The 103,034-nt window shown below is 41.7% G+C and carries 83 protein-coding genes (1 of these 83 cut by a window edge); 59 read left to right on the top strand and 24 right to left on the bottom strand.

Annotated features, from left to right (window positions below; translation table 11 throughout):
• Positions 1-513 precede the first annotated feature (513 nt).
• Positions 514-1,326 carry an MATE family efflux transporter gene (locus L3V42_RS04540; protein WP_238471434.1) on the top strand — a complete coding sequence of 271 codons (813 nt, stop codon included), beginning with the start codon at positions 514-516 and terminating at the stop codon, positions 1,324-1,326.
• Between the two features lie 182 nt (positions 1,327-1,508).
• On the opposite strand, the gene L3V42_RS04535 is transcribed toward L3V42_RS04540, so the two are convergent.
• Entirely contained in the window at positions 1,509-4,595 is a 3,087-nt protein-coding gene (locus L3V42_RS04535; protein ID WP_238471433.1) for an efflux RND transporter permease subunit, read from the bottom strand.
• 98 nt (positions 4,596-4,693) lie between these two features.
• Here L3V42_RS04535 and L3V42_RS04530 point away from each other — a divergent pair, with 98 nt between their 5' ends.
• A complete protein-coding gene (locus tag L3V42_RS04530; RefSeq protein WP_235762725.1) occupies positions 4,694-5,554 on the top strand; it encodes a TetR/AcrR family transcriptional regulator in 861 nt (286 codons plus the stop codon).
• Positions 5,555-5,573: 19 nt separating this feature from the next.
• Here L3V42_RS04530 and L3V42_RS04525 read toward each other — a convergent pair whose 3' ends face one another.
• On the bottom strand, positions 5,574-6,992 hold the full coding sequence (locus L3V42_RS04525; RefSeq protein WP_235762724.1) for an aspartate ammonia-lyase: 1,419 nt from the start codon (positions 6,990-6,992) through the stop codon (positions 5,574-5,576).
• Positions 6,962-7,126, bottom strand: a complete 165-nt coding sequence (locus L3V42_RS04520) for a hypothetical protein (protein ID WP_238471432.1) — start codon at positions 7,124-7,126, stop codon at positions 6,962-6,964. Before L3V42_RS04520 ends, L3V42_RS04525 begins: the two co-directional genes overlap by 31 nt.
• Positions 7,127-7,316: 190 nt before the next feature.
• On the opposite strand from L3V42_RS04520, the gene mqo reads away from it, so the two are divergent.
• The 5 genes from mqo (at position 7,317) to hprK (ending at position 12,160) form a co-directional block, all read left to right on the top strand.
• On the top strand, positions 7,317-8,825 hold the full coding sequence (gene mqo, locus L3V42_RS04515) for a malate dehydrogenase (quinone) (protein ID WP_235762722.1): 1,509 nt from the start codon (positions 7,317-7,319) through the stop codon (positions 8,823-8,825).
• A 267-nt stretch (positions 8,826-9,092) separates the two neighbouring features.
• On the top strand, positions 9,093-9,314 hold the full coding sequence (locus L3V42_RS04510; protein ID WP_235762721.1) for a DUF2829 domain-containing protein: 222 nt from the start codon (positions 9,093-9,095) through the stop codon (positions 9,312-9,314).
• Positions 9,315-9,645: 331 nt separating this feature from the next.
• On the top strand, positions 9,646-10,401 hold the full coding sequence (locus L3V42_RS04505; protein ID WP_235762720.1) for a 3-oxoacyl-ACP reductase: 756 nt from the start codon (positions 9,646-9,648) through the stop codon (positions 10,399-10,401).
• A gap of 176 nt (positions 10,402-10,577) precedes the next feature.
• The gene (locus L3V42_RS04500; protein WP_238471431.1) at positions 10,578-11,087 is read left to right on the top strand and encodes a QueT transporter family protein; all 510 of its coding nucleotides are present in this window, start codon (positions 10,578-10,580) and stop codon (positions 11,085-11,087) included.
• Positions 11,088-11,239: 152 nt separating this feature from the next.
• Positions 11,240-12,160: an HPr(Ser) kinase/phosphatase gene (hprK, locus tag L3V42_RS04495; protein WP_235762718.1), complete on the top strand. Its 921-nt coding sequence runs from the start codon at positions 11,240-11,242 to the stop codon at positions 12,158-12,160.
• Positions 12,161-12,530: 370 nt separating this feature from the next.
• Here hprK and L3V42_RS04490 read toward each other — a convergent pair whose 3' ends face one another.
• Entirely contained in the window at positions 12,531-13,943 is a 1,413-nt protein-coding gene (locus tag L3V42_RS04490; protein WP_238471430.1) for a LysM peptidoglycan-binding domain-containing protein, read from the bottom strand.
• Positions 13,944-14,132: 189 nt separating this feature from the next.
• On the opposite strand from L3V42_RS04490, the gene L3V42_RS04485 reads away from it, so the two are divergent.
• The gene (locus L3V42_RS04485) at positions 14,133-14,741 is read left to right on the top strand and encodes a YpjP family protein (RefSeq protein ID WP_238471429.1); all 609 of its coding nucleotides are present in this window, start codon (positions 14,133-14,135) and stop codon (positions 14,739-14,741) included.
• A gap of 496 nt (positions 14,742-15,237) precedes the next feature.
• Positions 15,238-17,841, top strand: coding sequence for a bifunctional acetaldehyde-CoA/alcohol dehydrogenase (gene adhE / locus L3V42_RS04480; protein WP_238471428.1), 2,604 nt, complete (start codon positions 15,238-15,240; stop codon positions 17,839-17,841).
• A 96-nt stretch (positions 17,842-17,937) separates the two neighbouring features.
• Here the strand turns inward: adhE and L3V42_RS04475 are convergent, their stop codons facing one another.
• The gene (locus L3V42_RS04475) at positions 17,938-18,651 is read right to left on the bottom strand and encodes an NAD-dependent protein deacylase (RefSeq protein ID WP_235762714.1); all 714 of its coding nucleotides are present in this window, start codon (positions 18,649-18,651) and stop codon (positions 17,938-17,940) included.
• 155 nt (positions 18,652-18,806) lie between these two features.
• On the opposite strand from L3V42_RS04475, the gene htpG reads away from it, so the two are divergent.
• The 4 genes from htpG to L3V42_RS04455 all read left to right on the top strand — a co-directional run bounded on the left by htpG (position 18,807) and on the right by L3V42_RS04455 (position 24,038).
• Positions 18,807-20,690, top strand: coding sequence for a molecular chaperone HtpG (gene htpG / locus L3V42_RS04470; protein ID WP_238471427.1), 1,884 nt, complete (start codon positions 18,807-18,809; stop codon positions 20,688-20,690).
• A gap of 1,993 nt (positions 20,691-22,683) precedes the next feature.
• Positions 22,684-23,295 (top strand): TetR/AcrR family transcriptional regulator, encoded by a 612-nt coding sequence (locus tag L3V42_RS04465; protein ID WP_235762712.1) that lies wholly within the window; start codon positions 22,684-22,686, stop codon positions 23,293-23,295.
• Between the two features lie 41 nt (positions 23,296-23,336).
• Positions 23,337-23,747 carry a Spx/MgsR family RNA polymerase-binding regulatory protein gene (locus L3V42_RS04460; RefSeq protein WP_235762711.1) on the top strand — a complete coding sequence of 137 codons (411 nt, stop codon included), beginning with the start codon at positions 23,337-23,339 and terminating at the stop codon, positions 23,745-23,747.
• A gap of 3 nt (positions 23,748-23,750) precedes the next feature.
• Positions 23,751-24,038 (top strand): hypothetical protein, encoded by a 288-nt coding sequence (locus L3V42_RS04455; RefSeq protein WP_235762710.1) that lies wholly within the window; start codon positions 23,751-23,753, stop codon positions 24,036-24,038.
• Positions 24,039-24,172: 134 nt separating this feature from the next.
• On the opposite strand, the gene L3V42_RS04450 is transcribed toward L3V42_RS04455, so the two are convergent.
• Positions 24,173-24,556 carry a hypothetical protein gene (locus L3V42_RS04450; protein WP_238471426.1) on the bottom strand — a complete coding sequence of 128 codons (384 nt, stop codon included), beginning with the start codon at positions 24,554-24,556 and terminating at the stop codon, positions 24,173-24,175.
• 260 nt (positions 24,557-24,816) lie between these two features.
• On the opposite strand from L3V42_RS04450, the gene alr reads away from it, so the two are divergent.
• Entirely contained in the window at positions 24,817-25,944 is a 1,128-nt protein-coding gene (gene alr / locus L3V42_RS04445) for an alanine racemase (RefSeq protein WP_235762708.1), read from the top strand.
• 177 nt (positions 25,945-26,121) lie between these two features.
• Positions 26,122-26,706 (top strand): NADPH-dependent FMN reductase, encoded by a 585-nt coding sequence (locus tag L3V42_RS04440; RefSeq protein WP_235762707.1) that lies wholly within the window; start codon positions 26,122-26,124, stop codon positions 26,704-26,706.
• A 30-nt stretch (positions 26,707-26,736) separates the two neighbouring features.
• Here the strand turns inward: L3V42_RS04440 and L3V42_RS04435 are convergent, their stop codons facing one another.
• The 4 genes from L3V42_RS04435 to L3V42_RS04420 form a co-directional block, all read right to left on the bottom strand.
• Complete coding sequence (locus tag L3V42_RS04435; protein WP_235762706.1) at positions 26,737-27,309, bottom strand: CDP-alcohol phosphatidyltransferase family protein; 573 nt, start codon at positions 27,307-27,309, stop codon at positions 26,737-26,739.
• A 118-nt stretch (positions 27,310-27,427) separates the two neighbouring features.
• Positions 27,428-28,081, bottom strand: a complete 654-nt coding sequence (locus L3V42_RS04430) for a lysoplasmalogenase (protein ID WP_238471425.1) — start codon at positions 28,079-28,081, stop codon at positions 27,428-27,430.
• Between the two features lie 32 nt (positions 28,082-28,113).
• Complete coding sequence (locus L3V42_RS04425; protein WP_238471424.1) at positions 28,114-29,097, bottom strand: sensor histidine kinase; 984 nt, start codon at positions 29,095-29,097, stop codon at positions 28,114-28,116.
• Positions 29,098-29,169: 72 nt separating this feature from the next.
• Positions 29,170-29,871 (bottom strand): LytR/AlgR family response regulator transcription factor, encoded by a 702-nt coding sequence (locus L3V42_RS04420; RefSeq protein WP_238471423.1) that lies wholly within the window; start codon positions 29,869-29,871, stop codon positions 29,170-29,172.
• A 181-nt stretch (positions 29,872-30,052) separates the two neighbouring features.
• Here L3V42_RS04420 and L3V42_RS04415 point away from each other — a divergent pair, with 181 nt between their 5' ends.
• Both L3V42_RS04415 and L3V42_RS04410 read left to right on the top strand, forming a co-directional pair.
• On the top strand, positions 30,053-30,805 hold the full coding sequence (locus tag L3V42_RS04415) for an ABC transporter ATP-binding protein (protein ID WP_238471422.1): 753 nt from the start codon (positions 30,053-30,055) through the stop codon (positions 30,803-30,805).
• The gene (locus L3V42_RS04410; RefSeq protein WP_238471421.1) at positions 30,795-31,952 is read left to right on the top strand and encodes an ABC transporter permease; all 1,158 of its coding nucleotides are present in this window, start codon (positions 30,795-30,797) and stop codon (positions 31,950-31,952) included. Before L3V42_RS04415 ends, L3V42_RS04410 begins: the two co-directional genes overlap by 11 nt.
• A 355-nt stretch (positions 31,953-32,307) precedes the next feature.
• On the opposite strand, the gene L3V42_RS04405 is transcribed toward L3V42_RS04410, so the two are convergent.
• On the bottom strand, positions 32,308-33,099 hold the full coding sequence (locus tag L3V42_RS04405; protein ID WP_238471420.1) for an N-acetylmuramoyl-L-alanine amidase: 792 nt from the start codon (positions 33,097-33,099) through the stop codon (positions 32,308-32,310).
• Positions 33,100-33,330: 231 nt separating this feature from the next.
• Here L3V42_RS04405 and L3V42_RS04400 point away from each other — a divergent pair, with 231 nt between their 5' ends.
• The 9 genes from L3V42_RS04400 to L3V42_RS04360 all read left to right on the top strand — a co-directional run bounded on the left by L3V42_RS04400 (position 33,331) and on the right by L3V42_RS04360 (position 43,093).
• The gene (locus L3V42_RS04400) at positions 33,331-34,347 is read left to right on the top strand and encodes a PstS family phosphate ABC transporter substrate-binding protein (RefSeq protein WP_238471419.1); all 1,017 of its coding nucleotides are present in this window, start codon (positions 33,331-33,333) and stop codon (positions 34,345-34,347) included.
• A 93-nt stretch (positions 34,348-34,440) separates the two neighbouring features.
• A complete protein-coding gene (gene pstC / locus L3V42_RS04395; RefSeq protein WP_235762698.1) occupies positions 34,441-35,394 on the top strand; it encodes a phosphate ABC transporter permease subunit PstC in 954 nt (317 codons plus the stop codon).
• 2 nt (positions 35,395-35,396) lie between these two features.
• Entirely contained in the window at positions 35,397-36,281 is an 885-nt protein-coding gene (pstA, locus tag L3V42_RS04390) for a phosphate ABC transporter permease PstA (RefSeq protein WP_238471418.1), read from the top strand.
• Between the two features lie 84 nt (positions 36,282-36,365).
• The gene (pstB, locus tag L3V42_RS04385; protein ID WP_255770992.1) at positions 36,366-37,187 is read left to right on the top strand and encodes a phosphate ABC transporter ATP-binding protein PstB; all 822 of its coding nucleotides are present in this window, start codon (positions 36,366-36,368) and stop codon (positions 37,185-37,187) included.
• Between the two features lie 269 nt (positions 37,188-37,456).
• Positions 37,457-37,828, top strand: a complete 372-nt coding sequence (locus tag L3V42_RS04380; protein WP_238471417.1) for a CidA/LrgA family protein — start codon at positions 37,457-37,459, stop codon at positions 37,826-37,828.
• On the top strand, positions 37,821-38,510 hold the full coding sequence (locus L3V42_RS04375) for an LrgB family protein (RefSeq protein ID WP_235762695.1): 690 nt from the start codon (positions 37,821-37,823) through the stop codon (positions 38,508-38,510). Before L3V42_RS04380 ends, L3V42_RS04375 begins: the two co-directional genes overlap by 8 nt.
• A 415-nt stretch (positions 38,511-38,925) precedes the next feature.
• Positions 38,926-41,553: a cation-translocating P-type ATPase gene (locus tag L3V42_RS04370; protein ID WP_238471416.1), complete on the top strand. Its 2,628-nt coding sequence runs from the start codon at positions 38,926-38,928 to the stop codon at positions 41,551-41,553.
• Between the two features lie 96 nt (positions 41,554-41,649).
• On the top strand, positions 41,650-41,979 hold the full coding sequence (locus L3V42_RS04365; protein ID WP_235762693.1) for a DUF378 domain-containing protein: 330 nt from the start codon (positions 41,650-41,652) through the stop codon (positions 41,977-41,979).
• 133 nt (positions 41,980-42,112) lie between these two features.
• Complete coding sequence (locus L3V42_RS04360) at positions 42,113-43,093, top strand: ring-cleaving dioxygenase (protein ID WP_238471415.1); 981 nt, start codon at positions 42,113-42,115, stop codon at positions 43,091-43,093.
• A 152-nt stretch (positions 43,094-43,245) separates the two neighbouring features.
• On the opposite strand, the gene L3V42_RS04355 is transcribed toward L3V42_RS04360, so the two are convergent.
• Both L3V42_RS04355 and L3V42_RS04350 read right to left on the bottom strand, forming a co-directional pair.
• Positions 43,246-43,893: an SDR family oxidoreductase gene (locus L3V42_RS04355; RefSeq protein ID WP_235762691.1), complete on the bottom strand. Its 648-nt coding sequence runs from the start codon at positions 43,891-43,893 to the stop codon at positions 43,246-43,248.
• Positions 43,894-44,249: 356 nt separating this feature from the next.
• Positions 44,250-45,311 carry an NAD(P)/FAD-dependent oxidoreductase gene (locus L3V42_RS04350; RefSeq protein WP_238471414.1) on the bottom strand — a complete coding sequence of 354 codons (1,062 nt, stop codon included), beginning with the start codon at positions 45,309-45,311 and terminating at the stop codon, positions 44,250-44,252.
• Positions 45,312-45,652: 341 nt separating this feature from the next.
• Between L3V42_RS04350 and L3V42_RS04345 the strand changes: the two genes are divergently transcribed.
• From L3V42_RS04345 to scpC, 3 genes are all read left to right on the top strand, one after another.
• Complete coding sequence (locus tag L3V42_RS04345) at positions 45,653-46,132, top strand: PaaI family thioesterase (protein ID WP_238471413.1); 480 nt, start codon at positions 45,653-45,655, stop codon at positions 46,130-46,132.
• 37 nt (positions 46,133-46,169) lie between these two features.
• Positions 46,170-46,814, top strand: a complete 645-nt coding sequence (locus L3V42_RS04340; RefSeq protein ID WP_235762688.1) for a LytTR family DNA-binding domain-containing protein — start codon at positions 46,170-46,172, stop codon at positions 46,812-46,814.
• Between the two features lie 137 nt (positions 46,815-46,951).
• Positions 46,952-48,472: a succinyl-CoA:acetate CoA-transferase ScpC gene (gene scpC / locus L3V42_RS04335; RefSeq protein ID WP_238471412.1), complete on the top strand. Its 1,521-nt coding sequence runs from the start codon at positions 46,952-46,954 to the stop codon at positions 48,470-48,472.
• A 400-nt stretch (positions 48,473-48,872) separates the two neighbouring features.
• Here the strand turns inward: scpC and L3V42_RS04330 are convergent, their stop codons facing one another.
• On the bottom strand, positions 48,873-49,490 hold the full coding sequence (locus tag L3V42_RS04330) for an NUDIX hydrolase (RefSeq protein WP_235762686.1): 618 nt from the start codon (positions 49,488-49,490) through the stop codon (positions 48,873-48,875).
• 452 nt (positions 49,491-49,942) lie between these two features.
• On the opposite strand from L3V42_RS04330, the gene L3V42_RS04325 reads away from it, so the two are divergent.
• The gene (locus tag L3V42_RS04325; RefSeq protein ID WP_235762685.1) at positions 49,943-50,626 is read left to right on the top strand and encodes a phosphoribosylaminoimidazolesuccinocarboxamide synthase; all 684 of its coding nucleotides are present in this window, start codon (positions 49,943-49,945) and stop codon (positions 50,624-50,626) included.
• A gap of 265 nt (positions 50,627-50,891) precedes the next feature.
• Here L3V42_RS04325 and L3V42_RS04320 read toward each other — a convergent pair whose 3' ends face one another.
• The gene (locus tag L3V42_RS04320) at positions 50,892-51,578 is read right to left on the bottom strand and encodes a universal stress protein (RefSeq protein WP_235762684.1); all 687 of its coding nucleotides are present in this window, start codon (positions 51,576-51,578) and stop codon (positions 50,892-50,894) included.
• Positions 51,579-52,185: 607 nt separating this feature from the next.
• Between L3V42_RS04320 and L3V42_RS04315 the strand changes: the two genes are divergently transcribed.
• The 7 genes from L3V42_RS04315 to L3V42_RS04285 are packed head-to-tail and all read left to right on the top strand — an operon-like array spanning position 52,186 to position 58,007.
• A complete protein-coding gene (locus L3V42_RS04315) occupies positions 52,186-54,597 on the top strand; it encodes a Na+/H+ antiporter subunit A (RefSeq protein ID WP_238471411.1) in 2,412 nt (803 codons plus the stop codon).
• Positions 54,584-55,006: a Na(+)/H(+) antiporter subunit B gene (locus tag L3V42_RS04310; RefSeq protein ID WP_235762682.1), complete on the top strand. Its 423-nt coding sequence runs from the start codon at positions 54,584-54,586 to the stop codon at positions 55,004-55,006. The genes L3V42_RS04315 and L3V42_RS04310 overlap by 14 nt, the downstream gene beginning before the upstream one ends.
• Before the next feature lie 3 nt (positions 55,007-55,009).
• Positions 55,010-55,351: a Na(+)/H(+) antiporter subunit C gene (locus L3V42_RS04305; protein WP_235762681.1), complete on the top strand. Its 342-nt coding sequence runs from the start codon at positions 55,010-55,012 to the stop codon at positions 55,349-55,351.
• Positions 55,344-56,819, top strand: coding sequence for a Na+/H+ antiporter subunit D (locus L3V42_RS04300; RefSeq protein WP_235762680.1), 1,476 nt, complete (start codon positions 55,344-55,346; stop codon positions 56,817-56,819). Before L3V42_RS04305 ends, L3V42_RS04300 begins: the two co-directional genes overlap by 8 nt.
• Positions 56,820-56,879: 60 nt before the next feature.
• On the top strand, positions 56,880-57,362 hold the full coding sequence (locus L3V42_RS04295) for a Na+/H+ antiporter subunit E (RefSeq protein ID WP_235762679.1): 483 nt from the start codon (positions 56,880-56,882) through the stop codon (positions 57,360-57,362).
• On the top strand, positions 57,362-57,646 hold the full coding sequence (locus L3V42_RS04290) for a Na(+)/H(+) antiporter subunit F1 (protein ID WP_235762678.1): 285 nt from the start codon (positions 57,362-57,364) through the stop codon (positions 57,644-57,646). The genes L3V42_RS04295 and L3V42_RS04290 overlap by 1 nt, the downstream gene beginning before the upstream one ends.
• Positions 57,624-58,007: a Na+/H+ antiporter subunit G gene (locus tag L3V42_RS04285; protein WP_238471410.1), complete on the top strand. Its 384-nt coding sequence runs from the start codon at positions 57,624-57,626 to the stop codon at positions 58,005-58,007. Before L3V42_RS04290 ends, L3V42_RS04285 begins: the two co-directional genes overlap by 23 nt.
• A 267-nt stretch (positions 58,008-58,274) precedes the next feature.
• Here the strand turns inward: L3V42_RS04285 and L3V42_RS04280 are convergent, their stop codons facing one another.
• The gene (locus L3V42_RS04280) at positions 58,275-59,291 is read right to left on the bottom strand and encodes an LLM class flavin-dependent oxidoreductase (RefSeq protein ID WP_238471409.1); all 1,017 of its coding nucleotides are present in this window, start codon (positions 59,289-59,291) and stop codon (positions 58,275-58,277) included.
• A 555-nt stretch (positions 59,292-59,846) separates the two neighbouring features.
• Here L3V42_RS04280 and rlmN point away from each other — a divergent pair.
• The 7 genes from rlmN to L3V42_RS04245 all read left to right on the top strand — a co-directional run bounded on the left by rlmN (position 59,847) and on the right by L3V42_RS04245 (position 66,731).
• The gene (gene rlmN / locus L3V42_RS04275; protein WP_235762675.1) at positions 59,847-60,923 is read left to right on the top strand and encodes a dual-specificity RNA methyltransferase RlmN; all 1,077 of its coding nucleotides are present in this window, start codon (positions 59,847-59,849) and stop codon (positions 60,921-60,923) included.
• Between the two features lie 35 nt (positions 60,924-60,958).
• Entirely contained in the window at positions 60,959-62,260 is a 1,302-nt protein-coding gene (locus L3V42_RS04270; RefSeq protein WP_238471408.1) for an acetyl-CoA hydrolase/transferase family protein, read from the top strand.
• A gap of 186 nt (positions 62,261-62,446) precedes the next feature.
• A complete protein-coding gene (locus L3V42_RS04265; RefSeq protein WP_238471407.1) occupies positions 62,447-63,079 on the top strand; it encodes an RNA polymerase sigma factor in 633 nt (210 codons plus the stop codon).
• Positions 63,080-63,255: 176 nt separating this feature from the next.
• Positions 63,256-64,251 carry an ABC transporter substrate-binding protein gene (locus L3V42_RS04260; RefSeq protein WP_235762672.1) on the top strand — a complete coding sequence of 332 codons (996 nt, stop codon included), beginning with the start codon at positions 63,256-63,258 and terminating at the stop codon, positions 64,249-64,251.
• 72 nt (positions 64,252-64,323) lie between these two features.
• Entirely contained in the window at positions 64,324-65,307 is a 984-nt protein-coding gene (locus L3V42_RS04255) for an ABC transporter permease (RefSeq protein ID WP_238471406.1), read from the top strand.
• A complete protein-coding gene (locus tag L3V42_RS04250; RefSeq protein WP_235762670.1) occupies positions 65,308-66,102 on the top strand; it encodes an ABC transporter ATP-binding protein in 795 nt (264 codons plus the stop codon).
• 104 nt (positions 66,103-66,206) lie between these two features.
• The gene (locus L3V42_RS04245) at positions 66,207-66,731 is read left to right on the top strand and encodes a CueP family metal-binding protein (RefSeq protein ID WP_238471452.1); all 525 of its coding nucleotides are present in this window, start codon (positions 66,207-66,209) and stop codon (positions 66,729-66,731) included.
• Positions 66,732-66,782: 51 nt separating this feature from the next.
• Here the strand turns inward: L3V42_RS04245 and gdhA are convergent, their stop codons facing one another.
• The gene (gene gdhA / locus L3V42_RS04240) at positions 66,783-68,165 is read right to left on the bottom strand and encodes an NADP-specific glutamate dehydrogenase (RefSeq protein ID WP_235762668.1); all 1,383 of its coding nucleotides are present in this window, start codon (positions 68,163-68,165) and stop codon (positions 66,783-66,785) included.
• A 131-nt stretch (positions 68,166-68,296) separates the two neighbouring features.
• Between gdhA and gltC the strand changes: the two genes are divergently transcribed.
• The gene (gltC, locus tag L3V42_RS04235; RefSeq protein WP_238471405.1) at positions 68,297-69,202 is read left to right on the top strand and encodes a glutamate biosynthesis transcriptional regulator GltC; all 906 of its coding nucleotides are present in this window, start codon (positions 68,297-68,299) and stop codon (positions 69,200-69,202) included.
• A gap of 104 nt (positions 69,203-69,306) precedes the next feature.
• Here gltC and L3V42_RS04230 read toward each other — a convergent pair whose 3' ends face one another.
• The 3 genes from L3V42_RS04230 to L3V42_RS04220 all read right to left on the bottom strand — a co-directional run bounded on the left by L3V42_RS04230 (position 69,307) and on the right by L3V42_RS04220 (position 73,254).
• Positions 69,307-70,464, bottom strand: a complete 1,158-nt coding sequence (locus L3V42_RS04230) for an N-acetylmuramoyl-L-alanine amidase family protein (RefSeq protein ID WP_238471404.1) — start codon at positions 70,462-70,464, stop codon at positions 69,307-69,309.
• Positions 70,465-71,084: 620 nt separating this feature from the next.
• Positions 71,085-72,329, bottom strand: a complete 1,245-nt coding sequence (locus tag L3V42_RS04225) for an ABC transporter permease (protein WP_238471403.1) — start codon at positions 72,327-72,329, stop codon at positions 71,085-71,087.
• Positions 72,322-73,254, bottom strand: a complete 933-nt coding sequence (locus L3V42_RS04220) for an ABC transporter ATP-binding protein (RefSeq protein ID WP_235762664.1) — start codon at positions 73,252-73,254, stop codon at positions 72,322-72,324. The genes L3V42_RS04225 and L3V42_RS04220 overlap by 8 nt, the downstream gene beginning before the upstream one ends.
• A gap of 540 nt (positions 73,255-73,794) precedes the next feature.
• Between L3V42_RS04220 and L3V42_RS04215 the strand changes: the two genes are divergently transcribed.
• Positions 73,795-74,988, top strand: a complete 1,194-nt coding sequence (locus L3V42_RS04215; RefSeq protein WP_238471402.1) for an MFS transporter — start codon at positions 73,795-73,797, stop codon at positions 74,986-74,988.
• A 76-nt stretch (positions 74,989-75,064) separates the two neighbouring features.
• Positions 75,065-78,232, top strand: coding sequence for a DEAD/DEAH box helicase (locus L3V42_RS04210; RefSeq protein ID WP_238471401.1), 3,168 nt, complete (start codon positions 75,065-75,067; stop codon positions 78,230-78,232).
• 100 nt (positions 78,233-78,332) lie between these two features.
• Here L3V42_RS04210 and L3V42_RS04205 read toward each other — a convergent pair whose 3' ends face one another.
• Positions 78,333-79,613, bottom strand: a complete 1,281-nt coding sequence (locus L3V42_RS04205; RefSeq protein WP_238471400.1) for a hypothetical protein — start codon at positions 79,611-79,613, stop codon at positions 78,333-78,335.
• A 290-nt stretch (positions 79,614-79,903) separates the two neighbouring features.
• Here L3V42_RS04205 and L3V42_RS04200 point away from each other — a divergent pair, with 290 nt between their 5' ends.
• From L3V42_RS04200 to L3V42_RS04175, 6 genes are all read left to right on the top strand, one after another.
• Complete coding sequence (locus L3V42_RS04200) at positions 79,904-80,944, top strand: TAXI family TRAP transporter solute-binding subunit (protein ID WP_238471399.1); 1,041 nt, start codon at positions 79,904-79,906, stop codon at positions 80,942-80,944.
• 93 nt (positions 80,945-81,037) lie between these two features.
• Positions 81,038-81,565: a DUF1850 domain-containing protein gene (locus L3V42_RS04195; RefSeq protein WP_235762659.1), complete on the top strand. Its 528-nt coding sequence runs from the start codon at positions 81,038-81,040 to the stop codon at positions 81,563-81,565.
• Positions 81,558-83,594, top strand: a complete 2,037-nt coding sequence (locus L3V42_RS04190) for a TRAP transporter permease (RefSeq protein WP_238471398.1) — start codon at positions 81,558-81,560, stop codon at positions 83,592-83,594. Before L3V42_RS04195 ends, L3V42_RS04190 begins: the two co-directional genes overlap by 8 nt.
• Before the next feature lie 121 nt (positions 83,595-83,715).
• On the top strand, positions 83,716-85,062 hold the full coding sequence (locus tag L3V42_RS04185) for an MATE family efflux transporter (RefSeq protein WP_238471397.1): 1,347 nt from the start codon (positions 83,716-83,718) through the stop codon (positions 85,060-85,062).
• A gap of 45 nt (positions 85,063-85,107) precedes the next feature.
• On the top strand, positions 85,108-85,485 hold the full coding sequence (locus tag L3V42_RS04180; protein WP_235762656.1) for a RidA family protein: 378 nt from the start codon (positions 85,108-85,110) through the stop codon (positions 85,483-85,485).
• A 16-nt stretch (positions 85,486-85,501) separates the two neighbouring features.
• Entirely contained in the window at positions 85,502-86,671 is a 1,170-nt protein-coding gene (locus tag L3V42_RS04175; RefSeq protein ID WP_238471396.1) for an iron-containing alcohol dehydrogenase, read from the top strand.
• A 96-nt stretch (positions 86,672-86,767) separates the two neighbouring features.
• Here the strand turns inward: L3V42_RS04175 and L3V42_RS04170 are convergent, their stop codons facing one another.
• Both L3V42_RS04170 and L3V42_RS04165 read right to left on the bottom strand, forming a co-directional pair.
• Positions 86,768-87,013 (bottom strand): YuzB family protein, encoded by a 246-nt coding sequence (locus L3V42_RS04170; RefSeq protein ID WP_188855923.1) that lies wholly within the window; start codon positions 87,011-87,013, stop codon positions 86,768-86,770.
• Between the two features lie 151 nt (positions 87,014-87,164).
• The gene (locus tag L3V42_RS04165; RefSeq protein WP_235762734.1) at positions 87,165-88,367 is read right to left on the bottom strand and encodes an MFS transporter; all 1,203 of its coding nucleotides are present in this window, start codon (positions 88,365-88,367) and stop codon (positions 87,165-87,167) included.
• A gap of 271 nt (positions 88,368-88,638) precedes the next feature.
• Between L3V42_RS04165 and L3V42_RS04160 the strand changes: the two genes are divergently transcribed.
• From L3V42_RS04160 to L3V42_RS04145, 4 genes are all read left to right on the top strand, one after another.
• Positions 88,639-89,526, top strand: coding sequence for a DUF1002 domain-containing protein (locus L3V42_RS04160; protein WP_238471395.1), 888 nt, complete (start codon positions 88,639-88,641; stop codon positions 89,524-89,526).
• Positions 89,527-89,952: 426 nt separating this feature from the next.
• A complete protein-coding gene (locus L3V42_RS04155; RefSeq protein ID WP_235762653.1) occupies positions 89,953-90,747 on the top strand; it encodes a 3D domain-containing protein in 795 nt (264 codons plus the stop codon).
• A 498-nt stretch (positions 90,748-91,245) separates the two neighbouring features.
• Positions 91,246-92,436 (top strand): glycine C-acetyltransferase, encoded by a 1,191-nt coding sequence (locus L3V42_RS04150; RefSeq protein ID WP_238471394.1) that lies wholly within the window; start codon positions 91,246-91,248, stop codon positions 92,434-92,436.
• Between the two features lie 101 nt (positions 92,437-92,537).
• Positions 92,538-93,497 carry an L-threonine 3-dehydrogenase gene (locus tag L3V42_RS04145; protein ID WP_235762651.1) on the top strand — a complete coding sequence of 320 codons (960 nt, stop codon included), beginning with the start codon at positions 92,538-92,540 and terminating at the stop codon, positions 93,495-93,497.
• A gap of 216 nt (positions 93,498-93,713) precedes the next feature.
• On the opposite strand, the gene L3V42_RS04140 is transcribed toward L3V42_RS04145, so the two are convergent.
• A complete protein-coding gene (locus L3V42_RS04140; RefSeq protein WP_235762650.1) occupies positions 93,714-95,333 on the bottom strand; it encodes an ABC-F family ATP-binding cassette domain-containing protein in 1,620 nt (539 codons plus the stop codon).
• Positions 95,334-95,601: 268 nt separating this feature from the next.
• Here L3V42_RS04140 and L3V42_RS04135 point away from each other — a divergent pair, with 268 nt between their 5' ends.
• Positions 95,602-96,234 carry a hypothetical protein gene (locus L3V42_RS04135; protein WP_238471393.1) on the top strand — a complete coding sequence of 211 codons (633 nt, stop codon included), beginning with the start codon at positions 95,602-95,604 and terminating at the stop codon, positions 96,232-96,234.
• Between the two features lie 289 nt (positions 96,235-96,523).
• Positions 96,524-103,034 carry the 5' portion of a Cna B-type domain-containing protein gene (locus tag L3V42_RS04130; RefSeq protein ID WP_238471392.1) on the top strand. The gene runs 3,929 nt beyond the window's last position, so 6,511 of the gene's 10,440 nt are visible here — the first part of the coding sequence; it begins with the start codon at positions 96,524-96,526; the stop codon falls past the right edge of the window.

The following is a 103,034-nucleotide window of genomic DNA, read 5'->3' as shown; positions in this document are numbered from 1 at the left end:
AAAAAATCGACACGGGTACAATAAAGCCACTGACTCGGGTCTATTCGGCATGGAGATACAAGGAGCAACCACGATATTTGCGACAAATATAAAAAGAATCATGAAGCTAATAGACCAAAAATAGGGAAGATATTAGGTAAATAAGAGAGCTTTTTATGAAAAAACACATAAAAAGCTCTCTTATTTTAGTTTGACTTACCTCCCATTAAAAAACAGGAGTTTTTCAGTGGCCTCGCTCTGACCCCATGTCCCAAAAAAGAAAACAACTTGCAAGCAGCGCGGAATGTTGATATATCAGCATTCCGCGCTGTTTCAATCGATATGCCTATGCCATAAGTCCATTGTGATTCGTATAGAGTTATGTTTGGATGGAAAGAGAATGGAAAATGGTGGTACTTTTCCATCTGCCCGCGGATGTGGGAAAATCCTATTTCTGCAACTTTTGCATGTTTAATAGGGTGATACATAGGATATAGAATAAAGAATATACTGAAAAGGGAGGAATACAGCAGAATGGACAAAAATAATGACCAACAATTAGAAGGGGATTATGAGGGAGAGATAGAAGAGAAATCTACGGCTACTCCGCAACAAGAAACCATTCATCAGCATGCTTCAACTTACCAAGAAGGGATCCAACCCACACATCAAGAGAACGTCCAACAGTCATCTGATGCAAATGAAAATCAGCAAAAAGAAACAAATTCCAAAGATAACAAAATTAAATTCGACTTTGACAAGAGCCTGAATGAATCGAAAGGGATATTAAAAGACGCAATCATCAAACCGAATTCCGTCATTAACTCCAACCGTTCAATCAGTTTAGAAACAAGTGTCATCATATTCGTTCTTTTATCCATTATCCTAGGAATTTTCGCATACTTTTCTGTGAAAAACCTTATGGACAATATGTTTGGCGGGCTAGGAGGATTTTTGGGCAGTTCGGTAGGAATTGAGTTTCTATTCCAAACGATGCTTGGATGGCTCATCACGTTTGCGCTTGGCTATTTTTCTTTATATTACATGCTTTCCTTTTTTGGAAACCGCAAAATGGAACATAAAATACTGCTGACGAAATACGTTACCGTCAATATTCCGTTTGTATTCGTATTTTGTATCATATTCGTGCTCTTTGGCTTGCTTGCTATTGAATACTTTATGATTATGTATGTGTTCGGGCTGATGCTTTTTGGTATGATTCATATTTATCTTTTCTTAGCTAATGTGAACAAACCAAAATTTGATTTGTTTTGGTTAAGTGCGGGCTATCTGTTTGTTTTACTCGTCGCAACGTATCTCCTAACAGGGATTGATTTTGGGATTTAATTTTAAAAAACATAATGAAATCGGAAAATGGGTCAATCAGGGTTTATGCCTGTTTGACCCATTTTATCTTGACATGGAGTGAACTCTATTCTTTATACCGAAACTGGGACAGTTGCTCTGACCCCAGTGTCCCGCTGTACAAATAAAAGGACGGCCAGAATTAATCTGGTCGTCCTTTTCGATTAGTCTTCTCTAATGTTTTTCCGGTCTTTCTTAAAGAGTTTACTTAAAAACTCATAGACAAGCGGTACGATAATGAGTGTGAGTAAAGTGGAACTTGCAAGGCCACCGATAACGGTGATACCTAAGTCTCTTGATACAAGTCCGCCGCCACCTGTAACAGCAAGTGGGATAAGTGCCCCGATTGTTGCGATAGCTGTCATCAGAATGGGACGGAGACGTGTGCCTCCACCTTCGATAATTGCTTCACGAAGCGACATACCGCTGCGCTCCATGCGGATGATCCGGTCGACAAGCACAATCGCGTTCGTGACAATGATACCAATCAGCATCAGGAGTCCCATCATTACCGTTACGGAAATCGTTTCTCCAGTCAAGTATAGACCAACGAAAGATCCAATAACTGCAAATGGAAGGGAGAACAGAACTGCGAATGGAGCAATTCCTTCACTAAAGGTAACAACTAGGATGAAGTAAACAATCGCAATGGCAGCAAGCATCGCAACGCCAAGCTGTTCAAATGTTTCTTCCATGTCAGCTGCAACCCCAGCAATGTCTACTTCCACACCTCTAGGTAACTCAAGATCTTCAATTGCTTCATCAACCTCTGAAGTAGCGTGTGAAATATCCTGGTCTAAAATCGTTCCAGTAACGGTCGCATAATACTGGTTATTACTTCTGGATAATGTAGCAACCGTTGAATCTTCTTCCACGGAAACTAATTCAGATAACGGAAGTACAGTTCCTGGCTGAGCAGGTACAGGTACTTCTAATTCAAGCAATTCATCAATTGAAGTTGCATCTGTTTCTGCTTCTTGCTGAACAATCACATCAAGTGTGTCGCCATCTTTTTCTACCGTTGTCAGCACATCTTCTGTCGAGGAAGTGCTTAGCATACCGACGATTTGTCCTGTTGTTAAACCATATTGCAGGAGATCTGCTTGATCAACTTGCAAGACATGTTCGACATATGCTCCTTCTGCTGTAGAAGATACATCTTCCAAGCGCTCATTCTCAGTCATGACGTCTTCAACCATCTCAACGGCTTCATTTAGATCATTGAGGTCTTCACTGTAGAATGTATAGCTCAACTCATTCGAACTCATGTCCATCGAAGCAAAGTCCTGGCTGATCCATTCTCCGGAGTGGCCGATTTCCGTGATGTAATGTTTAATTTCATCCCGTACGTCAGGGAAGTTTTCCATATCATCATCGAATGTAACGAAGATTAGCGCTCCGCCACCACCGCCACCCATCATCGCCGCTTCAGGGGAGGTGGAATCATTGATGGAAAGCTGGACAATTTCTGTATCATCCCGAGCAATCAACTTATCTTCTACTTCTGCAACATTTTGTAGCGTATCATCCATTAACTCACCTGGTTCGGGTGAATAGGTGATATACATTACTTTTTCCTCATCGCTGCCTAGGAAACTGAAGCCGATCAGCGGCGTTAAGAATAAGCTTCCAACGAGCAGGGCAATCGCAATAACGGATGTAATGATTTTATGATTTAACGTCCAGTTCAGGAATCTCTTATATCCTTGTGTGATTTTACCTTGCTCTTTATGTTTCACTTCTGTCCGGTCACCATATAATTTCTTCTTGAACAATGTATGGGATAACGCAGGCACGATTGTAATTGCTACAACTAAGGAAGCGAGCAATGCAAGTGACATCGTTAAAGCAAACGGCATGAATAGTTCGCCGACCATACCGCCAATAAAGACCATGGGGGCAAATACTGCAATCGTCACTAATGTGGACGAAAGAATTGGTTTAAACATCTCAATGGTTGCTTCACGGATTAATGCCCGTCCTCTAAGTGGTTCATCTTTCAAGTGAAGTCGTCTATAAATATTTTCGACTACGACAATCGAGTCATCGATAACTCGTCCGATGGCAACTGTTACCGCTCCAAGGGTCATAATATTCATTGTAATATCCAGCCAGTTCAAAATCAAGAAAGCCGTGAAAATGGAAACTGGAATGGAGATGATGGAAATAATCGTGGATTTAATATCCCGTAAGAAAAGCAAGATGATCATAACAGCGATCAGTCCGCCGAATAGCGCTTTTTCCACCATTGTGCTAACGGAGTCTTCAATAGGTTCTCCTTGGTCAAGTGAGATATCTACGACAAGTCCGTCCAATCGATCCTGTTCTTTTTTCATTAAATCTTTGACCGCATTAACGACATCAACTGTGTTCGCTTGCTGACCCTTAACAATTTGAATCCCAATCGCATCTTCACCGTTCGTACGGGAGACCGATTCAACTTTACCGACTGTTTCAATTTCTGCAATGTCAGCAAGTTCGACAAATGGGACAGGGTTTTCTTCTGTTGGAGTAACTGGAATAACCATCTCTTCCAATTCTTCCGCCGTCATGAATTTCCCGTCAACGGCAACAGCTTCTTCTCCCTCTGTAAACTCATACAGACCGAGGGAAACAGCCATATCACTCGCTTGGATCATATCTCGTACGGTCTCTTCGTCGAGCTCGAGTTCTTCCATGTAGGCTTCATCGAATGTAAGCTGTACTTCTTCGACGTGATGACCAGCCATTGTAGCAGAGGCTACTCCGTCAAGCTTTTCAATTTTTGGCAGAATGACTTCATCTACGGTCGATGTAAGATCGATAATATCCTCTTCTGTACTACTGATACTTAGTGCAACAATCGGCATCATATCAAGACTGATTGCTGTAATGGTCGGTTCCCCGGCATCTTCTGGCAGATTAACGCCTTCAATTGCGTCCTGCAATTCGCGGCGCTTCTCCGCCATATCGACTCCATATTCATATTCAATTTGAATACTGGATAGGCTGGAAGACGAGTCAGAGTAAATATTTTTAACATCTTCTAGATCTTCTACAGTTCGTTCAAGCGGAATGGATATATCCTCCATCACCTGTTCCGCAGTTGCCCCCGGGTAAACATCCATCACCATTAAATAAGGAATGGATATATCTGGAATGGACTCTGTTTTCATTTGAGTCCCGGCATAAATACCACTGGCAGTTACGATAATGGTGAGTAACCAAACCGCAAGCTTATTTTTCATAACGAAATTAGCTATACTTTTCATTTGCACCGTCCCTTTGTTGACATTATAAACTCATTTTCCTATAATAAATGACCAGTGGGTCAGAAGTCAATAGAAATAGCAGAAAGCAGGACGATAAAATGGAAAAAAGAAAGCTAATTATGGAAAAGGCACTGGAACTTTTTGCTGAACAAGGATTCCGTGAAACATCTGTCCAGGAAATCACTGAGCGTTCTGGTATATCAAAAGGTGCTTTTTATCTTTCATTTAAATCGAAGGATGAACTGATTATGGCCTTAATCCACAAATTTCTACAAGAGTTCATGATAAATATTGACCAATTAGTCAGTGAAGGTGCTTCCGACCAATTACTCTATAATTTTTACGAATATCACTTTGACCGATTTTTGAAGCAATCCGGTTTCGCAAAAGTCTTTATGAAAGAGCAAGTCCACTTTTTAGATGAGGAATTTATCACACAAATCAGTGGCTATAATGAACGGATGCGAGAATCGATTTTAACGATGCTTGAAAAAGTATATGGGGATAAAGTGCTGGAAAACAAATATGATCTCGTTTATACGATTCTTGGCCTCATGAAAAGTTATATGGAAATATTGCTACTCACAGACCTGCCATTTGAGGCAAAACAGCTTGCCGCATCCCTTGTGGAAAAGACGGATATTTTAGCGAAACATATGAGCCAACCTGCTATTACAGAAGATGTTTACATCATGCTAAAAGGACCGCAGGAAACGATACTTACAATGGAACGGGTCTACGCGATTCTTGATGAGACGATTGCTTCACTGGAAGAATCTGTGGAAAAGGAATCTATTGTTATGCTGAAAAATGAGCTGATGAACCCTTCATTGAATCAAGCGGTGATTAAAGGTTTACTTAAAAATATTGAAGCCAATCCCCAGTGCAAGCGGGCTGCTTATGTATTCCACCATTACTTTGAACAGCAAAATAAATGGTCGGTCAGGGATGAATCCTGAACCGACCATTTCCAATTAATTACTTTCTGGCATGTACTTTATCTTTCCCAGCAATTCCTGGGGAAGTTAAGTTGTTTAAGTCGAGAATCATATCGACTTCTTTTTCTGAAAGAATTCCGTTATCAATACAGATTTCCCGGATTGGACGGTTCGTTTCAACTGCAATTCGAGCGACTTCGGTTGCTTTTTCATAACCGACATATGGATTAATCGCAGTGACGAGAGAAATACTGCGCTCGACCATATTTCGGCAATGCTCGATATTCGCTGTCATACCTTCAATGGCATATTCTTTAAAGATGTGAATACCGTTTTCTAAAATTGAAATGGATTCAAGCAGATTGAAGACAAGGACTGGCTTCATGACGTTCAATTCCAATTGTCCATTTTCCGCTGCCATCCCAATAGTCGTGTCATTCCCAGCAACCTGATAAGCAATTTGGCTAATCACCTCGCAAATAACTGGGTTTACTTTGCCTGGCATGATGGAAGAGCCGCTCTGCCGCGCTGGAAGATTGATTTCTCCAAGTCCTGCGGTTGGTCCCGAACTCATCAGGCGTAAGTCATTTGCGATTTTCGATATATTTAACGCATGGATTTTCAACATACCAGATACTTCGGTATAGACATCCGTATTTTGAGTAGCATCGATCAAGCTTTCACTGCTTTTCAGTGCGAAGCCAGTAAGCTCTGCTAAGTATTCGACAGCTTTCTCCGTATATTCCGGCAGGGCATTTAGTCCGGTTCCGACAGATGTTCCGCCAAGGTTAATAGAGCGCAAGCCTTTGATTGACCTGCTGATTCGCTCTAAGTCACGGTCAATTACGGAATAATAGCCGGTGAATTCTTGTCCGAGGCGAATCGGAACAGCATCCTGCAGGTGGGTTCTGCCCATTTTAATAACGTTGTCGAACGCTTCAGATTTCGATTTCAATGCATCCACAAGCTTGGCAATTTTATCAACGAGGTGATGAAGTCGTTCAATCAGTGCAATATTCACTGCCGTTGGGAATACATCGTTTGTTGATTGTGCCATATTGACATGCGAGTTCGGGCTGATGATACTGTAGTTGCCTTTCTTTTCGCCTAATAATTCGAGTGCCCGGTTCGCGATAATTTCATTTGCATTCATATTAAAGGAAGTTCCTGCTCCACCCTGAATCGGGTCGACGATAAATTGGTCATCAAACTTCCCGTTAATTATTTCCTCGGAAGCTGTTACAATTGCTTCAGCGATCCGCTTATCCAATTGGCCAAGCTCGGCATTCGTCATCGCGGCAGCTTTTTTAACAAATCCAATTGCTCGGATAAGTGTTACGTCCGTTTTATAACCTGTAATCGGGAAATTATCCCTCGCTCTCACGCTTTGCACGCCATAATAGACGTCGTCCGGTATTTCTACTTCTCCTAAAAAGTCTTTCTCCACGCGTACTTCCATTCCTGCATCCCTTTCCACCCTATATTTAACTTACCGTTATTTTTAAACAATTCATCTTCCATTGTACAATTTTTCTTACGATTTGTCAGTAGCTTGACGAACTCTTCAGACGAATAAAGAAAGGATTCATCCATTATTGTTCCTCATTTAATCAAAAAATACTGATTTTACCGGAAAAGCTGGAGCAGATTTGGGGAATATGATAAAATAATAGTGTTACAACTATATAGATTTGTGGGCAGAATTCATCGGGGTTTATTAATGAATTGAATTTGTGGAAGCACTTTCATTTTTTGAAAATATACAGATAAGGAAGAGGATAGTATGAATAAAAGGGAGAACGCAGATGTTATTTTAATCGGTGCTGGGATTATGAGTGCAACGCTTGGTACGTTATTGCATGAATTGGTGCCAGATTGGAACATTACAGTGTTGGAGAAGCTAGGTAAGGCTGGGGAGGAAAGTTCACATGAATTAAATAATGCTGGTACAGGGCATGCTGCATTATGTGAATTAAACTACACGACGGAAAAACCGGACGGCACAATTGATGGAACGAAAGCGAATAACGTGAATGAACAGTTCCAAGTTTCCTTACAGTTCTGGTCCTATCTTGTAAAGAAAGGCTTATTACAGGAGCCGAAGAAATTTATTAGATCCTTGCCGCATATTAGCTTGGTCCAAGGTGAAAAGAACGTTGAATTTTTAAAGAAGCGTTATGAATTAATGAAAGAAAATCCATTGTTTGAAGATATTGAATACACGGAAGACCCTGCAACACTAGCGGAATGGCTACCACTTGTTATGAACGACAGAGTTCTTGAGGACGGCATTGCTGCAACGAAGATTGATAGTGGAACGGATGTGAACTTTGGCGCATTAACACGGAAGTTATTTGAACATCTTGACGAGACAGGTGCAGATATTCAGTACAACCGTGAAGTTGAAGATCTTAAACAAAAACCGGCGGGCTGGGAAGTGAAAGTGAAAAATCATGAAACCGGCAAGACGGAAAGCCATTTTGCGAAATTCGTTTTCATTGGCGGCGGTGGCGGTAGCTTACATCTTTTACAAAAAACAGGTATTCCGGAGAGCAGACATATCGGCGGGTTCCCTGTAAGCGGAATCTTTATGGTATGTAATAATCCGGAAATTGTCGAGCAGCATAACGCTAAAGTATACGGAAAAGCAAAAGTAGGAGCTCCGCCAATGTCTGTTCCGCATTTAGATACACGCTATATCAATAACAAAAGGCAATTATTATTCGGCCCGTATGCTGGATTCTCGCCGAAGTTCTTGAAGACAGGTTCCAATATGGACTTAATCACTTCGGTTAAACCGAGTAACGTGTTCACGATGCTAGCTGCAGGTGCAAAAGAATTGCCGCTTACGAAGTACTTGGTGACACAAGTACTGCAATCCAAAGAACAGCGCATGAAAGAACTTCGTGAATTTATCCCGGATGCAAAGAGCGAGGACTGGGATTTGATCGTCGCCGGGCAGCGTGTACAGGTCATTAAAGACACAGATTACGGCGGAAAAGGGACACTGCAGTTCGGTACAGAAGTGATTACAGGAGCGGACGGATCAGTCGCCGCATTACTCGGTGCATCACCAGGTGCATCAACTGCTGTTCAGGTTATGCTGGATATTTTGAACCGCTGTTTCCCGGATCGCATAGAAGAGTGGGAGCCGAAGATTACAGAAATGGTCCCGTCTCATGGTATGCGCCTACGCGAAAATCCGGAATTGCTGCGTGAAATTAAAGCATCAACATCTGAAGTTCTGGAATTAAACAAAGTCGACGAATCAGATTTATTAGCAACTGTATAATAAGCATATAAAACATCTGCGCACTGCCGCGGGTGTTTTTAAATTTATAAGCATGAATGAATTTCATCATTACCAAAGTCGGCTTTTCCATCACCATATGTAGTTGGGAACGAACCAACTCAACTACATATGGTGATGGTGAAGCATTAAATACGTATTATGAAATTCATTAGCATAGATAAAGATTAACAAGACATATATCCGCCATATTTGAAAACAATCCAGGTATCCTCTATACTTTTATGTATGAAGAAAGGATGAGCTCGTATGAAATTTGAAGAGGCATTGCCACGTCTTCGGGCGGGTGAAAAAATAATCCGTTCCGGTTGGCCGGGCGCTGAACTTTACGTCAAGCTTGTTGGTGAAAGTGCAATCGATGGTGAAAAATTGAATCCATATTTATTAATAAATGTCGAGGGGGAAGGGTATACAATGTTTACCCCGACTGTTTGTGATTTACTTGCAGAAGATTGGGAAATAGTCAAGTAAAGGGGGAGCCTATTTTTAGCATGGGCTCTTTTTTAATAGTAACTATAAAATAAAAGTGCTATGGATAACTTAGGTATTCAGGGCTGGCCACGTCCGGCTCAAGCGCCCAGCAACTATCAAACTTCACACTCCTCCAATCGGTAAAGAAGACTTAGCCGTTTGGTCTTTGTGAGGCTTAGTCGCACTTATACCCTTGCGGTGAAAGTCAACATCAACTCTCTACCGTCGCCTGAGTTTCCTTTATCTCCCCCTCGGAGTGCTCCAGTTTGTACGTTGCTAAACGGGCGCTTGCGCCTTTGTTCTATAAAAAACTTTAAAAGGATGATGATGCTTGAATTTTTCAGAGTACGATGGGAAAACGGTTTTTATTACAGGTGCAGCTTCGGGGATTGGCTATGCGCAGGCAGAAGCCTTCTTGAAGCAAGGTGCTTCCGTATTTGCGGTGGATCAGAATGAAATGGGTTTACAGCTGTTAAAACAAGCGTACCCGGAGAAATTTGCTTTTTGGTGTGCGAATGTAGCGGAGAAGCAAGAAGTTGCGGAAGCGGTCCATCAAGCATTAAGAGAGTATGTCCGGATTGATATTCTCGTGAATACAGCAGGCATCCTCGATGATTATAAAACAACCCTCGATACGACGGAAGAATTATGGGATAACGTATTTGATACAAACGTGAAAGGAATTTATCATGTTACGAATAATATCCTGCCTCATATGTTGAAATGGGAGCAAGGTGTTATTGTGAATACCGCATCGATTGCCGGGCTTGTCGCAGGTGGCGGGGGAGCGGCATACACGGCTTCCAAGCATGCGATTGTCGGCTATACGAAACAGCTCGCTTATGATTACAGCAGGAAAGGGATCCGGGTAAACGCGATAGCACCTGGAGCAATCCGGACCCCAATGAACGCAGAAGACTTCGCGGGTGGAGGCGAGATGGCGAACTGGGTGGCAGAAGAGACACCGGCCGGGCGCTGGGCTGAACCAGAAGAAGTTGCAAGCCTTACCTTATATCTTGCAAGCAGTGCGGCAGATTATATTCATGGAGCTGTTATCCCGGTTGACGGCGGCTGGACTGTTAAATAGCGTATCCTAACTCTTTTCAGGCAAAAATCCTTCTATGCAACAGAAGGGTTTTTTGTTATACTCATCTGGCAAACTTTTTTGCTTGTATTATGGCACTTTGCAGGGCGCTTGTCCGATCCTTTGGCCATAATTATTACTAAAATAGCAATCTGCTATTTTACAAAGGAGTCTATCAAATGAATAGTTCTATTGCACACGAAGAGTCACTGACTTCCATAAGAAGTATAGTGAAAATTTCATTAGTTTCCGCATTATATATGGCGGTCACCCTCATTTTATCTGTCATTAGCTTTGGACCAATCCAGCTCCGTCTATCTGAAATGTTCAATTACCTGGCACTATTTCACAAACGATATATTGTCGCGGTTTTCTTGGGTGTTGTGATTGCGAACTTCATGTCACCGATGTGGTTTATCGATGTGCCAATCGGCGGACTTGCGACCCTTGCAGTACTGCTCGCGGCCCGGGCTCTGACAAAAAATATAAAAAATGTAAAAGCTAAATTTGTTGTTACAGCTATTATTTTTACGTTATCGATGTTTACCGTCGCTGTGCAGCTTTATATCCTATTCAATCTTCCATTTTGGATGACTTATCTCACGGTTGCCCTAGGGGAACTGCTATCTATGACAATCGGTGGGTTCATCATGTACATGGTAAGTAAGAGAGTGGATCTGACAAAATAAGACGAAAGCCAGGTTTTCAAAGTGTTGACCTGGTTTTTAGTATTTGTATTAAATTACCGAGCCCCCTTACTATACGCCGCAATATATTGTATAATAGATCCAACTATCATTGAAACGGAAACATATTAGAAAAAGAGAAATTAGGTGTAAAAGTGAAAACAATTAGTGTAGAACGAATTTCCAAAGAATTATCCTTGGAAATTCTTGCAGGGGCAGATAGTCTTGACAGAAAAGTATCAAAGAATAAATCACACCGGCCAGGACTTGAGTTTATCGGTTATTTTGATTTTTTCCCGACGGAACGCGTGCAAGTTCTCGGATTAACGGAAATAAATTACTTGAAATCGCTTAGTGTGGAAGAAAGAAAACAAAGAATCGGCAATATTGTAAATTACCATCCTCCTTGCTTTATTGTAACGCGGGGACAAGAAGAATTGACCTATCTCGAACAGTATTGCAACCAGGAGAATATTCCGTTACTCCGAACGAATGATTCTACATATGAATTCATCGCTAAATTGGACGCTTATTTGGGTAGAGCTCTAGCAGAGGAGATTGCTGTACCGGGTGTTTGCCTCAATGTATTCGGGATTGGAATCCTCTTGCGCGGTGAATCGGGAATAGGAAAAAGTGAAACCGCTTATACGCTAATCGGTCGGGGTCATCGTCTTGTTGCCGATGATATCGTCGTCCTTAGAAAGCTTAGTCACCGTACGATCCTTGGAACACACAATGAGATGAATAAAGAATTCCTTGCATTAAGAAGTGTAGGTCTGTTAAATATTGTTCGTGTTTATGGAAGAAAAGCATTCCAGGATGAAACGCGGATTGCGCTTGATATCGAGCTCACCAAATGGGGAGATAATGAGCTGAACAATGATCTTGAGTTAAAGACAGAATATACGAGTTATATGGGAGTCGAAATTCCTCATATTAAAATTCAGCTTCAGCCGGGAAGAGATGTTGCCGGTTTAATTGAGGCAGCAGCAAACAGCTGGTATTTAAAACAACAAGGCTACAGTGCTGCTGAAGAATTTATCCATCGAACGGAAAATTATAATGGAAACGAATAAGGACAGCTGGTTCGAGCTGTCCTTTTCTTGTGTCCGGTAAATGGCCGGTTTTTCGTAGGGCGAGCATTGTCAGTTAAAACTTCAGCCTCTTCCAATTGAGAAAGAAAATTTATCCGTTCGTTCTTTGTCAGGCTTAGTCACCATTTAATCAACTGAAGCACCAGACGGCCAGATTTTTCGGGCGATTAGGGCATTACTAATCTACCTAATCAGCGGAATGGCAGCTCCTTCAGTTGATTAGGAGCTCTCTGATTTATCGAAACAACAGAAAATCAGATCTTTTACGTGATTAAGGGATATGTTTCTTACAAGTAAAAGAAAAGTTTGATTAAATTTATCTGCTTCTGGGGCGTTTCCGCTCTTATTCTTTTTAAATCCGCTTTCTTACCGTAAAGTTATCCCGCAGCAATTCCCAGTTCTGAGGGAAAGGATAGCCGAGTGCCCAATAACTGATTCCGCCAAGATTGAATTCTTTTGCCAAATCAAACTTTGCCTGAGCACTTCTCGCATCCTCAAACCACACTTCATGATCTACGCCGTCTTCATCCGTATAACGAAAGAACGGTGAAGCGGCAACTTCATCATACTGAATTTCTGCGTTATATTCGGTAGCAAGCTCCACAGCCCTTTGAGGACTGAACGTTTGTGCAGCTTGCCCCTGCACATGTGGCAACCTCCAATCCCGCGCGTAAATCTGGAAACCGAGGAATATTTTTTCCGAGGGGATTTCTGTCAAGGCATATTCTATAACCCGCCGCATTTGGTTTAACGGTGAAATGGCTTGAGGCGGACCGAGACGGTATCCCCATTCATATGTCATCACGACAACGAAATCGGCAATCCTTCCTTGGGCTGCATAATCATGTGCTTCATATAATAATCCAGGCTGGTCGGCGCTCGTCTTCGGTGCTACAGCGGTCGAAACAAAATAGCCTTCTGGATGGAGCCGGTCCACAGCCAATTGAATAAAGTTATTGAAACGCTCCCTGTCTTCCGGCAATACATTTTCAAAATCAATATTTAATCCCCGGTAGCCTTTTTCATTCATCACCCTTAAAATATTCGTCAATAATGTATCCATCAGTTCGTCGCTCGTTAGAATGGTATGAGTGAGGGTGGACCCGGCTTCCTCCGAGGTGAAATTCAAAATCGACATCATCGGCAAAATATTCTCCTCATAACTTGCAGCAATCATCTGCTCATCCGGAAAAGGCTCCAAGCTTCCATCCGCTTGAATCAAATAGGCGAATGGGCTCACAATTGTCAGCAGCTCTCCAACTTCACGGATCGACTGGGCGCCAGCAGCATCTTGTTGGTAGGAATAGGCATTGACATCAATAATTGGTTTTTCCCGTGGGATAAACAGTATTTGGCCAGTGAAGATAGGCTCGGTTATCGTGAGGGCATTCTCCTGGGCGAGTGCATATACAGATACCCCATACTGGTTCGCAATACTTGCGAGCGTCTCACCTGGTGCCACTTCATGACGTAGAAGTGGAATGAAAATTTCCTGTCCTGGCATGAGTATCTCCGCATCAATTCCTGGATTTGCTTCTAAAACTAGATTTAAAGACATTCCATAATCATTAGCAATACTCCACAAGCTTTCTCCAGCCCGAACCGTATGCCACGTTCCTTTAACCGGAATAAGTAAAGCCAGCCCAACAACAAGCTGTTCTGGATCCGGCAAATCATTTACCCGCAATAAATCGGCCATGCTCACCCGATATCGTTCGTGTAACGCATACAAATTATCTCCTGGCTCCACAACATGAATAATCAAAACAAACTCCCCCTCACAAATTTCGCTCCAATATCCTATGCCCAAAAAGTGAGACTGTGTAGGAAATAGGGTCAGGGCATTTGTTCCGCTAAATTAATAGAAATTTTAAGAAATAAACCATTATCCCAATAGACATCTGCCTATAACATGTTAAAATTAAAGTAAGGAAATGATTGGGAAGTGATGCTCATGAAGATATGGATGAAGAAAGCGCTCGTTGCACTTATTGCAATTGCAACACTCGGAATGTATACGCCGACCGCTTTACTAGAAATTGATGCCGAAAATAATAAGAATAGTGTCTCCTCAAAAACAGAATTTGATCAAGCGACTGAACTCCGTACAAGTGAAGCGACTCTCGAAAACTATGAAACAATGCTTGAGATCGAGACAGAACCGGATTATTTACGGAAGCTTCAAGAACAGGCGAAAATGCAAAGCTTGATGAAGTTTGGTCCTCGTATTGCTGAGCAGGTAGAGGACGAGTTTTCTGCGGTTATTTTGCCGAAAATGGAATCTGTGTTGGAAGAACTAGCAGTTGAAGCGGGAGAAGATGCTGTCCGTTATTATGGAATCACGGAACAACCGGCAAAAGGTTACGGGGAGCGAATCTTTCACGTAACGGATTACCGGACGGAAGAAGATATCGTCCGCTTCCATGTCCGCCGTGATAACCGCCCATTAGAAGGCTATTATTTCAATTTCCATTATCATCTTCAAAAAGATGATTTCAAAGAGCACCACACCCTCGGTGAAATTTACTGGGATAAAAATACACCACCTAAGTGGATGGCATAAAGATAAAGGAAAAGGTTGGGATATAACTGTCCCAACCTTTTCCTTTATCTTGTTAACAGAATGAATTTCATAATTACCAAAGTCGGCTATTCCATCACCATATGTAGTTGGGAACGAACCAACTCAACTACATATGGTGATGGTGAAGCATTAAATACGTATTATGAAATTCATTAAATATAAAAGGGAGCTGCCAACTATTTTAGTAAACCACTTTACCATAGTGTTAATAGAACTAACTATTTAGAATAGTTTCACTGGTTTGTCACAATTCACCAAAACGGCAAGCGCTTCCAGATGTTATGATAGTTTTGAAAGCGAAAGACGAATTTTTATAAAATAACATGCTCAACAATTCACAATAAAGAGGTGATTATAACATAAACGAACAGACACTATTCTCCCGGTTTTAAATGAAATTTGCTGGCAAGCATTAAGCCATTTTTTTTAAAATTAAAATGATCAATATTTCACAAATAAACGAGGAGGATTTACGATGACTACCAAAGCGCCTGAAAAGAAACAAGTTAAATCATTAGTCGAAAGCATTGATGCCCTAGTTGAAAAAGGGAATAAGGCATTAAAAGAAATGAAAATGCTGGATCAAGACCAAATTAACAACATGATTAAAGAAATGGCTTTAGCAGGTATGGAGCAGCATATGGAATTGGCAAGGCTCGCTGTAGACGAAACAAAACGCGGGGTTTACGAGGATAAGATTATTAAAAACATGTTTTCAACAGAATATATTTATCACAACATTAAATATGAACGGACAATAGGGGTCATGCATGAAAATGAGATGGAAGGCATCGTTGAAATTGCAGAACCTATCGGAGTCATTGCTGGAATTACTCCTATTACCAATCCGACTTCTACGACAATGTTTAAATCAATCATCTCAATTAAAACGGGCAATCCGATTATCTTTGCTTTTCACCCCGGGGCACAAAAATCAAGCGCCAAAGCAGCGCAGGTCGTCTATGAAGCTGCTTTAAAAGCGGGAGCACCTGAGCACTGCATCCAGTGGATTGAACAACCAGCTGTGGAAAAAACGCAGTCACTTATGAAACATGAAGGTATCGCGCTCATCCTAGCTACAGGTGGAGCCGGTATGGTTAAATCTGCTTACAGTTCCGGGAAACCAGCCTTAGGTGTCGGTCCTGGTAATGTCCCTTGTTATATAGAAAAAACTGCACATATTAAACGGGCAGTCAACGACCTTATTTTATCCAAAACATTCGATAATGGCATGATCTGCGCTTCCGAACAAGCTGTCATTATCGATGAGCCAATCTATGAAAAAGTGAAACAAGAGATGATTGCCCATAATTGTTACTTTTTAAATGCTACGGAAAAGGTAAAAGTCGAAAAACTGGTCATTGATGAAAATAAGTGTTCTGTCAATCCTGCAATTGTAGGAATGAGTGCAGCTGCCATTGCGAACATGGCTGGAATCACCGTACCGGAAAATACAAAAGTATTGGTCGCTGAGTTAACCGGTGTGGGTCCTGATTATCCGCTGTCACGGGAGAAGCTCAGCCCTGTCCTTGCCTGTTATAAGGCGAATAATACAGAAACAGGACTCAGACGATGTGAGGAAATGCTGGAATTTGGTGGACTTGGTCACTCCGCTGTCATTCATTCTGAAAATCAGCAGGTCATCGATGCATTCAGTCAGCGGATGAAAGCCGGCCGCTTGATTGTCAACCAGCCATCTTCCCAAGGGGCAATTGGTGACATTTACAATGCGTATACCCCGTCACTGACTCTTGGATGTGGTTCATATGGCGGAAATTCAGTGTCTAGCAATGTGAGCTCTGTTCATTTATATAACATCAAAAAACTGGCAAAAAGAAGTGTTAATATGCAGTGGTTTAAAATCCCACCAAAAATATATTTTGAAAAGAATGCCGTCCGATACCTTGAGAAAATGCCGGATATCTCAAAGGCTGTCATTGTAACGGACCCGATGATGGTCGAATTGGGATATGTGGATAAGGTCTTATATTATTTAAGAAAACGTCCGGACTATGTCCATTGCAGAATTATATCGGATGTGGAGCCAGACCCTTCTAAGGAAACAGTTATGCGTGGTGCAAAGGTGATGAAAGAATTTGAGCCGGATGTCATTATCGCTCTCGGTGGCGGCTCACCTATGGACGCCGCTAAAGGGATGTGGTTATTCTATGAATATCCGGAAACAGACTTTAATGGTTTGAAGCAGAAATTCATGGATATTCGTAAACGTGTTTATAAATACCCGCAGCTCGGAAAACGGGCGCAATTTGTCGGGATTCCAACAACCTCCGGGACAGGTGCGGAAGTCACATCTTTTGCCGTCATCACGGATAAAGAGAATAATATAAAGTACCCGCTGGCTGACTATGAATTGACACCGGATGTCGCAATCATTGACCCACAATTTGTGATGAGTGTACCGAAAACGGTGACAGCTGACACTGGAATGGACGTCTTAACCCATGCGATTGAAGCTTACGTATCCAATATGGCGAACGACTTTACAGATGGGTTGGCAATTAAGGCGATTCAGCTTGTCTTTGAATACTTACCACAAGCCTATCATGATGGATCGAATGAATTGGCTCGTGAAAAAGTGCATAATGCTTCTTCCATTGCGGGAATGGCGTTTACCAATGCTTTCTTAGGGATAAATCATAGTTTGGCACATAAACTGGGCGGTGAATTCAATATCGCGCATGGGCGTGCCAATACCATTTTGTTACCTCATGTCATTCGCTATAATGCAACGAAGCCGACGAAATTTGTGTCATTCCCTAAATATGAACATTTCATTGCAGATAAACGCTATGCAGAGATAGCCAAAGCAATCGGCTTACCAGCTGCTACGACTGAAGAGGGGGTAGAAAATCTTGTCCAAGCCATTATTAAATTGGCAAAAGAATTGGATATCCCGATGAGTATGGAAGAGAATGGGGTCACGAAGCGAGAATTTGAGGCGAAAGTGGATCATTTAGCTGATAAAGCTTTTGAAGATCAATGTACAATGGCAAATCCAAAGTTACCTCTCGTCACAGAACTGGCTGATGTTTATAGAAAAGCATTTAAAGGTGTATAGGCCGTAAAGGAGAAGAGGTTGGGAAAAAAGCCAGTAAATAGAATTGAAAGACGCGGTATCTACTCTCATTAGTGGATACCGCGTCTGTTTTTTTTCTTATAGATTCTCATCCAGTTCTTGCAAAAGTACACCAATTTTCTTATCTTGGATAACTAAATCTGCAGACCCATCAAGCGGTGTATCTTCCGCATTCACAATAACCAATTTCGCGCCGTTTTCTTTTGCAAGCATGGGGAATTGGTTTGCCGGTGTGACAGTAAGCGAAGAGCCGAACACAATGAATAAATCTGCCTTCTCCGTCTCCCGGAGTGCAAATTCAAACGCATCGACTGGCAAGCTTTCTCCAAATAAAACAATCGAAGGTCGCAACACACCGTTACATTCCTCGCAGTAAAACGCCTCTTTTACATAATTCTCACTACCATACTGGCGCCCGCATGATTCGCAATGTAATTTTTGCAATGTACCATGAAGTTCTGCAACTTGCTTACTGCCTGCAAGCTGATGAAACCCATCGACATTTTGTGTAATAATCGATTTTACTTTGCCGGACTGTTCCCAGTTTGCAAGGATTGAATGTCCTTTATGGGGACCGTATTCCTTCACACCGAGGACACGCTCCCGATAAAATGCAATAAATTCTTCCACATTATGATTGAGTGCATCAGTACTTGCAAGCTGCGCGGGGTCTTTTTTCGTCCATAATCCTGTATTTGCCGACCGAAAATCCGGGAGGCCACTTTCTGTCGACATCCCTGCTCCGGTGAATACGACCGTATAATCAGACTGCTCCAACCAATTTTTAAGCATGTCATTCCTCCTTCTTGATATCCCCAGTATACCGTGAATTCAGGAAGCTTGCAGGGAGACCCAAGTTGATTGACTTCATAGAAAGGATATGGTATTTAATTAGGTGGATTAGTACGTGCGAGTTTACATACTTATAACGAAAGAGGAGAGAGATTATGGAAAGAAGAGAATTTCAAGCGGAATCCAAGAAACTATTAGATATGGTGATCAACTCGATCTATTCACAACGGGAAATTTTCCTGAGAGAGTTAATTTCCAATGCGAGCGATGCAATCGACAAACTATACTACCGGGCACTTACAGATGACAAGCTCACGTTTGATCAAGACAGTTACTTCATCAAGCTTGACCCGAACAAAGATACACGAACATTAACCGTAACCGACACGGGTATCGGAATGACAAAAGAAGAGATGGAGAACAACCTTGGCATTATCGCGAAAAGCGGATCCCATCAATTTAAGCAAGAGAATGAAATTAAAGATGGCCATGACATTATTGGACAATTCGGTGTCGGCTTCTATGCGGCCTTCATGGTTGCGGAAAAAGTAACTGTTATCAGTCGTTCTGTTGATAGTGAAGAAGCTTATAAATGGGAGTCAACAGGACCAGAAGGCTACACGATTGAACCGGCAGAAAAAGCTGAAGTCGGTACGAAGATTATTCTCACAATCAAAGAAAATGAAGAAGAAGAGAATTACGATGAATTCCTAGAAGAATATCGACTCAAGCAAATTGTGAAGAAATACTCCGACTTTATCCGCTATCCAATTAAAATGGACGTGACGGAAAGTAAGTTAAAAGAAGGTACGGAAGACGAATATGAGAATGTTTCTACGGAAGAAACCTTGAATACGATGATTCCAATCTGGAAGAAGAATAAGAATGAACTTACCGATGAAGATTATGAAAACTTCTACCAAGAGAAGCATTATGGCTTTGATAAACCGTTAAAACATCTCCATCTATCCGTTGATGGTGCGGTTCGGTATAACGCGATTCTTTATATCCCGGAGAGCGCCCCATATAATTATTACACGAAGGAATTTGAAAAAGGGCTGGAGCTTTATTCAAATGGGGTTCTTATTATGGAGAAAAGTCCAGAGCTGCTGCCGGACTATTTCAGTTTTGTAAAAGGATTAGTAGATTCCGAGGATCTTTCTCTAAATATTTCACGGGAAATGCTTCAGCATGACCGTCAGTTAAAAACAATCGCGAAAAACATTAATAAACGAATCAAACAGCAACTGAAACAAGTACTGAATAATGACCGGGAAGCCTATGAACGCTTCTATCAGTCCTTTGGTCAACAATTGAAATTCGGGGTTTACAGTGATTTCGGCCAGCATAAAGAAGTGCTGCAAGATTTATTATTATTCTATTCATCGAAAGAAAAGAAATTGGTTACGTTGGATGAATATGTGGAGCGCATGCCAGAAGAGCAGAAGTATATCTACTATGCACAAGGGGATAGCGTTGACCGCGTGGATAAGCTTCCGCAAACGGAACTTGTAAAAGACAAAGGATATGAAATTCTATATTTCACGGACGAAATTGATGAGTTCGCAATCCGCATGCTCATGAGCTATAAAGAGAAGGAATTCCGAAACGTCTCCAGTGGTGACCTTGGCATTGAACAAGATGAGCAAGAGAAGGAAGAGGAGAAAGAAACAGCGAAGGAACACGAAGACCTGTTTACGAAAATGAAAGAGATGTTAGGAGATAAAATTACAGATGTCCGGGCTTCAAAACGTCTGAAATCCCATCCGGTTGTGCTCACGGCAGATGGCGATATTTCAATTGAGATGGAAAAAATCATTAATTCCATGCCGGATGACCAGCAAATTAAGGCAGATAAAGTATTGGAAATTAATGTGGATCATGAGATCATGAATGCATTGGAGCGAGCGAAAGAGCAAGGCGACGAGCAATTGAAACTTTATACAAATCTATTATATAATCAAGCATTACTAATCGAAGGCTTACCAATTGAAGACCCAGTTGCTTTCACGAATGATATGTGTAAAGTGATGCTTTAATATTTTAATGGTGCTTTTCCATATATCTGGAAAGGTGCCATTTTTTATCTACTCGATTTTCGTAAAAAAATAGCAATTTAGCCCTATCAAGCACTCGTACTTGGGCTAGATATGAAATGACCAGCGGATTGCTTTCATACAGCGTAAGTGCGCCAAACCCCGAAACTTCCTACTGGAGGTCCGCAGTCCAGACACCTCTTGCACCTGCTGAGCGGCTGGTGAGCCTCCTCGCGGGCAAGCCCGCTGCGGGGTCTCACCAAGCCTATCCTCCCGCAGGAGTCTCGAGGTATCTGGACTGCTACCAGGAAAGGACAAATTTTGAACACTGTTTAATATTCCAGGAGTTTAATCCTTATCGTGACGGAACAATTTCTATTCAGAGAATCATCTAACCAGTTCAGTTGCCCGGGGGACGGTGACTCTTACCAGAAAAGCACGTGTCCAGACCTGAGCAGGAAGCGTACTTCTTCCGAGGAGGCTGAAGCCGTGCCCTTAGGATGCGCATCCGTCCCCCGGGCAACTGAACGGCGATTGGTGCTCTGAATAAGTGAACGAGCCAAAACACTTATGCTGTATGAAAGCAATCAGTAGCCTTGGAACGGAGCGTTTAGTTATTCCAGGCTGTTAAAGTTGGGTTATCTACTGAAACTTTAACTTGCAATTATATCACTTTTTTGATATGATGGAAGGCAACCCAAAAATTACAGTAAATAACTTACCATCTGAATGAATTTCATAATTACCAAAGTCGGCTTTTCCATCACCATATGTAGTTGGGAATGAACCAACTCAACTACATATGGTGATGCATTAAATACGTATTATGAAATTCATTAATCTATGTTAGAAATTACCTCCAGACGGGTAGACTGTTTTTCTCAGTCGATTGAAAGTATCTGAAAGGAAGTGATTTCATGATATTCAGTATTATCCTACCTGTCTTATTCCTCGGCCTCATTGTCTTCATCTTGCGTCAGTCAACTAGAAGATCCTAAATCAAAAGCGAGTCATTCCTGGCGTATTCATCATAGGCCAGGAAAGACCATGTCGCAGCCCTATCATTACTTACACATAAAAATTAACCTGTAAGATCAATTTTCGCCTTCTAAAATAGGTAACTATCTCTTGATACAATTAGTGAAACTACCTATTCACAATGGTTCTAGACACTTCAGAAATCCGCTCTGATTTCCCAATATCCCCGTCTCAAAAACTAACGTAACCACTTAATACTTTTACTCTCATTCAGCGTAAGTGATTTGCACGTTCTCTTGGTAGGTTTTCTAGTCGGCGTTCAGTTGCCCGGGGGACGGATACGCATCCTAAGGGCACGGCCTCAGCCTCGACGCAAAGGACGTGCTAATGCAGGCGTTTCCACAGGACGTGGCGTTCTTAGTCTGCCTCGGAAGAAGTACACTTCCTGCTCAGGTCTGGACACGTGCTTTTCCCGTAGGAGTTACCGTCCCCCGGGCAACTGAACTGGAAAGATAATTATTATAAATAGCATTTATTCCAGTGCCGTATCACGGTAAAAATAATATTTTTGGAATAATAAACAGTGATCCAAATATGGCCTTTCCTGGGAGCCAGTCCAGACACCTCGAGACTCCTGCGGGAGGATAGGCCTGGCGAGACCCCTTAGTGCTCAGCGCGGGGAGGCTTGCCGGCCGCTCAGCAGGTGCGAGAGGTGTCTGGACTGCGGACTTCCAGTAGAGAGTTGCGGGCACTTACGTTGTATGAAAGTAGTCATCAATTCAATTTGAAAAGGCCTTCATTTTAAAGTACATACTTCAAAAAATACGGTTTTCAGGAAGAAAGTAGGAGTTTTGCTACAGCGAATTAAGGTAATAATGATTCTATGAGGCAATTGTGGAATAAATAAGTAAAAAGTTAGGAAACCCCCATATTGCGTTGACAAATGACACCGTGTCATCTATCATAAAATTATAAAGATGACACCGTGTCATGATCTGGTGGAAATGGAGGTACAGGAATGCCCAAAGCAACATTTTTTAATCTGCCAGAGAAAAAGCGTCAATCCTTAATTAAGGCAATGGAAATGGAATTTTCCAGAGTTCCTCTATTCGAAGCCTCCATCGCAAATATCGTAAAGACAGCAGAGATATCCCGGGGAAGCTTTTATCAGTATTTTAAAGATAAAGAAGACGCATATTATTATATTCTCCAAGAACAGGCAAACCGTAGAAACAAACAGTTCATTCAACAACTGCAAACACATCAGGGAGACTTATTCGAAGCAATTACCGCTTTTTACTACGATTTGCTTATTGAATTACCTGATCAAAAGGAGTATAACTTTTTCCGGAACGCTCTTCTTAACGTAACACATCAGATTGAAACCATTTTCAATGAGATAATTGAAAGCAATCTGAAAAAAGATGGCATGGAAAAAATTACAAAACTAATAAATAGAGAGCTTTTAAATATCGAATCAGACAGCGAATTAACCCATGTCATTCATATTATATCGGCCGTTGCATTTCGCAATTTTGTCGAAAAGTTTACGAAAGAGCTATCCGACGAGGAGGCGATTGAAAGCTTCAAAGTAGAAATGAGCTTATTGAAAAAAGGCATAGCAAGATAAACGTATCAATAAATTAACCAAATTGAAATGGGGTATGATATATGACAGTGATAATATATGGAGCTGCATGTTCATCGACAAGGAAAGCGAAACAATGGTTTACGAAGCAAGACATCCATTACGTAGAGCGGAACATTTTGAAACACCCGCTGACAGTATCGGAACTTCAAGGCATCTTACGTATGACGGTTGACGGTACGGATGAAATTATTTCAACCCGATCCAAGATTTATAAAGATCTTGATCTGGACATTGAGGCATTACCACTTCAAGAACTGTTGGAGCTGATTCACAAGCATCCTCGTTTGCTGCGCAGCCCAATTATGGTCGATGAGAAGCGATTGCAAGTAGGGTACCATGAGGACGATATTCGCCAATTTTTACCGAGGAAAACACGTGAGTACCAATGGTTGCAATGGAGACTTAATCATATGCGACTTGCTGAAGGATAATTTATGACACAATTGCTGGCAGAACAATCGTATGTGAAAGTTGTTCGCACCGTCGATTCCATCAGTCAGACAAATACGGAAGAACAACGTATGATGTATTTATATGAGGATCGATTGGTGACGAGACATCGTGAATTTTTGATAGATACCATTCATGATCTGTCCTACCGGATGCTCGGAACACAAGGTGGGCTGCTATATGTACATACGAATAAAGGTGTATTCTCCTATATGATTAAAAGCTCTCCAGAACAATTTATTGAAGTTTTTAAAACATATAAAAAAAGGTAAGCCCGGGCTTTAGGGTTTACTTTTTTTATTGCAGCAGCCTATTTGCTGAAAATATGTGGGCACCTCAGGTTACTAACTCGAAACAACCAATCACGCCTTTATTCTAATCGAAAGGGAGTCATGTCTTTAATCGGCTACTTGTTATCAGCCTCGTGTACATTCTGAAATACATTAAGAACAAACAAAATAACAGATAATAGAAATGCAATCCCGCCGCCTGAGACAAAAATTTCAAGCACAACTGGTGGTACATTAAAATAAATCATCATCATTCCGATAAAAAGGAAAGGTAGGCCAATCTGATGAAGCCAAAAGTGTAACTTACCAAGTGGACTATTTCCTGCTCTTGGATAAATGGAATAAATGCCGCCGATTAGACCAGTAGACAGCCAACCGACAACATTAATATGAGCATGCGTCGCTCCCCATTGAAGCTGGATCGTGTAATGCATGAATAGCCCGAAGCCAATCCCGATAATGAAATAAAGAACTGCGATTTTTATCCACTTTGCACCCAACGTTATCCACTCCTTTATTTTTTGAATCCCTTTCGATCGTTAATCCGAATTCCAGGAATATAGAAATAGGCGGAAATGCTGAGTTACGATACTCTACCTAACAAGAAGCATCTTTAACATATTTTTCAAAAAAACTTCCTCATTTTTAATTCAACTCCTTCATACGTATATATTGTTCCAATTGGAACAATATGCCCTACCCAGAGGCTATTAAGAAATGTTAAAATATAAAGTAATGATAGAACAGAGGAGTTTATCGGATGAAACGATTAAGTTACCGGGATACATGGGTTGAAGTTTCTTTAGCTGCAATCCGGGGGAATACGCAAGCCTTTAAACAATATATGAATAAAAATAGTAAACTGCTCGCAGTTGTAAAAGCGGATGGCTACGGTCACGGAGCGGCAGAAGTCGGAAGGGCTGCCTTGGCGGCTGGAGCTGATGGTTTAGGTGTCGCCTTGATCGATGAAGCGATTGAACTTCGGCGGGCGGGGATTGACGCTCCGATTCTAGTTCTTGGCTTCACGAAACCCGAAGTTGTAAAAGAAGCGATTATAAATGGAATCACACTTACTGTTTATAGCGAAGATGTGCTGGATGCCCTCATCACCGCTTGTGATGAATTAAAGCAAACGGCTAAAATCCACTTGAAAATAGATACAGGTATGGGAAGAGTTGGCGTTCAATCAAAAGAAAAAGCACTTGAGTTACTTAAGAGCATAGAAGGTAAACGAATTGAAGTTGAAGGGATTTACACCCATTTTGCAGATGCGGACAATGCGGATGATACATATACACGGATGCAATTTTCACGTTTTCTCGAAGTAACGGATTATTTGGCTGAGAATGGTTTTTCCGTGCCATTGAAGCATTGTTGTAATAGCGCAGCAACAATTAATTTTCCAGAGATGCACCTGGATATGTGCCGGGTCGGGATCAGCATGTATGGCCTTTACCCAGCAAGATATATGAAAAAGATGATTAGCTTGACTCAAGCAATGACCTTCCAGACAAAAGCGGTGCTGATTAAGGAAGTGGCGGCAGGAGAGCCAATCAGTTATGGATGTACCTATCAAACAGAGAGAAATTCGCGAATTGCTACTCTTTCAGTCGGATATGCGGACGGTCTTTCGCGTCGCCTGTCTAATTGTGGCAAGGTCACGATAAATGGTGAGCGAGCACCGATTGTGGGAAGAATTTGTATGGATCAGACAATGATTGACGTAACAGACATCGATGAAATGCAAGATGATGATATCATCACGATATTCGGTGAGGAAAAGAAAGGTTATATCTCCCTCGACGAAATAGCGGAACAACTGCAAACGATCCACTACGAAATCATTTGTCTTATTGGAAAACGCGTCCCAAGAGTTTATGTCGGATAAGGAGGAGGCGGCAGAGATGCCGCCTCTAAATTTTTTTATTAGACTTACGAATCATAAGCAAATAATAAATAAGAACAAAAAGATTGCAACTAGGGAGAAACCATGTTATATTATTGACTGTAATTAAGTTATATTTAATTAAAAGTTATTTAGACATAGACAACAGGAGGAATACGAATGTTAAAGATTGGTATTGTTTTAGGAAGTGTACGTGAAGGACGCAACGGAGAGCAAGTTGCGAAATGGATGATGGATTTTGCAAACAATCGCAATGACCAGGATGTCGAATATGAATTGGTAGACTTAGCAGATTACCGATTACCATTCTTAGGTGAAAGCCTTCCAGAAACAGAACAAGAAGAAGCAAATGCAACAATTAAAGCTTGGTCTGATAAAATGGCCTCTTTCGATGGTTATATTTTCATCACTCCAGAATACAACCATGCAATCGGTGGTGCGCTGAAGAACGCAACAGACTACTTAAATCCTGAAGTGAACAACAAAGCGGCAGGATTTGTTGGTTACGGAAGCCTTGGTGGGACACGTGCTCATGAAAACATGCGCTTAATTCTTGGTGAATTGCAAGTAGCGGACGTCCGTACTGCAGTTACCTTCTCCCTACTAGCTGACTTTGAAAACTTCTCTGTCTTCAAACCAGCTGATTACCATGCAGACAATGCAAACCAAATGCTGGATCAAGTCATTGCTTGGAGTACTGCTTTAAAAACACTAAGAGGCAATTTAGCAACCGAAAATGCTTAAAGAATAAAGTAAAAAAGGAAGATGCTGTGATTAACGCACAGCATCTTCCTTTTTTTCATATAATCTCAGAAATTCCGGGATATACATCAAGAAAGATATAGATAAGAAAATCCCTGTTACAATCATGAGGAATGTGATCAAATACGTATCCAAGTTAGGAAATGTAATCAAAATTCCCATTGCAAGATAGAACACTGCCGTCGATACTTTTCCAAACCACTTCGCTCCGTCCAGTTTTTTCCCGCGTTTTAATAGAATGAGTCCATTGATTCCCATAAACAACTCTTTCAAGATAAAAAGGATAAACAGAATCCACATATACGGATAGCGGAACAATAGACAGGCGACGATTGCTGTCTGGGTCAATTTATCTGCAATCGGGTCAACAATTTTCCCGAGTTCTGTAATTTGATTGAATGTCCGGGCAATCCAACCGTCCAATGCATCTGTTAGACCAGATAAAAGTATAATAAGACCGATAACATAATAATCTCTTGAGTCTGTTGCATGGAAAAAGAGATAAATAAATACAGGAATCAAGAGAATCCGGATATAAGATAAAATATTCGGGACCGATAAAACTTCCCTTGTTGTTAACTTCACATGAAATTCCTCCTATGTTAGAACTAAACGAGCGAACTCTTGTAATTTAAAGCAGCTAGGTATACCATATAAAGTCTTAATAAACATATTAAAAATAGTTGTTTTACATTCTGTATTGCTACCAAATGATGCGCTTGTTTTGGTCAATAAGCGAGTAGAGACTAACTGTAATGAAAAACTGAGCTGCATAGTACGGGAACATAACAAGAGCATCAGCAAATGGAACTGGATCGATGAACATATTCCAAGCAAGAATCGAGTCGGAGATAACAAATAATAATGCCCCAAATTGTGCTGGTCTATTCCCTGTTGCAACCGCGGCAAAGAGCATGAGTGAAATAATGATGATATAAGCAATTACTGGGATTACGAGCGCTTGCTCCCCGGTATCCGTTAGAGCAGGAATAAGGAATATCCCGAAAGTAATAGCGTAGATGCTGATTGGAACCGCAGCTAACATCCGCTTTCTAGTAAACTTGGCCACCGTAAAAAAGCCAATCACATAACAGACATGGGCAATAAAGAAAGCGACAAGTCCAACGAGAAACCAGTGCAAAGTTGCGTCACCTATCATCGAAAAAAGAAGACCAAGAATAATGAGCCAATGGACAGCCATTTTATTTTCCGGTGCGATTCGGAAAGCGTAAAATAAAATGACGATCATTGGCAGCAGTTTAAAAAAGAGCTTGAACGCAAAGGGCTCATCAGGAGCGATGAAAATGTATACGAGACTTAGGGTAAGAATCATTATCGGCAAGCGGTAAAGAACCATGATGTTCCTCCTCGTCGTTAATCCATGTCAACTTATTTTAAGATGGCAGGCAGCTTAATTTGTAATGTAAAGATTTGATTTTTATAAACGAAATCAAGATAGCCAGCATGTTTTTCGACAATTTGTGCAATAATCTGTGTTCCCAGTCCTTCATGATTTCCTGATTTTGTTGATTGTGACCGTTTCGTAAATAAATGATCGAGCACATCATTCGGCAAGGGACGGGTGCAGTTTTTGCAAGTTAGCATAAAAAGACCGCTGCGCTTGAAGGATTGTAAGATAATCTGCGGTTTTTTTCCGTTCTCTCTTTGCCATTCGGCACTCGCCTCCAGTGCGTTATCTAGTATATTCCCGATTAAGGCTGTTAAATCACGATCAGAAAGTGGTAAGCCGGAAATCGCTGCTTCGAGATCATATATCACTTCGATCCCTTCTTCCTGTCCTTGCCGGTAACTGTGATGCAGGACACCCGCTACTGTTCCGCGTTCTCCTTGAATAGACAGGTTTGTTTCCTTATATCCTTCTACTAGCTCATTTAAATACGTTGTTGCTTCTTTATGGTTATTATTTTCGAGCATATAATGCAAGCTGGATATATGTTTTAAAAAGTCATGTCTTTCTTTGCGGACAATGAGAAAGGTGTCATTCATTTGCTCCATTTCTCTTTTGTGTGCCTGGATAAGTTGGCGGTTATTATGTAGCTTATGACTGATGATATGCCGGTTCGCTTCCAACAGGATAAAAGTGAGAAGCGGAATAAGCGAAATCAGACCAGGTTCAGTTAATACGTAAATGATGAGAAGCAGGAGCTGGATGCTGTATAATCTGAGATTTTCCTTTGTTCCAAGTGCATCTATGTGTACCATGAGTTTCCTCTGTAATAGAAAAATAAGTAGGAAAGCTAAAAAAATCGAGACGAAAAAAGGTAAATCAAAAGGTAAAGCTCGTCCTGCAAATTCAATATGAATAACAGCGAGCAAGGCAATACTTACCCAATAAAAATACACACGCTTCATAACTCAACCCCCTCTCAGCCGGGACAACTGCACTGACCCCATGTCCCAATGGAGCAGAGGGATTGTCCCGTTCTAAAAGTAATTTTCCTGTAAGTAGTCGACCATGTCTTTTGTAATCATTGCTGTTTCATCTAATCCGTCAAAGTTTACGACGAATGAATTTTTGGCGTATAGTTCAAAGTTTTGAATATAGTGGATGTTAATGATAAAGGAACGGTGGGAGCGAAGAAAATCCCTTTCCCTCAGCTCACCCTCCAACTCTTTTAACGTTTGGTACGTCTTAATGGTTCCATTTTTTGTGAAAATCGTAGAAGACCTGCCTGTTCGTTCAATGAAAATAATATCTTTCTTTTGGATGATATGAATGTTGTTCTTCTGCTTAATATAAAGTCTTCCCGTAATTTCCGCTTGCCCAGACCTCTCCATTACCCGCTTAATCGATGTCTTGAGCCGGTCTTTCGTATAGGGCTTCATAATATAGTCATGTACATTGATTTCAAAGGCATGAACCGCATACCCGCTGTTTGCTGTTACAAAAATAACCTCAATATGAAGCGCATGGGAATGAATAATATCTGCGAGCTCATAGCCGGAAAGATGGGGCATTTCAATATCGGCGACGAGCAGCATGATTTCCTCATCTTTAATCCGTTTATACGCTTCCTCTGCGGATGTGGTGGCGAAGACGATCTCCACATTATCAATCTGTGAAACAATCCCAACCACTTTATCTAAATCAATCTGACGGTCATCAACAATTCCAACCTTCAGCATACGTGCAACACCTGTACTTTCTATTGTTTTTGACGCAATCGTTTTTCTTCATTATACCATCTCGAAGCGTGAATAGGGCATTTTCACGACATCAAAGGGACGATTCGCGACATGTCCGGTGAAAGAAGCGATGGTTTTGCTTACAATGAATGTAACAAATCAAAAGAGGGATGGGAACGAAATGATTGAAATTCAAAACGTGACGAAACGATTTCAAGATAAAAAAACATCAGTAACTGCTTTAAATCATGTGTCCTTTACAGTTCAGGAGGGGGAAATCGTCGGTCTGTTAGGGGAAAACGGAGCTGGGAAGACGACGCTTCTCCGCTCGATTGCAACATTGCTTACACCGACTGAAGGGGAAGTTCTGGTAAAAGGCTATGACACGGTGAAAAAGCCAGATGAAATTAAAAAGCGGATGGGCGTCTTATTTGGCGGTGAGACAGGGCTCTATAACCGCATGACCGCTAGAGAAAACCTCGAATACTTTGCAACACTCTATCACTTGAGCAAGCATGAGACGAAGGTGCGGATTGATGAGCTCGCGAAAATGTTCGGTATGCGCGATTTTCTTGACCGGAAAGTGGACGGTTTTTCTAAAGGGATGCGCCAGAAAGTGGCGATCGCCCGAGCCATCATTCATGACCCGGAAATTATTCTATTCGACGAACCGACGACAGGGCTTGATATCACCGCTTCCAACGTATTCCGTCAACTCGTTCAAGAACTAAAAACACAAGGTAAAACAATTATCTTCTCGAGTCACATTATGGAGGAAGTCGATCTGCTCTGTGATCATGTCGCGATGATCCATAAAGGCGAGCTTGTTTATCACGGGGAGAAAGAGGCTTTATATGAAGAAGAAAACAGTCGTGATTTAAACTATATCTTTATGAGTAAATTAGTGAGGGGGACGGATGGCTATGCTATTTAAAATATATAAAAAAGAAATGATCGATTCCTTCCGCGATAAACGGACATTGTTATTAACCGTGTTATTACCGATTCTGATGATGTCGGCACTAACTTTTTTCTATGAAAGTTTGATTAGTGACGGGGAAAATGAAACATATACACTGGCTGTGGAAGAAGGGTTGTCAACCGGGCAGGAAACGATACTTGGGACAATGGATAATGTGGAACTTTTACGTACGGAAAATCCGGAACAGGCATTTATTGATGGAGACGTCCAAGCGGCAATTGTGTTTGCGGATAACTTTGACGCGGAAGTGCAAGCGGGAGAAGCAGGCAATGTGGAGCTGATCGGCGATACATTCAGTCAAAAGTCTTCTAACCTTATTTTCATTGTAACGAGCAAGCTTGCAGAATATGAACAAATTGTTGTCGCAGAGAGATTGCAGCATGCGAATATCGATCCATCCATCACCCAGGCAGTTGCAATGGAGCAACGGGAGACGAACGCAGAGGACAGTAATATTCAGGTGCTGGCTTTGTTGATTCCGCTTATTCTATCGATTGCAATCGGGGTTGGAGCAGGTCCGTCGGCAGCAGATATCTTTGCAGGTGAAAAGGAAAAGAAAACGATGGAAGCACTCCTGATGACGCCGGTGAATCGCTCTACATTACTAATGGCAAAATACTTAACGATATCTTCAGTTGGCGTCATTATTGGGATTATTACCCTCGCCGTCGTTGCAATCGAGGTAGCCTTCTTTACGGAACACTTAAAAGCGGCAATTTCGTTCGGTGATAATATGGTTGCGATCATTGGAATGGGCGCACTTGTGACGCTAGTCTATTCGTTCTTCGTTGGTGCTCTCTTAATGATCACAAGTATTGTTGGTAAAACGGTAAAAGAAGCGCAGAGTTATAGTACACCGATTATGATGGTAATCATTTTTCCTGCGATGATGATTGGCGGACTTGGGGTGAATGAGTTTACGATGAATCATTTTATCCTGCCATTTGTAAATATCTTTGCGATTCTTACGGAATTGTTGTTTGGTGTAGTGAATTATGGGCACATATTTATGACGATTGGCAGTAATCTTGTTTGTATCATCATTATTTTTATCATCAGCAGAATCCTATTTAGTAAAGATAAATGGGTGATGAACTAAACGTGAATGAAATGTAATCATCTTAGAGTTAAATAAATCCGGACCAATCAGCTGATCGGTCCGGATTTTATTTGAATAGGATGTGCAACCTAGATTATCCTAACGTATTCAATCGATTAAACCACCGATTCTCTCTACTAACAATTATTTGTTCATTGGCCGACAATATGTTCAACGACTTTTCCATTTCCATCGATTATAACAATCTCTACATATGGTGATGGTGAAGCATTAAATACGTATTATGAAATTCATTAATATCAGAAACGAATATAAAAGGCAAAGAATCTGACTCTAGTGGGAGTGCTATGACGGTATTCTCTTCGTGCGATTATATTGGCTATTGCTTGGATGTCTAGTTGTCTCTTAAGATGAATGTTTCGATACCCAATTGTAAGATCTGTTTACGTTTGTTTTCCGCAATGGTGCGACTTGAATAGGCGCCTATGATGACCCGGTGCATCGTTTTTCCGTTAACTGAGACTTGCTTTACCGTCGCTGGGATTTGTCTCGTGGTGAGTAACACTTGTCTTGCTTTGGCATTTGACTGCTTTGCAAAGGAACCGGCAATTAATTGGTATCCTCCTTTACTCGGAGAAACTGCTTTTTTCAATTTAAAAATCTCGACTAATCCATCTACGTGTGCAGCTGCGACTTTTTCCCTCCAAGCTGTTTGCTTCATCAATTTCGCATCTTCCGGATGATCGATAAATCCATTCTCTGTTAAAATTGCCGGCATATTCGATTCGCGCAGTACATGAAAGTTGGCTTGTTTCATTCCACGGTTCGGTATGCCGATTGCTCGCCGAACTTTTTCATGAAGGGTCACTTGATAACTTCTCGTAGCCGCTCCTCTTGGCAATTTGTTATAAACAAAATCCTCATATCCCCGGGCACGCCCGTTAAAAGCATTACAATGGAGGGAAAGGAAAATATCTGCGCCCCAGCTGTTCGCTTCATTCGTCCGTGCGCGAAGACTTTTCGTTACATCCGTTGTGCGGCTTAACTTTACGGTAGCTTGTGGGTAATTGTACAGTAGTCGCCTGATCCTGATTGCTAAATCAAGGACAACTTCCTTTTCCTGCAACCCATTGCCGGCTGCACCGGGATCACTTCCACCATGACCGGCATCAAGATAAATTTTCATCTGTATCATCTTCCTTTCTATTAAAAATCCATTCATTTCTATAATCGAAAAGAAATGATAGAAAGGGAGGCATAGTTATAGAAGAAAGCTGCATATAATAAAAAAGACCTGCAAATTTACAAAAGCTTTACATTCGGATAATACTTCCTTTACATTGGGGCACTATACTAGTACTTGAGAGCGAAAAGCACTCAAGATAAAATCATCTATTATTGGGGAGGACATTGTCGTATGAAGCTCAAGAAATTTCTTATGTTCCTTTTAATTGGAGCATTGCTCACAGTACTTGCAGCATGTGGAGGAACAGAAGATAACGGAGATGACACTGGAACTGAAGAGTCATCGGAAGAAACAGAAGAAACAAATGGCAGTTCAGAGGAAGCGCAAGAAGGCGAATCTGAAGAACTGGAAGGTAGTGTAGAAATTGACGGGTCTGGAACAGTTTATCCATTAATGTCTAGACTTGCTGAAGAATATATGCTTAACGAACAGCAAGGCGTATCTGTCGAAGTTAGCCGTGCAGGTACAAGTGCTGGTTTCGAACGATTCTTAGCGGAAGGCGGAACAGACTTTAACGATGCTTCCCGTGAGATTAAAGAAGAAGAGCAAGCAACAGCAGATGAGCTTGGTATTGAAGTAAAAGAATTGAAAGTAGCGCTTGATGGGTTAACAATTGTTATCCATCCAGATAATGATTGGGCAACGGAACTCACTCCAGAGCAAATTATCGATATTTTCTTAGGTGAGTATACGAACTGGTCTGATATTAACCCAGACTGGCCAGAAGAGCCAATCAATACATACGGACCGAACGAAAACCATGGTACGTACGAATTCTTCTATGAAAATATTTTAGAAGAACAAGATTTAAGAGATGATGTTAACCTGCAACAAGAGTATTCAACCCTCGTAACGTTAATTTCTGAAGATGTGAATTCCATCGGGTTCTTCGGGTTCGGTTACTATGTAAACAACCAAGATCAAGTACAAGCAGTTCATGTTGATTTTGGAAATGGCCCAGTTGAGCCATCCCTCGACACGATTGCGGAAGATGGCGACTATGGAGATTTCACACGCCCGGTATTTACTTACCTGAACGTGAATAATGCCAAGGAAAAACCACAAGTACTTGATTATGCAATCTATGTTATGGAAACTGCTTCAGATCTTGCTGGGGAAACTGGATTTGCACCAATTCCTGAAGAAGAAGCAAGTACATTAGTTGAAGAATTAGAAGCTCTTAAATAAAATAATCAACATCATTTAAACAATAAAGATGAGGGCAAAATATTGCTCTCATCTTGTTGTGAGTTTTAAAGCTTGGGAAGGAGTCAAACGGAAATGGCGGGGAACAGCGATACAAACAAAAACGCTGTGAATGTAAGAGAAATGATTGCGGAAAAGAAAAAAAAGAAAAATCTCTCCAATTTTACGGAAAAATTCATTCCAACTTTTCTTCTCCTCATCGCATCGATCTCTCTTCTGACAACAGTAGGAATTATTATAACTTTATTTACGGAAGCAATTGAATTCTTTAAAATAGTGCCGATTTGGGAGTTCTTTACCGGTACCGTACTGAGACCGATGAGTCAAAATCCGGAATTCGGGGTGCTGCCTTTAATTAATGGTACATTGATCTCAACCTTTATTGCGATGCTTGTAGCAGGTCCAGTTGGGATCATGTCGGCGATTTATTTAAGTGAATATGCATCTGACCGGGTAAGACGGGTGTTAAAGCCTCTGCTTGAAATTCTTGCGGGGATTCCGACGATTGTGTATGGTTTCTTTGCATTCACATTCGTTACGCCACTCATCCGAAGTATTTTTCCGGAGGTTGGAGCGACAAATATTCTGAGTCCTGGTCTTGTAATGGGAGTCATGATTATCCCGATGATTGCTTCCTTGTCTGAAGATGCGATGAGCTCCGTGCCAAACAGTATGCGGGAAGGTGCATTCGCCTTAGGTGCGACAAAATTAGAGACGACCTTTAAAGTTGTCATCCCAGCAGCACTGTCTGGAATCATTTCATCCTTTGTACTCGGTATTTCACGGGCAATCGGGGAAACGATGATTGTTACGATTGCAAGTGGGAGCTCAAAGAATTTTACCTTTGATATCACGCAATCGATGCAGACGATGACCGCTTATATCGTGGAAGTTTCTTCAGGAGATGCTCCGGCAGGTTCGACGATTTATTACAGTCTTTATGCTGTCGCAGCTACATTATTCATATTTACGTTGTTAATGAATATCCTTGCAAGATATCTCTCTCGTAAATTCAGGGAGGAGTATTGATTATGAAATATGTTGATGAAGCAGTTGTAGAAAAACGGATGAAAGCACGTATACGCAATAATTCCATACTGAAATTCATCTTTTTACTATCTACTTTATTTGGCTTGGTAGTCTTGGCAGTATTGCTTATACGTGTATTTTCCCAAGGTATTGCTTGGCTGGATTGGGATTTTATTACGGGTAGACTATCTACAGACCCAGACCGTGCAGGAATTATGGGAGCGATTCTTGGAACCTCATGGCTCATGCTCGTCGTCATTCCAGTTACTTTATTCATAGGGGTAGGGACCGCTATCTATCTAGAACTTTATGCGAAACCTGGCCGTTTTCAAAACTTTATCGCAACGAATATATCGAACTTAGCTGGTGTACCATCGATTGTTTATGGTCTACTCGGGTTAACTATTTTCGTCCGGGCACTTGAGTTTGGCAATGTCGTGTTGGCAGGCGGTTTAACCTTATCACTCTTAGTATTGCCGATTGTTATTGTAGCAGCTCAGGAAGCGATTCGCGCCGTTCCGCAGTTTTTAAGTGAAGCAAGCTATGGGATGGGGGCAACGAAATGGCAAACTGTAAAGAAAATTATCTTGCCTGCAGCTTTACCAGGTATTCTGACTGGTTCAATTTTAGCATTGTCACGGGCAATCGGAGAGACAGCACCACTTACCGTAATTGGGATTCCGGCATTACTGATTCCGTTCCCGGGCAGCTTCTTCGATACATTCACAGCACTCCCGATGCAGATTTATTACTGGACACTTGATGCATCCTTAGTATCTGAATATGCTTATCTTGCAGCTGCAACGATTATTGTTCTGCTCGTGCTGTTATTCTTACTCAATTCCGTAGCTATTTTCATTCGGAATAAATTCCAACAACGTTATTAGGGCTTGTTCGAGAAGTCTGGTAAAAGGACATTTATTAATAGGATACGGATCGATTCAAGTTATGTTTTTTAAGGAGAGAAAATAATGAGCCAGAAAATAAAGGTAAAATTAAATGATCAGGCCATCAAAAGTTCTGATCAACAGGAAGACAAGCGTGCCGTATTTGAAACAAACCAGTTGAATTTATGGTACACAGACACGCATGCATTAAAAGATATTAATCTATCCATTAAAGAAAAAGAAGTAACTGCCGTTATCGGGCCCTCCGGTTGCGGGAAGTCGACATATATTAAGACACTCAATCGCATGGTTGAACTCGTTCCAGGCGTTCGCACAACCGGTGAAATCAAGTATAAAAACAGAAATATTTTAGATCGGAATTTCCGTGTAGAAGATTTAAGGACCCAGGTAGGCATGGTTTTCCAGAAACCAAATCCTTTCCCCAAATCGATATATGAAAACATTGCGTACGGGCCGAAAATCCATGGAATCAAAAACAAGAAAATCTTAGATGAAATAGTTGAGAAAAGCCTTCGCGGGGCATACATCTGGGATGAGGTGAAAGACCGCTTGAATGAGAATGCGTACGGGCTTTCTGGCGGGCAGCAACAGCGTCTTTGTATTGCCCGATGTCTAGCGGTTGAACCTGGCGTCATTCTGATGGATGAGCCGACGTCAGCACTCGACCCGAAATCAACCCTTCGAATTGAGGAGCTTGTTCAAGAGCTTCGTGAGGATTACTCCATCGTTATTGTCACACATAACATGCAGCAAGCCGCAAGAATCTCTGACAGGACTGCTTTCTTCTTGAATGGAGAAGTCGTTGAGTTTGATGAAACAGATAAAATCTTTACCAATCCAAAAGATAGCCGTACGGAAGATTATATTTCCGGCCGTTTCGGCTAAACATGAATAAAACGAGACCAGCTACGTTGTTGCTGGTCTCGTTTTATCACGCATTAACGGTCTGTAATCCCCTCACCTCTAAACATAGTGGAAACGAAACATGTGAAGGTGAGGGATAAACAGTCCGTAAGTTCCTGATTCTCTTCAACTAACATTCAGTCGGGGGAAGGACTTCCCGACTGAATGAAGTTTCACTTTATTAATAAACCTTTAAACTTCTGCTATACTTGGGGTAGATTTTGTTTTGTTGAAGGCAGGTGCTTTTTAGGTTGACTGGTGTATTGCGTATTATTACTCATATTTTCCTCTTATATGCATTACTCCTGATCGGGAATGTTCTTCAGGAGATTTTTCACTTATTCATACCAGGCAGTGTCATTGGTATGATCCTTTTATTTCTACTGTTAAAACTGGGCATCATGAAATTGAAGTGGTTGGAGGAGGGGACCTCACTTTTATTAAGACATCTCACGTTATTCTTTATTCCGGTGACAATTGGATTTATGGAATATCTTGAATTGTTTAAAGGAAGAGGATTATTACTTCTTATTATTACAGTAATCAGTACAGCGCTTGTTATGGGGGTAGGCGGAGCTGTTAGTGAACAGCTGGCTCGCAGAAAGGAAACGCAGAATGAATGAAATCATGATTGGTATCATTGCAATTGTTGCAACCGTCGCTATCTATCTCTTAATTCTTCCAATTCATAAAAAAATTCAATCGCCGTTTACACAGCCAATCGTCGCTGTATCAGCTATAATAATTCTGTTTTTATTTCTGCTTGATATCCCTTACGAAACATATATGATTGGCGGTCAGTGGATTGAATTTCTGATGGGTCCAGCAGTTGTAGCGCTCGCATTGCCGCTTTATAAGCATTATGACATGTTGAAGGAATATGTGAAGCCAATTCTTGTAGGAGTCACGATAGGTGCCTTTGTAGGGGTGACTACGGGTCTTTTCATGGCTAAGGCGCTCGGCTTTGACCGGGAAGTGATTCTCGCAATTGTACCTAAATCGGTTACGACTCCAGTAGCTATCTCTATTGGTGAAACATTGGGAGGATCGCTGTCGTTGACTGCAGTATTCGTTGTCATTGCTGGGGTTTCCGGATCGATTATTAGCCCGCTTATATTTAAACTTTTTAAATTACAGGGTCCGCTAGGAAGAGGAATTGGTATGGGAAGCGCTTCGCATGCCATCGGTACAGCGGCGAGTATGGACAGAAATGCGCTGGAAGGGTCGGTAAGTTCCATCGCAATGATCATCAGCGCAATCATCGTCTCTTTCTTTGCACCGTTATTCGTCTTGTTATTTTTGTAATTTAATATTAGCGAATGAATTTCATAATTACCAAAGTCGGCTTTCCCATCACCATATGTAGTTGGGAACGAACCAACTCAACTACATATGGTGATGGTGATGCATTAAATACGTATTATGAAATTCATTAAGCAGCATGAGGCAACTGGGTGTATCTATGTAAAATTTAAGAAAATCCGCAGATTACGTTCATTCAGCGTAGGTTTTTGTTTGTTCCATAGGAGGGCTCTCTAATTGCCGGGCAACTGAACTGGTTGGAATAATTACTCTGAATGGAAGTTATTCCGTTATAACGGGCATTTGAGGTGGGAGTTTTACGGATGTTTGCACGGAGTTGAAAAAGAATAGAATCCTCGAAATGTGGTATTTATTATAGTAGACCATTTATCCATTCCAGGAGAAAGGAACATACGCCATGGCATATTACCAGCAAGACATAATAGAAGTACTGGAAGAACTCGATTCAGTAAGAGAAGGTTTAAAGCAAAGCGATGTAGAGAAACGGTTAGAGAAGTTTGGTTATAACGAATTAGCAGACAAGGAAAAAGTTCCGACATGGAAATTATTTCTTGAAAGCTTCAAAGATCCAATGGTCATCGTCCTGCTTGCTGCAGCAGGAATCCAAATTTTACTCGGAGAAATTGCGGAGTCTCTCATTATTTTCCTCGTGCTCATTATCAATTCTGTGATTAGTGTGATTCAGACAAAAAAAGCAGAAAGCTCACTCGATGCATTACGGGATATGTCCGCTCCAGAAGCTAAAGTGATGCGGGATGGGGCGAATAGGCTGATCCCAGCCCGTGAGCTCGTTCCAGGGGATATTGTGCTGCTTGAAGCAGGGGATTATATTCCTGCTGACGGAAGAATTATCTCAAGTGAATCACTTAAAATAAATGAAGGCATGCTTACCGGAGAGTCGGAAGCGGTGGAGAAAAATACGGAAACGATACCGGAAGAAGCTCCGCTCGGTGATCGATTTAATGCTGTTTATAGTAGTTCCCTCGTCGTCAATGGCCGTGGTATGTTTATCGTGACAGGTACGGCTGAACAGACGGAAATTGGTAAAATTGCCGACTTGATTGCGACCGCTGAGGCAAAACAGACCCCGCTCCAGCAAAAGTTAGAAGTATTTTCAAAGAAACTTGGTCTTGGTATTTTAATTCTTTGTATTTTAATCTTTGCCGTACAAGCGCTGCGAATTTGGTTGGGTGATTCAGAGGTAGCTACCGGAACGGCACTGCTCAATGCGTTGATGTTCTCTGTTGCGATTGCCGTTGCAGCAATCCCTGAGGCTTTATCATCAATAGTGACAATCGTCTTATCTGTCGGTACGAATAAGATGGCAAAGCAGCATGCGATTATTCGTAAGCTTCCTGCCGTTGAAACGCTGGGCAGCGCGAGCGTTATTTGTACGGATAAAACTGGAACATTAACCCAGAATAAAATGACGGTCACCGATTACTTCGTGTTAGACAAGGAAGAGAAGACCGCTGGAAAAGCAAAGCAGATGCTGCACTATGTTGCTGCCCTCTGTAATGATGCAGGATTGAATCAAGATGGAAAAGAAATTGGCGACCCGACGGAAACAGCGCTTATCCATTTCGTCAATGACAGTGACAAAGGATATGAGGCGATTCGGGAGGAATTCCCGCGTCTTGGAGAACTGCCATTTGATTCGGATCGGAAGCTTATGTCAACCATCCATTCTATTCAAGGTGAAAACCTCTTGCTTACAAAGGGTGGCCCGGATATTATGCTGAATCGGGCAAGCTATGTGTTACAAGCGGGAGAAGAAGTTCCGGCAACAGAAGAACTGCTTTCTAAGTTCACTGAAATGAATGAGGAGTTTTCCAACCAAGCCCTGCGCGTACTTGCCTATGGTTATAAAAAACTTCCTGAAGGTATGGTGAAGGTAACGGCAGAAGATGAAGATGACTTTGTGCTTGTCGGAATTACCGCGATGATTGATCCGCCTCGGGAAGAGGTTTATGACTCAATCCGCCAGGCGACAAACGCAGGGATTCGCACGGTAATGATCACAGGAGACCATAAAACGACGGCTCAAGCGATTGCAAAAGATATCGGAATAGCACGTATTGGGGATATTGCACTTACTGGGCAGGAATTGGATGCTTGGAGTGACGCGGAACTTGATGAAAAGTTAGATAAGATATCCGTCTATGCCCGGGTTTCACCGGAAAACAAAATTCGGATTGTGAAAGCTTGGCAGCGGAAGGGCAAGATTTCCGCGATGACGGGAGACGGTGTGAACGATGCACCGGCTTTGAAACAGGCAGATATTGGAGTTGCCATGGGGAGCGGCACAGATGTTGCGAAAGACTCCGCTGCCATGATTTTAACCGATGATAATTTCGTCTCGATCGTCCGTGCTGTCGGTGTTGGCCGTACCGTGTACGATAATATAAAAAAAGCAATCAGTTATTTATTTGCGGGGAACTTAGGAGCGATCATTGCCATTCTTTACGCGGTTATTTTTAACTTGCCGAATCCGTTCACTGCCTTGCAGCTTTTATTTATCAACTTGGTAAATGATTCGCTGCCGGCAATTGCTCTTGGGATGGAAAAGTCGGAACCGAACATTATGGACCGGAAGCCGAGAAAGCTTGACGAAGGCATCTTTGAAGGCGGGACATTACGAGCTGTCATTACGAGAGGGATTCTGATTGCAGTTGTTGTCATCATTGCCTTTTATATCGGGCTCCGTTATTCCACAGAAATGGGTGTAGCGATGGCATTTTCAACGCTCATTCTTTCCCGGACGTTACAAACCTTTGCGACCCGGTCGAATACGCAGACAGCGATTGGTGCAGGGTTCTTTCAAAATAAATATGTACTTGGCGCAGTTGTAATAGGCTTTCTTTTATATGGGATGACAACCTTGCCATTTGCAAGAGGTATTTTCAACATCCCGCCGGATTTCGGTTTCGGGGAATTTGCGATTAGTTTAGGACTTTCCCTTACCGCACTGATTGCAATGGAGCTTGCGAAAATCATTCAAACACGCCTCGTGAAGGCAGAATAAGCGGGCAGAAAGGAAATTTCCTTTCTGTCTTTTTTATGCATAATTTTTAAGTTTTTTGTAAAGCTATGATTGTAACAATCTTAGGAGGTGTAAACAATGCATACGTTGCGAAAAATTGCATTGGCACTTGTAATTATTGGGGCGATTAACTGGGGACTTATTGCTTTATTCCAATTTGACCTGGTTGCAAGTATCTTTGGCGGACAGAACGCTGGGCTTTCCAGGCTGATTTATGGACTCGTCGGATTAAGCGGATTAATTTGTCTGAGTTTCTTCTTTGACCCAGAGACAGACGGTGACGTAAATCGTGGTGTTCAAGCGACGAACCAAACGACATTTGGAACAGAATTCGCCGATGATTTTGAACCGGAATATCGCAGAGAACAAGCCGACGAAGTTCCGCCACGCGGCCGAGATGATGTGTGACTGTAAAATAACCCTCTTCATTTAGAAGGGGGTTATTTTATTGTTGACAATGCAACGTATTCCTGTTAACATTTACATATAATGAATTACAAATACTTTAATTAATATAACTTTAATTTATGGAGGGTGACGAATGAATCATTTAAAAGGTATTCACCATGTAACTGCAATTACGAGCAGTGCTGAGAAGAATTATGAATTTTTCACGTATGTATTAGGAATGCGCCTTGTGAAGAAAACAGTAAACCAGGACGATATTCAGACCTATCATTTATTTTTCGCCGATGATGAAGGAAATGCTGGAACAGACATGACGTTCTTTGACTTCCCGGGTATTCCAAAGGGAATGCACGGAACCGATGAGATTTATAAAACATCTTTCCGTGTGCCAAGTGACGCAGCCCTTGATTACTGGGTAAAACGCTTTGATCGCTTGGAAGTGAAACATACTGGAATTAAAGAACAATTCGGCAAGAAGACAATTTCATTTGTCGACTTCGATGATCAGAACTACCAACTTATTTCAGATGAAAACAATCAGGGAATCGCATCTGGAATTCCATGGCAAAATGGCCCGGTCCCGTTAGAATATGCGATTACTGGTCTCGGACCAATCTTCGTTCGGATAAGACAGTTCGATTATTTTAAAGAAATGCTGGAAAAAGTCTTGCTCTTTAAAGAAATTGCAGAGGAAGATGGTGCACATTTATTTGAAGTTGGTGAAGGCGGTAATGGTGCCCAAGTTATTGTAGAGAAAAATATCGTACTCCCCGCGCACCGACAAGGTTTCGGTACGGTTCACCATGTAGCCTTCCGGGTCGAGGATCGCTCTGTTCTTGATGAGTGGACAGAACGGATGCATCGTTTCGGTTTCCAAACGTCCGGCTTTGTTGACCGCTTCTTCTTCGGTTCTTTATATGCACGTGTGGCACCGCAGATTCTTTTTGAATTTGCAACAGATGGACCAGGATTCATGGGGGATGAGCCATATGAAACCCTTGGTGAAAAATTATCTCTGCCACCATTCTTGGAACCGAAACGGGAAGAAATTGAAAACATGGTCCGTCCGATTGATACGGTAAGAAGTACAAAGGGAATTGAAAAGGAATATTAAGAATAAGACCTCGTTCCGTAATGGAACGAGGCTTTGTTTTTTACTTGATATGCTTACTGGAAATCTCAATGCCAGTTTTTTAAACCGGATATGCTTTGGAGGTTTATTCCGGTGTAATCGTCCGTAAAATCCCCACTGATTGAAGTTTCACTTTATACATTTTTTATCGCATCTTCAACGGGCTCTTCACCTGCAACAAGGTCGAAGGATTGATTTTCTGTATTTTTATTCTTCAAGCTTGCAATCACTGCTTTTGCAACATCTTCTCTAGCAATTGCGCCATATTCCTGCAGATTTCCAGCTTGAACTTTACCAGTGCCAGCTTTATTTTCAAGCTTGCCTGGTCGGATAATCGTATGCTTCAATTTACTCTCCAAGAGGAAATGGTCTGCATAATGTTTTGCAGCCATATAGTGCTTGATTGGACTTTCCGCCCAAAACTCACGATTTTGTGCTTGGAATGCGCTAATCATAATAAAGCGATCTACACCAGCCTGTTCTGCTGCTTCGATTGCTTTAATTGCACCATCAAGGTCAACGAGAATTGTTTTATCTGCTCCTGTATGGCCACCAGATCCGGCAGTAAAGATAACCGTCTCTACACCGTTCATTACATGCTGTAAATCTGCAACAGAACCTTCCAAGTCTGCGAGTACAGCATTGGTGCCGTCTGCTTTCAATTCTTCCAATTGTTCATTTTTACGTACCATTGCAGTTAAAGAGATATCAGCTTCATCCTTTGCAAACTGGATGATATGTTTTCCGATTTGACCATTTGCGCCAATTAACAATACTTTCATGAATCCTTCCCCTTTCTTATTTCTTGCTTTGTTTCATTTTTGCAAAAGGATGAAACAAATTCAAGCAATTTAATGAATTTCATAATACGTATTTAATGCATCACCATCACCATATGTAGTTGAGTTGGTTCGTTCCCAACTACATATGGTGATGGGAAAGCCGACTTTGGTAATTATGAAATTCATTCAATTGATTTCGAGGATTAGAAAAACCAAAAAAATGCGGCAATCAAACTGACGGTAAGCTTGAAAATAAAGCGCATCATCTCACTCCTGAAAGTATGTCTTACCCTTAGTATAGCGTGAGATTATTAAGTTAATATCAAGTCTGTTTAAGAAATCATTAACAATAACAATTAGTGTCGTTTATTCAACCAGAGTACTCCAGACTTCGCCAAACGCGGGAGGAGTCCTGTCATTGGCATCGTCATCATGTTACCGAAACCATCAGACTTTCCGAGTGACCCGAGTGTACCTCTTAACTTGATTGGGCGTGGTTTCCTTGGATTCTTACCGCGTAATAGGGCAAACAAGATTTCAGCAAGCTGTTCTCCCTGTACTCCAGCAAGCTGAGCGCTCGGTGAAAGCTCGGAAGACGCACAGTCACCGAGTACGAAAATATTTTGCTGCTCTGGTACTTGATAGTAATCATTAATGATAACTTTCTCATGAACATCTTTTTCAAATGGAAGTTCCCGGACCAGATAAACCGGTCTTACTCCGGCAGTCCAAATGGTGACATCGTTCAAGTAGCAGACGCCATTATTACACACACCATCTTTTTCTACATATTCAACATTGGAGTGGTGGATGACATCGACATCATTGGCAATGAACCATCGTTCCACATGACTTTGAATTTTTTCATCAAATGCTTTTAAAACAGTCGGTCCGCGGTCGAGGAGACGAATGTTTAAATCTGGCCGGCTTTCCCGGATCTCAGAAGCAACTTCAATCCCACTCAAGCCTGCTCCGACAATCGTTACCCTTCCGTAAGCACTTAAGTTACCGACGGCTACACCCGTATGTCTTGCCTTTGTAAAGGTTTGGACACTTTCCGTATATTCCGTAGCTCCTTTGACACCGTGGAAGTTGTCTTCACAGCCTAGTCCAATCACTAGGTAATCAAAGGGAAGCGTATCTTCCGGGTCCTGGAAAATGATTTGGTTATTCTCAGTATCAATTTTTGTAACTTCTTTAAAAATATATTGAACCCGCTTGTCCTCCGGGAATTCTACACGTACTTCTGAATCTGCTACCGTCCCGGCTGCAATCGTATAAAACTCGGTTTTTAAGGAACGGAATGGATTCCGATCAATTAATGTAATCTCTATATCTTCTGGAAGATGATTTTCTAGCAATCCGGAGAGCACTTTGATTCCGCCATAACCTCCGCCTAATATTACTAGCCTCTTCATGAAATAACCCCCTCAAGTTTGTTCGCATCACTCTTTATCCCACCTTATAGATTACCAAAGTTAGGAGAATTCCGCTACTAACGGCCTCGAAACCTTAAACCAGATGAAAGGGCATCCAAACAGATATATGATATACTAAAGGTAGTTTTTTATGTGTTAACGGTTTACCCCGGTGTAACCGTCCGTAAACCTCCCACTTCAAAACTTTAGGGTCTTCGAGAAAGTCTAGGTGGGAAGAAACGTGAGCTGACACTTAAGGTTCGTTCAACTAACAAGCAGTGGGGGATGAAGAAAAACCTCCACTGACTGAAGCTTCACTTTATTATACAGGGGGAGAAAAGATGACGCAGGAAAAAATCGCTATCCAGGATGAATATGCAGAGGAATTTGCTTGGTGTTATGGATGTGGCAGATTAAATGAAGCAGGACATCATTTTCGAACGTTTTGGCAAGGGGAAAAAACGAGGACGGATTATCGACCGAAAGACGAGCATAAAGCGGTACCAGGTTTTGTTTATGGTGGTGTGCTTGCTTCGCTTGTCGATTGTCATGGAACAGGCTCAGCGGCTTTAGCTTTGCACCGCAAAAATGGTCACGAACCGGGGGACGGGGCAGAACCTCCAAGATTTGTGACAGCATCACTCCATCTCGATTTTTTAAAGCCGACCACACAGGACGTGCCATTGACGGCGATTGGTAAGGTGGAAGAGATCCATCCGAAGAAATGGAAAGTTCGTGCCGAAGTATTTGCCAGTGAGGAATGTGTTGTTAAAGGAGAAGTTGTTGCGGTTGTTATGCCGGAAAGTTTTCTAAAAGCATAATGTAGTTAAAAGCTTTGAATGAATGTTGAGGTGGAACATGAAGATGTTGAACTTAGACTCCCTATTGGATGTCATGGGAGAGCTTTTTTCCGATGAAGTATCCATTGCAGTCTCGAATACGACGGAATATATTTATTACCGCAGGAGCAAAAGAATAGATTTAAAGATAAATCCAGGGGACCCAATTAAAGAAGGAACGATTGCCTATCAAGCTATTCAAACGAAACAAAAATCATCCGAGTTCATCGATCGTTCCGTGTTTGGTGTACCTTATCACGGGATGGCAGTGCCTTACTTTGAAGATAGAGAAGTCGCTGGCTGTGTGATGGCGATTTACCCGGCATTCACGGACGGGAAGTCTGTCGTAACGGTTCGGACGGAAGATGGCTGGAAACCAATCCCTTTTCAGGAAGTGAAATTTTTAGAAGCGAAAGACAGGAAGACCCATGTCATTGCAGAACATGATTATGGTACACATAAGAATACGCTGCAAGAGTTTGAATACGTATTGCCGCGGGATACATTTGTACGCTGTCATCGTTCCTTCATCGTAAATGTGCATCAAATTGAAGAGATTTTCCCTGATACACATTCGACATTATTACTATCGATGGTTGGCGGGGAAAAAATCCCGGTAAGTCAATCTTATTCTAGTTATTTCCGAAAATTGTTAGGATTCTAATGCAAAAAATTCATGTTTTGTTCACAATTAGACTTGTCTTAAACAAATAAATATGAAATCTATCCAGCTAATCCATTTTTCCCCCAACTCTCTTGTAAAATAATTATTAAGAGAACGTTAGAGATGGGGGAATTTTCATGCGGGAAAAATTAAAGCGCATACATCTTGCTGAACTTCATGATCGCGTTACTTCTGCAGATGTTGCAGCATCATGGATAGAAGATGGCATGACACTAGGCTTGAGCGGTTTTACGCGGGCAGGCGATGCGAAAGCAGTACCAAGAGCCTTAGTGGGGAGAGCGAATGATGGCGAGGACATAAAAGTAAATGTATATACAGGCGCCTCCCTCGGATCGGATATTGATAAGATGCTGGCAGAAGCAGGAGTCGTGAACAAACGTGTTCCATTCCAAGCGGACCCAGCAATGCGCAAAACAATTAATTCAGGGGATCATTTGTTTGCGGATCAACACTTATCCCATACGGCTGAACTGCTTCGTTCGGGAGTTATTGGAATCGATTATGCCATTGTTGAAGGGGTAGCGATTACAGAAGATGGATTACTGATTCCAAGTACATCCGTTGGGAACAATCTGGCCTTTGTCGAAGCGGCGGAACATTTGATTATTGAAATCAATACAGCACAACCGGAAAGTCTGGAAGGGGTCCATGACTTGTATAGTCCTGGGAAGCAAGGGGAAAGACAGCCGATTCCATTAACAAAAGTGGACGATCGTCTCGGTGAAATTGGAATTCCGTTAGATATAGATAAAATTAAAGGGATTGTTTTCACCGAGCAGATGGACTCTCCATCGACTATTTTACCGCCGGATGATGAGACACAGCAAATTGCGGATCACTTGCTTGGTTTCTTACGGGATGAAATGAAAGAAGGGCGCTTAACAGAAAAGCTCATGCCGCTACAATCTGGCATTGGTACGGTTGCGAATGCAGTGCTGCATGGCATGCTTGACTCTGAATTTGAAAATCTTGAAGTCTATTCGGAAGTATTACAGGATGCTGTGTTTGACTTAATTGATGCGGGGAAAGTCAATTTTGCATCCGCATGCTCCATGACTCTGTCTGAAGAGAAGATGAAAGATGTCTTCGGTGACTTTGAAAAGTACCGGGAAAAGCTCGTTATCCGGCCGCAGGAAATCTCCAACCAGCCGGAACTCATCCGTCGTCTTGGTCTGATTTCTATTAATACAGCACTCGAGTTAGATATTTATGGAAACGTTAACTCCACACATGTGACCGGAACGAAGATGATGAATGGTATTGGTGGATCGGGCGATTTTGCACGTAATGCTAGACTGGCTATTTTCGTTACGAAGTCCATCGCAAAGAATGGCAACATCTCGAGCATCGTGCCATTTGTGTCACATGTCGACCATACTGAACATGATGTAGATGTTATTGTGACAGAGCAAGGATATGTAGACTTGCGCGGCTTGGCACCGAGAGAACGGGTTCCGTTAATTATTGAAAACTGTGCCCACCCGATGTACCGGGAACAGCTTTGGGCCTATTATCAGGAAGCACTTGGACGCGGGGGGCAGACACCGCATGTCCTTGAGAAAGCATTTTCCTGGCATACAAACTTTATACAAAACGGAACAATGAAAGAACGTGTCACGGAAAAAGTAGAAAGTTGAATGAATTTCATAATTACCAAAGTCGGCTTTTGCGTCACCATATGTAGTTGGGAACGAACCAACTCAACTACATATGGTGATGGTGAAGCATTAAATACGTATTATGAAATTCATTAAGTTAAGTTTCAAACAAAATAGGGGTAAATATATAACAAAGGCGGAAGCGCCCTTACAGGCTAAGTACGCGATTCGTCTTCGCAACGCCTGTACTAGCACATACCGTGTCCCACCAAAAGATCTGCTAGTTGCTGGGCGCTGGAGCTAGACGTGGATAAAGAAAGGCATATACACTTCGGGCAGGAAGTGTATATGCCTTTTACGTTACCTAGAAAACTATAAAGTAAAAAGAGGACGTCGCGTACTTAACCTGTGTGGGCACATCCGCCTTTGATTGTTCCAGTTATCTTCTAATCAATTGCAGGAAGTGGGTGAGAATTCTTGCGGTCAGTCCCCATATTACTTTGCCGTTATATTGATAAAATAGTTCATTGATATGGCCTGCACTCCATTTATAGTCTTTACCACCGACGATGCGATCGAATGGGAAATTATCTTCCGGTTTGACGTGAACGTGAACCTTATAAATTTCAGGCTCTGTTTCTAGGAAGAAATTGAGCGGGACGGTGAATACCTCGGCTACCTCGGCTTCATTTGGAACAATTCTTTCAGATTGAAGTAAGGTTCCTACAAAGGGATAAATGATGCGGCCGCTGTCATTCACGATATAATCAAGTGGAGTCAGACCTTCAATATCTTTCGCACTGACCCCCAATTCTTCCGTTGTTTCCCGAATTGCTGCATGCTTTGGGGTAGGGTCCTCCGGGTCAATTCTTCCCCCGGGGAAACAAATGTCGCCGGGTTGACTGCGCATATGCATCGCCCTTACTTCAAATAAAACATGGGTTTCATTCTGAATGGTTGTGAGAGGGAGAAGTACGGCAGATTGTCTATAATGTTGTTCGCCCATAACCCGGGGAGTTCTATTTTCTAATTTCGCAAGTATTTTAGATGCATCCATTTCATCACCTCCGTACACGTTTCTTTCTAAATGATTGTTTGAAAAGTCCGGTAAAAATGACACTTCGAGAAAGAGAAGGTTCTACTAAAAACCGTCCACGTCCCGTGGACAACGTAGAACTCACCACATCTTATGGAAGCTCGTTGGCTCGCTTTTCCGATCCTCATGTGCCTAATAACGTACATTCCGGTGCCGGGAGCTTCACCGCCTCGAATTTTGACGCACAGGATGTGCTAGTGTCGGCGTTGCAACAGGACGTTGCTTATTTAGCCGATCTCGGTCCTTTTTATCCTCCTTTTTGAATACACTTTCTATTACTATTATACATGAAAATATGGAAATATCCCTTTGTCTGCTTGTGTAAAAGTGTATTTGAGCCCATGTCCTTTTCCAAGCGAAAGTATCTATGCTAAAATAATAGGCATAATACACCCAAAGGATTGAGGGATAAAATGAAGTTGGTATATGAAGGAAAAACAAAGGATGTCTATGAACGTGAAGATGGAAATTATTTATTGAAATTTAAAGATGATGTGACAGGTGAAGGCGGTGTGTTCGATCCTGGTGCTAATACAGTAGGATTGACGCTGGAAGGTGCTGGTCGGGCAGGGCTCGAGCTTACGACATTATTTTTCGAAATACTAAAAGAGAGAAACATTCCAACCCACTATGTTACAAGTGATTTAGAAAAAACGACGATGACCGTTATACCAGCAGACGCTTTCGGTGACGGTTTGGAAGTCATTTGCCGTTACCGGGCTGCCGGAAGTTTCCTTCGCCGCTACGGAAAATACGCTGAAGAAGGACAGGAGCTGGAAACGTTCGTAGAAGTTACCCTGAAAGATGATCAACGGAATGACCCGCCAATCGGAAGGGAAGCACTTAGCACGCTTGGAATTCTTTCTGGCGGGGATTATGAGACGTTAAGGCAATTGACGATTGATATTTCTGATATCATTAAAGAAGAACTTGCTAAGAAAAATATTGAACTTTATGATGTTAAACTCGAATTTGGACGTGATAAAGAGGGGAATATCATTTTAATCGACGAAATTTCCGGTGGTAACATGCGCGTCTACCGGGACGAGAAAGCGATTGATCCAATTGAACTTGCTAAAATCATGACTGCGGAATAATAAAGCACCTGGAACGTGTATTGCTGCTCGTTCCAGGTGCTTTTGTGGTTTTAGCTTACGTCTAGCTCCAACGCCCAGCAGACTTCCTTTATCTCCATTCGGTAAAAAGGAAGTTCGATTAAGTTCGCTCACGTATGGGGCAACATCGAACTACCTCCCAACCTGGGGGGCGCAGTTTGTACGTCGCTACGACGCACAGGATGTGCTAGTACAGGCATTGCGAAGACGATCGCGTACTTAGCCTGTAAGGGCGCTTCCGCTTTTGTTAATGCTTCTCAACTTTCACATTCGGTTCATCTTTGATTTCACCGATTGCAAGGTCGTCTGTTATATGCAGTTGGCGAGTTTTACCATACTTTGTGACAAATTTAAAGATTCCATTGTTAAAGTCTGTGCCGATTTCTTTATAAAAGATTCCTTCAAATAGATTTTCCTTCGCTCTTGTGAAGGTGATTCGGTAATCGTCTCCTTCTCTAATTAAAAATGCGCGGACACCTTTTTCAAAATCTGTATCGGTATCGAACTTTAAAGAACGGTCGACGGATACAATATGCACATCGACAAATGTTATTTCTTTCAAAATTGAATTGACGAAGGAACCTTTTGTAATCTCTTCCCAACGGCTTTGCGGTGTTTGCCCGACAACAATTTGCGTAATGTTCCGGCTGTGGGCAACCTCAGCTATTGCTTTTGCGACTGGACGTTTTTCGTTATCGCGTAAAATAAATTCTTCTATACCTAGTTGATCGCAAAGCTCTTTCCAAGCCTCCACATAATTTGAACGTTCCGCATCAAAATCATCATATGGAAGTGGGTCTACTGACAGCACATATAATGGACAATCCATGATTTGAGAAAGTTTATGTCCTCTTTTGATTAATCGCTCACCATTTGGGCCATAGTAAACACAGACTAAAATCTTTTCATCCATCCGACTTTTAATATTTTTCATGATGGCAAAATTCACCTCTTCATACTGATTAATCAGCTGTTATTTCACTTTATCTATTGAAACTGTACCATTCTAACATGTATTAGAAGGTTCGTGAAGACCTATTCGAAAAAAATTACTTTATGTTATAAGTATGTGGAAAAGGGGAAGATGGTAATACACTAATTTATTACGCATGAACGGTCTGTAATCCCCCGTCTTTAAATATGAGGGAAAGCCAAAATGTGAACGTGGGAGATAAACAGTCCATAAACTCCTGATTTTGTTCAACAAACACGGAGTGGGGAAAGAACCCCCCACTGCGTGAAGTTTCACTTTATCATTTTAGACTTCTCAGACATCTGAAGTGCAAGCAGCTTGAATTTCATGTATAATTAATACTTGTAATATCCATTCCACATAAGTTTTACTACTAAAACACATTTTTAAACATACCGTTTAACCCCTTATTTCCAAGCGGTTTGTTGCCCCTATTATCATACGCGTAACTTATTAAGTCAAGGTATCATGATATAACTTCATATATAAAACAAAACTGGCATGTTTCTTAAGAAAATCCTGTATGTTTTGGGCAATCATCAGGTGAATTTTGATTGGAGGTTTGATTTTGGGAACGTTGAATTTCATTGTACTCATACCCTTTTTAGCTGCAATATTTATTCCCCTATTCTATAAAAAAGGATCACGGCTACATATCGGACTATTACCGATGATCGTTGCTGTATCATTATTTATCTATCTTTTGACTTATATACCTCAGATAGCGAATGGCAAGACTTTTTTGCATACCATATCCTGGATTCCTTCCTATGGTATTAACTTTACCACTTATTTGGATGGGCTTAGCTTAATTTTAGCTTTACTTATTACGGGGATCGGAACACTCGTGATCCTCTATTCGATTTATTATTTGTCTGAAAATGAACAGTTGGGTCACTTTTACACTTATTTAATGTTGTTTATGGGTGCGATGCTTGGTGTCGTCCTCTCTGATAACATGATGGGGCTTTATGTGTTCTGGGAATTGACGAGTATTTCTTCCTTCCTCTTAATTGCATTCTGGTATCAGCGGAAACGTTCACGGGAAGGAGCACAGAAATCATTGCTTATTACGGTAAGTGGTGGTTTCGGAATGCTTGTTGGATTTCTGATGATCTATTCGATGACTGGGACGATGAGTGTGCGGGAGGTTATTCAAATCATGCCGGATATGACGGATCACGGCTTGTTTGTACCGGCAATGCTGCTCATCTTATTAGGGGCGTTTACAAAGTCTGCCCAGTTCCCATTCCATATCTGGCTGCCGGATGCGATGGAAGCGCCGACGCCGGTAAGTGCATATCTGCACTCTGCAACAATGGTAAAAGCGGGAATTTATTTAGTTGCCCGTTTTACACCTGTATTTGGCGGTGATGGGATTTGGTTCTGGGTAGTGACTGGAGTAGGGTTGTTCACGTTGTTCTGGGGTTCCTTCCAGGCAGTGCGGCAAACTGACCTGAAAGCGCTCCTTGCATTTTCGACGGTCAGTCAGCTCGGAATGATTATGAGCATGTTCGGGATGGGCTCTGTTGCTCTTAACTTCGGTTATTCAACCGAATCCGTATTCTACTCACAGGCTACTTTTGCTGCGTTGTTTCATCTTGTAAACCATTCGACCTTTAAAGGTGCACTATTCATGGTAGTTGGAATCGTTGACCATGAAGTGGGGACGCGAGATATTAGGAGACTTGGTGGCTTGGCTACGATTATGCCGATTACCTTCACTATTTCCCTAATCGGCAGCTTTTCTATGGCAGGACTGCCTCCATTCAATGGGTTCTTGAGTAAAGAAATGTTCTTTCAGGCAGCTGTTGATATTACCGAGCTTGGACTATTTCATATGGATACAATCGGTAATTTGATTCCGATTCTTGCATGGGTGGCAAGTATTTTCACCTTTGTCTATAGCATGATTATTGTATTTCAGACGTTTCTTGGGCCGTACAGGGAAGAGCGTTTGGAAAGACCGGCTAGTGAAGGTCCAGGCGGAATGCTTATTTCTCCGGTTATTTTAGCAGCGTTTGTCGTTCTTATTTTCTTCATGCCGAATGTGCTTGGGAATTATATTATCCGTCCAGCGGTGGAAAGTGTGTTTCCGACGCTTGCGGCAGAAGTGGACGTAGGTGTTGAGATATCAGCTTGGCACGGACTTAATACAGCGCTATGGATGACGATTGGTGTCATTGTCCTTGGTATCTTGCTTTATTCCTTCCCGAAAGCCTGGCGCTGGATTTATGCGATATTCCCAACAGGTTGGTCGCTGAATTCCTTGTATAACTTCACGCTCGAACAGGGTGTGAAATTTTCAAGAACGTTTACGAATGGCTATATGACAGGTTTACTGCGTCATTATATGATGTATATTTATCTGTTTTTCATTGTGCTTGTTGCCGGAACCTTTATCTTGACTGGGTCGTATGACTTTACGATTTCGGGTAATGCGGAGATTTCGACTTTTGAATGGATTATCGCTCTGACCTTGATTATTGCAGCTGTTTCCATCCTGTTTGCCAAGTCCCGTCTTACAGCAATTCTCCTAAACAGTGTACTGGGTTATGGGGTTGCACTCTTTTTCGTTATTTTCCGGGCCCCGGACCTCGCGCTAACACAGATGGTTATTGAGACGGTAACGACTGTTCTCTTCCTTGTTGCTTATTATTTCTTACCGGAATGGAAACGGGAAAAAGAGACAAGAAGAATAAATATGTCGAAATTGTTCGTATCAATAGGTGTTGGTGCAACCTTCACTGTTGTTGCTTTGGCAGTTCAAAATAATCGTTTGTTTGAACGGATTTCGACATACTTCGAGAATTCTTATGAACTTGCAGGCGGTCGCAACATCGTAAATACGATTTTAAGTGACTTCCGTGGATTTGATACGATGCTTGAAGTTGTCGTGCTCCTCATTGCCGGACTTGGAGTGTATTCCATTATTAAATTGAAGGCAGGAAAGCGGGGGGATAAGCTTGAAAATCAATAACGTTATTTTAAGAACCGTTACGAAGATCTCTGTATTTATTATCCTGACCTTGGCTGTTTACCTGTTTTTCGCTGGGCATAACAGCCCAGGAGGCGGGTTTATTGCAGGACTTGTTCTTGCAGCTGCATTTGTACTCCTGTTTCTTGTGTACGATATGGATACGATTCGCAAGGGAATACCTATCGACTTCAAAAAAATTGCTGCATTCGGAGCGTTTTTGGCAGTCGGGACGGGCTTCGGTGCATTTGTATTTGATGTGCCGTTTCTTACTCAAAGCTTTGATTATTTTGAAGTTCCGTTCTTCGGTGAAGTTGAACTGTCGACTGTGACGATATTTGAAGCTGGTGTCTCGTTTGCGGTAGTCGGTGTTGTAATTACGATTATCTTAAGTATTAGTGAGGATGTGTAGGTTATGGAAACATTGATGATCATCCTAACCGGCGTTTTAGTCACGATTGCGACTTATCTTGTTCTATCGAAAAGTGTGATCCGTGTCATTCTCGGAACAGCCGTTTATTCCCACGCCGCACATTTATTAATTATAACGATGGGTGGCCTGAAAACGGGTAATGTACCGATTTTGGGAGATGAAGATATTAGCACATTTGTTGATCCGCTTCCGCAAGCATTAATTTTAACATCGATTGTAATCAGCTTTGCGGTGACGGCACTCGTGCTTGTACTTGCATATCGTGCTTACCAGACGCTTGGAACGGATAACATGGAAGAATTGCGAGGTAGTAAGTATGAATAATATTATTGTACTGCCGATGGCTCTTCCAATTATGCTCGGCATTATTCTAATCTTTTTAAGACCTTATATAAAAACACAACGGGTAATAACCGTTTTGGGGCTATTGGCTACTATTGGAACGAGCATGTACATGCTCCACTGGATTCAAACGGATGGCATTATCCGGCTTGATTTTGGAGGCTGGGAACCGCCGTTTGGTATTCTGTTTGTAGCGGATTCCTTTGCAGTCATTCTTGTGACTGTCGCTAGTATCGTAACTTTAATTTGTTTAATTTATGCATTTTCCTCGATCGGCGAGAAAATTGAGAATATGTATTTCTACTCCTTTGTTAATTTCCTCCTTGCAGGTGTTAACGGATCCTTTTTAACAGGCGATATCTTTAACCTCTATGTAAACTTTGAGATTATGCTGCTTGCATCATATGTGTTGATTGTCCTCGGTGGAAAAAGGATGCAGCTAAGGGAATCACTTAAGTATGTTGTCATCAATATTATCTCTTCTTGGTTTTTCCTTGTTGCTATCGCGTATTTGTATGCACAGCTCGGGACGTTGAATATGGCGCATATTTCAGTGTTAATCAGTGAATCAGGACAAACGCCATTGCTTACAGTAACGAGTCTCGTGTTCTTGATCGTTTTCGCTTTGAAATCCGGGCTCCTTCTATACTTTTGGCTGCCGGGTTCGTACAGTGCACCACCGACTGCTATTGCAGCTTTGTTCGGAGGGTTACTGACGAAGGTAGGAATTTACGTCATGATCCGCGTGTTCACGTTGATCTTTTACCATGAACCGCAGATTACCCATACGATAATAGGAATTTTAGCTGGTCTGACTCTCGTTATGGGTAGTATTGGAGCGATTGCCTATAAAGATATCCGGCAAATCGTTGCGTACAACGTTATTATTGCGGTTGGCTTTATACTAGTCGGGCTTGCTGTGATGACGCAGGAAGCATTGGAAGGTGCGGTTTATTACCTGATGCATGACATGGTTGCGAAATCCCTGCTCTTCCTGCTTGCCGGTACGATGATTACCGTGACAGGAGAGAAACGACTCGATAATATGAGTGGATTAATCCGTAACTATCCGGCATTTGGCTGGATGTTCTTTATCGTCATGCTATCCTTAGCCGGAGTACCGCCGCTCAGTGGTTTTATCGGAAAAGTACTAGTTGGTCAAGGAGCAATTGAAGCAGGCTCTTATGTTCTGCTTGCACTTGCCTTCATTTCCAGTATCTTTGTACTTTACTCCCTCTTACGGATTTTCTTGAACAGCTTTTGGGGAGAGACGATTATTAGTTTTGATGATGAAGTACCAATGAAAAGGGGCTGGATTGTTTCATTTGGATTACTGACCGCACTCATGTTTACGTTTGGAATCGGAGCAGAATATTTTGCCCCCTACGTAGCAGATGCAGCCAACACCTTGCTCAACCCGCAAATTTATATTGATGCTGTATTAGAGTAATTAGATTGCTGCCTGTAGCAAGCGGCTATAGGCAACAGTTAAAAGAGGAGCTGACGATGGATGCCAGCACAATTTTTTCTAAATGTATTTATTGCGATATTATGGGTATTTATTAGTGACGAATACGAATTGCAATTCACTACATTCGTTTTCGGATATATTGTCGGAATCGGAATCGTATTCCTGATGCACCGATTATTCGGGGAGCGGTTCTATCTCGCTCGCCCATGGGCTTTATTTAAGTTAATACTTATCTTTATCCGTGAGACATTTTCATCGAGTATCTGGGTGTTGAAGCATATTTTAAGTCCGAAAGTAACGTATAAACCAGGTATTTTCAAATATGAGACACAAATGCGGGGGGAGTGGGAAATCACGGCAATTTCATTACTTCTTACGCTCACGCCGGGTTCAGTAGTGATGGAGGTTGCTCCGGAAGAAGACTACCTATACATTCACGGCATGGATCTGGAAGAATCAAAAGAGATGCTGCTCAAATCCTTGTACACGTTTGAAAAAGCAATTATGGAGGTGACGCGCTGATGATTAATACATTGCTAGTTACATCGCTCATATTATTCGGAGTGGCGATCGCCATTACCCTCATCCGTATCATTATTGGGCCGAGTTTACCAGACCGCGTCTTGTCTCTTGATATGATTGGTGTTCAAATCGTTTCTTCACTTGCGATTATTTCAATTCTCCTCAATACTCGTGCATTCTTGGAAGTAATTCTCGTACTTGCCATCCTGGCATTTATTAGTACGATCTCCTTCACGAAGTACATAGAGAGGGGTGTTATCATTGAACGTAAGCGTGATAATTGAGTATATCGGTGCCATCTTGATTTTTGTCGGTTCATTATTTGCTGTTATTAGTGCAATCGGACTGATTCGATTTCCTGATGTCTACACCCGTTCTCACGCAGCGACCAAGAGCTCAACGCTAGGTGTACTGCTTACCCTGACAGGTGCACTGATCTATATTCTTGAAAGTCAGGATTACTTCAGTGTGCGCCTTGTCTTAGGGATTGTCTTTGTGTTCCTGACTGCTCCAGTCTCCGGGCATTTGGTTACGAGAGCGGCTTACCGGAAAAAAGTCAAGTTGGCGGATATTACGGTTGAAGATGATTTGAAAGATGTTATTCATGGGAAGAAAGAAGAATTAAAGGAAGATAATACGAATTAAAATTGGGACATAACTTTCTGCTTTAACGGAAAGCTATGCCCCAATTTTTTTGATTAAATTTTGAAGTTATAAAATAAAAATGTTGTGGATAACTTGATATCCAGGGCAAGCCACGTCCGGCTCCAGCGCCCAGCAACTAGCAAACTTCACACTCCTCCAATCGATAAGTCAACATCAACTCACTATCGTTCGTTGTGTTTCCTTTATCTCATTACGGAGTGCTCCAGTTTGTACGTTGCTAAACGGGCGCTTGCGCCTTTGTTCTTACTAATCGAATAAATCAGCCACAATTTCATACGAACGTAATCGATCTTTCAGGTGGAAAATCTGTGATCCGATAATGATCTCATCTGCCCCAGTTTCTTCTTGGAATGCGATGAGACCCTTTCTGATCGTATCTTTATCCCCGACAATCGTTGTGCGTGGATCAAGCGATTCATAGACGGCAGCTTTTTCCATTGGAGACCAGACGCTATCCATGCTTTCAATTGGTGGCTGGAGTTTTCTTGTTTTCCCGCGGCGCAAGTCAAGGAATTGCATATACTGGGAGCTTGCCAGATACTCTGCTTCTTCGTTTGTATCTGCTGCAATCACGTTGACACCAACCATCGCATATGGCTTCTCTAACACATCAGAAGCTTCGAAGTTATCCCGATAAAGCTTTAATGCTGGAACCGTGTAAGCTGGTGCGAAATGACTTGCAAAGGAGAAAGGCAGTCCTTTATGGGCAGCAAGCCTTGCGCTAAAGTCGCTGGAGCCAAGCAGCCAGATTGGAACATTCAGTCCCTGGCCAGGAACAGCCCGGACATTTGTTTTCGGCTCGTCAGAAAAATAATCCTGTAATTCATTTACTTGCATTGGAAATTCCTCTGGTCCTGCATTCAGGGTTCGTCTTAGAGCAAAGGCTGTCGCTTGGTCGGTTCCAGGCGCTCGGCCAAGTCCAAGGTCGATCCTTCCCGGGAAGAGGGACTCAAGCGTGCCGAACTGTTCAGCGACGACAAGCGTTGCATGGTTTGGCAGCATAACGCCCCCTGCTCCAACACGCATATAATTCGTATTCCCGGCGATATGAGAAATCAAGACAGATGTCGCCGAACTAGCAATCCCCGGCATATTATGATGCTCAGCTAGCCAGTAACGGTTAAAGCCTAACTTTTCAACGTGCCTGGCAAGTTCCACACTTTCCTTAAACGATTCCTCTGCATTTGAACCTTGGCGAATTGGTGCAAGGTCTAGTACAGACAAAGGGATTTTATTAAAATTTTTAGCATGTTCATGTTTCAACCAACTCACTCCTTTAATCTCAGTACTCTATTTTTCACAACTAAAACAAATCTATTCAACCTGATGATTGCTTTCATTCAGCAGAAGTAATTGCACGTTCTCTTGGTAGGGATGATTATTATTAATAGCATTTATTCCAGTGCTATATCACGATAAAAATTATATCTTTGGAATATTAAACAGTGATCTAAATTCGGCCTTTGCTGGGAGCAGTCCAGACACCTCGAGACTCCTGCGGGAGGATAGGCTTGGTGAGACCCCGCAGCAGGCTTGCCTGCGAGGAGGCTCACCAGCCGCCCGCGGAAAGCGAGAGGTGTCTGGACTGCGGACCCCAGAAGAGAGCTTCGGTTTCGGACACTTACGCTGAATGAAAGCAATCATCATAAAGGTATACTTAGTTTGTGCAGGTTGCGAAAATGGAGTCATTACTATAAAGGATAATCTTTTGGATAAATGCCGTCCACTTATCCGCTTAAAGCTGAGAATTCGATTTGCTACTATAGACGGATTAAAGTAAGATTAAGGAAGGAAAAGTAAAAGAAATGGGGAAACATCATGGCAAAAAAATCCATTTATGGATTAACATTTAAGCAACTGGAAGATTGGCTGATCGAAAATGGCGAGAAGCGTTTTCGCGCAAATCAAGTATGGGACTGGATATATAAGAAACGAGTGAACCAGTTTTCTGACATGTCCAATGTTAACCAAACAACCATTCAATTATTGGAAAAAAACTATGACTTATCAACATTAGAAGAGGAAGTTAGACAGGAATCAAAAGATGGAACGGTTAAATATCTCTTTAAGCTTGCAGATGGAAATGTAATTGAAACGGTTCTCATGCGCTTTGATTATGGACTTTCTGTCTGTGTGACGACGCAGGTCGGCTGTAATATCGGCTGTTCCTTCTGTGCAAGCGGATTGCTCCGGAAGAGCCGGGATTTAACAGGTGGAGAAATCGTTGAACAAATTATGCATGTTCAGAAGAATCTTGACTTGAAAGGGAAGGACGAACGGGTCAGTCATATCGTTGTCATGGGGATAGGTGAGCCATTAGATAACTTTAATAACTTAATGGATTTCCTTTATATTGTAAACGATGATAAGGGCTTGAACATCGGTGCCCGTCATATTACCGTTTCAACAAGCGGGCTTGCTCATAAGATTTATGAGTTTGCCGATACAGGAATCCAAGTGAATCTTGCTATATCCTTGCACGCTCCGAATGACGAACTGCGTACGCAAATTATGAAAATCAACCGAGCATTTCCGATTGAGAAGCTTATGAAGGCCGTTGATTATTATCTTGAGAAAACAAACCGCCGCATAACATATGAATATATTATGCTACAAGATGTCAATGACCACAAAAAGGAAGCAAAGGAACTCGTCAAGCTTCTTTATAACCACCGTCATTTAGCTTATGTGAACTTGATTCCGTATAACAAGGTCGATGAGCATATTCAGTATGAAAGAAGCCATGTCGATACGATTCAGGAATTCCACCAAACATTGAAAGCAGGTGGCATCAACAGTGGAGTGCGCTGGGAAAACGGCGCAGATATTGATGCAGCATGCGGTCAATTAAGAAGTAAGCAAATTGCAAAAACGAAAAAGAACAAAGCGGTATAGTCTGAAACTAATCTGAAGAAAGGATTACAAAGCAGATGAATGATTACGTGACACCGTACGAAGCGAAGAAGACGACACCGGAGAAAATAGCCCAGCACGTCGAGTCAGGCTGGGTTTGCGGCTCTGATATCGGTCTTTCGGCACCTCCCGGGATTATTGCTGCGCTTGATGAACATGTAGGGGAAAAAGACTTGGCCGATGTATATTATCATACGCTTTTGGATTGGTTGCCGATGGGTGCTTACAGCGAGGAGTATCCGGGAATAACTGGAGTTTCTTGGTTTTCCGGCGGTTTTGCCAGAAAGGCTGTTAACCAAGGAATTGCTGATGTGATGCCATCCTATTTCCGTGATATGCCGTCTTTAATTGGGGAACAGAACCAAATAGATGCAATTTTTCTTGCGGTTGCCCCAATGGATGAATTCGGAAATTTCAGTACTGGTCCTTCTGCAGCTCTTAGTGAGGCATTACTTAAGAAGGCGAAGCGTATTTACCTGGAAGTGAATAACCATATTCCCCGCTCCGTGACAGGACCTGTCGTGCATCTTTCCGATGTGGAAGCATTGTGTGAGAATCATGTGAAGCTGCCTGATTACCCGCGTCCTGAACTGGATATGGTGAGCAAGCAGATTGCAAGCTATATTGCTGAAGAAATACCAGATGAATCCGTCATTCAATTTGGGATTGGCGCTATTCCGGATGCAGTAGGGCTTGCATTACGGGAAAAGCGGGATCTCGGCATCCATACAGAAATGTTAACCGAAAGTATGGTTGAATTAATTGATGCAGGAGCGGTTACAAATGAGAAGAAGACTTTGCATCGCGGGCAAACCGTTGCATCTTTTGCCTTCGGTTCCAAGCGGGTATATGATTTTATTCACGAAAATGAAGCATTAACGATGCTGCCGATCCAATATATCAATGATCCAAGTATCATTAGGCAGATTCCGAGTTTCATGTCGATCAATTCTGCGATTGAAATAGATTTCTTCGGCCAAGTTTGTGCAGAGTCAATGGGGACGATGCATTTTTCAGGAACGGGCGGGCAAGTCGATTTTGTCCGCGGTGCGGTATTATCACCAGGCGGAAAAAGCTTCCTCGCCTTCCCGTCGACGGCAAAAGATGGGACCGTTAGCAGAATCAAAGCAATCTTATCGCCAGGAGCGATTGTAACGACGAGCAAGAATGATGTGAATTACATCGTGACGGAGTATGGAATCGCTAATTTGCGAGGCAAAACGCTAGGACAACGCACAAAAGCATTAATCGATCTCGCCCATCCGAAGTTCCGGGAAGAACTAATTTTTGAAGCAAAAAAACGAAATATTATTCTATAAGAAAACAGCCAGATAAGCAGATACTGGCTGTTTTTATTTTGGACGGGACATTGGGGTCAGAACACTTGTCCCACGTGAAGTAGGACAGTTGCTCTGACCCCATTTGTCTCATTTTTAAGTTTTCTCAAACTTTTTTGCGAGTTGGGGGTATTTATTAGTGAAGAGATTTTGGAAAGGGGTGGTGAAGTGAGTGATAAGGAACGAAAATTGATTAGGAGAATCAAAAGGGGAAATCAACACGCATTTCAAACGTTATATAACCGGTATGTGGATGATACTATCCAGACGGTTTACGGCATTACGAGAAATCATAACCATACCTTTGATATTGTTCAGGAAACATTTATTAAAGTTTATCGGCATCTGGAAAAATTTGATGAAGAGAAACCGTTTAAACCGTGGTTTCATCGTATTTTATTAAATGAGAGCATGCGTTATTCAAAAACAGAAAAGTCCGCTATCCCGATTTTCCAGAAAGTTTATATGGAGATCAGTCGGGAAGAGAATACGACGACTGAAGAAGTTATCGAAAGGATTAAAGAGGAAATAGAAGCAGATGCAGGAATGGGTATCCGCAGAGAGGAGCGAACGACGGAGCCGATTGAAGCGGAGGTGATTCTAGGGATGGGACTGGATGGCTCAAGGGACACAGAGAGCTTCGGCAGCGAATGGAATACACCGATTCATCGTTATTACGTGATGGATACGATAAATGAGCAAGTTTTCATCATTAAACAAGTTTACTTTCTTGAAGCAGCAGAGGGGCATGGGGCAAGATTTCATTATATGCTAGAAAGCTTTGAAATTGCCAAAGAATAGATAGAAAGTCATGTAGAGAGGCATAATCTGCATGGCTTTTTCCTTTTAAACCAATACTAACCAACTCATTTTTTAGAATTGTTTTAAAAACAGCTATCTTAATTACTGAAAATATGATAAAATCACACGTATACAATATTACTTTAGTACGTTAACGCGCACAGGGGGTAAAGTGAATGAGAAAGATAGTTTGGACATTGTTAACAATTGGGCTCTTGCTGCTTACAGCTTGCGGCTCAAGTGATACAGAAGCAACAGAAAGCAGTGATAATGAAAATGCAGATGGTGAAGTATACAATATCGGTGCAACGCAAATCGTTGAGCATCCGTCACTTGACGCTGCATACGAAGGATTCCAGCAAGCATTGGAAGATGCTGGTTTAAATGTGGAATATGATTTTGACAGTGCGCAAAATGATCAGAATAATGTAAAGCCGATTTCTGATAGTTTTGTAGCGGATGGAGTGGATCTCATCTTTGCAAACTCGACACCGAGTGCACTTGGTGCCTTACAAGCAACAAGTGAAATTCCGATACTATTCACATCTGTAACAGACGCGGTTGAGGCAAAGCTTGTTGATTCGATGGAAGAACCTGGCGGTAATGTAACAGGAGTGGTGGACTTGCATCCAGAGGGAATCCAGTCAACAGTACAATTTATTGCTGAATATTTCCCGGATGCGGCGGTTGGTACAGTTTATAATGCCGGCGAGCAAAACTCTGTCACGCAAGTAAATACAGTAAAAGAAGCTGCAGAAGAAGCAGGTCTCTCGGTTGTGGAGCGTACTGTAGCTAACACATCCGAAGTACAGCAAGCGATAGTCTCATTAGTGGAAGACGTTGATGTACTATATATCATCACAGATAATACGGTAGTTTCAGCACTTGACAGTGTTGTAGGTGTTGCGAACGATCATGAAATACCACTCATTGTAGGTGAACCAGATTCCCTTGCAAAGGGTGGCTTTGCAACATTTGGGATCGATTATCATACAATCGGGTATCGTACAGGTGAAATGGCTGTCGATATTTTAACAAATGACAAATCTCCAAGCGAAATTCCGGTAGAATATCCAGCGGAAATGCAGCTGTTCATTAACAAAGAGGCAGCTGAAGCGCAAAACGTCGAATGGCATTCTGACTGGGATGAAGATGCACAATTTATAGAGTAAAAATAGGATAAGTCGCTAATATTGGCGACTTATCCTATTAGAAGAAAGAAGTCAGCAGAAGGAGTACAAAATATGTTTATTTCAATGTTTGGTGCAGTAGAATCCGGGATTATTTATGCAATCATGGCACTTGGTGTTTATTTGACATTCCGAGTTCTTGATTTCCCTGATCTAACAGTCGATGGAAGCTTTGTCACAGGAGCTGCTGTTGCTGCATTAGCCATCATCAACGGGGTTCCGCCGATTATCGCTACGATTCTTGCTGGTATTGCAGGTTTCCTTGCAGGAACGCTAACAGGACTCTTGCATACAAAAGGAAAAGTAAATGCCCTCTTAGCCGGTATTCTTATGATGACGGCATTATATTCGATTAACCTCCGTATTCTCGGCCAGCCGACCTTATCCCTCCATACAGAAGCGACCATTTTTGATCAATTAGGGAACGTATGGGGAGCACCAATCGATAACATGTTGAACAGCATGCTAGGTATATTCGGGCTTGAACGGTTGCCGAGCACGTGGGGAATTTTAATTGTTATGCTTCTTGTGACGGTTATCATCAAGCTTGTTACCGACTATTTCCTGAAGACAGAGGTTGGTCTTGCAATCCGGGCGATCGGGGATAATAAGCGGATGATTCGCAGCTTGTCTGCTAACACAGATAATTTAACGATTCTTGGGGTTGCTCTATCCAATGGGTTAGTCGCTCTTTCGGGTGGTCTAATCGCCCAGCTCGGTGGATTTGCTGACGTCGGAATGGGAATCGGAATGATTGTTATCGGTCTAGCATCTGTTATTATCGGAGAAGCGCTCTTCGGAACGAAGACGATCGCGCGGGCAACCTTGGCAGTCATTGGTGGAGCTGTCATCTACCGAATGATTGTGACACTTGCGTTGCGTTTTGATTTCTTTGAAACGGGTGACATGAAATTGATTACCGCAATCATCGTTATTATTGCACTTATTTCACCGAAGATTCTAAAGACCCAGCGTGAGAAGAAGCGCCGAATTGAAAAACGTCGGGCTTTAGAGCAAGAGATCAAGGAGGTTGGCTAAATGCTTGATGTGAAGAATATTTCCATTGTCTTTAATGAAGGAACAGTTGATGAGAAGACGGCCTTGAATAATATTAATTTAAGCTTAGAAAAGGGAGATTTCGTCACTGTTATCGGGAGTAATGGTGCCGGGAAGTCTACCTTGATGAACGTCATTGCCGGCCAGCTTTATCCGGATGTCGGAGATGTGCTCATTAACGGGAAACAGGTGATCCATCTGCCGGAGTATAGACGTTCACAGTTTGTCGGCCGCGTGTTTCAAGATCCGATGGCAGGGACAGCCCCATCCATGACGATTGAAGAAAACCTAGCAATGGCTTATTCGAGAAATAAAAAGCGGAAATTAACCTTTGGTGTTACAAAAAGTCGACGGAAGATGTTCAAAGAATATTTGCAGACTCTAAACCTCGGGCTGGAGGATCGTTTGACGGCAAAGGTCGGAATGTTATCAGGCGGGGAACGGCAGGCATTATCGCTGCTCATGACGACATTTACCGATCCAGATATTTTGCTGCTTGATGAACATACTGCAGCGCTTGATCCATCCCGGGCGGAGCTAATTACGGGTCTTACGAAAAAGGTGGTTACAGATGCTGGGCTCGCGACTCTGATGGTAACGCATAATATGCAGCAAGCCCTTGACCTCGGAAATCGGTTAATCATGATGGATAAGGGACAGATTATATTTGAAGCAAGCGGGATTGATAAACAAAGACTAACAGTGGAAGACCTTCTACATGAATTCCAGCGGATTCGCGGGGAGCAGTTCGAAGATGACCGTGTTGTTTTAGGGTGAGGAAGTTGTCAAGCAATCTTCATTTATAGCTACTCCAGAACGCATGCCACCATGCTAAAATAAAAGCATGAGATTAATTTTATGCAGGGAGAGTGGAATAGATGATGAGAAAAATGACAATACTTATCTTTGTAATTTCAGGTCTCATCCTGTCAGCTTGCAGTGCTGGAGAAGAAGCGGCAGACACGGAGACGCCAACGGATATTGAACAGTTTGTTCATGAATACAGTACAGGTACGTTTGAAAATGTATCTGCATCGATCACTTCAAATGAATTAATTGTCACTTATACTAATAATAAGGAAGAAATTTATGAACTGCCAGCAGATAAATTTTTCCTTTCCATTGCTCCATTTGAAGAGGTGACCCATCCTTGCTTTGACCACAGCTTAACCGGTTGTCAGGGAGAAATGGTGAACGAATCATTTGCAGTAGAAATTATCGATAGTGAAGGCGACATGATTGTGAATGAAACGATGGAAACAATGGATAATGGCTTCATCGATCTTTGGTTGCCGCGCAATGATGATTATGAAGTAAAGATATCGTATGAAGATAAAACAGCTGAACAAACTCTATCCACTTATGAAGGGGATGGAACTTGCGTAACAACGATGCAGCTGCTATAAAAAAGAAGACCTGCCAATCAAGAAGAATGGCAGGTCTTTTCTTATCTGTTTTTAGATAACACCTTGAGCAATCATTGCATCCGCAACCTTCTTAAATCCGGCGATGTTTGCACCTTGGATTAGGTTTGTTGCATTATCGAATTGTTCCGTTGCATCTACACAGTTATTGTAAATACTCTTCATAATATCTTGGAGACGCTCATCAACTTCTTCAAACGTCCATTTGAGGCGCATGCTGTTTTGTGCCATTTCTAGCTGGGAAACAGCTACTCCACCAGCGTTTGTTGCTTTCGCTGGTCCGAATGCGACACCATTTTCAAGAAAGACATTCGTTGCCTTTTGTGTGCTTGGCATGTTTGCTCCTTCAGCAACTGCGATGACACCATTTTTGACGAGTGCAATCGCATCTTCTTCATCAAGTTCGTTCTGTGTTGCACAAGGTAAGGCAACGTGACAAGGTACACTCCAAATCCCTTTACAGTTTTCATAGTAAGTTGTATCTGGATCGAATTCCAGATAATCGCTTACTCTACCTTTATCCACTTGCTTAATTTTCTTAAGTACTTCGATGACAATTCCATTTTTATTATAAATGTAACCGGAAGTATCACTACAAGCGACGATTTTCGCTCCAAGTCGGCTTGCTTTTTCCATCGCATAAATCGATACGTTACCAGAACCGGAAACGACGATGGAACTTCCGCTAATGTTATGTCCAATATCTCTCAGCATTTCTTTCAAGAAATAGATTGTCCCATAACCAGTTGCTTCCGTTCTTCCAAGACTTCCACCATAATCTGGGGATTTTCCAGTGATTACTCCAGCCTCATAAGCACCACGGATTCGTTTGTACTGGCCGAACATATAACCAATTTCCCTTGCGCCGACCCCGAGGTCGCCAGCAGGAACATCAACGTCTGGACCAATATATCTGGCAAGTTCCGTCATATAACTTTGACAGAAGCGCATAATTTCATTATCTGACTTACCCTTCGGATCGAAGTCTGCGCCACCTTTACCTCCACCGATCGGCTGGCCAGTTAGTGAGTTTTTAAATGTTTGTTCAAACCCTAAGAATTTAACGATACTTAAGTTAACGCTTGGATCAAAACGAATGCCGCCTTTGAACGGTCCAATGGCACTGTTGAATTGTACCCGGTACCCACGGTTTACTTGGGTTTTGCCGTTGTCATCCACCCATGTAACGCGAAAAGAAATAACGCGTTCGGGTTCAACGATTTGTTCGAGAATACCCATTTCCATATAATGAGGCTCTTTTTCTAGTAGAGGGAGAATCGATTGGAGGAATACAGCAACAGCTTGGTGGAACTCAGGTTCATTCGGGTCGCGTTTCACAACCGAACGATAAATTCCATCCAGATATGCGGATACTTCTTTATTAGCGGTATCTAGTTGATTACTGATTGTGTTCATATATGCTCTTCCTCCTTATGTCTATACGTATAATTATACCTCTATTTTACCTTTTTATATCTATCTAAACAATATAAAAGATAGATATAATCAATGCCGATATGAGATAATAAGTTTGGGAGGGCTCGAATGTGGAACTAAGACAGATTAAATATTTTATTGAAGTAGCGAAAAGGGAACATGTAACCGAGGCGGCAAATCACCTGCATGTCGCGCAATCTGCGGTTAGCCGGCAGATTGCAAAGCTTGAAGAAGAGCTGGGGGTGAGCTTATTTATCCGTGAAGGAAGAAATGTCCGGCTCACTCCAATCGGGGAAATCTTTTTAAAGCATATGGAGCAGGCGATTCATGTGATTGAAGATGCCGAACAGGTCATTCATGAATATACCGATCCAGAAAAAGGAACGATTCATATCGGTTTCGTCAGTACATTAGCGTTGTATATTTTGCCGACCTTGATTTCTGCTTTTCGGCGGCATTATCCGGCGGTAAAGTTTAAATTAATTCAAGGGAATTATTATGAGTTAAAAGACTATGTATTGAAAGGGAAAACGAATATGGCATTACTTGCGCCCGTTCCAATGGAGGAATCTCGCCTGGTGGGGAAGGTGTTGTCGACCGAAAAAATTGTGGCCTTAGTTCCATTGCATCATCCGAAGGCGAATCAGCAAGCATTACGGCTCACCGATCTTCGTGATGAATCTTTCATCATGTTCCCGGAAGGCTTTATCTTACGGCGTATTCTCATGCAAGCTTGTGAGCAAATTGGCTTTACCCCAACTGTTACGTCTGAAGGGGATGATATTGATGCACTTAAAGGGCTTGTTTCGGCAGGGCTTGGTATTTCCCTCGTTCCGGAAAGCACGCTTGTCGATAACTTACCACGGGCAACCGTCCGAATCCCTTTGATTGATCCAGTCGTCACCCGCACGGTTGGGATGATTATTCCGGCCGATCGCGAACTACTACCGACGGAGAAAATCTTTTATGAATTTGTCGTTGATTTCTTCAGCCGTTTAGAACAATTTAAAAAATAACTATCCTGCAAGTTAGTTCAATGTTTCCACATTATGATGTTAGCCGGAGCAGGTTTATTTGATTATAAAATCCCTTCAACCAAAAATGGTGAAGGGATTCGTGTCTAATGAAAATAATTTAATAATCCTTTGGCAATCTTATCCGCCACCGTTTGTTGATAATCGGCTGTTTGAATAACCGATAAATCATAAGGGCTCGTAATAAATCCTAACTCCAATAAAATGGCCGGTGCATTCGTGTTACGGAGAACTTTATAGCCGGCTTGTCCAAGTCCGCGGTTCGCTAAAGGAACAGCAGAACTTATACTCGAATGGACATGTCTTCCAAGTTGATGACCAGCTTCTGTATAATAGAATGTATTGAAGCCTTGAACAGAAACAACTGGGAATGAATTATAATGGATACTAATGAATGCATCCGTATTATAAGCGTTGCTCAAATCTGCTCGCTCGTCCAATGATAAATAGTAGTCCGATGTCCGTGTTTCAATTACGGTTGCCCCGTGATTCCGAAGCGTTTGCGCAATCTGGTTTGTAGTCTGGTGAACAAGTTCTTTCTCATACACACCGCCAAGACCAATCGCACCAGGATCTCTTCCGCCATGACCGGCATCTAATACGATATTGAAGCCAGATAGAGAGCGGTTTGCTGACGTTGGTTCCTTATCGGTATTGACACTTGCAACTTGTGTGGTAGCTGTCTCTGTTGCTTGTTCACTTGAACTTGCAGTGCTCGCACCCGATGAACTTGTCAGCCAGGAAGCAATCCAGCCGGTATTTCCATTGTTAAGTTCAACATTTATCCAATCACCTGATTTGGAAATCGTATTAAATGTTTCCCCTTGGGATGCTCCGGCAATGACCGCATACTCAAGGGTTGGACCGGAACGGATATTGACACTTGGAGCAGTAACGGTCACTGAGTTTGCAGCAGCTTCCGTTGTCTTTGCTGGTGTTGCAGTTTGTTCCGAATTTGCTGCAGGTACTTCGGGGCTCGCCTGAATCAAATGATGCTTTGCAACCCAAGCGGTGCTTCCGCCATAATAAGTCTGCACCCAGCCGTATTGTTCCTGGAAGACTGTAAGCCTATCTCCCTTATGTAGAAGTCCAATAATAGTTGCATCACTTGCAGGATCCTCGCGAACATGAAGAATATTTGCTCCCACTTCATAAGTTTGTCCGCTTGCTGCCTCCATTTTTTCCACATGAATAAAGAAAGTAAGTAATACTATTACGATAAAGCTAATCTTGAGGTTCCTCATAAATGCCTCCTTGTATTTTGGAAAAAATTAGATTAATAGTTTTATAATAATATGAATGAAACGAGTAAACAAGGGAATAGAAGAAATAAATCCATAATGATGATAAAGAACTATTCGGAATAATTGGGAAAAAGGTCCTTAGAGACTGGTTGCTTAAAAGGCTTACTTTCATTCCGGATAAGTATAACCTTCTCCCCCCTAGGCTCTGGATTGCTTTGTGAGAAAGCTTAATTTGAAACGTTATTTCATATATTTTCCGAGTAGCTCGTTTACCTATCTTTAGTGGGAAAGCAATCACGTTTAATCTTCCCATCAATACGCTGACTTTACTCTAATGGAAAGTAACCAGGTTTATTCTCAATCAGCATATGCATCTGGTTTTCATCGGAAAACGCCCGTCCCAAGCAGGGCAACTGGACACTACATAAAAAAAGAGCACATCCAAACCGTGGATGTGCTCTGCGCATCTTATTAATCCCATACTTCGCTTGCGATAATTAAACTGATGCTTACTCCGATACCTAAGGCTATAACATACATTAACATATGAATACCTCCCACAAGTGAATGCTATTATACTAATATTATAGTATATATTTAAATGAAAAGGAAAAAGAAGTTTAGGCTTTTAACCATTTCCAAATTTCACCCGGGGTTGCGTTCTTCCCGTACATGAGAATTCCGACCTTAAAGATTTTGCCAGCAAGCCTGACAAAGATAAAGACACTGACGATGATAATCGCAAGAGAGATGCCGATTTCAAGCCATGGCCAAACATCGAGCATCGTAAGGCGGAGCAGCAATACTCCTGGAGCAGTGAACGGAATGTAAGTTCCGATTTGCGCCATTAAACCAGAAGGGTCTGCAACGACCGGACCGATGAAAATGAATGGCAAGAATGGCAGCATCATGACGATCCCTTGGAAGTTGCCGGAAGTCGTCACATCTTCAATCGTAGCACCGATTCCCACAAAGATTGCTGCAAACATCAAGTAGTTCAGCACAGCAATGAATACAAACAGCAGTGTTTCCGGAACGAATAAATACTCAAACAGCGGGATATCGGTCGTGAACAGGATAAATGGCACTAAGAACACGAGCAATACAGCCGCTTGCACAAGTCCAAGAACAAAATAGCCGATAATTTTCCCTTGCATTAATTCTTCAGGAGTGACGGAAGAGAGAATGATTTCGGCGATTTTATCTTTTTTCTCTTGAGAAGCACTTTGGAACATTGCCATCCCGGTGAAAAGAATCGAAATGAAAATGATACCACCAAAAGCTGCTGGAACGATTCCCGCTAGGAAATCTTCACCGGCTGCCTCGTCTTCAAGAGCTCCATCGTCCGTGATTTCTTCTGCATCCATTTCCGCAAAATGAATCCCGCGAGAGACAGCAAGTGATTGCTCTTCCGTTAAGCCAAGCGTCTCCATCTGATAGCTAAGAATTGGTGCTTGAAAAATGGCCAGCTGATTTGAAAAGAATGAATCCACATCTTCAGCGATATACACTGGAATGACGCCTTCGTTCAAGGCAGCCTCATTTAAGAATACATAGGCAGTATCTTCCGCTTCCTCTAACTCAGCAGCAACTTCGCCAATTTCCACATTCGTTTCCTCTATCCGAAAGTCCAGTCCACTTTCGGAAGCATACTGCGAGAGTTCATCGATAATGCCAATCTCATCATTGATGAAAACAGTCATCTCATCTCCTTCAGCGCTATCGTCTGAATCGCCGCCAATCCAGCTGCCAATCAGGCCGAAACCGACAATTAAGAGGGGAGTAAGGAATAATCCGATTAGAAAGGTTTTATTTTTCATATTTCGCTTGATTTCCCACTTCGCCACTTTCATCGCATTACGCATGGACTTCACCTTCTTCCGGCATTAAGTGCTTATCTGTTGCGATATCGATAAAGATTTCATGAAGAGATACACGGTCAATCGCTAGTTCCTGGATCGTAACATCGTCTGGCAGTTGTTTCAGCCAATGGTTTGGATTGACATCCTTCGTTAAATAAAGAATCGAGACATCGCCGTCCTGTTCAATATTTTCAACGTCAGGAATGGCCTCTAAAGTGCTTCTTTCATTGCTGCCGCGGATGGTGCATTTAAAGTTGGCATACTCTTGTTTCACAGCATCAAGTGAACCATAAATGACCTTCTCTCCGCGTTGGATCATAAATAATCGGTCACACATTTCTTCCACTAAGTTCATTTGGTGGGATGAAAGTAAAATTGCAGTGCCATTATCCCGGAGACTGCGAATTTCATCTTTGAAAATTTCCTGACTTACCGGGTCAAGACCAGAGAATGGTTCATCAAGAATCAATAATTCCGGTTCATGAATGACTGCACCGATAAATTGTACTTTCTGTCCCATTCCTTTTGATAGCTCTTCCATCTTGACGTTTTCTTTACCTTCCAAGTCAAATTTTTTCAAGTAGGCAAGTACTCTTTCTTTTGCCTTCCCAACGGGATAATCTTTCAAATCGGCAAGGTAAAGCAAGATGTCCATGACCTTTACGTTTTTGTATAAGCCCCGTTCTTCAGGAAGGTAGCCAATTTTATTTTGCGGTATTCCTTTCCCTTGGTGGTTATGGAACGTGACAGTTCCATCGTCGGGGTACATGATTCCCATTATATTGCGGATGGTTGTTGATTTACCAGCACCATTCGGGCCAAGAATCGCCATTATTTCACCCTTCTTGACTTCGAAGGAAATGTTTTTTAAAACTTGTTTGTCTTTAAAGGATTTATTAAGCCCATTTACTTCCAACATCAAATCCATTCCAGCACCGACTCCTTTCGAATAAAAAATATGTATGTTTCGTTGTAGTAGGTTATACGGGTGAAATGGATAAAAGTTTCAAGAGATAGCATATTTAAAAAAAATCCTTCTTAGCCGACCTCCCGCAGGAGTCTCGAGGTGTCTGGACTGCTACCAGCAAAGGTCGAATTTGAATCACTATTTAATGTTCTGGAAAAAGTATACTCCTTATCTTGACGGAATAATTTCTATTTATAATAATCATCTTACCAGTTCAGTTGCCCGGGGGACGGTGACTCCTACGGGAAAAGCACGTGTCCGAAGACCCCGCAGGAAGCGGTTTTCTTCCGAGGAGGCTGAGGCCGTGCCCGTGGAAAGCATCCGTCCCCCGGGCAACTGAACGGTAATTAAAGCTCTGAATATGTTAATGAGCCAAATCACTTACGCTGAATGAAAGCAATTATCCTATTCAGTGTGCGGGTTGGGATATTAAATATTTCCATTCTCGAAATAATCCGGTATAATCTAGTATTAAGCATTTAGGAGAGGGAGTCTGATCAAATGGGAGAGGCAAGACTTTATTCGAACCCAAAAGAGAACAGAATTTGGACAAAAGACTTTGTTTTTATTTGGTTAGCGAACTTTTTTGTTTTTCTTGGCTTTCAAATGACACTGCCGACTCTTCCGCTTTATGTAAAAGAACTTGGCGGCAGTGACCAGATGGTTGGGATCATCGTTGGAATCTTTACCTTTTCAGCGTTATTATTGCGCCCCTTTGCAGGTCATGCACTAGAATCAAAAGGGCGTGGTTTTGTATATATTATTGGACTTACTATTTTTGTCATAACAATGGGAATTTATGGGTTCCTCGCAAGCATCTTCCTGCTTGGCCTGGTTCGGATTCTTCAAGGTGCGGGCTGGGGATTTTCAACAACTGCAGGAGGGACGATTGCTACTGATTTAATTCCACCGAAGAGAAGGGGAGAAGGGATGGGATATTTCGGTTTATCGGGAAATATCGCCTTGGCTATGGGGCCATCACTCGGGCTCTCTCTTGTCGGTATTATTTCGTTCCGAGATATCTTCTTCATTTCTGCGGCGCTTGGGCTTACCGCTTTACTATTATCGCTTGGCATCGGATATAAAAAGGTAGAAGTACCGGATATGCGATCAAAACCTGCCCGTTTTGATGTACTGGAGAAGACTGCGTTACAGCCGTCGATTCTTATGTTTTTTATTACGGCGACATTTGGCGGGATTGCTACCTTTTTACCCCTCCATGCGCTGGAGCGGGATGTGGAAGGAATCGCAACGTATTTCCTTGTCTATGCCATTTTTCTCATGATATCCCGGCTTTTTGCAGGGAAAATTTATGATAAGAAAGGACATCTCTATGTGTTCGTGCCAGGTGCAATATTCATATTTGCCGCTATGCTATTGCTCGCCTGGTTGCCGAGTACGACGATTCTGTTGACGGCAGCAGCGTTATATGGATTTGGATTCGGAACCGTTCAGCCAGCACTTCAGGCATGGGCGGTCGATAAAGCAGATGCAGACCGAAAAGGGATGGCAAATGCGACATTCTTCTCCTTCTTTGATTTAGGGATTGGGGTTGCCGCAATATTTTTCGGAATGCTCGCATCGAATTTTAATTACGCATCAATTTATATCGCATCATCCATTTCAATTCTTTGTTCGATCATCATGTATATTTATTTTTATATAAAAGGAAGAAAGCAGGAGAGCAATGCGTGATTTCTTTTCACTTTTGTTCTTGCTTCCTTTAAAATAGAAATTGAGGCAATAGCAGATAAAGGCAGGTAGTATGATCTTGAAACCATTAAAGGATGTTAACATCAGCAGATTATTCCCATCGGTTATCTACCGGCGGGGACTCGATTATTATAAAAAGGGCAGGGTCAGTGAACCGCTTTATGATAGGAATCATGGAGTATGGACAACAACCGTTGCTGGTACAGAAGATTACTTTGTCGAAATCGATGTAAAAGACATCGATAAAGGTACGATTGATACGTATTGTGATTGTCCTGCTTTCGACACATACGGGTCTTGTAAGCATATCGTAGCAACTTTGCTCATGATCCAAGCGAAGGACGGAGCCGGAGAGCAGGCAGTTTCCTATGATTATAAAATTACGGATCGTTTCATCGAGCAGATCAGCGAACTGCAGCAATTGGAACAGAAGAATCCGAGCCTAGTCATGGATCAGACGCCGGTGCAAGTAGAGTATCATTTGCACGTAAGCTATAGTGGGAACTTGCTCATCGAACTGAAATTTGGTGAGAATCGCACCTATGTTGTAAAAGAACTGTTCGAGTTAATTGATGCAGTCCTAGCTGGAAAAGAATACTTTTTCACGAAAAACTTCACGTACAGACCAGAAGAAAATTACCTCCTGCAATTGGATGAAGAAGTATTCCAGATGCTCCACGCGATTCAAAAGAATGAAAATATTTATCATTCCACCTTCTATTCCATGACAAATACAGCCGATGACCGGTATATGACAATCCCGCCGCTTGCCGCCCGTGATTTGCTTTTAAAGCTTGCAAACCGGAAGACAACGGTTACGGTAGCAGACCGGACATATGAGGATGTAACGATTGCGGAAGAGGGTTTCCCTTTTCAATTTATGCTTGAAAAAAGTAATGAACAAGACATTTTGCTGCGTCTTGCTGAAGGCAGTGGGATGTCCATTTTACAAGAATATAATATGCTGTTAAATAATGGGGTCTTTTACTTTATTACGCCAGAGCAAACGAAGATCGTCGCTAACCTTTTTAAATTCAATATCAATCACTACGCTCTTGCAATTTCAAAACAACAGGCAGATCGTTTCTTTTCAGAAGTCATTCCGTCTTTAAAAACGGTAGGTGATGTGACGGTTGCTGAGAATATTATTGAAGAAGTCATTCAAGTACCACTCCAGGCGAAACTGTACCTCGAATTACAGGAGGACGTAGTGAACGGAAAACTGGAATATCATTATGGAAAGCATCTCGTTCATCCATTTAACGGAGGCGGTCAGGAAGACGTCATTATTATTCGTGAAGTCGAAAAAGAACGGGAAATCATGGAGCTGATCGAGCATGCGAACTTCCGGTATAATGGAAAAGAGCTCTACCTGGAGACGGAAGCAGAAGAGGAGCTTTATGAATTCCTTTATGAAATCCTGCCGCTTCTAGCAGAAAAGGTGGAATTGTTCCTGACGTCAGACTTGAAGTATATGATTGTGGAGCATGAACCGACAGCAACGACGAATGTGAATCTTGATTCAGCTTCCAATCTGCTTGAAATCAGCTTTGATATCGATGGAGTGGATGAGTCGGAAGTGGATGCGATTTTGCAGGCTGTTATTGAAAAAAGACGATTTTATCGTTTAAACAGCGGAGCAATGCTCTCGCTTGAAAATGATGCCTTTTCCTCGATAAATGACTTTTTCGATCAACTGGATATTAAAAAACAAGATGTAACTAGCGGAAACGTGCAAATGCCGCTGTACCGGAGTACGCAAATCGATGAACTGATCGATACAAAGAAGAGCTATGATCCGGAATTCCGCTCGCTCATTCATCACTTACGTTCACCGGAAGAACATGTCGATGAATTACCGAAGCAGCTTGATGCCGAACTTAGGACCTATCAGGTTACTGGGTACCAATGGTTCAAGTCACTTAGCCGCTATCACTTAGGTGGAATTTTAGCAGATGATATGGGACTTGGAAAAACATTGCAGACGATTGCTTATCTTGCATCTGAACCGAGTGAGAAGCTGCATCTTGTCGTCGCACCTTCATCCGTTGTTTACAATTGGAAGAATGAATTCGATAAATTCACACCACATTTAAACGTTGAAATATTAACCGGGACACCTGCGGAAAGACTGGAAAAAATCAAGAATAAGCAGGGTGCCGATGTTTGGATTACGTCCTATTCTACGGTACGGCAGGATATTGAACACTATAGCCAACTCGACTTTCAGACCTTGATTCTAGATGAAGCACAATATATTAAAAATTATGCAACAAAGACATCCCAGGCAATCCGCCAGATCAATGCTTCCCGCCGATTTGCTTTAAGCGGAACGCCAATTGAGAACTCGATAGAAGAATTATGGGCCATTTTCCAAGTCATCTTGCCAGGTCTAATGCCGAATATACGGAAGTTCAAGCAGCTTTCCAATGAACGAATCGCGAGTATAACAAGACCATTTATTTTACGCCGCCTGAAGCAGGATGTATTAAAGGAATTACCTGATAAAATTGAATCTGTCAGTCTTTCTGAATTGACCCAGGAGCAGAAGGAGTTGTACGTCGGTTATCTTCAGCAAGTACAGCAAGATGCTTCCGAGTCATTAAAAGACAGCGGCTTTAATAAGAACCGGATGAAAATACTGGCGGGACTCACGAGACTGCGTCAGATTTGTTGCCACCCATCCTTGTTTATCGAGAATTATCAAGGAGAATCGGGCAAGCTGATGCAACTGATGGAGACGGTGAAGACGGCTCTTGAAAACGATAAACGGATGCTGATTTTCTCCCAATTCACGAGTATGCATGAATTGATTATCAAAGAGTTGAACAAAGAAGGAATTGATTTCTTTTATTTGAGCGGAGAAACGGGTTCCGAGGAACGGCTCCATATGAGCGAACGCTTTAACAGTGGAGAGAAGAGTGTCTTCCTGATTTCACTGAAAGCAGGGGGGACCGGGCTGAATTTGACAGGGGCCGATACGGTTATTTTATATGACCTTTGGTGGAACCCTGCCGTGGAAGACCAGGCAACCGGAAGAGCTCATCGTTTCGGACAGAAGAAGATTGTTCAAGTGATCCGTCTCATCGCGGAAGGAACGATTGAAGAGAAAATTTACGCCCTGCAACAGAAAAAACGCGAACTCATCAACCAAGTCATTCAACCAGGCGAACAAATGCTGAGTAGCCTAAGCGAAGATGACATCCGTGAATTACTGAGCTTGTAAAACGAAACTTCATTCCGCGGGGGTTTTACACTTGGGTTCGCATCATCATGAATGAAAGAATCCTCCATACCGTCCTTTTAGGAACGATAGGGGGGATTTTTTAATGATTCAACGTAAATAGTTTTCGTGGTCTGCCTTTTTTATAGGGGCGTTCTTCACCGGCAATTTTAATAACATTACCCGTCAACAATTTATTTACTGTCCGCTCGGCACTTCTTTTCGTCACTTGATAAAACAGTGCCACATCATTTGTTGAAAAAGGCTCATTATTTCGGTCGGTAATAAAGTCAATGAAATTATAGGAAAGCTCATTGTTCAGGCGGGCATGATGAATTAAAGCCTGATAAAGACTGGATGTATCGATTTCTTTTTTCACGCCAATCGGCCCAATCATCTCTTGCCTCTCATTCGTAATATAGCAGATGCTGTGTTCGCTGCGTTGACAGCTTTCATGGGCTATTTCCGCATTTTTTGCAGATTCAAGTGCACTGAGCCCAAGACCGAACCCAAGATGAACCGGAAGTTTAATACTGCTTTTCATTTCTTGTAATAATGGAAACGACCGGTAATGTTCTTTCAAATGTTTATGTAGCTTCTCACTGCCGTATAAAACAAATTTTCTTTCCTCTGTTTCTACAAAGGTTGTGTCTGTTCGTGTACTAAACCGCGTCAATATTCTCCTAATCCGCTTTAAAATATCTAAACTATGACCGATGATTTCTGTTTTTTCGTCAATGCCTTTAACTGAAATATAGCCTGTAACCATTTGGTTATTCTCTGACTCACTCAGTTTAGCGAGTGAAATTGTTTGATTGAGTGCTTCTTTCAGCCGAAGCTCAGGCAGATGGAGTGTACTTGCCGGAATATCTCGTCCTCTTAACTCTGCAGCGATTTCCTCTGTGCTTGCAAGTACATATTCAATATTACCTTCGTTCCAAAGAGTTGTATAAGAAGTGATTAGCTGCTCTGGATCTGGCTTTTCCCAGCTGTCAAATAGGATAGGCTTGATTGGTTCCTCATCCAAGTTCAGCTCTCGCACAACATCATCAAGATATGATTCATCAAACAAATCAAAGGCAATTCGTTTAACGTTTTTTTCCGCTTGTAGACGGTATAGAGCCGCGCTCACCATATAAGGATCCGGTTCAATCTGAATCGTAGGCAGGCGTTCTTTTTCAATCCTGTTGTAAACATATAAGTAAGATAGATATTCTGTAAATAAATAAACATCACAATTATAAACGGTATCAAGGAGAGTAGTTGTCTCCTCTGCTTTTGAATAGGTGAAAGGTAGTAGTTCAATTTCTTTATTTTCTTCTAAAAGCGAATGGATTCGGTCGATCGTCGGTTGTATTCCAAATACAGCTAATTTTAGTTTCATCTCATTACCTCCAATCATGAGAAACATCTAAATATTTACACATCATCATATTGAATTTTCGTAATATTGTCAAGAACCTTGCTGGAAGCGGATACAATATTATTGCTTTTTTTATTTAAAGCAGGTAAAGTGGATAGAAAGAAATAGTGCAAACAGAATCTATGTTTATCTAATAGATTATCGTTAATTATCTGTTAAATATTGCTAATTTGTCGATAATTACTAAGAATTATATTGACAAAATAAAGCTTTTTGTTAGAATTTTACGTATAACGAAAGGGGGATGTAAGATGAAAAAGAATAAATTATCCATTATCTTCGCACTATTGATAGCGCTTGCTTTGTTTTTAGCAGCGTGTGGTGGCGGTGGAGATGATGAGGGAGATGCAAACGGCGACACTGGCGGCGATGACGCTGGTAGCGAAAATGGTGAGGAAACAGAAGCAGGAGAAGATGCACCAGAGTTTCTAAGTATGCTTACTGGTGGAACAGGCGGTACTTATTACCCGCTTGGAGGAGAAATGGCGCAGATTATTTCTGAGGAGACAGGGATTCAGACAGATTCTCCATCATCCAATGCTTCTGCGGATAACGTTATCTCCCTCAAGGAAGGGGAAGCAGAGCTGGCGTTTGTCCAGACGGACGTTGTAGCTTTCGCAAAAGAAGGAATTAATGCATTCGAAGGGGAGCCGGTTGATAATGTATTAGCACTTGGATCCCTTTACCCGGAAACGGTACAGATTGTGACAACCGCAAGTTCGGGAATTGAATCGATAGAAGACCTGGCAGGTGCAACTGTATCAGTAGGTGCGCCAGGTTCAGGGACTTACATCAACGCAGAACAAATTCTTGAAGCGCATGATCTAACAATGGATGACATCGATGCTCAGCACTTGGATTTCGATGAATCTACTAGCGGTATCCAAGACGGTAATATTGATGCTGCATTCATTACAGCTGGCACACCAACTGGATCAGTTGAAGGTCTAGGCGCAACTACAGATGTTACTGTTCTTCCGATTGAGCAGGACAAGATTGATGCGATCATTGAAGAGTATCCGTACTATGCGGAAGATACGATTCCTGGTGGAACATATAGCGGGATTGATGAAGAAATCAAGACGGTAGCTGTTCTTGCGATGATAGCCGTGACGGATTCTTTATCAGAAGATGTCGTTTATGAGATTACGAAAGCAATCTATGATAATGCGGACTCGATCTCACACTCCAAGGGAGAATTCATCTCACCGGAAACGGGAGTTGAAGGAATTGGAATTGACTTCCACCCTGGTGCCGAGCGTTATTTCCAAGAGGCAGGAGTACTTGATTAATAATTGATTTAATTTAAAGGCCGGCAATCAAGACGGTAAACTAGTTTTGAAAGCCGGCCGTTTTATTGACCGAAAAACTGGTGGTTACATAGAATGAAACTTAAAATTATAATTCCTATTTTTGGCATCCTGCTAATTGGCTTCATTTTATTGATTCCTTCAAAGTCAGCACTTACTTTTCATGAAAGGAATTCAAATGAACTGGTTGCATTGTTGCCGCTCGATCAAGGTGACCGATTCGATATTATATTCACTCATTCCATCCACTTAACCGATGTGGTAGAAAGATATATTGTAACCGCGGACTTGAATATTGAGCAGTACGAAATGATTTTTGAATCCTATGGAATTGGCATGCCTTCCAATGCCGAGGAAGGGCAGACGTTTGAAGTGAAGGATGGCAAATATCATGTCGGCAATTTAAATTATATCTTTGAATCGATGGATATCCGCAACGGGAAGACAGTATCTGAGCATCGGCTCCGCTGGCAGTACGGAGGTGAAGCGGAGAAGCAGATGGTTTGGTTCAATGACTATTTTGAACCTGGTGAAACTTATACTGTACAAATAGATAAACTGCCGCTATGGAAATACTTGAAAGGAGTGAAGATAGATGAGTGACAAAAATGAACAAGTAGATATGGTGCAATTGTCAGAAGAAGAACAGCAGAAGTTGATGGAAAAGTATGATGTGGAATCAAACCAGAGAAAATTAGGTGGGATTCTTGGCTGGCTTGTCTTTATCATCCTTATCGCATTTTCTCTATTCCATCTTTACACCGGAGCATTTGGTGCCTACACCGCATATATCCAACGAACGATTCACCTAGGTTTCGCTTTATCACTCATTTTCTTACTGTTCCCGGCGAAGAAGGGATTAAAGAAATCAAGTGTTCCATGGTATGACTGGATCCTCATCATCTTGTCCATTACCGTGAGTGCCTACTGGCCTGTATTCTATGAAACATTGGTAATGAAAGTCGGAGGAATTGATAACACCCAAATGATCATTGGGGGAATCGCAATTCTGCTCGTTTTAGAAGCGGCGAGACGAGCGGTTGGATTACCAATTGTCATCATTGCAGCGCTGTTTCTCGTTTATGCTTATTTAGGTCCGCATATGCCGGGAATGCTGGCCCACCGTGGGTTGACGTTGAATCAGCTAATTAATTCGATGTTCTTTACGACGGAAGGGATCCTGGGTACGCCGTTACAAGTATCGTCCACGTATATTTTCTTATTCCTTTTATTTGGGGCATTTTTAGTTCAGACAGGTGTTGGTCTTTACTTCAATGACTTGGCACTTGCAATTGCAGGACGTCGGGTTGGTGGACCTGCAAAGGTAGCTATTTTCTCCAGTGCCTTGAATGGGACGATTTCTGGAAGTTCCGTAGCGAATACGGTAACAACCGGTTCATATACGATTCCAATGATGAAACGTCTTGGATATAAATCGAACTTTGCAGGTGCAGTTGAAGCAGCCGCTTCAACCGGCGGACAGATTATGCCACCGATTATGGGGGCAGCCGCATTCCTCATGATTGAATTTGCCGGTGTCCCGTATTGGGATATTGCAAAAGCAGCGGTTATACCCGCATTACTCTATTTCACTGGTATTTGGGTGATGACACATCTGGAAGCCAAGCGATTAGGGCTAGTTGGATTACCAAAAGAAGAGCTTCCGAATAAAATGCAAGTGCTGAAAAAACTGTACTTGCTTTTACCTATCGTAGCGATTGTCTATTTCCTGTTTGAAGGTTTTAGTATTGAGCGGACTGCTCTTTATGGTATCCTTGCTGCAATTATTGTGAGCATGTTCAGTAAGGAAACGAATATGTTCCTTGACAAGAAGGGCAAATTTACACTTGGTAAATTCTTGACTGCGTTAACAGACGGTGCACGAACTGCTTTAGGGGTAGCAGCAGCGACAGCCTGTGCGGGGATTATTGTTGGGGTAGTGACCAGAAGTGGGCTAGGATTAAAATTAGGAAATAGTTTAGTTGGAATGGCAGAAAGTATTGCATTCAATGATATGATGCTTATCTTGCTCACGCTATTCTTTACAATGATTACGTCGATTATTATTGGAATGGGCTCACCGACAACTGCGAACTATATTATTACTTCAACCATCGCCTTACCAGCAATTTTAGCCTTGAGTGATCAGCTGGAGCTGGCAATCCCGATTCTTGCAGCGCACATGTTTGTGTTCTTCTTTGGAATTGTGGCAGACATCACTCCACCAGTTGCACTGGCAGCCTTTGCTGCGACGGGTATATCTGGCGGAGAACCGATACGAACGGGTGTAAATGCTACGAAACTAGCGATTGCAGCCTTTATTATTCCATATATGTTTGTCTTCGAACCGCAACTGTTAATGATTGACGTTACCATCTTAGGGATTACTTGGATTATTATTACCGCAATTACCGGTATGATTGCAATCGGAGCAGGCCTAATCGGATTCTGGTACCGGAAGCTGCACTGGATTGAACGAATCATCGCTTTCGTTGCAGGTATCCTGCTTATGTACCCGGAAGGTAATACGGATCTTTTTGGTGCAGTCATTTTCGCAATCATGCTCGTGATTCAGTTCATGGATAAAAAGAAAAACAAAAACGATGCGGAAAAACAAGTGGTAAATGCTTAAACAAAAAATATGTTACAAAGAGAGGCTCCTGATTCGGTTTCAGGAGCCTCTCTTTTGCTTATATTTATCAATCCGGTATTATGAAGGATAGACTAAATATGGATATAAAGGCTGATCGGATATGACAAGGCAATATGACTTTACGGAAGGAAATATTTTAAAGCAATTATTTCATTTCTCCTGGCCGATTCTACTTACGAACTTGCTGCAGACATCCTATCAATTTATTGATAGTTTATGGGTCGGTAACCTACTCGGCGCAACTGCGCTTGGGGCGATTGGAATATCAAGTACAATTCTATTTACTGTCCTCGCGTTTATTATCGGACTGAACAATGCAGCACTCACAATCCTTTCCCAGCAGAAGGGGAAGCAGAATGATGATGGTTTGAAGCGCTATTTAAACGCATTTGTTGTACTGATGACCTCACTTGCTGTTCTCCTTGGTGTCATTGGTTTCTTTTTTGCTGAACAATTATTGAATCTATTAGGCACGCCGGAAACGATGATGCAGGATGCGAAGGCATACCTCCAAATTAATTTTATGGGAATCTTATTTTTGTTTGGCTATAACTTCATCAGTACGGTCATGCGCGCACTCGGTGACAGTAAGACGCCACTTCGATTTGTAACAGTGGCAGTAGTTGCCAACGTTATCTTTGATCCGTTATTCATTTCGGTGTTTGATTGGGGAATTCAAGGAGCGGGCTATGCGACGATTGTATCTCAAGGACTTGCATTTTTATATGGATTCTATTATATGAGATGCGAGCGCTTGGCACCATTCACCGTGCCGACTGTTCCCGCTTTAAAAGATATTCGCCTCATCTTTCATCTTGGAATTCCATCTGGTCTGCAGATGGCGGTTATCTCAGCTGGTTCCGCTGCGATCATGAGTGTTGTGACGTCATTTGGCGGACCTGTTGTTGCCGGTTTTACAAGTGCTCAGCGCCTTGACAGTATTATTATGCTTCCTGCTCAAGCTTTAAGTACAGCTATAACGAGTATGGCTGGGCAAAATATAGGGGTGAGAAACTGGAAGCGGGTAGACAAAATCGCCAAATATGGTGTGTTATTTAACTTTGCGATTATGGTGACGATTGGCATATTCATCATTTTATTTGGTGAATATGGTATTAAATTATTTACACGAGACGCAGCTTCGGTTGATTTCGGCGCCAGATACTTATCGATTATCGCGCTCTGCTATCCGTTTTTAGGAATTAACTTTATTTTGAATGGAGTCGTACGGGCTGCAGGAGCAATGTATCAAGTGCTCATTTTGAATCTATTATCTTTTTGGGTATTGCGTTACCCGCTCACCTGGCTCTTCTCTCGGTGGTTCGGTGACACGGGGATTGCGATGGGGATGGGTGTAAGTTTTATGATTAGCAGTATTTTTGCCTTTTTATATTATCGTTATGGAAAATTCCGTGAAAAAGACTTATTCGAATCGAAAGATAATTAGTATAATGGTAGAATAGAGTTAGTTGAAGAAAGAGGAGGAATATTCATGGTAAAAGCAATTCATACAGAAAATGCACCAGCAGCAATTGGACCATATTCACAAGCGATTCAAGCAGGAGATTTCCTATATATTTCCGGACAGATTCCAGTTGACCCGGAAACAGGGGAGGTTGCGGAAGGTATTGAGAAGCAGACAGAGCAAGTAATGGAAAATCTGAAGGCAATCTTGAAAGAAGCAGGAACCGATTTTTCTCAGGCGGTCAAATTCACAATTTATTTAGACTCGATGGAACACTTTGGAACCGTGAATGAAATCTATGGTTCTTACTTAATTGAGCCATATCCGGCACGGGCTACCATTGAAGTGAGCAGGTTACCGAAAGATGTCTTAGTTGAAATGGATTGCATCGCACATATCGAGTAATAGAGGAGGGTATATAATGGATAACTTCGTATTTCGAAATCCAACGAAACTATTGTTCGGGAAGGATCAGATTCAAGCCTTGCCGAAAGAAGTCTCCCGTTATGGCAAGAAAGTGCTGCTCGTCTATGGCGGTGGAAGTATTAAACGAAACGGCATTTATGATGAAGTGATCGGGAAGTTACAGGAAATGGAAGCGGAAGTATTTGAGCTTCCTGGAGTAGAACCGAATCCAAGGCTCTCCACTGTTCGAAAAGGAGTGGAAATCTGTAAGCGGGAAGGAATTGACTTCTTGCTTGCAGTCGGTGGCGGGAGTACGATTGATTGTACGAAAGCGATTGCGGCTGGCGCAAAAACGGAAGCGGATGTGTGGGATATTGTCATGAAGAAGGAAAAGGCAACAGATGCCCTTCCGCTCGGTACTATACTTACATTGGCTGCAACCGGATCAGAAATGAATACGAGCTCGGTCATTACAAATTGGGAGACGAAGGAAAAGCATGGCTGGGGTTCTGTATTTGTTTATCCGAAGTTTTCTATACTTGACCCTGCTTATACGTTTAGTGTGCCGCGAGATCAAACGGTTTATGGAATTGTTGATATTATGTCCCATGTGTTTGAACATTACTTCCATGTTACAACAAATGCACCGATGCAGGACCGTTTCTGTGAATCCATTTTACAAACGATGATGGAAACAGCGCCCAAACTGATTGAGCATCCGGAGAACTATGAATATCGGGAAGTCATGATGTTAAGCAGCACGTACGCATTAAATGGCATGATTAATGTTGGAGTCCGCGGTGACTGGGCAACCCATAACTTGGAACATGCAGTCTCAGCAGTCCATGATATCCCGCATGGAGGAGGGCTTGCGATTCTTTTCCCGAACTGGATGAAGCATGTACTGAATGAAGGAAATGTCGCTCGTTTCAAACAGCTCGCCGTTCGGGTTTTTCATGTTGAGACAGCTGGAAAATCTGATGAAGAAGTGGCGCTTGAAGGGATTGAAGCATTACGGATGTTCTGGAACGACATCGGCGCACCGAGTAAGCTCTCTGATTACAACATAACCGCTGATAGCCTTGAACTTATTGCAGACAAAGCGGTCGCTGTCCGTCCAGAGTATGGAGTGTTCAAGAAATTGAATAAACAAGATTCCTTGGAAATTTTACAGGCAAGCTTATAAGCACTGACTGTTTTCGACAAAAAGAGTTAAATTATTTCCCGGGAAATGACGGACAAAGGCGGAAGTGCCCGCTTAACAACGAAAAAAAGAACTTGCTCATTCAAATTGAGCAAGTTCTTCTTTTATGGCAACTCTTATTTTATCGAGACATTCTTCCGGTGTTTTTCCGAAGACTCTCTTGTTATTGACTAATGCATACGGGCGGACGGCACATAATCCGCAGAAGTTTAAGCATTCATTCATAATGACTGCAACTTCTGGAAATTCGGATTCTAAAATACCTTCGACGTCAACTAACGTAATGGTATTTCCATCGCAAATTTCTACGACAACAATTCCCATTTCCATCACACTTTCTCTTTTAGGCTGACAATTGCTTGCCTCGTTGTCTTATTGCTGTTGCTAGTATAATCGGTTGCTTCGTCAAATGCAATATTTCTGCATAAAAAGGCCGGGACGGAGCAATTAAGCTACGTTCCGGCTTTTACTTCATCTATTGTTTCAGCATGGAAAACAGTTTCGATTCTTTTCCTTCGTATTCGGAAGTGTACCATGTATAGAGCATAATGACACCACTTAAAACAAGTATTCCGCTCGTAATATAAAATACAGCTGAGAAACCGAATGATGCGGCAATCAGACCACCGAGTGCTGGTCCAATGACGTTCCCTAAAAAGCGCAGACTCGTATTGTAGCCAAGCACTTCACCTTGCATGGATAACGGAGCGGCCTGCCGGATATAAGCGATCCGCAGCGGAACGAGCCCACCAAGAGCAACTCCAAGTAAGAATCTTAGGATAATTAGTTGCCACACGCTTGAGACGAAGGCGCCTGGGAAGTAGACAATACCTGCCGCAAATAAGAGAACGGTCAGTACTTTGACATGACCAACCTTATCGCCAAGCTTGCCTAATCTGCGTGAGAATAATAGGTTCCCAAGTCCTGCTGCCGAGAATGCCATCCCAGCAAAAAAGGCGATATTTACAGGTCCATGAATCTCCTCTACAAATAAAGAGAGAATCGGCTGGATACTGAAATGTGCCACTTGTATGAGTAACGATAATAGCATGACGACGAGCAGTACTGGTCTACTAACAATGTGCTTTAATACTTGTTTACTGGAATATGTTTTATAATCTCGTTCATCTTTTGAAACCTTATATTGAACTTCTTTAACAAAGAATACGAGAATAGCAGAAATGAAAATTGTGACGGATACCCATTTGAATGTATTCGTAAATCCAAACGCATCTGCTAGAGCTCCGCCGAGCATTGGTCCCATTAATGCACCAGTAACACTACCTGTCTGCAGGGTACCGAGTACTTTACCGGCTGTTTCCTTAGGTGTTTGCACGGCGATAAGCGCTTGGGACATTGGGATAAATCCTGTTACAACCCCCATGATTAATCGCAATAAAAAAAGCTGCCAAACTGTTGTGGCAAACCCCATCAATAGTACGGATAGTCCAATTCCAATAGCGGACATGATCAAAATCTTTTTTCTTCCGAACCGATCGCCAATCCTACCCCAGATTGGTGAAAAGATAAATGCAGTAATGAACGTAACTGCAAATGTCAGTCCGGACCACGTTTGCACATACGCATCAGAGAAATTCCCCATTGAAGCGATGTACAATGAAATAAATGGAATTACCATTGTCATACTTCCGCTAACAAAAAAGTTAGCAAACCACATGATTGCTAAATTCCGATTTGTTATTTGACGATAACTAATTTGTAATGCCCTTCCTTCCAACGAAATGTTTCGTTACTCTAAATATAACGTATCCCGAAGTAAAAATAAAGGGATTAGCTCATATTTATATAAATTTGTCAAATATGAGTGCGGTTATTTTAAAGTGTTCATTTTCACGGAGAAAAGGTATAATAAATGCAAGTTCCCTTTCCATATAATAGGGAGCAAGGAAAGGTAATATTGAACTTCTCTATTCAAAGGAGTGTTTATGATGCGAAAAATAACAAAATCGATACTATCCCTTCTATTAATAGCCGTCTTATTGGTCGGACTTGCTACACCTGCAGGAGCTGTGTCAGAGAGTATCCTGATATACGGGGAGAAACTTTCAGAGTCTCAGCGCCAGGAAGTACGAGCTGAATTAGAGCTCGGTGAGAATGCTGCAGTGGAGGAGTATGATGTAACTGGACAGGATTATGCAAATTACATTAATGGAAATCCAAATGCGAATATGTACTCTTCTGCCATGATTACAATGGATAATGGTGGAGAAGGGCTTGTCGTTAATATCTTAACGCCAGGAAACATTACGAAGGTGACGAGTGAAATGTATGAGAACGCACTGCTCACTGCCGGTGCGGAGAATGTGACCGTCGATGTTGTATCTCCTGTGGCGGTAACCGGTCACTCAGCACTGACTGGTATTTATAAAGCATATGACGTGGAAGGTGTGGAACTTGATAAAGAGCGGATGGAGCTTGCGAATGATGAACTTGTCGTAGCGACAGATCTCGCAGAAAACGAAGACGTCTCTGATGAAGATGTTGCCCATCTTTTAACGGAAATTAAACAAATGATCGCGGAGCAGAACCCGGTAACCCGGGAAGAAGTTGAAGAAATTGTCAGCGAACAATTAAGTAAACTCGAAATTAACTTAAGTGAAGAAGATCGTCAAATGTTAATCAACTTAGTTGATCGCATGCGTGAATTAGATATTGACTTCGGCAGTGTACGTGATCAATTGAAGGATATTGCGGACAGTGTCGCTGAGCGGGCAGAAGAGCTCGGTCTTGATGAAGGATTCTGGAAGAGTGTTGCCAATTTCTTCGCTGACATTTTCGGTGCATTGAGCAATTTCTTTAAAGGATTGTTTAACTAAAGGACAAAGGCGGAAGCGCCTGTTTAGCAACGTACAAACTGGAGCACTCCGTAATGAGATAAAGGAAACACGGCGACGCAAGGAGCCGATGTTGACTTATCGATTGGAGGAGTGTGAAGTTTGATAGTTGCTGGGCGCTGGAGCCGGACGTGGCTAGTGCTAGCAATGTTAGTTATCTGCAGCATTTCCATTTTGTGGTTCTTTATATAAGCAAAAAGGCAGGGGGATTTTATACTCCCTGTTTTTTCTTTGTAACATTGTAATATATCTTTACGCTTACACCCGCTAATATTTCAGGAACATTACACCTAGACGATTATGTAGGAAAACTGTAAAACCTGTCATGGACTCTTAATTTTCCTGTAACTGTATTCCTCTTTTTCCTGTGGTACGATAGTGACTGTCAGAAATTAAGGAGGAATTGATTTGAAGAAAATAGTAGCGGCTTTAATGACTGGATTAATCCTGTCAACTGTAGCTGTAACTACTGCTTCAGCAGAGGAACATGAAGTTCAACCAGGAGAGAACCTATGGGACATCGCAAATGAATACAATACAACGGTTGACAAGCTCGTCCAAATCAATGATTTAAAAACGACAGTGATTCAACCAAAGCAAACTATATATATAAATAACACATACGTGGTACAACAAGGAGATACCTTACTTAGTATCGCAAAAGACCATGAAGTTTCCCTCGAAGAACTAAAAGAGTGGAATAACTTGGATTCAGCCCTGATTGTCATTGGTCAGGAATTAGAGATTCAAAATGTCGGGGGCGATCAAGTTAAGCGTGAGGCTCCTGAAGAAGTAAAAGAAGAGGAACAAGCTGTTGCGAAGAAAGAAGAAGCAACACAACCGGCACCAAAACAAAAAACAAGCAGCAATACAGCAGATTCATCTAATACAACAAAAGAACAACAGCCACAAGGAAAAACAATTTCCGTAACTTCAACTGCATATACAGCAAGTTGTGATGGCTGTTCAGGAATTACTTCCACTGGTGTTGACTTGAATAAGGATCCGTTCGCTAAAGTAATCGCGGTAGACCCAAATGTGATTCCCTTAGGTACAAAAGTTCATGTTGAAGGCTATGGTTACGCAATTGCAGCTGATGTTGGCGGAGCAATTAAAGGAAATAAAATTGACGTTCACGTCCCAACGAAAGACGAAGCATATAACTGGGGTGTACGTACGGTTAACGTTACAATTGTAGAGTAATAGATTCAGAATAACACAAAGATAAAAAAGGAAAGCATCCATTTAAATGGGTTGCTTTCCTTTTTTGTTGTCAATTCGTTTCTATCGTTTGCTCGATTTCACGAGACGGGCTGTCATCATAGGAATAACCAAATAGAACGAGTGCAATCATGAATGTGATTAATAGGCCTAACAATGCTTTCTTCATCTTTTTCTTTTCCTCCAACAAAATATTCCTTCCAATTGAATGAATTTCATAATTACCAAAGTCGGCTTTTCCATCACCATATGTAGTTGGGAACGAATCAACTCAACTACATATGGTGATGGTGAAGCATTAAATACGTATTATGAAATTCATTAAATTATATAAATGTCTTTAACAGAACGCGACAGGGAACTTGAGGAAATGTTGAAAAGAATAAAATTGGGTTAGCTTTTAACATTCTCCAATGTCTATGTTAAACTTATAGATATAAAGTAAGCGCATACATTATAGTTAAAAGGAGGTTTCCCACAATGTCCAGCAAAGCTTTGGAAAAGTTTATCCATGATCATATTGCAGATTTAAAGAATAAAGGTTTATATAATGAAATTGACACTGTTGAAGGGGCAAATGGACCAGAAATACAAATAGCCGGTCAGAAGCTCATCAACTTATCCTCGAACAACTACCTTGGTCTTGCAACAAACGTTACGTTAAAAGAAACAGCGAAAGAAGCGGTCGATTCTCATGGGGTTGGAGCAGGTGCAGTTCGGACGATTAATGGGACACTTGATTTGCACCAGGATTTAGAGGAGAAGATAGCTGCGTTTAAAGGAACAGAAGCGGCCATTTCCTATCAATCTGGTTTTAATTGTAATATGGCTGCGATTTCAGCAGTAATGAACAAGCATGATGCTATTCTCTCCGATGAATTGAATCATGCCTCGATCATTGACGGTTGCCGTCTTTCACGAGCAAAAATTATTCGCTACGGGCACTCAGATATGACGGACTTACAGAAGCAGGCAAAGGCAGCAGTGGAGTCTGGTGAATATAATAAAATCATGGTGATTACAGATGGGGTATTTTCCATGGATGGAGATATCGCTAAACTACCTGAAATTGTTGAGATTGCGGAAGCGTACGACCTCATCACCTATGTCGATGATGCTCACGGCTCCGGTGTCCTCGGAAGTGGTGCCGGTACAGTAAAACACTTCGGCCTGCAAGACAAGGTAGACCTGCAGATGGGGACGTTATCAAAAGCAATCGGTGTTGTCGGAGGTTACGTGGCAGGGAAACAAAACCTAATTGACTGGCTGAAAGTGGCTTCCCGTCCATTTTTATTCTCCACAGCAGTTACTCCAGCTGACGCAGCGGCGAGTACGAAGGCAATTGAACTATTAATGGAAAACAATGAATTGGTTGAGAAGCTCTGGGAAAATGGTGATTATTTAAAAGCAAGATTGAAAAAGTCAGGTTTTGATATCGGGAACAGTGAAACACCAATCACCCCGGTCATTATCGGTGACGAGAAAGTGACACAGGAATTCAGCAAACGCTTGTTTGAATCTGGTGTTTATGCGAAATCGATTGTCTTCCCAACGGTTCCAAGGGGCACAGGACGCATACGCAATATGCCAACAGCTGCACATACGAAGGAAATGCTTGATGATGCAATTGGAGTATATGAGAAAATCGGTAAAGAGATGGGCATCATTTAATCAGGGGAATGAATTTCATCATTACTAAAGCACTAAATACGTATTATGAAATTCATTAAGGAGAATATAAATATAGAAGAAGAGTGAAAGGAATTTTTGCCATGAAAAAAATTCTCGTAACGGGAGCATGCGGCCAAATCGGTTCTGAACTGGTGATTAAATTACGGGAGCTTTATGGAGAAAACAATGTGGTGGCTACAGATATTAAGAAACCGCAAGACGGATCAGAAGATTCCTTATTTGAAACCGTGGACGTCATGGATGAAAAACAACTCCATGAAACTGCGAAAAAGCATGAAGTGGATACGATGCTGCACTTAGCGGCAATCTTATCCTTTAAAGCAGAAGAAACACCAAGGCTTGCTTGGAGACTAAACATGGGAGGCTTAATGAATGCGCTGGAAGTAGCCCGTGAGCTCAATCTTAAATTCTTCACCCCAAGTTCCATCGGTGCCTTTGGTCCGAAAACGCCAAAGGAAAACACCCCGCAAGAAACATTGCAACGCCCGACAACGATGTATGGCATTAATAAAGTGGCGGGAGAGCTCTTAGCTGACTATTATTTCGAACGGTATGGAGTTGACACGAGAAGCGTTCGTTATCCGGGGCTCATTTCTTCCAAAACAATGCCGGGTGGCGGCACGACTGATTATGCCGTCGAGATATTCTATGAAGCATTGAAAAATAAAAAATATAACTGCTATATTGCTGAGGGGACGTATATGGATATGATGTATCTGCCTGATGCATTGCGTGCCGTGATTGATTTAATGGAAGCGGACCCGGATAAACTTATTCACCGGAATGCGTTCAATATTACAGCATTCTCCGCAGCACCGGAAGATTTTGAAAAAGCGATTCAACAGCATATTCCAGAATTCCGGATGACTTATGAAACAGACCCAGTCCGGCAAAAGATCGCCGACAGCTGGCCGAACCGTCTTGATGCAACTGCTGCTAGAGAAGAGTGGGGTTACACGTATCAATATGATTTAGATAAAATGACGAAGGAAATGCTAGAGCGATTAAGTAATAAATTAGGGTTGGGTAATGTATCTTAAGCAGATGAAACAAGACATGAGGAAATACAATTGTGTTTCTTTATGTCTTTTTCTTGACTGTGTGATCCTGTAATCACCTTGAAATAAGGATTGATATGCAATTCGGTCGTTTATATCCCCCCTAATCACTCGCCCTCACACCCGAGCATATTTATCAATAGTTAAGAAGTGGTTGAACAACAAAAACGTTCCTCCAATAAAAGAGGAACGTTCATTTTAGGCATACATTTTATCAATTTCTTTCTGTAATGCTTGATCACGTACATAATCATCATAACTCATCTCTTTATCGACGATGCCGCTTGGTGTAATTTCGATCAAGCGATTCGCGATACTATTAACAAACTGATGGTCATGGGATGCAAACAACATGGAGCCTTTGAATTTAATTAGTCCGTTGTTGAGTGCTGTAATGGACTCTAAATCCAAGTGGTTGGTCGGCTCATCCAAGAGGAGCACGTTCGCATTGGATAGCATCATTTTCGAAAGCATACAGCGGACCTTTTCTCCGCCGGAAAGGACTTTCGCTTGTTTCAACGCTTGTTCCCCGGAAAATAGCATTCTCCCTAGGAAGCCGCGCAGAAATGTTTCTGTTTGGTCCTCCGGTGAGTATTGCCGGAGCCAGTCGACAAGATTCAATTCCACTCCATCAAAATACTCCGAGTTGTCTTTCGGGAAATAGGACTGGGAAGTCGTGACACCCCATTTAAATGTCCCGGCATCCGGTTCCATTTCACCCATTAGAATTTTAAACAGTGTGGTCTTCGCAATATCATCGCGACCAACGAGTGCAATCTTATCGTCCTTATTCATGATGAAGCTGACATTATCGAGTACAACCGTATCACCAATTTTCTTCGTTAACCCTTCGACGCGCAGTAAATCATTCCCGATTTCACGTTCCGGAGTAAAAGCGACGTATGGATATTTTCTCGAAGATGGCTGGATATCATCAAGTGTAATATTGTCGAGCATCTTTTTCCTGGAAGTCGCCTGTTTCGATTTTGAGGCGTTCGCACTAAAGCGCGCGATAAAGGCTTGAAGTTCTTTAATCTTCTCTTCCTTTTTCTTATTCTGATCTGCCGCCATTTGTGCTGCTAATTGACTTGATTCATACCAGAAGTCATAGTTCCCGACTGTAATCTGGATTTTACCGAAGTCAACATCAGCTATGTGGGTACAAATCTTATTCAAGAAATGACGGTCGTGGGAAACGACGATAACCGTGTTTTCAAAGTTGATCAGGAACTCCTCCAACCACTGAATTGCATGGATATCAAGACCGTTCGTCGGCTCATCCAGCAGCAGGATATCCGGGTTTCCGAATAGGCTCTGGGCAAGCAAGACTTTAACCTTCTCATCATCTGCAAGCTCGGACATCAATTTATCATGAAGCTTTTCTCCGATACCCAACCCTTTCAGAAGGATTGCGGCATCTGATTCTGCTTCCCAGCCGTTCATCTCCGCAAATTCACCTTCAAGCTCTGCAGCACGGATTCCATCTGCTTCTGAGAAATCTTCCTTCATATAAATTGAATCCTTTTCCTGTTTCACTTCGTATAATTTACTATGACCCATTAAGACAACTTCAAGTACGGGATATTCTTCATAAGCGAAGTGATCCTGTTTTAATACAGCAAGTCGCTGACCCGGCGTGAGGGACACTCCTCCAGTTTGAGGCTCGATCTCACCGGATAAAATTTTAAGGAAAGTGGACTTCCCTGCACCATTGGCACCAATTACTCCATAACAGTTACCAGGAGTAAATTTCAAATTGACATCTTCAAACAGCTTCTTATCGCCGAAACGTAAGCTGACATTCGTAACTGTAATCATATAAATCCTCCATTATAAAAAATCCAGGCTGTTTAAAATTGAACAACCTGCACGATTCGTGTTAATTGTAACTATCCACAGTAAGCTTACGTTATTTGCATGGATTCGTCAATGAAAAATCGCTTGTCATTCGCATTTCAATGGGGTTTGAACAGGTTCCTGAAAAAATTAATATAATGGATAAAAAAGAACTTGGCGAAAGATGATTTTTGTGTAATAGTAAATGAAGCTCGCCTCTTCGTATGAATGGAAGAAAGGGGGAATGACAATGGAAGAAAGAGAGATTTATTTTCTGTTTACGGACACAGGTACCAGCTTAGCGAAAGTGATCAACTTTTTTACGAGGCGGGATTTAAATCATGTTTCGATATCCTTTACAAAGGATTTTTCAACCGTATATAGTTTTGGCAGGAAGCGGCCAAAAAATCCGTTTATCGGAGGATTTGTCAAGGAAGATATAACGAGCGACTTCTTGGCGAATGCTGACTGTGCCGTTTACTTACAAACGATCAGTGAAGCAGACTACTGCATCATGATGAAGAAAATACAAGAAATAGAAGCGAGACAACATGAATATCGCTATAATTTTATAGGACTGTTTGGTGTACTGTTCCGAGTCAGGATAGAGCGGCGCGCTGCCTTGTTCTGCTCGCAATTCGTCGCAACAATTGTTCAAGATTCAGAGAAGTTCAATTTTGAAAAGCCGACCCATTTTATCACGCCATATGATATCCGGAAATCCTTGGAGAACAAACTGATTTATTATGGGAAGTTAAAATATTATAGAGAGAGTTTACAATCAATTCCGGTACCTCGGCTAGTCTTCGGGGAAGGCACGATACCAAAGCAATCATTGATATTTTATATATCTAATAAATTTAAGAGGTTAGTTATTAAATAGTGGGAGCCGTATACGTGGGTATAGGCTCTTTTTTTATGGTGTTATAAAGTCTTGGGTGCTGGCTCTGGGAAGGGGTTAGCGCTTTTTTTTCTGTAGACATAATATTTGTCATATTACATCTTAAAAAGTTAGAGACTTCTCCTATAATTATCATATTCGGAATAGGTCTTTATGCCTGTATTTTGGGTTTTTGAATGGAAATTATGATGATTTGTATAGTTTTTGTTTAGAAAGCATACATATACTTAGGTTTGGTGAAAAACGAATGGAAAGGAAAGGGGTACGAGGAATGTCTAGGAAAATGGGCAGTAGAATCAGTGTATTGTTCGCAGTAATGTTGCTGTTCCAAACCTTGCTAAGCAGCTTTGCTTATCCGAGCCAGATTTTTGCAGCAGGTTATAATGACTCTGTCTTTACCGGTATTTCAGCCGAAGAGACAGGCGAACAGCAAGATACAGAAGATGGAACCGTTGATTTAGTCGATGTGCAAATTAATTGGTCCATTGAACATCTAGAGATTAAACCAGGAAATACGGACTCACTTCAACTTTCTGAAGATCTGTCAATTGAAGCAGATCAAACAGGAAGACTTCTTACGGAAGAGGGGGTGGATATTGGGGAATATACAGCCTCCATAAATAATACGGTAATGGTAACTTTCGAGGAGGCGACGGAAGAATATCCAGACTCGAAGGGAGTATTTGTTGTAGAGGCGACACAACCACATCCGGAGAGTGAAGCGCAGCAAGAAGATAACTCTGACGAAGCAGCGGAGACAGAAGGCGATAAAGAATCTGCAGCGGAAAATGATGAGGAAGCTCTGGATGAAGAAGATGTTTCCGAAGAGGAAGAGCCTGTAACGGAGGAAGAGGCTCCTGAAGATGAAGAGGAAGCAGTTGAAGAAGATGAAACAGCTGAAGATGAAGAAACATTTAACACAGCTTCAGAGCATGAAGAACCACAACAAATCACGGAAAATATTATTGATGATTTAAGATTGATTAGAGAAGATGGCTCTATCTATGAAGAAGGAGACTTCCTGGATCTTGATGAAGACTTGAGATTAGAACTGGACTGGTCTTTACCGAATGGTCATGAGTATCAGGAAGGAGATACTTTCGAATTTCAGTTACCTGATGCGTTAACAATCTATAATGATTTTGATGGTGACTTAGATGGTTATGGTATGTACCGTGTAACAACAGACGGTTTAGTTACTTTTACATTTAGCGAAAAAATAGAAAATGAGTCAGATATTAAAGGTACTTTTTGGACGGATACTGAATTAAATGAACAAGTTGTTAAGAAAACAACGGACGAATTAGAATTAATATTCAATGATGAAGTGATTAAAAAAATTACGATCAATGTTAAACCTAAGGGCGGGCAAGCGATTCAAAAGAATGGGCAGCCTGTGAATGGCAACTTTAACACGGAAGAAATTGAATGGTCGGTTATTGTTAATACCACGAGAGAAGCATTAGAAAATGCAGTTGTGACTGACCCTATTTTAGATGGGCAAAAGCTGATTTTGGATTCGATTGATGTCAAAGAAGTAGAAGTGAATCTGGAAGGGCATGTCGAAGAAGTATTGGATGGAGACGTGTCTTTTACAGACAACTCATCTGAAGAAGAGTTAAACCTTCATTTTGGTGACACAGATAAAGCCTATCAAATCACGTTTAGAACAAAAATGACAGAAGAAGAAAAAGATAAAGAAGGCTGGACTGAATATTCAAATACAGCATTCCTAAACTCGGATGGAAAAGACGAAGCACAGTCAGGAGCCTCTGTATCTGTCCAGCGTCCAGAATCACTTACAAAAACAGCTTCAGACTTTAATAAAGGGGATCGTTCTGTCGAATGGACAGTCAATGCAAACTTTACAGAAAAAGAATTAAGTGCTGGCTCTGAGATTGTCGATGAATTTACGTTTACAATCGGTGATAAAGATAGAAGTGATGCTTTTGAGATCACATTAGCCGATATTGACATTCAGCAAGTTGACAGCTTTGGCGATAATGGTGCAGTCGGAAAGACATCCGATGCAAAAGACTTATTTGATATTACGATTGAAGGAAACAAAGTTACGTATAAGTTGAAAGACGCCTCGAATAAAGCGTTTATTATCAAATACAAAACAACAGCAAAAGAAGGCGCCTATATTAATGATGATGGTACGATTTCCAACACAGTAGGTATTGATGGTAAAACCGCGACAAGTAGTCAAGGTGTTGGTCAGCAAGTTGGGGTTAAAACAAATAGTGGCATTAACTATGAAGATAAAACAATTGACTGGACAATTACAGTTAATGCGGATAGGCAAGAACTAAGAAATTTTGTTTTGACAGATGACTTCTCCGATACAGGACAGAAGTTAGTTGATGGTTCAATTAAAGTTGACCCAGGAGTATCTGAAGATGCGATAGTTCCTAATGAAGATGGAGAAGGATTTGTCATTAATTTTGGCGATATCAATGAGCCTTACACAATCACTTATCAAACAGAGTTCACGTACGATTTTGGTGGTACTGATGAAAAGCCAAGTTTCAGAAATGGTGTTCATGTTTCCTATACTACAACAGATGGGGTCGACTATGATCTAGAATTTGGTGATAACGTCAATCCGAACGAAGAGACAAGAAGCAATGGTGCAAAAAATAGTTCGGTTAATAATAAAACAAAAGAAATTACGTGGATGATCGATATCAACTATAATCAATTAACATTAGATGATGCAAAATTAATTGATGAGATCGCGGATAACCAGTCATTAGTTGATGGATCCGTGGCAATCTATCCAACGACGATTTCTGATAATGGTACTATTAAAGTTGGAGAAAATGCAATTGAAGACTTTGATGTAAACATTATTAAAAATGATGATGGCAATAAAGAGATTAACATTGATTTTCGTTCGATTGATCAGAGCTATCGTGTCGTATTTATAACAAAAGATAAAGATGGTATCTATAATAGTAATGAAGTGTATGAAAACAAAGCCCAATTTATCCCACGGGAAGGGGAAGTTCATAACTTAAAAGCTAATGCAACTTTACCGAATCAAGGAGAATTTTTAGAGAAAAATGGTCTCCATAACCGAGATGAGTGGACGATCGATTGGGAGCTTACCGTTAACGAATCGAAATCCACCTTAACAGATGCAACAGTAACAGATAACCTTGGTGATGAATCGTTGCAAATCTTACTAGAAGAATCAATCAAGGTTGCAAAAGTGGGTTCTGATGATGTTCTAGTTGCAGGGGAAGATTATGAGTTAGTCGTGGATGGTAATGAACTGTCTGTAAAATTCCCTGGTGTTATTACCGATACGTATTCAATTAATTATTCTGCCTATATTTTGGCAGCAGAAACAGCAGATATTAGTAATGAGGCAGCAATTAAGTCTGTTGAAGATACCATTGTAGGGAATGTAGAATCAGAAGAAACGGTTCAAGTACGGATTAGTACAGGTGGCGGATCTGGTGAAGGTACTACTGGTGAACTTATTTTAGAAAAAGTAGAATCAGATACTAATAGACCACTAGAGAACGTAGCATTTACATTAAAACGAACAATTGGCAATCAAGAAATTACTGTTCGTGAAGATACAACAGATGAAGATGGTAAAATTCATTGGACTGGATTACAGTTTGGTGATTACACCTTAGAAGAGGTTATACCTGAAGGGTATCTTGGAGAAGAATCTCAAGAAATCACATTATCATCTGATGCACCAGAGGGCATTCAAACAATAACAATTGAAAATGAACGCCAAACAGGAACTGCGGAAATTGAAAAGGTGGATGCTGTAACAGGGGATAAACTAGAAGATGCAGAATTTAAAATTACGAATCTAGTAACAGGTCAAACGTATACTCTGACAACAGATGAGGACGGGAAAATCTCAGAAGAAGTTCCATTTGGTGAATATACGGTTGAGGAAATTACAGCCCCGAACGGGTATAGAATTACGGAAGACATTGAAAATATTACAATCGAAATAGACAAAACCACGGCTATTGAGGTTACGAACCATGCAATTACAGAAGTATCCGGTGAGAAAGTTTGGGAGGATGCGAATAACCAAGATGGAATTCGCCCTGTTTCCATCACTGTAAATTTATTGGCTGATGGCGAAAAGAAAGATTCTGTTGAGATAACGGAAGAGGATGATTGGCACTACAGATTTACCAACTTACCAGTATATGATGAAAATAATGAAGAAATCATCTATACAGTTGAAGAAGAACCGAATGCAGAGATTGAAGTGTATGAAACCGAAGTCAATGGCTTCGATATTACAAACAGCTATACACCGGAAGAAACTTCCCTAACTGTAACAAAATTATGGGATGACGGAAGTAACCAGGATGGAAATCGTCCGGATTCTATTAGTGTACAACTTTATGCAGATGATGATGCGGTAGGCGACCCTATAACACTAGAGGGGCCGTACTGGTCATATACATGGACAGAACTAGCAGTTTATGACAACGGCAGTCCAATTGAATACACCGTTCAAGAATTAAATGTACCAAAAGAATATGAAGTAAGTGTAAGTAACGAGACCCAAGAATATATCGTCATCACAAACTCCTACGAACCAGAAACAACAGAAATCGCAGTAAACAAAGTCTGGAATGACGAAGAAAACCAAGATAACGTCCGTCCAAACAATGTTACAGTAAACCTATTAGCTGACGGGGAAATAGAACGACAAACTGTTCTAAATAAAGATAATGAGTGGCAATACCTATTCACAGATCTTCCGGTCTATGAAGATGGTCGTGAAATCAAATATACTATCACGGAAGATGCTGTAACTCATTATTCAACAGATGTTGAATCTACTGGAACAGAAGAAGAACCAGCTTACACAATAACCAACAACTATACACCAGAAGAAACATCCGTAACCGTGACGAAATCTTGGGATGATGACAATAACCGAGATGGTAACCGTCCGACTGAAATTCAATTACAACTTCTAGCAAACGGTGAGCCACACGGGGACTTTGTAACAGTAGACCAATCAGATTGGACTTATACATGGTCTAATTTACCTGCTAATAAAAATGGTGAACCAATTGAGTATACAGTTGAAGAAGTTGATGTTCCAGAAGGTTATACTGAAAGTGTAAATGATAATGATCATGGAAACATTATAATCACGAACAGTTACGAACCAGAAACAACGGAAATAGCTGTAAATAAAGAATGGGATGATGCAGACAACCAAGATGGCAATCGCCCAAGTGGCGTAACTGTCAATCTATTAGGTAATGGAGAAGTTGTTAAAACAACTGTTTTAGATGAAGAGAATGAATGGAATCACACATTCACAAATCTCCCAGTCTATGAAAATGGAGAAAAAATTACCTACCGAGTGACAGAAAATAATGTGGAAGGCTACACTCCTGACATTAAGTCGGATCCAAACAATGAAAATGGATTTGTTATCACGAATAGTTACACACCTGAAGAAACAAGCGTAACCGTAACAAAGGGTTGGAACGATGTAAACAACCAAGATAATAAACGTCCAGAAAGCATTGACGTTCAATTAACAGCTGATGGTGAAGCGATTGGCGACACACAAACATTATCAGAAGAAAATAATTGGACATATACTTGGGATGAACTAGATTTAAATGCGGATGGTAAACCAATTGATTATTCCGTGGAAGAAGTAAATGTTCCAGAAGGCTATACATCATCTATTAATGATAACGACCACGGCAATATCATCATTACCAATAACTACACACCAGAAGTAACAGAAATCCCTGTTAAAAAGATTTGGGATGATGATGACGATAGAGACCGCGTTCGTCCAAACAACGTAACAGTAACCCTTCTTGCTGATGGAGAAATTGAAAGGCAAGCGGTACTAAACGAAGCGGGAGATTGGGAGCATACATTTAAAAACCTTCCAGTCTACGAAAATGGCACGAAGATTAACTACAGTCTAACGGAAAACACTGTTCTAGAATACTCTACTTCAGTTCAACCGGATGAGAATGGATTTGTAGTAACAAACTCTTACACGCCAGATGAAACAACAGCAACCGTAACAAAAAATTGGAACGATGCCGAGAACCAAGATGGTGTCCGCCCAGAAAGTATCGAAGTTCAGTTATTAGCAAATGACGAACCAACAGGAGCCCCAGTAGAAATCCATGCAGAAGATGGATGGACGTACACTTGGGAAGGTCTGCCGCTAAATGCGGATGGTGAACCGATTAAATATTCTGTTGAAGAACTCAATGTACCAGAAGGGTATGAAATGACGGTAAACGATGAAGATCATGGCAATCTCATCTTAACGAATAATCATACACCTGAAGAAATCAATATTTCCGGTACGAAAACATGGGATGATGCGGACAATCAAGATGGCATCCGTCCAACAACAATTACAGTAAACTTATTTGCAAATGACGACTTTGTTAAGTCAGTTGATGTAACAGAAGCAGACGATTGGAGCTACAACTTCAATAACCTGCCGAAATACGAAGCAGGTGAAGAAATAACTTACACGATTACAGAGGATGAGGTTGAAGGATACGAAACTGAGATAGACGGATTCGATATTACGAACACTCATACACCTGAAGTAATCGATGTAAACGGCACGAAAACGTGGGATGATGCAGATAACCAAGACGGCATCCGTCCAGACACAATCACAGTAAACCTGTTGGCAGATGGCGAGCAAGTTGCTTCTACTAATGTAACGGAAGAAGATAATTGGTCCTATAGCTTCACAGATTTACCGAAATTTGAAGCTGGAGAAG

The organism is Oceanobacillus alkalisoli (genome assembly GCF_022213125.1).
In the GTDB taxonomy this organism is placed as follows: domain Bacteria; phylum Bacillota; class Bacilli; order Bacillales; family Amphibacillaceae; genus Oceanobacillus; species Oceanobacillus alkalisoli.
This window is presented reverse-complemented; position numbering and strand designations above follow the sequence as displayed.

What these genes read in the sequence shown, in the direction of transcription:
- L3V42_RS04540 (WP_238471434.1), top strand. Translation starts at nt 514, where the DNA reads ATGGACAAAAATAATGACCAACAATTAGAAGGGGATTATGAGGGAGAG.
- L3V42_RS04535 (WP_238471433.1), bottom strand. Translation starts at nt 4,595, where the DNA reads ATGAAAAGTATAGCTAATTTCGTTATGAAAAATAAGCTTGCGGTTTGG.
- L3V42_RS04530 (WP_235762725.1), top strand. Translation starts at nt 4,694, where the DNA reads ATGGAAAAAAGAAAGCTAATTATGGAAAAGGCACTGGAACTTTTTGCT.
- L3V42_RS04525 (WP_235762724.1), bottom strand. Translation starts at nt 6,992, where the DNA reads ATGGAAGTACGCGTGGAGAAAGACTTTTTAGGAGAAGTAGAAATACCG.
- L3V42_RS04520 (WP_238471432.1), bottom strand. Translation starts at nt 7,126, where the DNA reads ATGGATGAATCCTTTCTTTATTCGTCTGAAGAGTTCGTCAAGCTACTG.
- mqo (WP_235762722.1), top strand. Translation starts at nt 7,317, where the DNA reads ATGAATAAAAGGGAGAACGCAGATGTTATTTTAATCGGTGCTGGGATT.
- L3V42_RS04510 (WP_235762721.1), top strand. Translation starts at nt 9,093, where the DNA reads ATGAAATTTGAAGAGGCATTGCCACGTCTTCGGGCGGGTGAAAAAATA.
- L3V42_RS04500 (WP_238471431.1), top strand. Translation starts at nt 10,578, where the DNA reads ATGAATAGTTCTATTGCACACGAAGAGTCACTGACTTCCATAAGAAGT.
- L3V42_RS04485 (WP_238471429.1), top strand. Translation starts at nt 14,133, where the DNA reads ATGAAGATATGGATGAAGAAAGCGCTCGTTGCACTTATTGCAATTGCA.
- adhE (WP_238471428.1), top strand. Translation starts at nt 15,238, where the DNA reads ATGACTACCAAAGCGCCTGAAAAGAAACAAGTTAAATCATTAGTCGAA.
- L3V42_RS04475 (WP_235762714.1), bottom strand. Translation starts at nt 18,651, where the DNA reads ATGCTTAAAAATTGGTTGGAGCAGTCTGATTATACGGTCGTATTCACC.
- htpG (WP_238471427.1), top strand. Translation starts at nt 18,807, where the DNA reads ATGGAAAGAAGAGAATTTCAAGCGGAATCCAAGAAACTATTAGATATG.
- L3V42_RS04465 (WP_235762712.1), top strand. Translation starts at nt 22,684, where the DNA reads ATGCCCAAAGCAACATTTTTTAATCTGCCAGAGAAAAAGCGTCAATCC.
- L3V42_RS04460 (WP_235762711.1), top strand. Translation starts at nt 23,337, where the DNA reads ATGACAGTGATAATATATGGAGCTGCATGTTCATCGACAAGGAAAGCG.
- L3V42_RS04455 (WP_235762710.1), top strand. Translation starts at nt 23,751, where the DNA reads ATGACACAATTGCTGGCAGAACAATCGTATGTGAAAGTTGTTCGCACC.
- alr (WP_235762708.1), top strand. Translation starts at nt 24,817, where the DNA reads ATGAAACGATTAAGTTACCGGGATACATGGGTTGAAGTTTCTTTAGCT.
- L3V42_RS04440 (WP_235762707.1), top strand. Translation starts at nt 26,122, where the DNA reads ATGTTAAAGATTGGTATTGTTTTAGGAAGTGTACGTGAAGGACGCAAC.
- L3V42_RS04430 (WP_238471425.1), bottom strand. Translation starts at nt 28,081, where the DNA reads ATGGTTCTTTACCGCTTGCCGATAATGATTCTTACCCTAAGTCTCGTA.
- L3V42_RS04425 (WP_238471424.1), bottom strand. Translation starts at nt 29,097, where the DNA reads ATGAAGCGTGTGTATTTTTATTGGGTAAGTATTGCCTTGCTCGCTGTT.
- L3V42_RS04420 (WP_238471423.1), bottom strand. Translation starts at nt 29,871, where the DNA reads ATGCTGAAGGTTGGAATTGTTGATGACCGTCAGATTGATTTAGATAAA.
- L3V42_RS04415 (WP_238471422.1), top strand. Translation starts at nt 30,053, where the DNA reads ATGATTGAAATTCAAAACGTGACGAAACGATTTCAAGATAAAAAAACA.
- L3V42_RS04410 (WP_238471421.1), top strand. Translation starts at nt 30,795, where the DNA reads ATGCTATTTAAAATATATAAAAAAGAAATGATCGATTCCTTCCGCGAT.
- L3V42_RS04405 (WP_238471420.1), bottom strand. Translation starts at nt 33,099, where the DNA reads ATGAAAATTTATCTTGATGCCGGTCATGGTGGAAGTGATCCCGGTGCA.
- L3V42_RS04400 (WP_238471419.1), top strand. Translation starts at nt 33,331, where the DNA reads ATGAAGCTCAAGAAATTTCTTATGTTCCTTTTAATTGGAGCATTGCTC.
- pstC (WP_235762698.1), top strand. Translation starts at nt 34,441, where the DNA reads ATGGCGGGGAACAGCGATACAAACAAAAACGCTGTGAATGTAAGAGAA.
- pstA (WP_238471418.1), top strand. Translation starts at nt 35,397, where the DNA reads ATGAAATATGTTGATGAAGCAGTTGTAGAAAAACGGATGAAAGCACGT.
- pstB (WP_255770992.1), top strand. Translation starts at nt 36,366, where the DNA reads ATGAGCCAGAAAATAAAGGTAAAATTAAATGATCAGGCCATCAAAAGT.
- L3V42_RS04375 (WP_235762695.1), top strand. Translation starts at nt 37,821, where the DNA reads ATGAATGAAATCATGATTGGTATCATTGCAATTGTTGCAACCGTCGCT.
- L3V42_RS04370 (WP_238471416.1), top strand. Translation starts at nt 38,926, where the DNA reads ATGGCATATTACCAGCAAGACATAATAGAAGTACTGGAAGAACTCGAT.
- L3V42_RS04365 (WP_235762693.1), top strand. Translation starts at nt 41,650, where the DNA reads ATGCATACGTTGCGAAAAATTGCATTGGCACTTGTAATTATTGGGGCG.
- L3V42_RS04360 (WP_238471415.1), top strand. Translation starts at nt 42,113, where the DNA reads ATGAATCATTTAAAAGGTATTCACCATGTAACTGCAATTACGAGCAGT.
- L3V42_RS04355 (WP_235762691.1), bottom strand. Translation starts at nt 43,893, where the DNA reads ATGAAAGTATTGTTAATTGGCGCAAATGGTCAAATCGGAAAACATATC.
- L3V42_RS04350 (WP_238471414.1), bottom strand. Translation starts at nt 45,311, where the DNA reads ATGAAGAGGCTAGTAATATTAGGCGGAGGTTATGGCGGAATCAAAGTG.
- L3V42_RS04345 (WP_238471413.1), top strand. Translation starts at nt 45,653, where the DNA reads ATGACGCAGGAAAAAATCGCTATCCAGGATGAATATGCAGAGGAATTT.
- L3V42_RS04340 (WP_235762688.1), top strand. Translation starts at nt 46,170, where the DNA reads ATGAAGATGTTGAACTTAGACTCCCTATTGGATGTCATGGGAGAGCTT.
- scpC (WP_238471412.1), top strand. Translation starts at nt 46,952, where the DNA reads ATGCGGGAAAAATTAAAGCGCATACATCTTGCTGAACTTCATGATCGC.
- L3V42_RS04330 (WP_235762686.1), bottom strand. Translation starts at nt 49,490, where the DNA reads ATGGATGCATCTAAAATACTTGCGAAATTAGAAAATAGAACTCCCCGG.
- L3V42_RS04325 (WP_235762685.1), top strand. Translation starts at nt 49,943, where the DNA reads ATGAAGTTGGTATATGAAGGAAAAACAAAGGATGTCTATGAACGTGAA.
- L3V42_RS04320 (WP_235762684.1), bottom strand. Translation starts at nt 51,578, where the DNA reads ATGAAAAATATTAAAAGTCGGATGGATGAAAAGATTTTAGTCTGTGTT.
- L3V42_RS04305 (WP_235762681.1), top strand. Translation starts at nt 55,010, where the DNA reads ATGGAAACATTGATGATCATCCTAACCGGCGTTTTAGTCACGATTGCG.
- L3V42_RS04300 (WP_235762680.1), top strand. Translation starts at nt 55,344, where the DNA reads ATGAATAATATTATTGTACTGCCGATGGCTCTTCCAATTATGCTCGGC.
- L3V42_RS04295 (WP_235762679.1), top strand. Translation starts at nt 56,880, where the DNA reads ATGCCAGCACAATTTTTTCTAAATGTATTTATTGCGATATTATGGGTA.
- L3V42_RS04290 (WP_235762678.1), top strand. Translation starts at nt 57,362, where the DNA reads ATGATTAATACATTGCTAGTTACATCGCTCATATTATTCGGAGTGGCG.
- rlmN (WP_235762675.1), top strand. Translation starts at nt 59,847, where the DNA reads ATGGCAAAAAAATCCATTTATGGATTAACATTTAAGCAACTGGAAGAT.
- L3V42_RS04270 (WP_238471408.1), top strand. Translation starts at nt 60,959, where the DNA reads ATGAATGATTACGTGACACCGTACGAAGCGAAGAAGACGACACCGGAG.
- L3V42_RS04260 (WP_235762672.1), top strand. Translation starts at nt 63,256, where the DNA reads ATGAGAAAGATAGTTTGGACATTGTTAACAATTGGGCTCTTGCTGCTT.
- L3V42_RS04255 (WP_238471406.1), top strand. Translation starts at nt 64,324, where the DNA reads ATGTTTATTTCAATGTTTGGTGCAGTAGAATCCGGGATTATTTATGCA.
- L3V42_RS04250 (WP_235762670.1), top strand. Translation starts at nt 65,308, where the DNA reads ATGCTTGATGTGAAGAATATTTCCATTGTCTTTAATGAAGGAACAGTT.
- L3V42_RS04245 (WP_238471452.1), top strand. Translation starts at nt 66,207, where the DNA reads ATGAGAAAAATGACAATACTTATCTTTGTAATTTCAGGTCTCATCCTG.
- gdhA (WP_235762668.1), bottom strand. Translation starts at nt 68,165, where the DNA reads ATGAACACAATCAGTAATCAACTAGATACCGCTAATAAAGAAGTATCC.
- L3V42_RS04230 (WP_238471404.1), bottom strand. Translation starts at nt 70,464, where the DNA reads ATGAGGAACCTCAAGATTAGCTTTATCGTAATAGTATTACTTACTTTC.
- L3V42_RS04225 (WP_238471403.1), bottom strand. Translation starts at nt 72,329, where the DNA reads ATGCGTAATGCGATGAAAGTGGCGAAGTGGGAAATCAAGCGAAATATG.
- L3V42_RS04220 (WP_235762664.1), bottom strand. Translation starts at nt 73,254, where the DNA reads ATGGATTTGATGTTGGAAGTAAATGGGCTTAATAAATCCTTTAAAGAC.
- L3V42_RS04215 (WP_238471402.1), top strand. Translation starts at nt 73,795, where the DNA reads ATGGGAGAGGCAAGACTTTATTCGAACCCAAAAGAGAACAGAATTTGG.
- L3V42_RS04205 (WP_238471400.1), bottom strand. Translation starts at nt 79,613, where the DNA reads ATGAAACTAAAATTAGCTGTATTTGGAATACAACCGACGATCGACCGA.
- L3V42_RS04200 (WP_238471399.1), top strand. Translation starts at nt 79,904, where the DNA reads ATGAAAAAGAATAAATTATCCATTATCTTCGCACTATTGATAGCGCTT.
- L3V42_RS04195 (WP_235762659.1), top strand. Translation starts at nt 81,038, where the DNA reads ATGAAACTTAAAATTATAATTCCTATTTTTGGCATCCTGCTAATTGGC.
- L3V42_RS04190 (WP_238471398.1), top strand. Translation starts at nt 81,558, where the DNA reads ATGAGTGACAAAAATGAACAAGTAGATATGGTGCAATTGTCAGAAGAA.
- L3V42_RS04185 (WP_238471397.1), top strand. Translation starts at nt 83,716, where the DNA reads ATGACAAGGCAATATGACTTTACGGAAGGAAATATTTTAAAGCAATTA.
- L3V42_RS04180 (WP_235762656.1), top strand. Translation starts at nt 85,108, where the DNA reads ATGGTAAAAGCAATTCATACAGAAAATGCACCAGCAGCAATTGGACCA.
- L3V42_RS04175 (WP_238471396.1), top strand. Translation starts at nt 85,502, where the DNA reads ATGGATAACTTCGTATTTCGAAATCCAACGAAACTATTGTTCGGGAAG.
- L3V42_RS04170 (WP_188855923.1), bottom strand. Translation starts at nt 87,013, where the DNA reads ATGGGAATTGTTGTCGTAGAAATTTGCGATGGAAATACCATTACGTTA.
- L3V42_RS04165 (WP_235762734.1), bottom strand. Translation starts at nt 88,367, where the DNA reads ATGTGGTTTGCTAACTTTTTTGTTAGCGGAAGTATGACAATGGTAATT.
- L3V42_RS04160 (WP_238471395.1), top strand. Translation starts at nt 88,639, where the DNA reads ATGCGAAAAATAACAAAATCGATACTATCCCTTCTATTAATAGCCGTC.
- L3V42_RS04150 (WP_238471394.1), top strand. Translation starts at nt 91,246, where the DNA reads ATGTCCAGCAAAGCTTTGGAAAAGTTTATCCATGATCATATTGCAGAT.
- L3V42_RS04145 (WP_235762651.1), top strand. Translation starts at nt 92,538, where the DNA reads ATGAAAAAAATTCTCGTAACGGGAGCATGCGGCCAAATCGGTTCTGAA.
- L3V42_RS04140 (WP_235762650.1), bottom strand. Translation starts at nt 95,333, where the DNA reads ATGATTACAGTTACGAATGTCAGCTTACGTTTCGGCGATAAGAAGCTG.
- L3V42_RS04135 (WP_238471393.1), top strand. Translation starts at nt 95,602, where the DNA reads ATGGAAGAAAGAGAGATTTATTTTCTGTTTACGGACACAGGTACCAGC.